General features: G+C 64.5%; 106 protein-coding genes (2 of these 106 cut by a window edge). 37 read left to right on the top strand and 69 right to left on the bottom strand.

The window, feature by feature from the left end:
- The 3 genes in view from RAM80_RS23970 to RAM80_RS23960 are tightly spaced (each overlapping or abutting the next) and all read left to right on the top strand, a layout consistent with a single transcriptional unit that may run on beyond the window.
- Positions 1-446 carry the 3' end of a high-affinity branched-chain amino acid ABC transporter permease LivM gene (locus RAM80_RS23970; RefSeq protein WP_416422892.1) on the top strand. It extends 811 nt beyond the left edge of the window, so the window shows 446 of its 1,257 coding nt (coding positions 812-1,257); its start codon lies beyond the left edge, outside the window; its stop codon occupies positions 444-446.
- Positions 443-1,210, top strand: a complete 768-nt coding sequence (livG, locus tag RAM80_RS23965; protein WP_416422891.1) for a high-affinity branched-chain amino acid ABC transporter ATP-binding protein LivG — start codon at positions 443-445, stop codon at positions 1,208-1,210. The genes RAM80_RS23970 and livG overlap by 4 nt, the downstream gene beginning before the upstream one ends.
- The gene (locus RAM80_RS23960) at positions 1,211-1,912 is read left to right on the top strand and encodes an ABC transporter ATP-binding protein (protein ID WP_416422890.1); all 702 of its coding nucleotides are present in this window, start codon (positions 1,211-1,213) and stop codon (positions 1,910-1,912) included. It abuts the gene before it with no gap.
- A 115-nt stretch (positions 1,913-2,027) separates the two neighbouring features.
- On the opposite strand, the gene RAM80_RS23955 is transcribed toward RAM80_RS23960, so the two are convergent.
- Complete coding sequence (locus tag RAM80_RS23955) at positions 2,028-3,869, bottom strand: potassium transporter Kup (RefSeq protein WP_416427549.1); 1,842 nt, start codon at positions 3,867-3,869, stop codon at positions 2,028-2,030.
- 266 nt (positions 3,870-4,135) lie between these two features.
- Between RAM80_RS23955 and rimO the strand changes: the two genes are divergently transcribed.
- The 6 genes from rimO to tsaA all read left to right on the top strand — a co-directional run bounded on the left by rimO (position 4,136) and on the right by tsaA (position 8,379).
- Complete coding sequence (gene rimO, locus RAM80_RS23950; protein WP_416422889.1) at positions 4,136-5,473, top strand: 30S ribosomal protein S12 methylthiotransferase RimO; 1,338 nt, start codon at positions 4,136-4,138, stop codon at positions 5,471-5,473.
- A 188-nt stretch (positions 5,474-5,661) separates the two neighbouring features.
- Positions 5,662-6,129, top strand: coding sequence for a GNAT family N-acetyltransferase (locus RAM80_RS23945; protein WP_416422888.1), 468 nt, complete (start codon positions 5,662-5,664; stop codon positions 6,127-6,129).
- Between the two features lie 50 nt (positions 6,130-6,179).
- On the top strand, positions 6,180-6,890 hold the full coding sequence (locus RAM80_RS23940; RefSeq protein WP_416422887.1) for an rRNA pseudouridine synthase: 711 nt from the start codon (positions 6,180-6,182) through the stop codon (positions 6,888-6,890).
- 34 nt (positions 6,891-6,924) lie between these two features.
- Positions 6,925-7,386 (top strand): DUF1456 family protein, encoded by a 462-nt coding sequence (locus tag RAM80_RS23935; RefSeq protein WP_416422886.1) that lies wholly within the window; start codon positions 6,925-6,927, stop codon positions 7,384-7,386.
- A 108-nt stretch (positions 7,387-7,494) separates the two neighbouring features.
- On the top strand, positions 7,495-7,677 hold the full coding sequence (locus tag RAM80_RS23930; RefSeq protein WP_416422885.1) for a hypothetical protein: 183 nt from the start codon (positions 7,495-7,497) through the stop codon (positions 7,675-7,677).
- 9 nt (positions 7,678-7,686) lie between these two features.
- Positions 7,687-8,379 (top strand): tRNA (N6-threonylcarbamoyladenosine(37)-N6)-methyltransferase TrmO, encoded by a 693-nt coding sequence (tsaA, locus tag RAM80_RS23925; RefSeq protein ID WP_416422884.1) that lies wholly within the window; start codon positions 7,687-7,689, stop codon positions 8,377-8,379.
- A gap of 159 nt (positions 8,380-8,538) precedes the next feature.
- Here tsaA and fpr read toward each other — a convergent pair whose 3' ends face one another.
- A complete protein-coding gene (gene fpr, locus RAM80_RS23920) occupies positions 8,539-9,318 on the bottom strand; it encodes a ferredoxin-NADP reductase (RefSeq protein ID WP_416422883.1) in 780 nt (259 codons plus the stop codon).
- A 120-nt stretch (positions 9,319-9,438) separates the two neighbouring features.
- Between fpr and RAM80_RS23915 the strand changes: the two genes are divergently transcribed.
- Entirely contained in the window at positions 9,439-10,365 is a 927-nt protein-coding gene (locus tag RAM80_RS23915; RefSeq protein ID WP_416422882.1) for a LysR family transcriptional regulator, read from the top strand.
- Positions 10,366-10,376: 11 nt separating this feature from the next.
- Here RAM80_RS23915 and RAM80_RS23910 read toward each other — a convergent pair whose 3' ends face one another.
- A complete protein-coding gene (locus RAM80_RS23910) occupies positions 10,377-10,739 on the bottom strand; it encodes a diacylglycerol kinase (protein ID WP_416422881.1) in 363 nt (120 codons plus the stop codon).
- A gap of 73 nt (positions 10,740-10,812) precedes the next feature.
- Positions 10,813-11,463, bottom strand: a complete 651-nt coding sequence (gene erdR, locus RAM80_RS23905) for a response regulator transcription factor ErdR (protein ID WP_416422880.1) — start codon at positions 11,461-11,463, stop codon at positions 10,813-10,815.
- A gap of 226 nt (positions 11,464-11,689) precedes the next feature.
- On the opposite strand from erdR, the gene RAM80_RS23900 reads away from it, so the two are divergent.
- A complete protein-coding gene (locus tag RAM80_RS23900) occupies positions 11,690-12,619 on the top strand; it encodes a DMT family transporter (RefSeq protein ID WP_416422879.1) in 930 nt (309 codons plus the stop codon).
- Between the two features lie 64 nt (positions 12,620-12,683).
- Here RAM80_RS23900 and RAM80_RS23895 read toward each other — a convergent pair whose 3' ends face one another.
- On the bottom strand, positions 12,684-13,397 hold the full coding sequence (locus tag RAM80_RS23895; RefSeq protein WP_416422878.1) for a tRNA-uridine aminocarboxypropyltransferase: 714 nt from the start codon (positions 13,395-13,397) through the stop codon (positions 12,684-12,686).
- 172 nt (positions 13,398-13,569) lie between these two features.
- On the opposite strand from RAM80_RS23895, the gene RAM80_RS23890 reads away from it, so the two are divergent.
- Positions 13,570-13,998, top strand: coding sequence for a PA3611 family quorum-sensing-regulated virulence factor (locus tag RAM80_RS23890; protein WP_416422877.1), 429 nt, complete (start codon positions 13,570-13,572; stop codon positions 13,996-13,998).
- On the opposite strand, the gene RAM80_RS23885 is transcribed toward RAM80_RS23890, so the two are convergent.
- Positions 13,999-14,193 (bottom strand): hypothetical protein, encoded by a 195-nt coding sequence (locus RAM80_RS23885; RefSeq protein ID WP_416422876.1) that lies wholly within the window; start codon positions 14,191-14,193, stop codon positions 13,999-14,001. It lies immediately after the preceding gene.
- A 281-nt stretch (positions 14,194-14,474) separates the two neighbouring features.
- On the opposite strand from RAM80_RS23885, the gene RAM80_RS23880 reads away from it, so the two are divergent.
- On the top strand, positions 14,475-15,605 hold the full coding sequence (locus tag RAM80_RS23880; protein ID WP_416422875.1) for an LOG family protein: 1,131 nt from the start codon (positions 14,475-14,477) through the stop codon (positions 15,603-15,605).
- Here RAM80_RS23880 and recX read toward each other — a convergent pair whose 3' ends face one another.
- The 5 genes from recX to RAM80_RS23855 form a co-directional block, all read right to left on the bottom strand.
- Positions 15,606-16,073 carry a recombination regulator RecX gene (recX, locus tag RAM80_RS23875; RefSeq protein WP_416422874.1) on the bottom strand — a complete coding sequence of 156 codons (468 nt, stop codon included), beginning with the start codon at positions 16,071-16,073 and terminating at the stop codon, positions 15,606-15,608.
- 7 nt (positions 16,074-16,080) lie between these two features.
- Positions 16,081-17,145, bottom strand: a complete 1,065-nt coding sequence (gene recA, locus RAM80_RS23870) for a recombinase RecA (protein ID WP_416422873.1) — start codon at positions 17,143-17,145, stop codon at positions 16,081-16,083.
- A gap of 86 nt (positions 17,146-17,231) precedes the next feature.
- Entirely contained in the window at positions 17,232-17,732 is a 501-nt protein-coding gene (locus tag RAM80_RS23865) for a CinA family protein (RefSeq protein WP_416422872.1), read from the bottom strand.
- Positions 17,733-17,797: 65 nt separating this feature from the next.
- Positions 17,798-18,136, bottom strand: a complete 339-nt coding sequence (locus RAM80_RS23860) for a phage holin family protein (RefSeq protein ID WP_416422871.1) — start codon at positions 18,134-18,136, stop codon at positions 17,798-17,800.
- Positions 18,137-18,246: 110 nt separating this feature from the next.
- Entirely contained in the window at positions 18,247-18,966 is a 720-nt protein-coding gene (locus RAM80_RS23855) for a LexA family transcriptional regulator (RefSeq protein ID WP_416422870.1), read from the bottom strand.
- Between the two features lie 153 nt (positions 18,967-19,119).
- Here RAM80_RS23855 and mutS point away from each other — a divergent pair, with 153 nt between their 5' ends.
- On the top strand, positions 19,120-21,687 hold the full coding sequence (gene mutS / locus RAM80_RS23850) for a DNA mismatch repair protein MutS (protein WP_416422869.1): 2,568 nt from the start codon (positions 19,120-19,122) through the stop codon (positions 21,685-21,687).
- A 139-nt stretch (positions 21,688-21,826) separates the two neighbouring features.
- The gene (gene fdxA, locus RAM80_RS23845; RefSeq protein ID WP_012270863.1) at positions 21,827-22,150 is read left to right on the top strand and encodes a ferredoxin FdxA; all 324 of its coding nucleotides are present in this window, start codon (positions 21,827-21,829) and stop codon (positions 22,148-22,150) included.
- Positions 22,151-23,365: 1,215 nt separating this feature from the next.
- Here the strand turns inward: fdxA and rpoS are convergent.
- The 8 genes from rpoS to RAM80_RS23805 all read right to left on the bottom strand — a co-directional run bounded on the left by rpoS (position 23,366) and on the right by RAM80_RS23805 (position 30,551).
- The gene (rpoS, locus tag RAM80_RS23840; protein ID WP_416422868.1) at positions 23,366-24,370 is read right to left on the bottom strand and encodes an RNA polymerase sigma factor RpoS; all 1,005 of its coding nucleotides are present in this window, start codon (positions 24,368-24,370) and stop codon (positions 23,366-23,368) included.
- 107 nt (positions 24,371-24,477) lie between these two features.
- Positions 24,478-25,371, bottom strand: coding sequence for a peptidoglycan DD-metalloendopeptidase family protein (locus RAM80_RS23835; RefSeq protein ID WP_416422867.1), 894 nt, complete (start codon positions 25,369-25,371; stop codon positions 24,478-24,480).
- Between the two features lie 166 nt (positions 25,372-25,537).
- Positions 25,538-26,212, bottom strand: a complete 675-nt coding sequence (locus RAM80_RS23830; protein ID WP_416422866.1) for a protein-L-isoaspartate(D-aspartate) O-methyltransferase — start codon at positions 26,210-26,212, stop codon at positions 25,538-25,540.
- On the bottom strand, positions 26,212-26,961 hold the full coding sequence (surE, locus tag RAM80_RS23825) for a 5'/3'-nucleotidase SurE (protein WP_416422865.1): 750 nt from the start codon (positions 26,959-26,961) through the stop codon (positions 26,212-26,214). The genes RAM80_RS23830 and surE overlap by 1 nt, the downstream gene beginning before the upstream one ends.
- Entirely contained in the window at positions 26,949-28,007 is a 1,059-nt protein-coding gene (gene truD, locus RAM80_RS23820; protein ID WP_416422864.1) for a tRNA pseudouridine(13) synthase TruD, read from the bottom strand. The genes surE and truD overlap by 13 nt, the downstream gene beginning before the upstream one ends.
- Positions 28,004-28,477 carry a 2-C-methyl-D-erythritol 2,4-cyclodiphosphate synthase gene (ispF, locus tag RAM80_RS23815; protein ID WP_416422863.1) on the bottom strand — a complete coding sequence of 158 codons (474 nt, stop codon included), beginning with the start codon at positions 28,475-28,477 and terminating at the stop codon, positions 28,004-28,006. Before ispF ends, truD begins: the two co-directional genes overlap by 4 nt.
- A 107-nt stretch (positions 28,478-28,584) precedes the next feature.
- On the bottom strand, positions 28,585-29,430 hold the full coding sequence (fghA, locus tag RAM80_RS23810; RefSeq protein ID WP_416422862.1) for an S-formylglutathione hydrolase: 846 nt from the start codon (positions 29,428-29,430) through the stop codon (positions 28,585-28,587).
- 8 nt (positions 29,431-29,438) lie between these two features.
- Positions 29,439-30,551 (bottom strand): S-(hydroxymethyl)glutathione dehydrogenase/class III alcohol dehydrogenase, encoded by a 1,113-nt coding sequence (locus RAM80_RS23805; protein ID WP_416422861.1) that lies wholly within the window; start codon positions 30,549-30,551, stop codon positions 29,439-29,441.
- 107 nt (positions 30,552-30,658) lie between these two features.
- Between RAM80_RS23805 and RAM80_RS23800 the strand changes: the two genes are divergently transcribed.
- Positions 30,659-31,564 carry a LysR substrate-binding domain-containing protein gene (locus RAM80_RS23800; protein ID WP_416422860.1) on the top strand — a complete coding sequence of 302 codons (906 nt, stop codon included), beginning with the start codon at positions 30,659-30,661 and terminating at the stop codon, positions 31,562-31,564.
- 92 nt (positions 31,565-31,656) lie between these two features.
- On the opposite strand, the gene ispD is transcribed toward RAM80_RS23800, so the two are convergent.
- The 23 genes from ispD to rpsB all read right to left on the bottom strand — a co-directional run bounded on the left by ispD (position 31,657) and on the right by rpsB (position 57,498).
- Entirely contained in the window at positions 31,657-32,367 is a 711-nt protein-coding gene (gene ispD, locus RAM80_RS23795; RefSeq protein ID WP_416422859.1) for a 2-C-methyl-D-erythritol 4-phosphate cytidylyltransferase, read from the bottom strand.
- Positions 32,364-32,642 carry a cell division protein FtsB gene (gene ftsB / locus RAM80_RS23790; RefSeq protein ID WP_008366399.1) on the bottom strand — a complete coding sequence of 93 codons (279 nt, stop codon included), beginning with the start codon at positions 32,640-32,642 and terminating at the stop codon, positions 32,364-32,366. The genes ispD and ftsB overlap by 4 nt, the downstream gene beginning before the upstream one ends.
- A 98-nt stretch (positions 32,643-32,740) precedes the next feature.
- Positions 32,741-34,030, bottom strand: coding sequence for a phosphopyruvate hydratase (gene eno, locus RAM80_RS23785; protein ID WP_416422858.1), 1,290 nt, complete (start codon positions 34,028-34,030; stop codon positions 32,741-32,743).
- 153 nt (positions 34,031-34,183) lie between these two features.
- Positions 34,184-35,029 carry a 3-deoxy-8-phosphooctulonate synthase gene (gene kdsA, locus RAM80_RS23780; protein WP_416422857.1) on the bottom strand — a complete coding sequence of 282 codons (846 nt, stop codon included), beginning with the start codon at positions 35,027-35,029 and terminating at the stop codon, positions 34,184-34,186.
- A gap of 18 nt (positions 35,030-35,047) precedes the next feature.
- The gene (locus RAM80_RS23775; RefSeq protein WP_416422856.1) at positions 35,048-36,679 is read right to left on the bottom strand and encodes a CTP synthase; all 1,632 of its coding nucleotides are present in this window, start codon (positions 36,677-36,679) and stop codon (positions 35,048-35,050) included.
- A gap of 169 nt (positions 36,680-36,848) precedes the next feature.
- Complete coding sequence (gene tilS / locus RAM80_RS23770) at positions 36,849-38,135, bottom strand: tRNA lysidine(34) synthetase TilS (RefSeq protein WP_416422855.1); 1,287 nt, start codon at positions 38,133-38,135, stop codon at positions 36,849-36,851.
- A gap of 100 nt (positions 38,136-38,235) precedes the next feature.
- Positions 38,236-39,183: an acetyl-CoA carboxylase carboxyltransferase subunit alpha gene (locus tag RAM80_RS23765; RefSeq protein ID WP_416422854.1), complete on the bottom strand. Its 948-nt coding sequence runs from the start codon at positions 39,181-39,183 to the stop codon at positions 38,236-38,238.
- Positions 39,184-39,311: 128 nt separating this feature from the next.
- On the bottom strand, positions 39,312-42,833 hold the full coding sequence (dnaE, locus tag RAM80_RS23760; RefSeq protein WP_416422853.1) for a DNA polymerase III subunit alpha: 3,522 nt from the start codon (positions 42,831-42,833) through the stop codon (positions 39,312-39,314).
- Between the two features lie 70 nt (positions 42,834-42,903).
- Positions 42,904-43,533 carry a ribonuclease HII gene (rnhB, locus tag RAM80_RS23755; protein ID WP_416427548.1) on the bottom strand — a complete coding sequence of 210 codons (630 nt, stop codon included), beginning with the start codon at positions 43,531-43,533 and terminating at the stop codon, positions 42,904-42,906.
- A gap of 8 nt (positions 43,534-43,541) precedes the next feature.
- Positions 43,542-44,675: a lipid-A-disaccharide synthase gene (gene lpxB / locus RAM80_RS23750; RefSeq protein ID WP_416427547.1), complete on the bottom strand. Its 1,134-nt coding sequence runs from the start codon at positions 44,673-44,675 to the stop codon at positions 43,542-43,544.
- Between the two features lie 5 nt (positions 44,676-44,680).
- Positions 44,681-45,457: an acyl-ACP--UDP-N-acetylglucosamine O-acyltransferase gene (gene lpxA, locus RAM80_RS23745; RefSeq protein WP_416422852.1), complete on the bottom strand. Its 777-nt coding sequence runs from the start codon at positions 45,455-45,457 to the stop codon at positions 44,681-44,683.
- Entirely contained in the window at positions 45,454-45,894 is a 441-nt protein-coding gene (gene fabZ, locus RAM80_RS23740; RefSeq protein WP_416422851.1) for a 3-hydroxyacyl-ACP dehydratase FabZ, read from the bottom strand. The genes lpxA and fabZ overlap by 4 nt, the downstream gene beginning before the upstream one ends.
- A gap of 112 nt (positions 45,895-46,006) precedes the next feature.
- Complete coding sequence (gene lpxD / locus RAM80_RS23735) at positions 46,007-47,062, bottom strand: UDP-3-O-(3-hydroxymyristoyl)glucosamine N-acyltransferase (RefSeq protein ID WP_416422850.1); 1,056 nt, start codon at positions 47,060-47,062, stop codon at positions 46,007-46,009.
- A gap of 1 nt (position 47,063) precedes the next feature.
- A complete protein-coding gene (locus RAM80_RS23730) occupies positions 47,064-47,573 on the bottom strand; it encodes an OmpH family outer membrane protein (protein ID WP_416422849.1) in 510 nt (169 codons plus the stop codon).
- 35 nt (positions 47,574-47,608) lie between these two features.
- Entirely contained in the window at positions 47,609-49,957 is a 2,349-nt protein-coding gene (bamA, locus tag RAM80_RS23725) for an outer membrane protein assembly factor BamA (protein WP_416422848.1), read from the bottom strand.
- Between the two features lie 73 nt (positions 49,958-50,030).
- Positions 50,031-51,383 (bottom strand): sigma E protease regulator RseP, encoded by a 1,353-nt coding sequence (gene rseP / locus RAM80_RS23720; protein WP_416422847.1) that lies wholly within the window; start codon positions 51,381-51,383, stop codon positions 50,031-50,033.
- A gap of 61 nt (positions 51,384-51,444) precedes the next feature.
- Entirely contained in the window at positions 51,445-52,635 is a 1,191-nt protein-coding gene (gene ispC, locus RAM80_RS23715) for a 1-deoxy-D-xylulose-5-phosphate reductoisomerase (RefSeq protein ID WP_416422846.1), read from the bottom strand.
- The gene (locus tag RAM80_RS23710) at positions 52,632-53,447 is read right to left on the bottom strand and encodes a phosphatidate cytidylyltransferase (RefSeq protein ID WP_416422845.1); all 816 of its coding nucleotides are present in this window, start codon (positions 53,445-53,447) and stop codon (positions 52,632-52,634) included. Before RAM80_RS23710 ends, ispC begins: the two co-directional genes overlap by 4 nt.
- A complete protein-coding gene (gene uppS / locus RAM80_RS23705) occupies positions 53,447-54,202 on the bottom strand; it encodes a polyprenyl diphosphate synthase (protein ID WP_416422844.1) in 756 nt (251 codons plus the stop codon). Before uppS ends, RAM80_RS23710 begins: the two co-directional genes overlap by 1 nt.
- 19 nt (positions 54,203-54,221) lie before the next feature.
- The gene (gene frr / locus RAM80_RS23700; protein ID WP_416422843.1) at positions 54,222-54,779 is read right to left on the bottom strand and encodes a ribosome recycling factor; all 558 of its coding nucleotides are present in this window, start codon (positions 54,777-54,779) and stop codon (positions 54,222-54,224) included.
- Positions 54,776-55,519, bottom strand: coding sequence for a UMP kinase (gene pyrH / locus RAM80_RS23695; protein ID WP_008366369.1), 744 nt, complete (start codon positions 55,517-55,519; stop codon positions 54,776-54,778). The genes frr and pyrH overlap by 4 nt, the downstream gene beginning before the upstream one ends.
- Before the next feature lie 187 nt (positions 55,520-55,706).
- Entirely contained in the window at positions 55,707-56,576 is an 870-nt protein-coding gene (gene tsf / locus RAM80_RS23690; RefSeq protein WP_416422842.1) for a translation elongation factor Ts, read from the bottom strand.
- Between the two features lie 181 nt (positions 56,577-56,757).
- A complete protein-coding gene (gene rpsB / locus RAM80_RS23685) occupies positions 56,758-57,498 on the bottom strand; it encodes a 30S ribosomal protein S2 (RefSeq protein ID WP_249672328.1) in 741 nt (246 codons plus the stop codon).
- A gap of 342 nt (positions 57,499-57,840) precedes the next feature.
- On the opposite strand from rpsB, the gene map reads away from it, so the two are divergent.
- From map to dapC, 3 genes are all read left to right on the top strand, one after another.
- Positions 57,841-58,623 (top strand): type I methionyl aminopeptidase, encoded by a 783-nt coding sequence (map, locus tag RAM80_RS23680; RefSeq protein ID WP_277962027.1) that lies wholly within the window; start codon positions 57,841-57,843, stop codon positions 58,621-58,623.
- Positions 58,624-58,755: 132 nt separating this feature from the next.
- Complete coding sequence (locus RAM80_RS23675) at positions 58,756-61,458, top strand: [protein-PII] uridylyltransferase (protein WP_416422841.1); 2,703 nt, start codon at positions 58,756-58,758, stop codon at positions 61,456-61,458.
- A 10-nt stretch (positions 61,459-61,468) separates the two neighbouring features.
- The gene (gene dapC / locus RAM80_RS23670) at positions 61,469-62,665 is read left to right on the top strand and encodes a succinyldiaminopimelate transaminase (RefSeq protein ID WP_416422840.1); all 1,197 of its coding nucleotides are present in this window, start codon (positions 61,469-61,471) and stop codon (positions 62,663-62,665) included.
- A 77-nt stretch (positions 62,666-62,742) separates the two neighbouring features.
- Here dapC and RAM80_RS23665 read toward each other — a convergent pair whose 3' ends face one another.
- Positions 62,743-64,404, bottom strand: a complete 1,662-nt coding sequence (locus tag RAM80_RS23665) for a Na+/H+ antiporter (RefSeq protein ID WP_416422839.1) — start codon at positions 64,402-64,404, stop codon at positions 62,743-62,745.
- A gap of 232 nt (positions 64,405-64,636) precedes the next feature.
- Here RAM80_RS23665 and RAM80_RS23660 point away from each other — a divergent pair, with 232 nt between their 5' ends.
- The 5 genes from RAM80_RS23660 (at position 64,637) to RAM80_RS23640 (ending at position 68,176) form a co-directional block, all read left to right on the top strand.
- On the top strand, positions 64,637-64,963 hold the full coding sequence (locus tag RAM80_RS23660) for a helix-turn-helix domain-containing protein (RefSeq protein WP_416422838.1): 327 nt from the start codon (positions 64,637-64,639) through the stop codon (positions 64,961-64,963).
- 119 nt (positions 64,964-65,082) lie between these two features.
- Complete coding sequence (locus tag RAM80_RS23655) at positions 65,083-65,433, top strand: ArsC family reductase (RefSeq protein ID WP_416422837.1); 351 nt, start codon at positions 65,083-65,085, stop codon at positions 65,431-65,433.
- A gap of 41 nt (positions 65,434-65,474) precedes the next feature.
- Positions 65,475-66,509: a 2,3,4,5-tetrahydropyridine-2,6-dicarboxylate N-succinyltransferase gene (dapD, locus tag RAM80_RS23650; protein WP_416422836.1), complete on the top strand. Its 1,035-nt coding sequence runs from the start codon at positions 65,475-65,477 to the stop codon at positions 66,507-66,509.
- A gap of 57 nt (positions 66,510-66,566) precedes the next feature.
- The gene (locus tag RAM80_RS23645) at positions 66,567-67,772 is read left to right on the top strand and encodes an aminotransferase class V-fold PLP-dependent enzyme (protein WP_416422835.1); all 1,206 of its coding nucleotides are present in this window, start codon (positions 66,567-66,569) and stop codon (positions 67,770-67,772) included.
- Positions 67,769-68,176 carry a SufE family protein gene (locus RAM80_RS23640; RefSeq protein WP_416422834.1) on the top strand — a complete coding sequence of 136 codons (408 nt, stop codon included), beginning with the start codon at positions 67,769-67,771 and terminating at the stop codon, positions 68,174-68,176. Before RAM80_RS23645 ends, RAM80_RS23640 begins: the two co-directional genes overlap by 4 nt.
- 91 nt (positions 68,177-68,267) lie before the next feature.
- Here the strand turns inward: RAM80_RS23640 and tcdA are convergent, their stop codons facing one another.
- Entirely contained in the window at positions 68,268-69,095 is an 828-nt protein-coding gene (tcdA, locus tag RAM80_RS23635; protein WP_416422833.1) for a tRNA cyclic N6-threonylcarbamoyladenosine(37) synthase TcdA, read from the bottom strand.
- A 236-nt stretch (positions 69,096-69,331) separates the two neighbouring features.
- Here tcdA and RAM80_RS23630 point away from each other — a divergent pair, with 236 nt between their 5' ends.
- From RAM80_RS23630 to RAM80_RS23615, 4 genes are all read left to right on the top strand, one after another.
- Complete coding sequence (locus RAM80_RS23630; protein ID WP_416422832.1) at positions 69,332-71,923, top strand: glycosyltransferase; 2,592 nt, start codon at positions 69,332-69,334, stop codon at positions 71,921-71,923.
- Positions 71,924-72,681: 758 nt separating this feature from the next.
- Positions 72,682-73,833 carry a succinyl-diaminopimelate desuccinylase gene (gene dapE, locus RAM80_RS23625; protein WP_416422831.1) on the top strand — a complete coding sequence of 384 codons (1,152 nt, stop codon included), beginning with the start codon at positions 72,682-72,684 and terminating at the stop codon, positions 73,831-73,833.
- The gene (locus tag RAM80_RS23620; RefSeq protein ID WP_416427546.1) at positions 73,833-74,651 is read left to right on the top strand and encodes a putative RNA methyltransferase; all 819 of its coding nucleotides are present in this window, start codon (positions 73,833-73,835) and stop codon (positions 74,649-74,651) included. Before dapE ends, RAM80_RS23620 begins: the two co-directional genes overlap by 1 nt.
- Positions 74,652-74,670: 19 nt before the next feature.
- On the top strand, positions 74,671-75,048 hold the full coding sequence (locus RAM80_RS23615; protein WP_416422830.1) for a hypothetical protein: 378 nt from the start codon (positions 74,671-74,673) through the stop codon (positions 75,046-75,048).
- A 112-nt stretch (positions 75,049-75,160) separates the two neighbouring features.
- Here the strand turns inward: RAM80_RS23615 and RAM80_RS23610 are convergent, their stop codons facing one another.
- Positions 75,161-75,370, bottom strand: a complete 210-nt coding sequence (locus RAM80_RS23610) for a cold-shock protein (protein WP_416422829.1) — start codon at positions 75,368-75,370, stop codon at positions 75,161-75,163.
- A gap of 116 nt (positions 75,371-75,486) precedes the next feature.
- Here RAM80_RS23610 and plsB point away from each other — a divergent pair, with 116 nt between their 5' ends.
- From plsB to RAM80_RS23595, 3 genes are all read left to right on the top strand, one after another.
- Positions 75,487-77,970 carry a glycerol-3-phosphate 1-O-acyltransferase PlsB gene (gene plsB / locus RAM80_RS23605; RefSeq protein WP_416422828.1) on the top strand — a complete coding sequence of 828 codons (2,484 nt, stop codon included), beginning with the start codon at positions 75,487-75,489 and terminating at the stop codon, positions 77,968-77,970.
- 63 nt (positions 77,971-78,033) lie between these two features.
- Complete coding sequence (locus tag RAM80_RS23600) at positions 78,034-78,432, top strand: YbaY family lipoprotein (protein ID WP_416422827.1); 399 nt, start codon at positions 78,034-78,036, stop codon at positions 78,430-78,432.
- Between the two features lie 25 nt (positions 78,433-78,457).
- The gene (locus tag RAM80_RS23595) at positions 78,458-79,147 is read left to right on the top strand and encodes a DUF4197 domain-containing protein (protein WP_416422826.1); all 690 of its coding nucleotides are present in this window, start codon (positions 78,458-78,460) and stop codon (positions 79,145-79,147) included.
- Positions 79,148-79,199: 52 nt separating this feature from the next.
- On the opposite strand, the gene RAM80_RS23590 is transcribed toward RAM80_RS23595, so the two are convergent.
- From RAM80_RS23590 to RAM80_RS23580, 3 genes are all read right to left on the bottom strand, one after another.
- Positions 79,200-80,558: a Fic family protein gene (locus RAM80_RS23590; RefSeq protein ID WP_416422825.1), complete on the bottom strand. Its 1,359-nt coding sequence runs from the start codon at positions 80,556-80,558 to the stop codon at positions 79,200-79,202.
- 101 nt (positions 80,559-80,659) lie between these two features.
- Positions 80,660-82,840, bottom strand: coding sequence for a TonB-dependent receptor (locus RAM80_RS23585; protein WP_416422824.1), 2,181 nt, complete (start codon positions 82,838-82,840; stop codon positions 80,660-80,662).
- 118 nt (positions 82,841-82,958) lie between these two features.
- Complete coding sequence (locus RAM80_RS23580) at positions 82,959-83,738, bottom strand: class I SAM-dependent methyltransferase (RefSeq protein ID WP_416422823.1); 780 nt, start codon at positions 83,736-83,738, stop codon at positions 82,959-82,961.
- 94 nt (positions 83,739-83,832) lie between these two features.
- Between RAM80_RS23580 and RAM80_RS23575 the strand changes: the two genes are divergently transcribed.
- From RAM80_RS23575 to RAM80_RS23565, 3 genes are all read left to right on the top strand, one after another.
- Complete coding sequence (locus RAM80_RS23575) at positions 83,833-84,450, top strand: energy transducer TonB (protein ID WP_416422822.1); 618 nt, start codon at positions 83,833-83,835, stop codon at positions 84,448-84,450.
- Between the two features lie 607 nt (positions 84,451-85,057).
- Positions 85,058-85,306, top strand: a complete 249-nt coding sequence (locus tag RAM80_RS23570) for a DUF6124 family protein (RefSeq protein WP_416422821.1) — start codon at positions 85,058-85,060, stop codon at positions 85,304-85,306.
- 439 nt (positions 85,307-85,745) lie between these two features.
- Complete coding sequence (locus RAM80_RS23565; RefSeq protein ID WP_416422820.1) at positions 85,746-85,994, top strand: DUF6124 family protein; 249 nt, start codon at positions 85,746-85,748, stop codon at positions 85,992-85,994.
- Positions 85,995-86,084: 90 nt separating this feature from the next.
- On the opposite strand, the gene RAM80_RS23560 is transcribed toward RAM80_RS23565, so the two are convergent.
- From RAM80_RS23560 to ppc, 5 genes are all read right to left on the bottom strand, one after another.
- On the bottom strand, positions 86,085-86,954 hold the full coding sequence (locus RAM80_RS23560; protein WP_416427545.1) for a DUF72 domain-containing protein: 870 nt from the start codon (positions 86,952-86,954) through the stop codon (positions 86,085-86,087).
- Entirely contained in the window at positions 86,951-87,244 is a 294-nt protein-coding gene (locus RAM80_RS23555; RefSeq protein WP_416422819.1) for a hypothetical protein, read from the bottom strand. The genes RAM80_RS23560 and RAM80_RS23555 overlap by 4 nt, the downstream gene beginning before the upstream one ends.
- A gap of 163 nt (positions 87,245-87,407) precedes the next feature.
- Positions 87,408-88,082 (bottom strand): tRNA (adenosine(37)-N6)-threonylcarbamoyltransferase complex dimerization subunit type 1 TsaB, encoded by a 675-nt coding sequence (tsaB, locus tag RAM80_RS23550; protein WP_416422818.1) that lies wholly within the window; start codon positions 88,080-88,082, stop codon positions 87,408-87,410.
- A gap of 81 nt (positions 88,083-88,163) precedes the next feature.
- Entirely contained in the window at positions 88,164-88,811 is a 648-nt protein-coding gene (gene adk / locus RAM80_RS23545) for an adenylate kinase (RefSeq protein WP_416422817.1), read from the bottom strand.
- A 292-nt stretch (positions 88,812-89,103) separates the two neighbouring features.
- On the bottom strand, positions 89,104-91,752 hold the full coding sequence (gene ppc / locus RAM80_RS23540; protein WP_416422816.1) for a phosphoenolpyruvate carboxylase: 2,649 nt from the start codon (positions 91,750-91,752) through the stop codon (positions 89,104-89,106).
- A gap of 198 nt (positions 91,753-91,950) precedes the next feature.
- On the opposite strand from ppc, the gene RAM80_RS23535 reads away from it, so the two are divergent.
- From RAM80_RS23535 to RAM80_RS23525, 3 genes are all read left to right on the top strand, one after another.
- Positions 91,951-92,295: a pilin assembly protein gene (locus RAM80_RS23535; protein ID WP_416422815.1), complete on the top strand. Its 345-nt coding sequence runs from the start codon at positions 91,951-91,953 to the stop codon at positions 92,293-92,295.
- A 337-nt stretch (positions 92,296-92,632) separates the two neighbouring features.
- Positions 92,633-93,034 (top strand): DUF4398 domain-containing protein, encoded by a 402-nt coding sequence (locus RAM80_RS23530; protein WP_416422814.1) that lies wholly within the window; start codon positions 92,633-92,635, stop codon positions 93,032-93,034.
- Positions 93,035-93,082: 48 nt separating this feature from the next.
- Positions 93,083-93,874 (top strand): OmpA family protein, encoded by a 792-nt coding sequence (locus tag RAM80_RS23525; RefSeq protein WP_416422813.1) that lies wholly within the window; start codon positions 93,083-93,085, stop codon positions 93,872-93,874.
- Positions 93,875-93,919: 45 nt separating this feature from the next.
- On the opposite strand, the gene RAM80_RS23520 is transcribed toward RAM80_RS23525, so the two are convergent.
- From RAM80_RS23520 to RAM80_RS23445, 16 genes are all read right to left on the bottom strand, one after another.
- The gene (locus RAM80_RS23520; protein ID WP_416422812.1) at positions 93,920-95,542 is read right to left on the bottom strand and encodes a J domain-containing protein; all 1,623 of its coding nucleotides are present in this window, start codon (positions 95,540-95,542) and stop codon (positions 93,920-93,922) included.
- Complete coding sequence (locus tag RAM80_RS23515) at positions 95,539-97,227, bottom strand: molecular chaperone HscC (protein WP_416422811.1); 1,689 nt, start codon at positions 97,225-97,227, stop codon at positions 95,539-95,541. The genes RAM80_RS23520 and RAM80_RS23515 overlap by 4 nt, the downstream gene beginning before the upstream one ends.
- Positions 97,228-98,055: 828 nt before the next feature.
- Entirely contained in the window at positions 98,056-98,367 is a 312-nt protein-coding gene (locus tag RAM80_RS23510) for a hypothetical protein (RefSeq protein ID WP_416422810.1), read from the bottom strand.
- A complete protein-coding gene (locus RAM80_RS23505; RefSeq protein WP_416422809.1) occupies positions 98,360-99,271 on the bottom strand; it encodes an alpha/beta hydrolase in 912 nt (303 codons plus the stop codon). The genes RAM80_RS23510 and RAM80_RS23505 overlap by 8 nt, the downstream gene beginning before the upstream one ends.
- Positions 99,243-100,520 carry a flavohemoglobin expression-modulating QEGLA motif protein gene (locus RAM80_RS23500; RefSeq protein ID WP_416422808.1) on the bottom strand — a complete coding sequence of 426 codons (1,278 nt, stop codon included), beginning with the start codon at positions 100,518-100,520 and terminating at the stop codon, positions 99,243-99,245. The genes RAM80_RS23505 and RAM80_RS23500 overlap by 29 nt, the downstream gene beginning before the upstream one ends.
- 16 nt (positions 100,521-100,536) lie before the next feature.
- Positions 100,537-101,088, bottom strand: a complete 552-nt coding sequence (locus tag RAM80_RS23495) for a hypothetical protein (protein ID WP_416422807.1) — start codon at positions 101,086-101,088, stop codon at positions 100,537-100,539.
- A 47-nt stretch (positions 101,089-101,135) separates the two neighbouring features.
- Positions 101,136-101,840, bottom strand: coding sequence for a TetR/AcrR family transcriptional regulator (locus tag RAM80_RS23490; RefSeq protein WP_416422806.1), 705 nt, complete (start codon positions 101,838-101,840; stop codon positions 101,136-101,138).
- A gap of 234 nt (positions 101,841-102,074) precedes the next feature.
- Positions 102,075-103,577: a lysine--tRNA ligase gene (gene lysS / locus RAM80_RS23485; protein WP_416422805.1), complete on the bottom strand. Its 1,503-nt coding sequence runs from the start codon at positions 103,575-103,577 to the stop codon at positions 102,075-102,077.
- Positions 103,578-103,660: 83 nt separating this feature from the next.
- A protein-coding gene (gene prfB / locus RAM80_RS23480; RefSeq protein ID WP_416422804.1) for a peptide chain release factor 2 occupies positions 103,661-104,756 on the bottom strand; the annotation gives its coding sequence in 2 pieces (ribosomal slippage) (positions 103,661-104,683 and positions 104,685-104,756; 1,095 coding nt in all).
- Between the two features lie 201 nt (positions 104,757-104,957).
- Complete coding sequence (locus RAM80_RS23475) at positions 104,958-105,965, bottom strand: diguanylate cyclase domain-containing protein (protein ID WP_416422803.1); 1,008 nt, start codon at positions 105,963-105,965, stop codon at positions 104,958-104,960.
- A gap of 51 nt (positions 105,966-106,016) precedes the next feature.
- A complete protein-coding gene (locus tag RAM80_RS23470; protein WP_416422802.1) occupies positions 106,017-107,027 on the bottom strand; it encodes a chemotaxis response regulator protein-glutamate methylesterase in 1,011 nt (336 codons plus the stop codon).
- Positions 107,024-109,300: a hybrid sensor histidine kinase/response regulator gene (locus RAM80_RS23465; RefSeq protein ID WP_416422801.1), complete on the bottom strand. Its 2,277-nt coding sequence runs from the start codon at positions 109,298-109,300 to the stop codon at positions 107,024-107,026. The genes RAM80_RS23470 and RAM80_RS23465 overlap by 4 nt, the downstream gene beginning before the upstream one ends.
- Positions 109,297-109,980: a chemotaxis protein CheW gene (locus tag RAM80_RS23460; RefSeq protein WP_416422800.1), complete on the bottom strand. Its 684-nt coding sequence runs from the start codon at positions 109,978-109,980 to the stop codon at positions 109,297-109,299. The genes RAM80_RS23465 and RAM80_RS23460 overlap by 4 nt, the downstream gene beginning before the upstream one ends.
- The gene (locus tag RAM80_RS23455) at positions 109,977-111,242 is read right to left on the bottom strand and encodes a CheR family methyltransferase (RefSeq protein ID WP_416422799.1); all 1,266 of its coding nucleotides are present in this window, start codon (positions 111,240-111,242) and stop codon (positions 109,977-109,979) included. Before RAM80_RS23455 ends, RAM80_RS23460 begins: the two co-directional genes overlap by 4 nt.
- On the bottom strand, positions 111,242-111,775 hold the full coding sequence (locus tag RAM80_RS23450; protein ID WP_416422798.1) for a chemotaxis protein CheW: 534 nt from the start codon (positions 111,773-111,775) through the stop codon (positions 111,242-111,244). The genes RAM80_RS23455 and RAM80_RS23450 overlap by 1 nt, the downstream gene beginning before the upstream one ends.
- Positions 111,775-112,824, bottom strand: partial view of a methyl-accepting chemotaxis protein gene (locus RAM80_RS23445; protein ID WP_416422797.1) — the 3' portion only. It continues 573 nt past the right edge of the window; 1,050 of the gene's 1,623 nt are visible here — the last part of the coding sequence; its start codon lies beyond the right edge, outside the window; the stop codon is at positions 111,775-111,777. Before RAM80_RS23445 ends, RAM80_RS23450 begins: the two co-directional genes overlap by 1 nt.

Raw genomic sequence — 112,824 nt, 5'->3', positions numbered from 1 at the left:
TGCTGGCCCTGGCCGCGCTGTTCATCATCAACCGCCTGCTGCGCATGCCCATCGGCCGTGCCTGGGAAGCGCTGCGCGAAGACGAGATCGCCTGCCGCGCGCTGGGCCTGAACCCCACCATCATCAAGCTCTCGGCCTTCACCCTGGGCGCCTGCTTCGCCGGTTTCGCCGGCAGCTTCTTTGCCGCGCGCCAAGGCCTGGTGACCCCCGAGTCGTTCACCTTCATCGAGTCGGCCATGATCCTGGCCATCGTGGTGCTGGGCGGCATGGGCTCGCAGCTGGGCGTGATCCTGGCGGCGATCGTGGTGATCCTGTTGCCGGAAGTGACGCGCGAGTTCGCTGACTACCGCATGTTGATGTTCGGCGCCATGATGGTGCTGATGATGATCTGGCGTCCCCAAGGACTGTTGCCGATGCAGCGCCCCCACATGGAGCTGCGAAAATGACGCAGAACATTCTTGAAGTAAGTGGCCTGAGCATGCGTTTCGGCGGCCTGCTGGCCGTGAACGGCGTGGGCCTGAGCGTGAAGGAAAAGCAGGTGGTGGCCTTGATCGGCCCCAACGGCGCCGGCAAGACCACCGTGTTCAACTGCCTGACCGGCTTCTACACGCCCACCGGCGGCACCATCCTGCTGGACGGCGCGCCCATCCAGGGCATGCCCGGCCACCAGATCGCCCGCAAGGGCGTGGTGCGGACGTTCCAGAACGTGCGGCTGTTCAAGGACATGACCGCCGTGGAAAACCTGCTGATCGCCCAGCACCGGCACCTGAACACCAACTTCCTCTCGGGCCTGTTCAAGACCCCCGCGTTCCGCCGCAGCGAGCGCGAGGCCATGGAGTACGCCGAGTTCTGGCTGGAGAAGGTCAACCTCAAGGAATTCGCCAACCGCCCCGCCGGCACCCTCGCCTACGGCCAGCAACGGCGCCTGGAGATCGCCCGCTGCATGATGACGCGCCCGCGCATCCTCATGCTCGACGAGCCGGCCGCCGGCCTCAACCCGCGCGAGACCGACGACCTCAAGGCGCTGATCGCCACCCTGCGCCAGGAGCACAACGCCACGGTGCTGCTGATCGAGCACGACATGAAGCTGGTCATGAGCATTTCCGACCACATCGTGGTGATCAACCAGGGCACGCCCCTGGCCGACGGCACGCCGGAGCAGATCCGCGACAATCCTGAAGTGATCAAAGCCTACCTGGGGGAAGCGTAAATGCTGCTGTTCGAAAACGTTTCCACGTTCTACGGCAAGATCCAGGCGCTGCACAGCGTCAACGTCGAGGTAAAGCAGGGTGAGATCGTCACCCTGATCGGCGCCAACGGCGCCGGCAAGTCGACCCTGCTGATGACCCTGTGCGGCTCGCCCCGCGCCCACTCCGGCAGCATCCGCTACCTGGGCGAGGAACTGGTGGGCCAGGAGTCCTCGGACATCATGCGCAAGAGCATTGCCGTGGTGCCCGAGGGCCGCCGGGTGTTCGCCCGCCTGACCGTGGAGGAGAACCTGGCCATGGGCGGTTTCTTCACCGACAAGGGCGACTACCAGGCGCAGATGGACAAGGTGCTGGAGCTGTTCCCGCGGCTCAAGGAGCGCTTCAACCAGCGCGGCGGCACCATGTCGGGCGGCGAGCAGCAGATGCTGGCCATCGGCCGGGCGCTGATGAGCAAGCCCAAGCTGCTGCTGCTCGACGAGCCGTCGCTGGGGTTGGCGCCGATCATCATCCAGCAGATCTTCGACATCATCGAACAGCTGCGCAAGGATGGCGTGACGGTGTTCCTGGTGGAGCAGAATGCCAACCAGGCGCTGAAGATCGCCGACCGTGCCTACGTGCTGGAGAACGGCCGGGTGGTGATGCAGGGCACGGGTGAAGCCCTGCTGACCGACCCGAAGGTACGCGAGGCGTACCTGGGCGGTTAACCGCCCTTTTTGACCACAGACCTGTGGGAGCTGGCTTGCCAGCGAGCTGTTGAGGCCCTGAAAAGCTCGCTGGCAAGCCAGCTCCCACAAAGACAGCGGTGCTACGGGCTTCTGGTTACATCTCGACCTGGGTTCCCAGTTCGATCACGCGGTTCACCGGCAGCTTGAAGAAACGCAGGTTGCCGTTGGCGTTCTTCAACATGAACGCGAACAACCCCTCGCGCCAACGCGCCATGCCCACCAGCTTGGACGGGATCACCGTCTCGCGGCTGAGGAAGTAGGTGGTGCGCATCGGGCTGAAGTCCAGGTCTTCCAGGTGGCACAGCTTCAGCGCGCCCGGCACGTCCGGTTCGTCCATGAAGCCGTAATGCAGGATCACCCGGAAGAAGCCTTCACCGTAGGATTCCACCTCGAAACGGCGGTTGGCCGGCACCCGCGGGTCATCTTCGTTGACCACCGTCAGCAACACTACCTGCTCGTGCAGCACCTGGTTGTGCAGCATGTTGTGCAACAGCGCATGGGGCACGGCGTCGGAGCGCGCGGTGAGGAACACTGCGGTGCCCTGCACGCGGTGCGGCGGCTGCACGCGAATGCTGCTGATGAAGATCGGCAACGGCAGCGCGCCTTCGTCGATGCGGTCCACCAGCAGCTGCTTGCCGCGCTTCCAGGTGGTCATCAAGATGAACAGCGCGCTACCGGCCAGCACCGGGAAGGCACCGCCCTGGACGATTTTCGGCACGTTGGCGGCGAAGAACATGCCGTCCACCAGCAGGCAGATGCTCATTACCGGCACCGCGAAGAACGGCGGCCACTTCCACATCAGCAGCATCACCGCCGACACCAGCAGCGTGGTCATCAGCATGGTGCCGGTCACGGCCACGCCGTAGGCCGAAGCCAGCGCACCGGACGACTCGAAGCCCAGCACCAGCAGGATCACCCCGCACATCAGCGTCCAGTTCACTGCGCCAATGTAGATCTGGCCCTGCTCGTCGCTGGAAGTGTGCTGGATGTGCATGCGTGGGATGTAGCCCAGTTGGATAGCCTGCTGGGTCAGCGAGAACGCACCGGAAATCACCGCCTGGGAAGCGATGACCGTGGCCACGGTGGACAGGCCGATCAGCGGCAGCAGCGCCCAGTTCGGCGCCAGCAGGTAGAACGGGTTGCGCGCCGCCTCGGGGTCGGCAAGGATCAGCGCGCCCTGGCCGAAGTAGTTCAGCACCAGCGCCGGCAGCACCAGGATGAACCAGGCGCGGGCGATCGGCTTGCGGCCGAAGTGGCCCATGTCGGCGTACAGCGCCTCGGCACCGGTCAGCGCCAGCACCACGGCGCCCAGCACCGCTACCGAAATACCGAAATGACTGATGAAGAAGCGCACCCCCCACATGGGGTTGATGGCCTCCAGCACCTCGGGCTGCTGGGAGATGCCGTAGATGCCGAGCACGCCCAGCACCAGGAACCAGGTCACCATCACCGGCCCGAACAGCTTGCCGATGCGCGCGGTGCCGTGGCGCTGGATCAGGAACAGCCCCACCAGCACGATCAGCGCCAGCGGCACGACCCAGTGGCTGATGCCATCGAACGCCAGTTCCAGGCCCTCCACCGCCGACAGTACCGAGACCGCCGGGGTGATCATGCTGTCGCCGTAGAACAACGCCGCGCCGATCAACCCGCACACCACCAGCATGGCGCTCAAGCGTGGGTAACCGGCGGAGGCGCGCCGTGCCAGGGCAGTCAGGGCCATGATGCCGCCCTCGCCCTGGTTGTCGGCACGCAGCACGAACAGCATGTACTTGATGGACACGACCCAGATCAACGACCAGAAGATCAGCGACAGAATGCCCAAAACGCCATCATGGTTGCTGGGAATACCATAGCCACCGGAGAACACCTCCTTGAGGGTATACAACGGGCTGGTACCGATATCGCCGTAGACTACCCCGACGGCGGCCACCAGCATCGCGAGCGGCTTTGCCGCCGAATGACCGGCTTGCGCCTGACTACTTGCCTGAACCATCAACCACTCCTACAACCTTGGACTTTGGGTGTTTCAAAATACTTCGAGACTCAACGCGGCGAAGCATAGCGCAGCACTCGTCGTATTTCCCTGCATAAAGCTGGTCAAGTGGCTTTCTCGTCGCTAGAATTGCGCACTTTTTGATCAGAGGCGCGTAAAGTGCCCGTCAGGGTTGCCTATGGCAGCTCTAATTAACACCGAGGTTAGTCATGTCCACCACTCCCGCGCCGTCCGCCCCCAAGGTTGGCTTCGTCTCCCTGGGCTGCCCAAAAGCCCTGGTCGACTCCGAACGCATCCTGACCCAGCTGCGCATGGAAGGTTATGAAGTTGTACCGACCTACCAGGACGCCGACGTCGTGGTCGTCAACACCTGTGGCTTCATCGACAGCGCCAAGGCCGAGTCCCTGGAAGTGATCGGCGAAGCCCTGGCCGAAAACGGCAAGGTCATCGTCACCGGCTGCATGGGCGTTGAAGAAGGCGCCATCCGCAACGTGCACCCCAGCGTGCTGTCGGTCACCGGCCCGCAGCAGTACGAGCAGGTGGTGAACGCGGTCCACGAAGTGGTGCCACCGCGCCAGGACCACAACCCGCTGATCGACCTGGTGCCGCCGCAAGGCATCAAGCTGACCCCGCGCCACTACGCCTACCTGAAGATTTCCGAAGGCTGCAACCACAGCTGCAGCTTCTGCATCATCCCGTCCATGCGCGGCAAGCTGGTCAGCCGCCCGGTGGGTGACGTGCTGAGCGAGGCCGAGCGCCTGGTCAAGGCCGGCGTCAAGGAACTGCTGGTGATTTCCCAGGACACCAGCGCCTACGGCGTCGACGTGAAGTACAAGACCGACTTCTGGAACGGCCGTCCGGTGAAGACGCGCATGCTGGAGCTGTGCGAGGCACTGAGCAGCCTGGGCGTGTGGGTGCGCCTGCACTACGTGTACCCGTACCCGAACGTCGACGACGTGATCCCGCTGATGGCCGCCGGCAAGCTGCTGCCTTACCTGGACATCCCGTTCCAGCACGCCAGCCCCAAAGTGCTGAAGCTGATGAAGCGCCCGGCCTTCGAAGACAAGACCCTGGCGCGCATCAAGAAATGGCGCGAGCAGTGCCCGGACCTGATCATCCGCTCCACCTTCATCGTCGGCTTCCCTGGCGAGACCGAGGAAGACTTCCAGTACCTGCTGGACTGGCTGACCGAAGCGCAGCTGGACCGCGTTGGCTGCTTCCAGTACTCGCCGGTCGAAGGTGCCCCGGCCAACGACCTCGACGCCGAGATCGTGCCTGACGACGTCAAGCAGGACCGCTGGGACCGCTTCATGGCCCACCAGCAGGCCATCAGCGCCGCGCGCCTGCAGATGAAGATCGGCAAGGACATCGAAGTGCTGATCGACGAAGTGGACGAACAGGGCGCCGTAGGCCGCTGCTTCTTCGACGCGCCGGAAATCGACGGCAGCGTGTTCATCGAAGGCGCCGAAGGCCTGAGCCCGGGCGACAAGGTCATGTGCCGCGTGGTGGATGCCGACGAGTACGACCTGTGGGCCGAGCGCATCTAAGCGCCCTGCCCCCCTGAAAAAACCTGCCCCAGCGGCAGGTTTTTTTATGCTTTATTTAATGCCAGCAACCTGTAGCCGCTGCCGCCAGGCTGCGCTGGCCCTGAGCCACACTGAAGATCTCCAGCGCACTCAAGGCCCAGCGCAGCCTGGCGGCAGCGGCTACAGTAAAGGTTCAAGGAGAGACCGACATGGGCAAACATCTGCTGGTGCATACCCCCAAGGCCAACGACTACGCCGAGCTGACCCGGGTCTGGGAAGCCTCGGTGCGCGCCACGCATCACTTCCTGCCGGACAGCTACATCACCCTGCTGGGCGAACTGGTGTACAAGCACTACCTGGACGCGGTGATGCTGATCTGCTGCCGCGACGAACGCCAGCGCATCACCGGTTTCGCCGGGGTGGCAGCGGGCAAGGTGGAGATGCTGTTCATCCACCCCGACCACCGCGGCCAGGGCATCGGCAAGCGCCTGCTGCACTTTGCCATCGACCACCTCAACGCCGACCAGCTGGACGTCAACGAACAGAACGAGCAAGCGTTCGGTTTCTACATGAAGCAAGGCTTCGAAGTGGTGGGCCGCTCCGAGGTCGACGGCATGGGCCAACCCTACCCGTTGCTGCACCTGCGCCGGGTGCAGCGACAATCTGCGCGGGCTTAACCGGGCCGGGGCGAGTACACTAGCGGCCTTCTCTTGCTACGGCTCTTGTCATGTCTGATCCCATTCGCCTCTCCAAACGCCTCATCGAACTGGTCGGGTGCTCCCGCCGCGAGGCCGAACTGTTTATCGAAGGGGGCTGGGTGACGGTAGACGGCGAAGTCGTCGACGAGCCGCAGTTCAAGGTGGCCGACCAGGTCGTGGCCTTGAGCGCCGACGCCAAGGCCGAACAGCCCGAGCCGGTGACCCTGCTGCTGCACCAGGAAGCCGGCCAGTCCCTGGACGACGCCCAGGCCAGCCTCGGCGCCGCCAGCCTGTCGGCCGACCACAGCTTCAGCAAGCGCCCGCTCAAGGGCCACTTCCTGCGCCTGACCTGCGGCGCCGAGCTGCAGCCCAACGCCAGCGGCCTGCAGGTCTTCACCCAGGACTGGAAAATCCTGCGCAAGCTGACCGCCGACGCGGCCAAGATCGAGCAGGAATACGTGGTGGAGGTCAGCGGGCAGATGTCCGAGCACGGCCTCAACCGCCTCACCCACGGCGCCACCTACAAGGGCAAGCCGCTGCCGGCCGTGAAAGCCAGCTGGCAGAACGAGACCCGCCTGCGCATCGCCATGAAGAACCCGCAGCCGGGCATCATCGCCCAGCTGTGCGCCAGCGTCGGCCTCACCGTGGTGGGCATGCGCCGCATCCGCGTGGGCGGCGTGTCGCTGGGCAAGGTGCCCGCGGGGCAATGGCGCTACCTGGCCGGCAACGAAAAGTTCTGATTCTTCTTTTTTCGCAACACTCGGGATTCACACCATGATTCACAATGACGTACTGCGCAGCGTGCGCTACATGCTCGACATCAGCGACGCGAAAGTGGTCGACATCATCAAGCTGTCCGGCATGGACGTGGCCAAGGCCGATGTCATCAGCTACCTGAAGAAGGACGAGGAAGAGGGCTTCGTGCACTGCCCCGACCTGGTCATGGCCCATTTCCTCGACGGCCTGGTGTTCTTCAAGCGCGGTAAGGACGACAGCCGCCCGGCCCAGCCGATCGAGACGCCGGTGACCAACAACATCATCCTGAAGAAACTTCGCGTGGCTTTCGAACTCAAAGAGGACGACATGCACGCCGTGCTCAAGGCCGCCGATTTCCCGGTGTCCAAGCCTGAACTGAGCGCGCTGTTCCGCAAGGTCGGCCATAACAACTACCGCCCGTGCGGTGACCAGCTGCTGCGTAACTTCCTCAAGGGCCTGACCCTGAAAGTGCGCGGCTGAGTCATCAACCCCTCTATTGATTGTCGCTGTGGGAGCTGGCTTGCCAGCGAGTTGTTGGGCCTCAAAAGCTCGCTGGCAAGCCAGCTCCCACATTTCCAGGAGTTCGACATGTTCACGCGTCTATTGCTTATCGCTGCAGTGGCGTTTCCGTTGCTTGCGTCTGCCGGCCAGGCCCCCTGGTACAAATGGCAGAGCATCACCCAGAACGGCGCCATGGTCTGCTCGCAAACCAACCCCGGTGCTGGCTGGCAGCGCATGTCCGGCCCCTACGACAACGCCGGTTGCCGTTGAACCCTGCCCATGACCTATAGCGTTTCGCCGATTGGCTTCGTCCGTTCGTGCTTCAAGGAAAAATTCGCCATCCCCCGCCAGCCGCAATTGGCACCCGCCGCCCGGGGGGTGCTGGAGCTGGTCGCGCCGTTTGACCAGGGCGAGGCAGTGCAGGGCCTGGAACAGGTGAGCCACGTGTGGCTGCTGTTCCTGTTCCACCAGGCCCTGGAAGACAAGCCACGCCTGAAGGTACGGCCGCCGCGCCTGGGCGGCAACAAGTCCATGGGCGTGTTCGCCACCCGCGCCACCCACCGGCCCAACGGCATCGGCCAGTCGGTGGTGCGCCTGGACAAGGTGGAGGCCGGCAAGCTGTGGTTGTCGGGCATCGATCTGCTGGACGGCACCCCGGTGCTGGACATCAAGCCCTACGTGCCCTACGCCGACAGCCTGCCCCACGCCCGCAACGACATGGCTGGCGAAGCGCCAGCCGCGATTGCCGTGACCTGGGCGGATAGTGCCCTGCTTCAGGCGCACGCGCACGCCACGCGCCTTGCAGAGCCCCTGGTGGCGCTGATCGAGCAATGCCTGGCCCAGGACCCGCGCCCGGCGTACCAGGTGCCGGCGCCCGAACGTGAATATGGGGTGCGGTTCTGGGACGTGGAGGTGCGCTGGCACTATCCGGCGCTGGACACCATCCGAGTTCTGGAAGTGGTAACCGCGTAGCCGCTGCCGCCAGGCTGCGCTGGCCTTGATGGCCGCTGGAGATCTTCGGTGAGGCACAGGGCCAGCGCAGCCTGCGGCAGCGGCTACGGGTACATGGCGCGTTGAAATGACGGGCATAAAAAAACCGCCCCTCGGGGAGGTTTTTTATTGAGCGAGGGCTTACTTCTCGACGAAGGCGCGCTCGATCAGGTAGTCACCCGGCTCGCGCATGCGCGGCGATACGGTCAGGCCGAAGCTATTCAACACTTCGCTGGTCTCGTCGAGCATGCTCGGGCTGCCGCACAGCATGGCGCGGTCGTCCTGCGGGTTGATCGGCGGCAGGCCGATGTCGCGGAACAGCTTGCCGCTGCGCATCAGGTCGGTCAGGCGGCCTTCGTTCTCGAACGGCTCGCGCGTCACGGTTGGGTAGTAGATCAGCTTCTCGCGCAGGGCTTCGCCGAAGAACTCGTTCTGTGGCAGGTGCTCGGTGATGAACTCGCGGTAGGCGACTTCGTTCACGTAGCGCACGCCGTGGCACAGGATGACCTTGTCGAAACGCTCGTAGGTTTCCGGGTCCTGGATCACGCTCATGAACGGCGCCAGGCCAGTGCCGGTGCTCAGCAGGTACAGGTGCTTGCCGGGCTTGAGGTCATCGAGTACCAGCGTGCCGGTGGGCTTCTTGCTGATGATGATCTCGTCGCCTTCCTTCAGATGTTGCAGCTGGGAAGTCAGCGGGCCGTCCGGCACCTTGATGCTGAAGAATTCCAGATGCTCTTCCCAGTTCGGGCTGGCGATGGAGTACGCGCGCATCAGCGGGCGGCCGTTGGGCTGCTGCAGGCCGATCATCACGAACTGACCGTTCTCGAAGCGCAGGCCCGGGTCGCGGGTGCACTTGAAGCTGAACAGGGTGTCATTCCAGTGATGGACACTGAGTACACGTTCGTGGTTCATGTTGCTCATGTACGGGGGCTCCTCAGAAAACGCGTGCGCCGAACGAGAGCGCGATTGCGCGATATTCTAACGGCAGCGACAATATCTGTTAATTGAATTATCAAGATATGGGTTATCGGTTATATAGATATGCGATTTACTCTACGCCAGCTCCAGGTTTTCGTCGCTGTGGCCCAGCAGGAAAGTGTTTCCCGCGCCGCCAGCCTGCTGGCGTTGTCGCAATCGGCCGCCAGCACCTCCATCACCGAACTGGAGCGCCAGTCCAGCTGCCAGCTGTTCGACCGCGCCGGCAAGCGCCTGAGCCTCAACGCCCTGGGCCATCAGCTGCTGCCCCAGGCGGTGGCCCTGCTCGACCAGGCCAAGGAAATCGAAGACCTGCTCAACGGCAAGTCCGGCTTCGGCTCCCTGGCCGTGGGCGCCACCCTGACCATCGGCAACTACCTGGCCACCCTGTTGATCGGCAGCTTCATGCAGGTGCATCCGGAAAGCCAGGTGAAGCTGCACGTGCAGAACACCGCCAACATCGTGCACCAGGTGGCGCACTATGAAATTGACCTGGGGCTGATCGAAGGCGACTGCAACCACCCGGATATCGAAGTGCAGCCCTGGGTGGCCGACGAACTGGTGGTGTTCTGCGCCCCGCGCCACCCGCTGGCGGCGGTGGGCAAGGCAACCCTGGACGAGCTGACCCGCGAGGCGTGGATTCTGCGCGAACAAGGCTCAGGCACGCGCCTGACCTTCGACCAGGCCATGCGCCATCACCGCTCCATGCTCAACGTGCGCCTGGAGCTGGAACACACCGAGGCCATCAAGCGCGCGGTGGAGTCGGGGCTGGGCATCGGCTGCATCTCGCGCCTGGCCCTGCGCGACGCGTTTCGCCGGGGCAGCCTGGTGCCGGTGGAAACCCCGGACCTGGACCTGACCCGGGAATTCTTCTTCATCTGGCACAAGCAGAAATACCAGACCCAGGCCATGCGCGAGTTCCTCGAACTGTGCCGGGCCTTCACCGCCGGGGTGGCGCGCAGCGACGAGATCGTGCTGCCGGCCATCCCCTGAGCAGCGCCGGGTCAGAGCAGGATCACGCCCCACACCAGGGCGATCATGCACAACACCACGAATTGCGCGGCGCTGCCCATGTCCTTGGCGTTCTTGGACAGCGGGTGGCGGTCCAGGGAAATGCGGTCGATAGCGGCCTCGACGGCCGAGTTGAACAGCTCCACGATCAGCGCCAGCAGGCACACGGCGATCAGCACGGCCCGCTCCACGCGGCTCACGTGCAGCAGGAAGGCCAGCGGAATCAGCACCACGTTGAGCAGCACCAGCTGGCGGAAGGCGGCTTCGCCGACGAAAGCGGCGCGCAGGCCGTCCAGGGAATAGCCGGTGGCGTTGAAGATGCGTTTCAGGCCGGTCTGGCCTTTATATGGAGACATGAAGGGTCAACTGTTACAAAGAAAAAGGGAAGCTAATGCAGCATTTGTCAAAAAAGTGTGAAGGCAAAGTGCCTTACGACGACGAAATTGACTCAAGTTGTTGCAGCAGCAGCGCGGCCTGGGTGCGGGTGCGTACCCCCAGTTTACGGAAGATTGCCGTGACGTGGGCCTTGATGGTGGCCTCCGACACGCTCAGTTCATAAGCGATCTGCTTGTTCAGCAAGCCCTCGCAGACCATGGTCAGCACGCGGAACTGCTGCGGCGTCAGGCTGGCAAGGCCTTCGCTGGCGGCCTTGGCCTCGGCCGAGACGCTGACCGCCTCGAACGCCTGGGGCGGCCACCAGACGTCGCCATCCAGCACGTTGCGCACCGCTTCCTGGATCACTTCCAGGGGGCTGGACTTGGGGATGAAGCCGCTGGCGCCGAATTCGCGCGCGCGCACCACCACCGCCGCCTCTTCCTGGGCGGACACCATCACCACCGGCACCTGCGGGTATTGCCCGCGCAGCAGCACCAGGCCCGAGAAGCCATAGGCCCCCGGCATGTTCAAATCCAGCAGCACCAGGTCCCAGTCGGCCTTGGCGGTGAGCTGCGCTTCCAGCTCCGCAATGCTTGCCACTTCCACCAGGCGGGTGTCAGGCCCCAGCCCCAGGGTCACGGCCTGGCGCAAGGCGCCACGAAAAAGGGGGTGGTCATCGGCTATCAGGATGTCGTATGTGGCCATCGATCTAATGATCCTGTTCTGTGCAGGCACGCAAGGAGTCGGTGCCTGCCGAGGCGACTCGAGCTTTATTTTAACGCCAACTCACGGTCAGGGTTGGCGATTGCGGCAGTTCAGGCGCCCGGGTCGGCGCCAAGGATGCCGACGCCTGACAGGGTGGTCAAGTTCGGTGGTTTGCGGCTAAAGTCGCAGCCCGTTTTTCGCCACCCTTCACAACAAGAGAATACCCATGCGTCGCCAAGCCTTGCGTGCTGACCTGCTGATGTTATTGACCGCCATGATCTGGGGCAGCGGCTTCGTCGCCCAGACCGCCGGCATGCAGCACATCGGGCCCTTCCTTTATTCCGGGCTGCGCTTCGCCCTGGGTTCGCTGTGCCTGCTGCCCCTGGTGCTGGGCCGCGGCAACCCCAGCCAACCGCCGCGCGAACCGTTCATGACCCGTGGCCTGTGGCTGGGCGGCGTGCTGATGGGCCTGGCGCTGGCGCTGGGCATCAACCTGCAGCAGGTGGGCCTGCTGTTCACCAGCGTCACCAACTCCGGCTTCATCACCGGCCTCTACGTCATTGTAGTGCCTGTGCTGGGCATGCTGATGGGCCACAAGACCGGCATGGGCACCTGGCTGGGCGCGGGCCTGGCGGTGCTGGGAATGTTCCTGCTGAGCGTGGGTGACAACTTCCACGTGTCGTCCGGCGACTGGCTGCAGCTGGCCGGCGCCTTCGTGTGGGGCGGCCACGTGGTGCTGGTGGGCGTGTTCGCCAGCCGGCATGACCCGATTCGCCTGGCGTTCCTGCAATTTGCCACCTGCTCGGTGGTGAGCCTGGTGCTGGCGCTGGTGATGGAGCCGATCGCCCTGGACGCGATCATCGCCGCCGGCCCGGCCTTGCTGTACGGCGGCATCGTCGCCGTGGGCATCGGCTACACCCTGCAGGTGGTGGCGCAGAAGGACGCCATCGCTTCCCACGCGGCGATCATCCTGTCGTTGGAAGCGGTGTTCGCCGCCATCGCCGGGGCGTGGCTGCTGGGTGAGTCGCTGCAGATGCGCGGCTACCTGGGCTGCGGGCTGATGCTGGCGGGGATGTTGATTGCGCAGCTGTGGCCGCAAAAGCACTCTACCCCCGTAGCCGCTGCCGCAGGCTGCGCTGGCCCCGAGCCACGCTGAAGATTTACAGCGTACCGTCAGGCCAGCGCAGCCTGGCGGCAGCGGCTACGCAGAATGCATCGTTTCAGGAAACCAGGGCCTGCAGGCGAACATGGACCTCGTCCTGTTCGTCCAGCGGCAACTGGAACTTGGCCGCCAGGTAGTGACCGGTGAACACGTCCAGCCAGGCGTCGAGCACACTGGCCGCCTGCTGGTCGCCGGCCAGTTCCAGGCACAGCGCCGCCACTTCCGCAGTGCAGAAATGATCGTCGCGCTTGGAGCGCCGCAGCTTGTAGCGTGACAGCTGGTCGCTGGCCAGGCTCAGCACCGGGAAACGTTCCAGGTACGGGCTCTTGCGGAACATCTTGCGGGCTTCGGTCCAGGTTGCGTCCAGCAGGATAAACAGCGGGCGCTTGCCTGGGGTGGCGGCCACCTGTGTCACCACCCGCTCCGGGGCCACGAACTCGCCTGGGAAGACGATATAGGGCTGCCACTGCGGATCGTCCAGCAGCGCCAGCAGCTGTTCGTCCACGTCGGTACGCGACCAGGTGAAGGCCTGGGTATCAGGCAGGATATCGGCGATCAGCCAGCCGGTGTTCGACGGCTTCAGCGGCTCGACGTCGTGCATCAGCAGGCACACCGCGCCATGGGCCTCGACCGTCGGGCGGAATTTGCACAGGCAGTAATCGAAGATTACCCGGCAGCCTGGGCAACGCGGCGCGCGCGAACCACGGGCGGTGAACGGCTGGAGGCAACGGGCCAGGCGTTCGGAACGCAGGCGGGAAACGGCGTGGGACATGGGGCTACAGCACTCGCGGGCAACGACTGGCAACGGTCGCCAGCCTGAACGAGCGTGAGTTTATCAGAGCTTTGACTGCCGGACCGTCGGGTTTGCCCCTATAATCGGCGGCTTTATGAACGCACAGTCCGGTTGCTGGTCCAACGGCCAGTCACCGAATCAGGAGAGTTTCATGCTGCGCTTTATCGCCCCCCTTACCCTCTTGCTGGCCCTGCCCCTGGCGTCCCAGGCCGCATCGTTGCAGGAGTTCGAGCTGGGCAAGCTGCTTCAGCAGGTCGCCGAGCAGAGCAACGCCGGCACCCCGCGCGAAATCAACGAGAACATCCTGGACCAGGGTTACACGGTTGAAGGCAGCGAGCTGGTCGACCACCTGAGCGTCCAGCAGGGCGAGGCCGCCAACATGCGCGCCAACCCTGAAGCGGTGCGCGTGCAGCTGGGCCGTAGCGTGTGCAGCAACAAAGGCTTCCGCAACCTGATGAACAAGGGCGCCGCCCTGCGCTACGAGTTCACCGAGAACCACACCAACCTGGCCGTTACCACCCAGCGCTACACCGCGGAGCACTGCGCGATGCTGGATAACAAGGGCGGCAAGAAGAAGTAATCAGCCGATGCGTTCGCGGCGTTGCGCGTCATCGGCGCGCAGCTCCGCCACCAGTGCCTGCATGTAGCGCGAGCGCCGCTGGGCGCCGTCCAGCCGCCGCAGGCATTCCTCCTCAAGCGTGACGTTATTGGCCTGGGCCGCCCGGTTCAGCAGCACCAATAACTCGTTGTCCACTTCCAGGCTGATTCGCTTCATCCTGCCTCCTTGCGCCATTGTCCTTCGACGACATTATTTTGCCATCTCTGTTTAACCAGTAAATCAGAGCTTTCGGCCTATTGGATCCGTCCAGACGAGCGGTCACCGCCGACGTATAAGGCGCATCTGCCCGCCAGCAGCTAGATTTACATCAATGCCCCTCGTGGGCTGACTGCAATGTCCATGGCGTAGCCTGGACGGCCAGCGACACAAGCCGTGTCGCGGCCCGGCCGAACTGCTCGGCGCGGGCCAAAGGTTCATATGCAGAAGGAGAGGGTTGAATGCCTTACGAACCGAATGATTTCCTGTCCAGCCACTTCAACAGCAATGGCCTGGACCTCACCCGCCAGGTGGAAGCCCAGCTCAGCCTGATAGCCCCCAACAGCCCGAACCTGGCCCTGTACCGCGACATGATGCTGACCGTGCTGCGCATGGCCCAGGACGACCGCAACCGCTGGAACGCCAAGATCACCCTGCAGGCCCTGCGCGAGCTGGAACATGCCTTCCGGGTGCTGGAACAATTCAAGGGCCGCCGCAAGGTCACCGTCTTCGGCTCGGCGCGCACGCCGCAGGAACACCCCCTTTACGGCCTGGCCCGTGAGCTGGGTGCAGCGCTGGCGCAAAACGACCTGATGGTGATCACCGGCGCCGGCGGCGGCATCATGGCCGCTGCCCACGAGGGCGCGGGCCTGACCCACAGCCTGGGCTTCAACATCACCCTGCCCTTCGAGCAACATGCCAACGCCACCATGGAAGGCAGCGAGCAACTGCTGCCCTTCCACTTCTTCTTCATCCGCAAGCTGTTCTTCGTCAAGGAGGCTGACGCACTGGTGCTCTGCCCAGGCGGCTTCGGCACGCTGGACGAGGCCTTGGAGGTGCTGACCCTGATCCAGACCGGCAAGAGCCCATTAGTGCCAGTGGTGCTGATCGACGCCCCGGGCGGCAGCTTCTGGCAGGACTGCCTGGACTTCATCGCCAAGCAGCTGCGCGACAACCACTACATCCTGCCCACCGACCTCAAGCTGATGCGCCTGGTGTACAACACCGAAGAAGCCGTGGCGGAGATCAACCAGTTCTACGCCAACTTCCACTCCAGCCGCTGGCTGAAGCACCTGTTCGTGATTCGCCTGCGCCATGCCTTGAGCGACGACGCGCTGGCCCAGGTGCGGCAGCGGTTCGCCGACCTGTGCCTGAGCGACACCTTCCACCAGCATGGCTATGACGGCGAGACCTTCGAGGAGCCGCAGTTCAGCCACCTGACGCGCCTGGCGTTCACCTTCAACGGCCGCGACAACGGCCGCCTGCGAGAGCTGGTGGACTATCTCAACCTGCCGGAGAACTGGGCCGCGGAAGCCGCCAGCCCGCCAGCGAGCACCGGCGCCCGCCCGCGGAAAAACGCCAAGGTAACCTGATCAGTCGTCCAGGCCACGGCCGCTGAGCAGGCGGCCGATGAGGTCCATGGGGTAGCCCCGGTAGGCCAGGAAGCGCGTTTGCTGGGCGCGGCTGCGCGGGTCGACAGGCAGTTGCCCGGCGAACTTGCGCTGCCAGACCTCGGTCAACTGCGCTGCCCAATCGAACCCGCTTTCACGCAGCGCCTGCTCGACGTCCGCGCGTTGCAGGCCACGCTGGCCCAGCTCTTCGCGAATGCGCGCAGGCCCGTAGCCGGAGCGGGCCCGGTAGTTGATGAAGGCTTCGAGGTAACGGGACTCGGACAGCAGGCCCTCTTCCGTCAGACGGTCGAGTTCCTGTTCGATCAATTCGGGAGGAGCGCCGCGCTGACGCAGCTTGCGCGTCAGCTCGACCCGACCGTGCTCGCGTCGCGCGAGCAGGTCCATTGCAGCCCGTCGCACCGCGACGGGGGTATCCAGGATGACAGCCATGACGTGATTAGAAATCGACGTCGGCGTCTACCATTTCGTCTTCGGCATCCGCTTCTACCACGGGTGCTTTCTTGGCATCGACACCGCCGGTCAGCAGCTTGTCGCGGATCTGCTTCTCGAGGGCCGCACCGATTTCCGGGTTATCCGCCAGGAACTTGGCCGAGTTGGCCTTGCCCTGACCGATCTTGCTGCCCTGGTAGCTGTACCAGGCGCCGGCTTTTTCCAGCAGGCCGTTGGCCACGCCCAGGTCGATGATCTCGCCGTTGAGGTAGATACCCTTGCCGTAGAGAATCTGGAACTCGGCCTGACGGAACGGCGGAGCCACCTTGTTCTTGACGATCTTGACGCGGGTTTCGCTGCCGACCACTTCGTCGCCTTCCTTCACCGCGCCGGTACGGCGGATGTCCAGGCGCACCGAGGCGTAGAACTTCAGCGCGTTACCACCGGTGGTGGTCTCCGGGCTGCCGAACATCACGCCGATCTTCATGCGGATCTGGTTGATGAAGATGACCAGGCAGTTGGCGTTCTTGATGTTACCGGTGATCTTGCGCAGCGCCTGGGACATCAGGCGAGCCTGCAGGCCCACGTGCATGTCGCCCATCTCGCCTTCGATCTCGGCCTTGGGTACCAGGGCGGCCACGGAGTCGACGATGATCACGTCAACGGCGTTGGAACGCACCAGCATGTCGGTGATTTCCAGGGCCTGCTCGCCGGTGTCCGGCTGCGAGACCAGCAGGTCGTCGACGTTCACGCCCAGCTTGCCGGCGTACTCAGGGTCCAGCGCGTGCTCGGCGTCGACGAAGGCGCAGGTGGCGCCCATCTTCTGTGCCTGGGCGATCACGGACAGGGTCAGGGTGGTCTTACCCGACGACTCAGGACCGTAGATCTCGACGATACGGCCTTTTGGCAGGCCGCCAATGCCCAGGGCGATGTCCAGGCCCAGGGAGCCGGTGGAGATAGCCGGGATGGCCTGGCGGTCGTGGTCGCCCATACGCATTACGGCACCCTTGCCGAATTGACGTTCGATCTGACCCAGGGCCGCAGCCAAGGCTTTCTTCTTGTTGTCGTCCATTAAAGTCCTCTCTAAAAATCAATAAGGCCGGAAGGCCGGATAACTGTATAAGTAGCCAGTATTATTCCACAGGGAGCCGGGCACGCCTACCCCCGTGTTGAGATTTCTCCTGCTACAAGACGTATCAGCCCCTCTAGCGCGGCCTTTACCGTTTGTCGGCGGACCTCATCGCGGTCGCCGGCGAACAGCTGGCGCTCGGCAAGCACCCGCCCATCCACCGCCCAGGCCAGCCACACGGTGCCCACCGGCTTGCCCGGCGTGCCACCGTCCGGCCCCGCAATGCCGCTGACCGCCACGGCGAACCGCGCGCCGCTGCGGGCCTGGGCACCCAGGGCCATGGCCTCGACCACCTCGCGGCTGACCGCACCAACGCTGGCGAACAAGGGCTCGGGCACGCCCAGCTGGGCGGTCTTCTGGGCGTTGGAATAGGTGATGTAGCCAGCCTCGAACCACGCCGAGCTGCCGGGGACGCGGGTGATGGCCTCGCCGATGCCACCGCCGGTGCAGGATTCGGCGGTGGTGGCCTGGGCCCCCAGGGTCTTCAGCCCTTCGCCCAGCGACTGCGACAGTTGAGTGATCAGGTCCATCGGAAGCTCCATGGCAAGGGAAATTGCCCGCTACCGTACACCAAGCGGCGCAAGGCTCGACAGCCTCACAACCGCTTGCGCCGCGAAACCGCGCCCAACCCCAGGCGCTTCACCAGCCAGCGCTCATAGAAGCTGACCGCCACATCGGCACCCGCCATCGCCGTCATGCAGCCAACCGCGGTGGCCGACCACAGCGACAACCCTGCCCCGTACAGCAACATGGTGCCCGTAAGCCCGCAGACCATGCAGGCGCCGGAACGCATCAATACCCGGCGCAGCAGGCGCCAGCCATGGGTGCCTTCCTTGTCGGCGCGCCACAGTTCGCCGGTGACGCCGCCAAGCAGGGCCAGCAGCATCACCAGCCAGAGTGGCACCTGGTGCAACAACGCTTGATCCATTTGCATATCCGCCCCTCCTGGTGAAGACCTTCAACAGAAGACTATGCATTGATGCATATTAAATCAATGCATAAGTGCATTTTTCTGGCCGAAGTGAAAAGCACGGGCGTCGAGGGTCAGCGGGCGTACATGCCCCACCAGAACACGTGGCCGAGGATGGTGATCTGTTCGTCCTGCATCTGCGCGAAGCTATAGTCTTCGTCGGGATGCTCTTCACGGTTGAAGCTGCGCAGGCGGATGCCGGTAGGCAAGCGGTACAGCTGCTTCACCCGCAACTGGCCGTTGTGGTTGATGGCGTAGAGGTCGCCATCGACGATATCGCCGATGCCACGCTTGCCCGAGTTCACCCCCACCGTGGCGCCGTCGCGCAACACCGGCAGCATGCTGTTGCCACGCACGGTCACGCACTTGGCCTGGTCGAACTGCACGCCATTGTGACGCAGGCTGCGCTTGCCGAAGCGCAGGCTGGCGCGTTCGCTTTCCTCGATGACAAAGCGGCCCGAGCCGGCGGCCAGTTCCACCTCGCGCAGGAAGGGAATGGACACCTCGTCGTCCTCCACGGGCGTATCGTCGTCCCACAGGCTGATGTCGCGCAGCTCGGCATGGCCGCCCCCTGCCGCCGGCAGGCTGGCGCGCCCCCGCAGCTGGTCGGTGCTGACGCGGAAATAGTCCGCCAGCTTGGCGATGTGCTTGTCGGCGGGGTCGACGATCTTGCCGCCCAGGATGCGCGACAGGGTGGACTGTGGCACGCCGGTACGCCGGTGCAGCTCCGTGGCGGAGAGACCTTCGCGGGCGAGCAGTTCCTTGAGGACGGTGGCTACGGTACGTGTGTGCATGCAATGCATAGTGCTACCCCCTTGTGCATTTTGCAATGCTGGCGGGCATTTCCCACATATAGAAGCAACGCACAGGCGGCAAGCCGCGAAAAATCCCTGTAGTATTCGCCGCTTGCCTTTTGACACACCCGCCACTGCGAGCCAAGTTTCTGCATGAGTGATCTTTCCAGCCACACCCCCATGATGCAGCAGTACTGGAAGCTGAAGAACCAGCATCCGGATCAGTTGATGTTCTACCGCATGGGCGATTTCTACGAGATCTTCTACGAAGACGCGAAGAAAGCGGCCAAGTTGCTGGATATCACCCTCACGGCCCGCGGCCAGTCGGCGGGGCAGTCGATTCCCATGTGTGGCATTCCGTACCACGCTGCCGAGGGCTACCTGGCCAAGCTGGTGAAGCTGGGCGAGTCGGTGGTCATCTGCGAACAGGTGGGCGACCCGGCCACCAGCAAGGGCCCGGTGGAACGCCAAGTGGTGCGCATCATCACCCCCGGCACGGTCAGCGACGAGGCCTTGCTGGACGAGCGCCGCGATAATCTGATTGCCGCGGTGCTGGGCGACGAGCGTCTGTTCGGCCTGGCGGTGCTGGACATCACCAGCGGCAATTTCTCGGTGCTGGAGATCAAGGGCTGGGAAAGCCTGTTGGCCGAGCTTGAGCGCATCAATCCGGTTGAGCTGCTGATCCCCGATGACTGGCCCCAGGGCCTGCCGGCGGAAAAGCGCCGTGGTTCGCGCCGCCGCGCGCCGTGGGACTTCGAGCGTGACACCGCGCACAAGAGCCTGTGCCAGCAGTTCTCCACCCAGGACCTCAAGGGTTTTGGCTGCGAGAACCTGACCCTGGCCATCGGCGCCGCCGGCTGCCTGCTGGGCTACGCCAAGGAAACCCAGCGCACCGCCCTGCCCCACCTGCGCAGCCTGCGCCACGAGCGCCTGGATGACACCGTGGTGCTGGACGGCGCCAGCCGGCGCAACCTGGAGCTGGACACCAACCTGGCGGGCGGGCGCGATAACACCCTGCAATCGGTGATCGACCGTTGCCAGACTGCCATGGGTAGCCGCCTGCTGACCCGCTGGCTGAACCGCCCGCTGCGTGACCTGAAGGTGCTGCAGGCGCGCCAGAGCTCGATCCGCTGCCTGCTGGAGGGCTACCGTTTCGAAAGCCTGCAGCCACAGCTGAAAGAAATCGGTGACATCGAGCGCATTCTCGCCCGCATCGGCCTGCGCAACGCCCGCCCGCGCGACCTGGCGCGCCTGCGCGACGCGCTGGCGGCGCTGCCGGACCTGCAAGTGGCGATGTCCGACCTGGAAGCGCCGCACCTGGCGCTGTTGGCGACCATCGCCGGCACCTACCCGGAGCTGGCCGACCTGCTGGCCAAGGCCATCATCGACAACCCGCCGGCGGTCATCCGTGACGGCGGCGTGCTCAAGACCGGCTACGACAGCGAGCTGGACGAGCTGCTGGCCCTGAGCGAGAACGCCGGCCAGTTCCTGATCGACCTGGAGGCACGCGAGAAAGCCCGCACTGGCCTGGCCAACCTGAAGGTCGGCTACAACCGCGTGCACGGCTACTTCATCGAGCTGCCCAGCAAGCAGGCCGAGCAGGCGCCAGCGGACTACATCCGCCGCCAGACCCTGAAAGGCGCCGAGCGCTTCATCACCCCGGAGCTGAAAGAGTTCGAGGACAAGGCGCTGTCGGCGAAAAGCCGCGCCCTGGCCCGCGAGAAGATGCTCTACGACGCGCTGCTTGAAAACCTCATCGGCCACCTGCCACCGCTGCAGGACACCGCCGCGGCCCTGGCCGAGCTGGACGTGTTGAGCAACCTGGCCGAGCGCGCGCTGAACCTGGACCTCAACTGCCCGGTATTCGTCGACGAGCCCTGCCTGCGCATCAACCAGGGCCGCCACCCGGTGGTGGAACAGGTGCTGACCACGCCGTTCGTGGCCAACGACCTGAGCCTGGACAACGACACCCGCATGCTGGTGATCACCGGCCCGAACATGGGCGGTAAATCCACCTACATGCGCCAGACCGCGCTGATCGTGCTGATGGCCCACATCGGCAGCTTCGTGCCGGCCGCCGGCTGCGAGCTGTCGCTGGTGGACCGTATCTTCACCCGTATCGGCTCCAGCGACGACCTGGCCGGCGGGCGCTCGACCTTCATGGTGGAAATGAGCGAAACTGCCAACATCCTCCACAACGCCACGGACAAGAGCCTGGTGCTGATGGACGAAGTGGGCCGCGGCACCAGCACCTTCGACGGCCTGTCGCTGGCCTGGGCCGCCGCCGAGCGCCTGGCGCAACTGCGCGCCTACACGCTGTTTGCCACGCACTATTTCGAATTGACGGTACTGCCGGAAAACGAACCGCTGGTCGCCAACGTGCACCTGAGCGCCACCGAGCACAAGGAGCGCATCGTGTTCCTGCACCACGTGCTGCCCGGCCCTGCCAGCCAGAGCTACGGCCTGGCCGTGGCGCAGTTGGCCGGCGTGCCGAACCCAGTGATCGCCCGCGCCAAGGAACACCTGGGCCGCCTGGAAACGGCGAGCCTGCCACACGAACCAGTCGCCAGCGCCCCGGGCCAACCCCAGGTACCGCACCAGAGTGACCTGTTCGCCAGCTTGCCGCACCCGGTGCTGGAGCAACTCAGCAAGACCGACATTGATGGCCTGACGCCACGTCAAGCAATCGAATTGCTCTATACACTGAAGACTCGGATCTAACGCAGCAGCGCACAAGCTGATAGAATCCCGCGCGGTTTGGGAATGCCACGGGCTCTTAGCCTGGTCCGCCGGCTGACCAGCCCAAACCAAGCGGCCCTGGATCAGGGGCTTCGCTGCCGCCTTGAGGAGATATTTTGAAATGACCTTCGTCGTCACCGACAACTGCATCAAGTGCAAATACACCGACTGCGTCGAAGTCTGTCCGGTGGACTGCTTCTACGAAGGCCCGAACTTCCTGGTAATTCACCCGGATGAGTGCATCGATTGCGCACTGTGCGAGCCTGAGTGCCCTGCCCAAGCCATTTTCTCTGAAGACGAAATCCCGGCCGGGATGGAGAACTTCATCGAGTTGAACGCCGAGCTGGCAGAGGTCTGGCCGAACATCACCGAGCGCAAGGATGCCCTGCCTGACGCTGAAGAGTGGGACGGCAAGACCGGCAAGATCGCTGACCTGGAGCGCTAAGGCGTTCGAGGTTGCAGAAAAAGGCCCCGTGAAGGGGCTTTTTTTTTGCGTGCTGCGCACGCCCGGCACCAGCCATCCAAGTTGTAGCCCACGGCTGATCGAACGCATGATCTGGCTTCTGATTTTGATCTGGCTGTTGATCTGGCTCTTGATCTTGATTGTATGCCCCGTAAAGCGCCCGGGCCGACTGGAGGCGTCGACCAGGCGGCAGCCCGCAGGGCCCTTCGGCGTAGCCGAAGGAAACGGCAACCCGCCAGCTTCTATAGCGGGGGCCGTTTGCCGCCTGGGCGACGCCGGAAGGAGGGGACCCGTAGCGCAGCGGAGGGCCCAAGCAGGGGCAAGCCCTTTTTGCTTCCTTTTTGGGGCGACTGCCAAAAAGGGAGTCGCCGTAAGGGCGAAACGGTCGGTGGCATCCCCGCGAAAATGGATATGTCCGAATCCCTCAGAAGCGAGGCTCGAAAGCTATGCACATATCCAATATCAAGGGTGATGCAGAATCACCTTTCCGCCCTTACGGCGGCTCACTTTTTGTCAAACGCCACAAAAAGTAAGCAAAAAAGGCTTGCCCCTGCTTGGTCCCTCCGCTGCGCTGCGGGTCCCCTCCCTCCGGCGTCGTCCAAGCGGACGACGGCCCGGAATAGAAGCGCCTCCGGTTCCGTCTTCCCCGGCTACGCCGTGGACCGCTCGGCCAACGCCTCCAGTCGGCCCTGGCGCTTTATGGGGCACACAATCAAGATCAAGGGCCGCACGGGATCAAGATCAAAAGCAGTTCGCGGTGGCTGCAGCAACTGCAGTAGCTGCGTTAGCCCACTGCCGTGCTGCCGCCAAACCGCTTTTCAAAAGGCAAAAAAAAGGGGCGGTATGACCCGCCCACCTTTTCTGTCCCTATTCCCTGTATCCCTGTCATCGTCCTGATGAACCGCGTCCTGCGGTGTCCTGGCGCTCATCCTTGAGAGCCTGTGCCTGCTCCTTGGCACTGGTTCGATCATAGAGAATCCAGATGACGATTCAACTGCACAAGTCTTTCAGGAAAAGTCTTTTCCAAGCTGCAACAGTCAGGAAAAACCAGACAGAACAGTACGTTGCGCACAGCCATGGAAGGCGTTTGACACGCCTGATGCACAATCGCTTACAGAACGCGCCGGTGATCGCTGACCCGAACGCCGGAAACAAAAACGCCCCGAACCAGTCGGGGCGCATGGGCTGCCAAACGAACTACTGGAACAGTGATTCGCTGGACAGGCCGTTCTTCTCGAGAATCTCGCGCAAGCGCTTCAAGCCCTCGACCTGAATCTGGCGAACCCGCTCCCGGGTAAGGCCGATTTCCAGGCCGACGTCTTCCAGGGTACTGCTTTCGTGGCCACGCAGGCCGAAGCGCCGCACTACCACTTCACGCTGCTTGTCGGTGAGCTCGGAGAGCCACTGGTCGATGCTCTGGGACAGGTCATCGTCCTGCAGCAGCTCGCACGGGTCGGTGGGACGGTCGTCCGTGAGGGTGTCGAGCAGGGTCTTGTCGGAGTCCGGGCCGAGGGAGACGTCCACCGAGGACACCCGCTCGTTGAGCCCGAGCATGCGCTTGACCTCGCCCACCGGCTTCTCCAGCAGACTGGCGATTTCCTCCGGCGACGGCTCGTGGTCGAGTTTCTGGGTCAGTTCGCGCGCCGCCCGCAGGTAGACATTGAGTTCCTTCACGACATGAATCGGCAGCCGGATGGTCCGGGTCTGGTTCATGATGGCGCGTTCGATGGTCTGGCGAATCCACCAGGTGGCGTAGGTAGAGAAGCGGAAACCGCGCTCGGGGTCGAATTTCTCGACGGCCCGGATAAGCCCCAGGTTGCCTTCCTCGATCAGGTCGAGCAGGGACAGGCCACGGTTGACGTAGCGACGGGCGATTTTCACCACCAGACGCAGGTTGCTTTCGATCATGCGCTTGCGGCCGGCCGGATCACCCTTTTGCGACAGGCGCGCAAAATGGACTTCTTCTTCCGGGGACAACAGGGGGGAAAAGCCGATTTCGTTCAAATACAGCTGTGTCGCATCCAGCGCACGGGTGTAATCGATGTACTTGTGTTGCTTGAGTGCTGTGGAGTTCTTGGCCTTGGCACGAACCGTGGGCACCACGGGTTCATCGTCCGCCTCAGCGTCCAGGACGATGCCGGTTTCCATAAGGAGCACCTCATCGTCGATGTCAAACTCCGGCGCTTCTTTGTTGAGAGCCATTTGTTATAGTCCTTTGTTGAGTTCGACCTCAAGCTCTAGCGTCGCGCTTATCCTTGGCTACGCTAAAGCCTGTCCCCGCTACATCGAAGGAACAGGCTTGGCAACGATCAACGTCGTGGCAAAAACTGCAAGGGGTCTACTGGCTTGCCCTGCCGGCGAATCTCGAAGTGGAGCTTCACCCGGTCGGTACCCGTGGAACCCATCTCGGCAATTGTCTGCCCGGCCTTGACCTGCTGCCCCTCCCGAACCAAGAGCCTGCGGTTGTGACCGTAGGCACTGACGTAGGTATCGCTGTGCTTGATGATTACCAACTCGCCGTAGCCCCGCAACCCACTCCCGGCGTACACCACCGAACCATCAGACGCAGCAAAAACAGGCTGTCCCAATTCCCCGGCGATATCAACGCCTTTATTCAAACTACCGTTTGAAGCAAATTTTCCAATCAGCACGCCGTTGGCAGGCCATGTCCAACCGCCTGTGATCTTCTCGCCCGCCGGCACCGGCACCGGCTCGGGAGCGGCTGCAACGGGGGCCGGTGGCGCGGTTTTCTGACCCGGGGCACCCGCCACCGGCGTGAAGATAATGGGCCGACGAGTGACCTTGAACGAGCCCGACGGCGACGCCGAGGTTTCAGTTTGCGCCGCGGCGACCGGTGCAGATGGAGCGCTGCCATCACCGAAGCGAATGACCTGTCCCGGACGAATGGTATAGGGCTCGGGGATGTTGTTGCGGGCAGCCAGGGCCTTGTAGTCCCAGGAGTAGCGGAACGCGATGGAGAACAGGGTATCGCCGCGCTTGACCCGGTACTGGCCCGTGGTGACCGGCTGGCGCTCTGGCGCGGCCGGTGCCGAGGCGCTCCCGCCGCTGCTGCGGTCGACCACCCGCACGCCGCCCGAAGGGTGGCTTGCGCAGCCAGCCAGGGTCGTTGCAAGGGCGAGGCCAATCACCAGAAGCTTGTAGCTCGATAGTCCTGCATGCTGCCGAATGACTGTGGGACTCACCCGCCGCTCCCTTGAAAATGGTGGCTGATAGAAAAATAGACTGTTGTGTCGCAATTATAACCATCCACACGCATATTTCTGACGTATTCGCGTTACAACCTGTGAAGGCTGCGCTGTCAGACCCGTGCCCTGCCAAAGAATTCACCGCCAGCCAACGAAATCCTGCTCAGGCCAGGGGCCCATTGAGCAGCGGCACGAAACGCACCGCTCCCAGCACATGCCGGGAAAAACCCTGATCTTCGCGGACGATCAGCATCAGTTGCTGCACTTCTCCCGAACCCACCGGAATGACCAGGCGCCCCCCCGGCGCCAACTGGTCCAGCAGCGCCTGGGGCACATCGGTGGCCACGGCGGTGACGATGATGCCGTTGTACGGCGCCAGCGCCGGCCAGCCTTCCCAGCCATCGCCCCAGCGGAACACCACGTTGCGCAGGTTGAGCTCCACCAGGCGCTCCTTGGCGCGGTCCTGCAGCACCTTGATGCGTTCGACCGAGAACACCCGCTCCACCAGTTGCGACAGCACCGCGGTCTGGTAGCCCGAGCCCGTGCCAATCTCCATGACCTTGTCCAGCGGCCCGGCCTCCAGCAGCAGCTCGCTCATGCGCGCCACCATGTAGGGCTGGGAGATGGTCTGGTTGTGGCCGATGGGCAGCGCCGTGTCCTCGTAGGCGCGGTGCGCCAGGGCTTCGTCGACGAACAGATGACGCGGGGTGCGGCGGATCACGTCCAGCACCCGCTCGTTGCTCACGCCCTCTTCGTACAGGCGCTGGATCAGCCGCTCGCGGGTGCGCTGGGAGGTGAAACCGATGCCGCGACGGTTCAGGTCATCTTGTTCGCGCATCAGCGTAGGCCCTCCAGCCAGGTTTCCAGGCTGTCGAACGCCGGGCTGAAGGTGCGGTCCAGCTGCAAGGGGGTGACCGACACGTAGCCTTGCATCACCGCGTGGAAGTCGGTGCCCGGGCCGCCATCCTCGGCGTTGCCGGCGGCAGCGATCCAGTAGCCTTCCTTGCCGCGCGGGTCGACCACGCGCGTGGGCGCCGCTGCGCGAGCGCGGTGGCCCAGGCGGGTCAGCTGGATACCGCGAATGCGCTCCAGCGGCAGGTTGGGAATGTTGACGTTGAGCACGGTGCGCGGCGGCAGGTTCAACTCACCGTGAGCCTGCACCAGGTGCCGGGCGTACCAGGCGGCGGTGGCCAGGTTGTCCACCTGGCGCGACAGGAACGAGAACGCAAACGAGGTGCCCCCCAGGAAACGCCCTTCCAGCGCGGCACCGACGGTGCCCGAGTAGAGCACGTCGTCGCCCAGGTTGGCCCCCAGGTTGATGCCTGACACCACCAGGTCCGGCTCCTGCGGCAACAGGCCGTTGAGGCCCAGGTGCACGCAATCGGTGGGGGTGCCATTGAGGCTGATGAAACCGTTGGCCAGGCGCTGCGGGTGCAGCGGCCGGTCCAGGGTCAGCGAACTGCTGGCACCGCTGCGGTCGCCGTCGGGGGCAATGACCGTGCACTCGGCAAAGCCGGCCAGCGCTTCATGCAGCGCGGCCAGGCCGGGGGCGGCGACACCATCATCGTTTGAAATCAGAATACGCATGGGCTTTCCGTCTGCCCTGCCGGCACCAGATCAACAAGCTCGCGCACCACCACGGTGGCGAAGCATCCGGCCGGAAGGACGAATTCCAATTGCAGAATGTCAGGCTCCGGATAATGCCACGCCAGCCCGCCGATGGGCAGCCGCAGGATGCGGCGTTCGTGCGCCATGCCCGCTTTTGCCAACCATTCGCCGAGCGGCGCCAACCGCGCGCCGACATTCTGTTCCAGTTCATGGATGGCGCCCGCGGCCGGCGAGTCACCTTCGCCCCACATCGGGCCGGTGGGGTGTAGATCAAGAATGGCCAGGCGCGGGTCGCTGCACTCGGCCTCACCGGCCGGGAAGAAGCTGCGGCTGTCGGTGAACGCCAGCAGGTCGCCGACCCGGGCCTGGTTCCAGCTGCCGTCGCCGACGCGCGCGGCCAGCACCTGGTTGAACAGGTAGCTGCGGGCCGTGGACAGCAGGCGCGAACGCACGTTGCGCTGCTCTGGCAGGGCCTGGCGTTCGGCCCACTGGCGGGCGTCGTGGACGTTACCACCCTGGAAGCCAAACCGCTGGGTGCCGAAGTAGTTCGGTACGCCAGTGGTCTTGAGCTGTTCCAGGCGGGCGTCCAGGGCCGCGCGGTCAGCCTCCAGCGCGGTCAGGCGCAGGGTGAAGCCGTTGGCCGAGTGCGCGCCGCGCTGCAGCTTGCGCTTGTGGCGGGCAACCTTGAGGATGGCCAGGGTTTCGTTTTCGGCGGCGCTCAGGTCCGGGTCGGCCTTGCCGGGCAGGTGCAGGCTGAACCATTGCCGGGTCAGCGCCTGACGGTCCTTGAGGCCCGCGTAGCTGACGGTGCGCAGCGGCACGCCGGCGGCCTTGGCCAGGCGGCGGGCGGCTTCTTCGGTGTTGAGGTTGCGTTTTTCCACCCACAGCCACAGGTGCTCGCCCTCGCCCGCCAACGGGATGTCCAGCACCTCGTCGACCTGGAAGTCTTCGGCAGTGGCTTTCAGCACGGCGCGGCCCAGGGCCGGCCCGGCGGCGCAGGGGCCCAACAGTTCGAGTTCGGTCATGCTGGCAGCAACAAGGCGACGGCGTGAACCGCGATACCTTCCTCACGGCCGGTGAAGCCCAGCTTTTCGGTGGTGGTGGCCTTGACGTTGACCTGGTCCAGTTCGACCTGCAGGTCGGCGGCGATCAGGCTGCGCATGGTGTCGATGTGCGGGGCCATCTTCGGCGCCTGGGCGACGATGGTGGCGTCGACGTTGCCGACCTTCCAGCCCTTGGCCTGGACGATGCCGACCACGTGGCGCAGCAGCACGCGGCTGTCGGCGCCCTTGAATTGCGGATCGGTGTCGGGGAAGTGCTTGCCGATATCACCCAGCGCGGCGGCGCCGAGCAGCGCATCGCTCAGGGCGTGCAGCAGCACGTCACCATCGGAATGGGCGAGCAGGCCGAATTTGTGAGCGATGCGAACGCCGCCCAGGGTAATGAAATCGCCGTCAGCGAAACGGTGCACATCGTAGCCGTGGCCAATACGCATAAATAGAAAAGCCCTGAAGGAGACAGGGCGTGATTCTACCTGCTTTATGTAACAACGGGGCCGCAAAAAGCGGCCCCGAAACGCCGTGAATCAAGGGCAAAACGACATCATTGGGCCAATGCCGCGGCGTGGTGACGCAGGTGGTCGTCGATGAAGCTGGCGATGAAGTAGTAGCTGTGGTCGTAGCCAGGCTGCAGGCGCAGCTGCAGGTCGTGGCCTGCGACCTTCGCCGCCTGCACCAGCGCCTCGGGCTTGAGCTGGTTGACGAGGAAATCGTCACGGTCGCCCTGGTCCACCAGGAACGCCTGGGGCGCCTTGCTCTCGGCCATCAGCACCGACGCATCCCACTCGCGCCAGCGCGAACGCTCCTCGCCCAGGTAACGGGTGAAGGCCTTCTGGCCCCATGGGCAATCCATGGGGTTGCTGATGGGCGAGAACGCCGACACCGAACGGTAGCGCCCGGGGTTGCGCAAGGCGCACACCAGCGCGCCGTGGCCGCCCATGGAGTGACCGCTGATGGCACGGCGGTCGGAGGCCGGGAAATGCGCCTCCACCAGGGCTGGCAGCTCATTCACCACGTAGTCGTGCATGCGGTAGTGCTGGGCCCACGGCTGCTGGGTGGCGTTGAGGTAGAACCCCGCCCCCAGGCCGAAGTCCCAGGCGCCGTCCGGGTCACCGGGCACGTCGGCGCCGCGCGGGCTGGTGTCCGGTGCGACGATGATCAGGCCCAGCTCGGCGGCCAGCTTGTGGGCGCCGGCCTTCTGCATGAAGTTCTCGTCCGTGCAGGTCAGCCCCGACAGCCAGTACAACACCGGCAGCGTGCCGCCCTGCTCCGCCTGGGGCGGCAGGTAGACAGCGAAGGTCATGTCGCAACCCAGCACGTCCGAGCGGTGGCGGTAGCGCTTGTGCCAACCGCCGGCGCTTTTCTGGCAGGAGATGTTTTCCAGGCTCATGGGCAACCTCAGAAGTGGATGACCGAACGGATGCTCTTGCCTTCGTGCATCAGGTCGAACGCCTTGTTGATGTCTTCCAGGCCCATGGTGTGGGTGATGAAGGTGTCCAGCGGGATCTCGCCCTTCTCGGCCATTTCCACGTAGCTAGGCAGCTCGGTGCGGCCACGCACGCCACCGAACGCCGAACCGCGCCAGACGCGACCGGTCACCAGCTGGAACGGCCGGGTGGAGATTTCCTGGCCCGCGCCGGCCACGCCGATGATCACGGACTCACCCCAGCCCTTGTGGGCGCATTCCAGGGCGGCACGCATCAGGTGCACGTTGCCGATGCACTCGAACGAGAAGTCGACGCCGCCGTCGGTCATGTCGACGATGACTTCCTGGATAGGACGGTCGAAGTCCTTCGGGTTGACGCAGTCGGTGGCGCCCAACTGGCGAGCGATCTCGAACTTGGCCGGGTTGATGTCGATGGCGATGATGCGGCTGGCCTTGGCCTTGACCGCGCCGATGACCGCCGACAGGCCGATGCCGCCCAGGCCGAAGATGGCCACGGTGTCACCCGGCTTGACCTTGGCGGTGTTGAGCACCGCGCCGATGCCGGTGGTCACGCCGCAACCCAGCAGGCAGACCTTCTCCAGCGGCGCTTCTTTCTGGATCTTGGCCACGGAGATTTCCGGCAGCACGGTGTATTCCGAGAAGGTCGAGGTGCCCATGTAGTGGAACAGCGGCTTGCCGTTGTAGGAGAAACGCGAGGTGCCGTCGGGCATCAGGCCCTTGCCCTGGGTGGCGCGCACGGCCTGGCAGAGGTTGGTCTTGCCCGACAGGCAGAATTTGCACTGGCGGCATTCGGCGGTGTATAGCGGGATCACGTGGTCGCCGACGGCTACCGAGGTCACGCCTTCGCCGATGGCTTCGACGATGCCACCACCTTCGTGGCCCAGGATCGACGGGAAGATGCCTTCAGGATCGGCACCGGACAGGGTGTAGGCGTCGGTGTGGCACACGCCGGAAGCGACCACACGCACCAGCACTTCGCCAGCCTTGGGCATCGCCACGTCGACTTCGACGATTTCCAGCGGTTTCTTGGCCTCGAATGCTACTGCGGCACGGGACTTGATCATCGCAACCTTCTCCTGAAGTGTTTAGGTAAGGCGTTCAGTGTAATTCATGCAGCTTTGAGGAATAATCAGGCCAAAGGCAAAACATTATTGCCATGCAGGGATAATCAATGAGCGATAACCGCTGGGACGGCATCGACGAATTCGTCGCCGTCGCCGAGTGCAGCCAGTTCACTGCGGCAGCCGAGCGCCTGGGCATTTCCTCGTCGCACATCAGCCGGCAGATCGCCCGGCTGGAAGAACGCCTGCAGACCCGCCTGCTGTACCGCAGCACCCGGCGCGTGACCCTGACCGAGGCCGGGCAGACCTTCCTGCAGCACTGCCAGCGGCTGCAGGACGGCCGCGAGGAAGCCCTGCGCGCCATGGGCGACCTCAACAGCGAACCCAAGGGGCTGCTGCGCATGACCTGCGCCGTGGCCTACGGCGAGCGCTTCATCGTACCGCTGGTGACCCGTTTCATGGGGCTGTACCCGCAACTGCGGGTGGACATCGAGCTGACCAACCGCACCCTCGACCTGGTGCACGAAGGCCTCGACCTGGGCATCCGCCTGGGCCGCCTGCAGGATTCCCGGCAGGTGGCCTCGCGCCTGGCACCGCGGCGCATGTACCTGTGCGCGTCGCCCTCCTACCTTGCACGCTATGGCCGCCCGCACAGCCTGTCGGAGCTGGCGCGGCACAACTGCCTGGTTGGCAGCTCGGATGTCTGGCAACTGCAGAACGAGGGCCGCGAACTGGCGCAACGGGTACAGGGCAATTGGCGCTGCAACAGCGGGCAGGCGGTGCTGGATGCGGCGTTACAGGGGATAGGCTTGTGCCAGCTGCCGGACTATTACGTGCTGGAACATTTGCACAGCGGCGCGCTGGTGTCGTTGCTGGAGGCGCACCAACCGCCGAACACGGCAGTGTGGGCGCTGTACCCGCAGCAGCGGCACCTGTCGCCTAAGGTGAGGAAGCTGGTGGATTATTTGAAGGCAGGGTTGGCGTCAAGACCCGAATATCAAGCCAATCATCTGTAGCCGCTGCCGCCAGGCTGCGCTGGCCCTTATGTACGCCAAAGATCCTCAGCGAGGCATCAGGCCAGCGCAGCCTAGCGGCAGCGGCTACAGGACTAGTGCGGACGCTGCGCCCAACGCTGGCGCAACCACTCCAGGTCCTCAGGCCGGGTCACCTTGAGGTTATCCGAACGCCCTTCGATCAGCCGCGGCGCCTGCCCGGCCCACTCCATGGCAGAGGCTTCATCGGTAATCGCCACGTCCGCCACCAGGCTGTCCGCCAACGCCCGGTGCAAGGCACCGAGGCGGAACATCTGCGGCGTATAGGCTTGCCAGATGGTGCTGCGGTCGACAGTCTCCGCCACGCGGCCATGGGCGTCGGCGCGCTTGAGGGTGTCCTTGGCCGGCACGGCCAGCAGGCCGCCCACCGGGTCGTGGGCCAGCTCGCCCAGCAGCTTGTCGAGGTCGGTGCGCGCCAGGTTGGGCCGCGCGGCGTCGTGCACCAGCACCCAATCGTCATCGGCAGCGCCTTGGGCGTGCAGGTGCAGCAGGGCATTGAGCACCGAGTCGGCACGCTCGGCGCCGCCAGGGGCACGCTGGATACGTGGGTCACGGGCACTGGCCAGGTCAGGCCAATAGGGGTCGTCTTCAGCCAGGCTGACCACCAGGCCCTTGAGCCCGGCGTGGTCGAGGAAACAGGCCAGGCTGTGTTCGAGAATGGTTCGGCCGCCCAGTTGCAGGTATTGCTTGGGCCGGTCGGCTGCCATGCGGGCACCAACGCCTGCGGCAGGAATCACTGCCCAGAAGGCAGGGGAAGAATAGGTCATTGCGCCAACTGATAAAGGGTTTCACCGTCCTTGACCATGCCCAGTTCATGGCGAGCCCGTTCTTCAACGGTCTCCATGCCCTTTTTCAGTTCCGCCACTTCCGCGTCGAGGACACGGTTACGCTCCAGCAGGCGCTCGTTTTCGGCGTGCTGGTCGGCGATCTGCTGCTCAAGGCTCGACACCTGGGCCAGGCTGCCGTTACCGACCCAGAGGCGGTACTGCAGGCCACCCAGCAGCAAGAGCAGGACAAGGAACAACCAATAGGGACTGCGCATCAAGGTATCCAGTGGAAATAAACGGCCGTACTGATGGCACGAAGCCTGGCTAGGCCAGGCTTTGTGCTGTACAGCGCTTGCTTTGTACCATCTAAAGCTTAGCCGCGAAACTCGGCACGGCCACGATAGACCGCCTTGGCGCCCAGTTGTTCTTCAATGCGCAGCAGTTGGTTGTACTTGGACACGCGGTCCGAGCGGCACAGCGAGCCAGTCTTGATCTGACCAGCGGCGGTACCCACGGCCAGGTCGGCAATGGTCGAGTCCTCGGTTTCGCCCGAACGGTGCGAAATGACCGCGGTGTAGCCGGCGGCCTTGGCCATCTGGATGGCTTCCAGGGTTTCGGTCAGGGTGCCGATCTGGTTGAACTTGATCAGGATGGAGTTGGCGATCTTTTTATCGATGCCTTCCTTCAGGATCTTGGTGTTGGTCACGAACAGGTCGTCGCCTACCAGCTGCACCTTGTCGCCCAGCTTCTCGGTCAGCACTTTCCAGCCGGCCCAGTCGGACTCGTCCAGGCCGTCTTCGATCGAGATGATCGGGAAACGCTCGGTCAGGCCTTTCAAGTAGTCGGCAAAACCAGCGGCGTCGAAGCTGTGGCCTTCGCCTGCCAGGTTGTACACACCGTCTTCGTAGAATTCGCTGGCCGCGCAGTCCAGGGCCAGGGTCACGTCGGTGCCCAGCTTGTAACCGGCGTTGGCCACGGCTTCGGCGATGGCCGACAGCGCGTCTTCGTTGGAGGTCAGGTTCGGCGCGAAGCCGCCCTCGTCACCCACGGCAGTGTTCAGGCCACGAGCCTTCAGCACAGCCTTGAGGTGGTGGAAAATCTCGGTGCCCATGCGCAGGCCGTCGGAGAAGGTCTTGGCGCCAACCGGCTGCACCATGAACTCCTGGATGTCGACGTTGTTGTCGGCGTGTTCGCCGCCGTTGATGATGTTCATCATCGGTACTGGCATGGAGTAGACGCCAGGGGTGCCATTGAGGTTGGCGATGTGCGCGTACAGCGGGATGTCCTGGTCCTGGGCAGCGGCCTTGGCAGCAGCCAGGGACACGGCGAGGATGGCGTTGGCACCCAGCGACGCTTTGTTTTCAGTGCCGTCGAGTTCGATCATGGCGTGGTCCAGGGCTTTCTGGTCCGCAGGATCCTTGCCCAGCAGCAGCGAGCGGATCGGGCCATTGATGTTGGCCACGGCCTTCAGTACGCCCTTGCCCATGTAACGGCTCTTGTCGCCATCACGCAGCTCGAGTGCTTCACGCGAACCGGTGGAAGCACCGGACGGCGCGCAAGCGCTGCCGATGATGCCGTTATCGAGAAGCACGTCGGCTTCCACAGTGGGATTGCCACGGGAGTCGAGAACTTCACGACCTTTGATGTCGACGATTTTTGCCATTGTTATAAGCACTCCAAATTTGACCAAAACGACACTGCTGAGGGAAATCTGTTGTGGCCGAAGGCTCAATACGGCAGGCAGGCCTTCGGTCGACAAGGCTCTGGCCCGAGCGGGCCAGAGTGAATCGAGAGGTACTTTACCGGAAAAAAGTTGTTACGCGGTTTCTACCGTCGGAAAACTTTTAACCAGATCGTCCAATTGCTTGAGCTGGGCCAGGAACGGTTCCAGCTTGTCGAGGCGCAGGGCGCAGGGGCCATCGCACTTGGCGTTGTCCGGGTCTGGGTGGGCTTCCAGGAACAGGCCAGCCAGGCCCTGGGACATGCCCGCCTTGGCCAGGTCGGTGACCTGGGCACGGCGGCCGCCGGCGGAATCCGAACGCCCGCCCGGCATTTGCAGGGCGTGGGTGACGTCGAAGAACACCGGGTATTCGAACGACTTCATGATGCCGAAGCCGAGCATGTCCACCACCAGGTTGTTGTAGCCGAAGCTCGAACCGCGCTCGCACAGGATCAACTGATCGTTGCCGGCTTCCTCGCACTTGGTCAGGATGTGTTTCATTTCCTGCGGCGCGAGGAATTGCGCCTTCTTGATGTTGATGACTGCGCCGGTCTTGGCCATGGCCACCACCAGGTCGGTCTGGCGCGACAGGAAGGCCGGCAGCTGGATGATGTCGCAGACCTCGGCGACCACGGCGGCCTGGGCCGGCTCGTGGACGTCGGTGATCAGCGGCACGCCGAAGGTCTTCTTCACTTCCTCGAAGATGCGCATGCCCTCTTCCAGGCCGGGACCCCGGTAGGAGGTCACGGAGGAACGGTTGGCCTTGTCGAAGCTGGCCTTGAACACGTACGGGATACCGAGTTTTTCGGTAACGCGCACGTATTCTTCGCAGACCTGCATCGCCATGTCCCGCGACTCGAGCACATTCATGCCGCCGAACAAGACGAAAGGCTTGTCGTTGGCGATCTCAATGTTGCCTACACGGATGATTTTCTGCGCCATGCTGTATTACTTCCTTGATCAGGCTTTTTTCTGGTGTTGAGCCAGGGCCGCCTTGACGAAGCCACTGAACAGCGGGTGGCCGTCACGTGGGGTCGAGGTGAACTCGGGGTGGAACTGGCAGGCCACGAACCATGGGTGGTCCTTGGCTTCAACCACTTCAACCAGGGCGCCGTCGCCGGAACGACCGGAGACTACCAGGCCCGCGTCGATCAGCTGCGGCAGCAGGTTGTTGTTGACCTCGTAGCGGTGACGGTGACGCTCCACGATCACTTCGTTGGCGTAGCAGTCGAACACCTTGGAGCCCTTGGCCAGCTGGCACTCCTGGGCGCCCAGGCGCATGGTGCCGCCCAGGTCCGAGGCTTCGGTACGGGTCTCGACCGCGCCGGTGGCGTCTTCCCACTCGGTGATCAGGCCCACGACCGGGTGGCCGCTGGTGCGGTCGAACTCGGTGGAGTTGGCGTCTTTCCAGCCCATGACGTTACGAGCGAACTCGATGACCGCCACTTGCATGCCCAGGCAGATACCCAGGTACGGGACCTTGTTCTCGCGAGCGTATTGCACCGCGGTGATCTTGCCTTCCACGCCGCGCAGACCGAAGCCGCCCGGTACCAGGATGGCGTCGGCGCCTTCCAGCAGGCCGGTGCCCTGGTTCTCGATGTCTTCGGAGTCGATGTAGCGCAGGTTGACCTTGGTACGGTTGCTGATGCCCGCGTGGCTCATCGCTTCGATCAGCGACTTGTACGCGTCCAGCAGTTCCATGTACTTGCCGACCATGGCGATGGTGACTTCGTGCTCCGGGTTCAGCTTGGCATCGACGACCTTGTCCCACTCGGACAGGTCGGCGCCACCGCACTGCAGGCCGAAGCGCTCGACGACGAAATCGTCCAGGCCCTGGGAGTGCAGGATGCCCGGGATCTTGTAGATGGTGTCGGCGTCTTCCAGCGAGATCACCGCACGTTCTTCAACGTTGGTGAACTGGGCGATCTTGCGGCGCGAGGACACGTCGATCGGGTGGTCGGAACGGCACACCAGCACGTCAGGCTGCAGGCCGATGGAGCGCAGCTCCTTCACCGAGTGCTGGGTAGGCTTGGTCTTGGTCTCGCCAGCGGTGGCGATGTACGGAACCAGCGTCAGGTGCATCAGCATCGCGCGCTTGTTGCCCACTTCGAAGCGCAGCTGGCGGATGGCTTCCAGGAACGGTTGCGACTCGATGTCACCCACGGTGCCACCGATCTCGACCATGGCCACGTCGGCATCGCCGGCGCCCTTGATGATGCGGCGCTTGATTTCGTCGGTGATGTGCGGGATCACCTGGATGGTGGCGCCCAGGTAGTCACCACGGCGCTCCTTGCGCAGCACGTGCTCGTACACGCGGCCGGTGGTGAAGTTGTTGTTCTGGGTCATGGTCGTGCGGATGAACCGCTCGTAGTGGCCCAGGTCGAGGTCGGTCTCGGCACCGTCGTGGGTCACGAAGACTTCACCGTGCTGGAACGGGCTCATGGTGCCCGGGTCGACGTTGATGTACGGGTCCAGCTTCAGCATGGTGACCTTAAGTCCCCGCGCCTCCAGGATGGCCGCCAAAGATGCCGAAGCAATGCCTTTCCCCAATGAAGAAACAACACCGCCCGTGACGAAGATGTAGCGCGTCATGAAAAACCCTAGAAGTCTGCGTTAAAGCGGTCAGAGCCGCCGGGGAAAGCGAAGGAAGGCCGAAGCCCCCGATGGCCAAAAACAGTTTGGCAATCGGCAACTGCCGTGTTTGCTGAGCAAGCACAGAAGTTGTATCAAGAAGGGAGCGTAGTCTACCGGAAACAGCCTTTCATCTCAAACGTTGTGCGTTCGTCGGTGGCAGCCAGTGCAAAACCGCGCCCTGCCCCGGGCCCAACGGCAGGTTGGCGACAGCCTGCAATTGGCCGTCGACGAACAGCAGCGGCAAGCGCCCGCGCACGAACGGCGGCAGGCCCGATTCGTTGAGCAGGCGCTTCAGGTCGCGGTGGCCGCGCCCCTCTATCTGGAGCATTTCGCCGCCCTGGCGGTAGCGAACCTGCACCCTGCCCTGCGGCGCCAGGCCGCACATCCGTACCTGGCCATTGTCGGGCAACGGCAAGGGCGCGACGGGGTCTGCCCACTCGGCGACGCCTTGGGGCGCCTGCAACCAGTCGTCGGCCAGCCACCACAAGCGACCGGCCGCGCGCTGCAGGTTGCCATCGGCCAGTGCCCACACCGGGGTGGCGGCCGGCGCGGCGTCACGCAGGTCCTGCCAGCCTGCCCAATGTTGCGCGTCGGGCAGGCGCGTCAGCGGCGCCAACCAATGCTGCAGGGCGTTGCGCTGGCGGGCGTCGGACAATGCCTGCAACGCGCCCAGATCCAGCGACGGCAACGTCAGCCAGGGGAACGGCGATGGCGTGCTGGCCACCCGCAGGTCCTGCTCCGCCAACTCGGCCAGCAAGCCCTGGGCTTCGGCCAGATGGCTGGCGGTGCGGGCGAAGGTCTGGGCGAACTGCGGCCAGCGCCGGGCGATCACCGGCAGCACGTCGTTGCGCAGGTAGTTGCGCGAGAAACGCGTGTCAGTGTTCGAGGGGTCTTCCACCCAGGCCAGCCGATGGCTGTTGGCATACTGCTCAAGCTGGGCACGGGAAACGTCGAGCAGCGGGCGCAGCAGCCACCCCTGCCCCAGCGCACGCTCGGCCGCCATGCCGGCCAGGCCGCGTACGCCAGTGCCGCGCAGCAGGCGGAACAGCAGGGTCTCGGCCTGGTCGTCACGGTGCTGGCCCGTCAGCAGCACCTCACCCGGCCCCACTGCCTGCTCGAACGCCCGGTAGCGCGCCTCGCGGGCGGCCGCCTCCAGGCTGGCGCCAGGCGTCACCTGCACGTGCACCACGGTCAAGGGCACGCCCAGGCTGTCGCACAGTTGCTGGCAATGCTGCGGCCACGCGTCGGCCGCGGCCTGAAGGCCGTGATGGACGTGAATGGCGTGCAAGGGAGGCAGGGTTTCGGTGCGGGCCAGGGTGGCCAGCTGGTGCAGCAGGACGGTGGAGTCAAGGCCGCCGGAGAGGGCGATGTGCCAGCGTGGGGCGGTGCGCCATGAAGTCAGAAGCGGAAACATGGCAGGCTCCTTTTTGGGGTGCTCCTGACGCGGCCTGCGGCCGCTGCTACGGGTGTAGCAGCGGCCGCAGGCCGCGTCCGGAGCGCCGCGAAGCCGTGGCTTACAGGCCGTAGCTCATCAGGCGGTCATAGCGGCGCTTGAGCAGCGCGTCCATGTCCAGGCCCTTGAGCATGGCCAGCTGCGAGCTCAGCTCCTTGCGGATCAGTGCCGAAGCAGCAGCCGGGTCGCGGTGGGCGCCGCCCAGCGGCTCCTGGATCACCTTGTCGACGATACCCAGGCCTTTCAGGCGCTCGGCCGTGATACCCATGGCCTCGGCGGCGTCCGGGGCCTTCTCTGCGGTCTTCCACAGAATGGAAGCGCAGCCTTCAGGCGAGATCACCGCGTAGGTGGAGTATTGCAGCATGTTCAGCTGGTCGCACACGCCAATGGCCAGTGCACCGCCCGAACCACCTTCGCCGATCACGGTGGCGATGATCGGGGTTTTCAGGCGCGCCATGACACGCAGGTTCCAGGCGATGGCTTCGCTCTGGTTACGCTCTTCGGCGTCGATGCCCGGGTAGGCGCCCGGGGTGTCGATGAAGGTCAGGATCGGCATCTTGAAGCGCTCGGCCATTTCCATCAGGCGGCAGGCCTTGCGGTAGCCTTCAGGGCGCGGCATGCCGAAGTTGCGACGCACTTTCTCGCGCACTTCACGGCCTTTCTGGTGACCGATGACCATCACTGGCTGGTCGTCCAGGCGGGCGATACCACCGACGATGGCGGCGTCGTCGGAGAAATGACGGTCGCCGTGCAGCTCATCGAACTCGGTGAAGATGTGCTGGATGTAGTCCAGGGTGTACGGACGGCGCGGGTGGCGCGCCATGCGTGCGATCTGCCAGCTGGTCAGGTTGCCGAAAATGCTTTCGGTCAGGGTGCTGCTCTTGTCTTGCAGGCGCGAGATCTCATCGCTGATGTTCAGCGAATTGTCATTGCCGACCAGGCGCAGCTCTTCAATCTTGGCTTGCAGGTCAGCGATCGGCTGTTCGAAATCAAGAAAATTCGGGTTCATAGGCATCCGTCTTGGGTCGACGGCCAAGCGGCCGGCCGGTTGATCCGTTAAGCGCCCTACCATACGGGAAAGGGCGCATTGAGGTCGAGTTTAACGATCTGGGTCGAGTCTAGTCACCTTTGACAGGCTCAACGATATTGCAGGAAGACGTTCTCACGCCCGAACTGGTCACGCAGCGCTTGAATCAAACCATCACCGGGATCGATTCGGTAGTCCTCGCCGAACTGCAACAGCGCCTTGGCGTCGGGGCCGGTGTACTCCATGGTGATCGGGCAGGCGCCGCGGTGGCGCTTGCACAGCTCGCCCAACCAGCCCAGGCGGTCGCCCTTCAGGGCGTCGGCGTGCACCTTCAGGCGCAGGCTCTCGGCCAGGTTGGTGCGGGCGTCTTCCATGGTCATCACGCGGTTGACCCGCAGGCGCAGGCCGCCGGAGAAGTCATCGTTGCTGACCTCGCCTTCCACCACCACCATGGCGTCGGTCTGCAGCAGCGACTGCGCTGCCATGAAGGCGTCGGCGAACAGCGAGGCCTCGATACGCGCCGAGCGGTCGTCGAGGGTGATGAAGCCCATCTTGTCGCCCTTCTTGTTCTTCATCACCCGCAGGTTGATGACCATGCCCGCCACCGTCTGGGTGCCACGGGCCGGCTTCAGGTCGATAATGCGCTGGCGGGCGAAGCGGCGAATCTCGCCTTCGTACTCGTCGATCGGGTGACCGGTGAGGTACAGGCCCAGGGTTTCCTTTTCACCGCGCAGACGCTCCTTGAGGGTCAGCTCCTTGGCCTTGCGGTGGCTGGCGTAGACGTCGGCGTCTTCCTCCACGAACAGGCCGCCGAACAGGTCGCTGTGGCCGCTGTCATGGGTGCGCGCGGTCTGCTCGGCCGCCTTGATCGCCTCTTCCATGGCCGCCAGCAGCACCGCGCGGTTGCGGTCGATGTTGGCCAGGTACGCCTTGCTCTCGTCGTGGAAGAACGGCCCCAGGCGGTCCAGCGCGCCACTGCGGATCAGGCCATCGAGGGTGCGCTTGTTCACGCGCTTGAGGTCGATGCGCTCGCAGAAGTCGAACAGGTCCTTGAACGGGCCGGCCTGGCGGGCCTCGGTGATGGCCTCCACCGGCCCCTCGCCCACGCCCTTGATGGCACCCAGGCCATAGATGATGCGGCCTTCGTCGTTCACCGTGAACTTGAACTCCGAGGCGTTCACGTCCGGCGCATCGAGGCGCAGTTTCATGGTGCGCACTTCCTCGATCAAGGTCACGACCTTGTCGGTGTTGTGCATGTCCGCCGACAGTACCGCGGCCATGAACGGCGCCGGGTAGTGGGCTTTCAGCCAGGCGGTCTGGTACGACACCAGGCCGTAGGCGGCGGAGTGGGATTTGTTGAAGCCGTAGCCGGCGAACTTTTCCACCAGGTCGAAGATGTTGCCCGCCAGGTCCGCATCGATGTTGTTGTTGGCACAACCTTCGATGAAGCCACCGCGCTGCTTGGCCATTTCCTCGGGCTTTTTCTTACCCATGGCCCGGCGCAGCATGTCCGCGCCACCCAGGGTGTAGCCCGCCATCACCTGGGCGATCTGCATCACCTGTTCCTGGTACAGGATGATGCCGTAGGTAGGCGCCAGTACCGGCTTGAGGCCTTCGTACTGGTAGTCGGGGTGCGGGTAGGCCAGCTCGGCGCGGCCGTGCTTGCGGTTGATGAAGTCGTCCACCATGCCCGATTGCAGCGGGCCCGGACGGAACAGGGCCACCAGTGCGATCAAGTCTTCCAGGCAGTCGGGCTTGAGTTTCTTGATCAGCTCCTTCATGCCGCGCGATTCAAGCTGGAACACCGCGGTGGTCTCGGCTTTCTGCAGCAGGCTGTAGGTGGGCTTGTCGTCCAGCGGGATGAAGGCGATGTCCAGCGGCTCTTCGCCGACCTTGGCGCGGTCGCGGTTGATGGTCTTCAGGGCCCAGTCGATGATCGTCAGGGTACGCAGGCCGAGGAAGTCGAACTTCACCAGGCCGGCCGCCTCCACGTCGTCCTTGTCGAACTGGGTCACCAGGCCGTCGCCGGCCTCGTCGCAGTAAATGGGCGAGAAGTCGGTGAGCTTGGTCGGGGCGATGACCACGCCACCGGCGTGCTTGCCGACGTTACGGGTAATACCTTCGAGCTTGCGCGCCATCTCCCAGATTTCGCCGGCTTCCTCGTCGGTCTTGAGGAAGTCGCGCAGGATCTCTTCCTGCTCGTAGGCCTTCTCCAGGGTCATGCCCACTTCGAAGGGGATCATCTTCGACAAGCGGTCGGCCAGGCCATAGGACTTGCCCTGCACCCGCGCCACGTCACGGACCACCGCCTTGGCAGCCATGGAACCGAAGGTAATGATCTGGCTCACGGCGTTGCGGCCGTATTTCTCGGCCACGTAGTCGATCACCCGGTCGCGGCCGTCCATGCAGAAGTCGACGTCGAAGTCGGGCATGGAGACCCGTTCCGGGTTGAGGAAACGTTCGAACAGCAGGTCATATTCCAGCGGGTCGAGGTCGGTGATCTTCTGCACGTAGGCCACCAGGGAGCCGGCGCCCGAACCCCGGCCAGGGCCTACCGGCACGCCGTTGCTCTTGGCCCACTGGATGAAGTCCATCACGATCAGGAAGTAACCGGGGAAGCCCATCTGGATGATGATATCCAGCTCGAAGTTCAGCCGGTCCACGTAGACCTGGCGCTTGGCCTCGTAGTCCTCGGTGGTGTCGCGTGGCAGCAGCACCGCCAGGCGTTCTTCCAGGCCGTCGAACGACACCTTGCGGAAGTATTCGTCGATGGTCATGCCATCGGGAATCGGGTAGTCGGGCAGGAAGTGCTTGCCCAGCTTGACGTCGATGTTGCAACGCTTGGCGATCTCGACGGTGTTTTCCAGCGCCTCGGGCAGGTCGCTGAACAGCGCGTGCATTTCCTCGGCGCTTTTCAGGTACTGCTGGTCGCTGTAGTTCTTGTTGCGGCGCGGGTCATCCAGGGCCCGGCCTTCGCCGATGCACACACGGGTCTCGTGGGCCTCGAAGTCTTCCTGGCGGATGAAGCGCACGTCGTTGGTGGCCACCAGCGGCGCGCCGAACTTGTCGGCCAGGGCCACGGCGGCGTGCAGGTACTCTTCGTCGTTGGTGCGGTTGGTGCGCTGCACTTCCACGTAGAAGCGGTCGGGGAACACCGTCATCCACTCCTGCAGCAGCGCCTCGGCGTCCAGCGGGTTGCCGCCCAGCAGCGCCATGCCGATCTCACCTTCCTTGGCCGCGGACAGGCAGATCACGCCCTCGCTGGCCTCGGCCACCCACTCGCGCTCGATGATCACCTGGCCATTGCGTTGGCCGTCGATGAAACCGCGGGAGATCAGTTCGGTGATGTTGCGGTAGCCCAGGGCGTTCATCGCCAGCAGGCTGATGCGGCTCAGCGGGCCGTCGGGATCCTTGTTGGCCAACCACAGGTCGGCGCCGCAGATCGGCTTGATGCCGCCGCCCATAGCCGTCTTGTAGAACTTGACCAGCGAACACATGTTGTTCTGGTCGGTCACCGCCACTGCGGGCATGTTCATGCCGGCCAGGGCCTTGACCAGTGGCTTGATGCGCACCAGGCCGTCGACCAGGGAATATTCGGTGTGCAGGCGAAGATGAACGAAAGAAACCGACATGGTGATCCTATAGGTGCACAAAACAACAAAGCCCGGATTGTACCGGGCCTTGATCAAAACATCAGCCAGCTCAGCTCAGCGACATGTCCGGGTCCAGCAACGCCCGCGCTTCATACGCCTGGCGCACCGGCGCGAACGAACGACGGTGGATAGGCGTAGGCCCCAGGCGGGCCAGCGCTTCCAGGTGCACGGGCGTGGGGTAGCCCTTGTGCCCGCCGATGCCGTAGCCGGGGTAGATCAGCTCGAACGCGGCCATTTCCCGGTCACGGCTGACCTTGGCCAGGATGGAGGCGGCGGCAATCGCCGGCACCTTGGCGTCGCCCTGCACCACCGGGGCGCTGGGCACCGCCAGTTTCGGGCAGCGGTTGCCGTCGATCAGCGCGAGCTTGGGGGTGATGTGCAGGCCTTCCACCGCGCGCTGCATGGCCAGCATGGTGGCGTGGAGGATGTTCAGCTCGTCGATTTCCTCGACCTCGGCGCGGGCGATGTGCCAGCTCAGGGCCTTTTCACAGATCTCGTCGAACAGCTTCTCGCGCTTGGCCTCGGTCAGCTTCTTGGAATCGTTGAGCCCCAGGATCGGCCGGTCCGGGTCGAGGATCACCGCCGCGGTGACCACGGCGCCGCACAGCGGGCCACGGCCCACTTCGTCGACGCCAGCCACCAGGTCTTCGACCAGGGTGTAGTCCAGGCCCATTTGCATTTGTGAGGTCATTGTTTCGCCAGCAGTGCCAGCACGCCTTCCGCGGCCTGGTTGGAGGCATCGCGGCGCAGGGTGCGGTGAATGTCGTCGAAGCCTTGGGTCTGCGCCTGGCCGTTGTCCAGCAAGGGTAGCAGCGTTTGCACCAGGGCTTCGGGGGTGGCGGCGTCCTGCAGCAACTCGGGCACCAGCATGCGCTGGGCCAGCAGGTTGGGCAGCGACACGTACGGGCTTTTCACCATACGCTTGAGAATCCAGTAGCTGAGCCCCGCCAGGCGGTACGCCACTACCATCGGGCGCTTGTACAGCAACGCCTCCAGGGTAGCGGTGCCAGAGGCGATCAGCACCGCGTCGCAGGCCGCCAGGGCGCGATGGGACTGGCCATCGAGCAGGGTCAGCGGCAGGTCGCGGCCCACCAGCATGGCCTCGATCTGTGCCCGGCGCGCGGCGTTGGCGCACGGCAGCACGAAGCGCAGGCCTGGGCGCTGGGCCAGCAGGCGCTGGGCGGCGTCGAGGAACAGCTCGCCCAGGCGCCCTACTTCGCCGCCACGGCTGCCCGGCATCAGCGCCACCACTTGGCCGTCCAGGGGCAGGCCGATCTCGGCGCGCGCCTGGGCACGGTCAGCCTGCAGCGGGATGGTGTCGGCCAACGAGTGGCCGACGAACCGCACCGGCACGCCCTTCTCTTCGTAGAATTTCGCTTCGAAGGGGAACAGGGTCAGCATCAGGTCGCAGCCTTCGCGGATCTTCAGCACGCGCTTCTGCCGCCATGCCCACACGGACGGGCTGACGTAGTGCACGGTCTTGATCCCGGCCTGACGCAACTTGAGTTCGATGTTGAGGGTGAAATCGGGCGCATCGATGCCGATGAACACGTCGGGCTTGCGCTCGATCAAGGTCTGGATCAGCAGCTTGCGCCGGGCCAGCAGCTCGCGCAGGCGCCCCAGCACTTCCACCAGGCCCATCACGGCCAGGCGCTCCATGGGGAACTCGGACACCAGGCCCTGGGCTTCCATGAGCGGGCCGCCCACGCCCATGAATTCGATGTCCGGGTGGCGCGCCTTGAGGGCCTGCATCAGCCCGGCGCCAAGGATATCGCCACTGGCCTCGCCCGCCACCAGGGCGACGCGCAGCTTGCCTGGCAACGGCATCAGCGGGTGATGCCGCGGGTCGAGTTCTGGATGGAGCGCAGGAACACGTCCACCTCAGGGTACTGGGCAGCCGGCTCGGCCAGCTCGGCGATCGCCTGGTCGACGGTCAGGCCCTGGCGGTAGACCACCTTGTAGGCGCGGCGCAGGGCATGGATGGCGTCATCGCTAAAGCCACGACGGCGCATGCCTTCGAAGTTCATGCTGCGCGCCTCGGCCGGGTTGCCGAACACCGTGACGTAGGCAGGCACGTCCTTGCCAATGGCGGTGCCCATGCCGGAGAAGCTGTGGGCGCCGATGTGGCAGTACTGGTGCACCAGGGTGAAACCGGACAGGATCGCCCAGTCGTCCATGTGCACATGGCCCGCCAACGCAGTGTTGTTGACCAGGATGCAGTGGTTGCCGATCACGCAGTCGTGGCCGATGTGGGCATAGGCCATGACCAGGTTGTGGTCGCCCAGGGTGGTTTCCGCGCGGTCCTGGACGGTGCCGCGGTGGATGGTCACGCCTTCGCGGATCACGTTGTGGTCACCGATGACCAGGCGCGTGTCTTCGCCCTTGTACTTGAGGTCAGGGGTGTCTTCGCCTACCGAGGAAAACTGGTAGATGCGGTTGTGCTTACCGATTTTGGTCGGCCCCTTGAGAATCACGTGGGGGCCGATGACGGTCCCCTCGCCGATTTCAACGCCAGCGCCGATGATCGACCAAGGGCCGACCTCGACGCCGTCCGCCAGAATGGCAGACGGGTCGATGATGGCGCGAGGGTCAATCAAACTCATAGCTTGCGTTCCGCACAAATGATTTCGGCCGAGCACACCGGCTTGCCGTCAACGGAGGCCTGGCACTCGAATTTCCAGATCTGGCGCTTGCAGCTGATGAACTTGGCTTCCAGGATCAACTGGTCGCCCGGCAGCACCGGCTGGCGGAAACGCAGTTTGTCGGAACCCACGAAGTAGTACAGGGTACCGTCGGCCGGTTTCACGTCCAGCATCTTGAAACCAAGAATACCAGCTGCCTGGGCCATTGCCTCGATGATCAGCACGCCCGGCATGATCGGGTGCTGCGGGAAGTGGCCGTTGAAGAATGGCTCGTTGATGCTGACATTCTTGTAGGCGCGAATGCGCTGTGCCTCGACGTCCAGCTCCACTACACGGTCCACCAGCAGGAACGGGTAACGGTGAGGCAGGTATTCGCGAATCTCGTTGATGTCCATCATTTCGGGGGGAAGCCTGTATAAAAGATAGGGAGCGCGCGACTGACGCGCAGCACTCCTATTGCAAATCAAGGAGGCAGTTTAGCGGCTGTGCACACTTGATATGGAATTGGTATCAGCCATCAGATGATGCTTTGTCGTCCGGGGTCACGGCTTCGACACGCTTTTCTACCTGTTTGAGACGACGGAACATGTCATCTATCTGGCGCAGGCGTGCCGCGCTCTTGCGCCACTCGCCCGCTGGCTGCATCGCCGTGCCCGAGGAATAGGCCCCTGGCTCGGTGATGGAATGGGTGACCATGGTCATGCCGGTGATGAAGACACCGTCACAGATATCGATATGGCCCACCAGGCCCACGCCGCCGGCCAGCATGCAATTCTTGCCGATCTTGGTGCTGCCGGAGATGCCGACGCACGCCGCCATGGCGGTGTTGTCGCCGATCTGCACGTTGTGGGCGATCTGAATCTGGTTGTCGAGCTTGACGCCGTTGCCAATCACCGTGTCAGCCAGCGCGCCGCGGTCTACCGCAGTGTTCACGCCAATTTCCACGTCGTCGCCGATGCTGACGCCGCCCACCTGGGCAATCTTGTTCCACACGCCCTTTTCGTTGGCGAAGCCGAAGCCCTCGCCGCCCAGCACCGCGCCGGACTGGATGACCACGCGCTTGCCGATGCGCACGTCGTGGTACAGGGTGACGCGTGGGGCCAGCCAGCCGCCTTCGCCGACCACGCAACGCGCGCCGATGAAGCAGTGGGCGCCCACGGTGGTGCCGGCGCCAATCTGCGCGCCGCTTTCAATCACCGCGAACGCGCCGATGCTGGCAGTGGGGTCCACCACCGCGTCGGCCGCCACCACGGCGCTGGCATGAATGCCGGCCGCTGCCTTGGGCTTGGGGTCGAACAGGTGGGAAACACGGGCGTAGGCCAGGTACGGGTCGGCCACCACCAGCGCAGCGCCGGCGTAGCCTTCGGCGTCCGCCGCCTTGAGCAGCACGGCCGCAGCGGTGCAGTCAGGCAGGAACTTGCGGTACTGGGGGTTTGCCAGGAAGCTCAACTGACCAGGGCCGGCCTCTTGCAAAGTGGCCAGCCCGGTAATTTCGGTATCCTCGCTGCCCCGCAGGGTCGCACCGAGGAACTCGGCCAATTGGCCGAGCTTCAGGGTCACAGTCATATCAGCGCGCTTTGTTCATGCGCTCGATGACTTGGCGAGTGATGTCGTATTGAGGTTTGACATCGATCACAGCGCCACGCTCGAGTACCAGGTCAAAGCCGCCGTTCTTGATGACTTCTTCAACAGCGCCATCCAGCTTCGGCTTCAGCTGCTTGAGCATGTCGCGGTCGGCGTTGGCCTTGGCTTCGTTCAGCTCCTTGGACTGGAACTGGAAGTCGCGGGCTTTCTGCTTGAAGTCCAGCTCCAGCTTTTCGCGGTCACCTTGTGGCAGCTTGTCGCCACCGTTCACCAGGCGGTCCTGGATACCCTTGGCGCTGCTTTCCAGGGCCTTGAGCTTGGTCAGTTGCGGGCCGAACTTCTTCTCGGCATCCACGGCGTACTGCTTGGCCGCGTCAGACTCCAGCAGGGCCATCTGATAGTTCAGCACGGCAATTTTCATGTCGGCAAACGCTGGGGTAGCGGTAGCGGCCAGGGTGGCTGCCAGAAGAACCATTTGTGTCAACTTGCGCACGGTGCACTCCTACGGAAACTGTGGTTGGGCAGACCTTAGAAGGTCTGGCCCAGGGAGAATTGGAAGATCTGGGTTTCAGAGTAATCAGGCTTCTTGATCGGCGTGGCCAGGCTGAAGCTCAGAGGACCCAGTGCGGTGACCCAGGTCACGCCCAGACCGACGGAGGCGGCCATCTGCGAGAAGTCGACGCTTTCGCAGTACTTGGAGCTTGCCGAGCAGTTGGTGTCGAAGGTGCTACCCATGTCCAGGAACAGCGAAGTACGCAGCGAACGCTGGTCCTTCACGAACGGCATCGGGAACAGCACTTCGGCACCGCCGGTGATCAGCACGTTACCACCGAAGGCCTGAGGGCTTTGATCCGGGTCGGCAGTCGTGCCGTTTGCCCCGGTACTCGGTGTGCTTCGCGGGCCCAGAGTGCTGTCCTTGAAGCCACGTACCGAGTTGAAACCACCGGCATAGTAGTTCTCGTAGAACGGCAGGCCTGAGGTAGAGCCAAAGCCATCACCATAACCCAGCTCCGAGTGCAGGCGCAGGGTATAGGTGTCGGTAATCGGTGCGAACAACTGCCCACGGTAGTCGATTTTGTAGAACGACAGGTCGCTGCCAGGCGTGGTGGTTTCGAACGTCAGGCTCTGCGAATGACCACGGGTCGGCAGGGTGCCCTTGTTCAGGGTCGAATCGGACCAGCCCACGGACGCCTTCAGGTTAGTGAAGCTACTGCCTTCTCTCTTGATGAAGTCGAAGATCTCGTCAACGGTGTAGGTACCGGTGCTGATGCTATCGCGTTGCAGCGTCAGGCCGTAGGTCAGGCGAGAGGTCTCGCTGATCGGGTAGCCGAAGGTCATGCCAACGCCGTAGCTGTCAACCGAGTAGCTGGCGATATCGACGTCGAGGTCGCTGTAGTCGGTCTTGCGGTAGAAGGCGTTGTAACCCAGGCTCACGCCGTCCGGCGTGAAGTACGGGTCGACGTAGCTGAAGTTGTAGCGGGTCTGGTACTCGGACTTGGTCAGGCCGATGGAGACCTTGTTACCGGTACCCAGGAAGTTGCTCTGGCTGATCGAGCCACCCAGGATCAGGCCGGCGCTCTGGGCGAAACCAACGCTGGCGGTGATCGAACCGGAAGCTTGTTCCTCTACCGAGTAGTTCACGTCAACCTGGTCGTCCACGCCCGGTACGGCCGGGGTCTCGACGTTGACTTCCTTGAAGTAGCCCAGGCGCTCCAGGCGGGTCTTGGACTGGTCGATCAGGTAGGTGGAAGCCCAACCGCCTTCCATCTGGCGCATTTCACGGCGCAGTACCTTGTCGTCGGTCTTGGTGTTGCCGCGGTAGTTGATGCGGTTCACGTAGGCACGCTTGCCCGGGTCGACCACGAAGGTGATATCCACGGTGTGGTCGTCGTCATGCGGGGTAGGCACGCCGTTGACGTTGGCAAAGGTGTAGCCGTCGTTGCCCAGGCGGCGGGTGATCAGCTCGCTGGTGGTGGTCATCAGCTTGCGCGAGAACACCTGGTCCTTCTGCACCAGCAGCAGCGCCTTGACCTGGTCTTCAGGCACTTTCAGGTCGCCGGAGAGCTTCACGTCACGAACGGTGTACTTCTGCCCTTCGTTGATGTTGACGGTGATGTAGACGCTCTTCTTGTCCGGGGTGATCGACACCTGGGTGGAAGCGATGTCCATGTTGATGTAGCCGCGGTCCAGGTAGTAGGAACGCAGGCGCTCAAGGTCGCCGGAGAGTTTTTCCCGGGCGTACTTGTCGTCGTTCTTGAAGAACGACAGCCAGTTGGTGGTCTTGAGCTGGAACTGATCGGTCAGTTCCTCTTCGGAGAACACCGTGTTGCCCACCACGTTGATGTGCTGGATGGCGGCGACGGTGCCTTCGTTGATCTTGATCTTCAGGCTGACGCGGTTACGCGGCTGCGGCACCACCTCGGCGTCGACGGTGGCCGTGTAGCGGCCCTGGGCGACGTACTGGCGTTGCAGCTCGTTGCGCACGCCTTCAAGGGTGGCACGCTGGAAGATCTCGCCCTCGGCAAGACCGGACTGCTTCAGGCCTTTCATCAGGTCTTCAGTGGAAATAGCCTTGTTGCCCTCGATCTCGATACTGGAGACCGACGGGCGTTCGACTACACTGATGACCAGGACGTTGCCGTCGCGGCCCAGCTGGATATCCTGAAAGAAACCGGTCTTGAACAGCGCGCGAGTGGAATCCACGAGGCGTCGATCATCCGCTTCGTCGCCAACGTTCAATGGCAAGGCACCAAACACGCTGCCGGCGGATACCCGCTGCAAGCCGTTGACACGAATATCAGTGATTTTGAAGGACTCGGCGTGAACTTCGGTGACCATCAATGCGGCAAGAACCGCAGTAAGCAGCAGACGTTTCATGAAGTCCTTTCTTATTCCAACTGGCAATAAGCAAACTGCCGCAAAGGCGGCAGGTTCGCAATTGAGCGAAGCTTTACAGTCGACCCAAATCGTTGATCAGGGCAAGCAACATCACCCCGACTACCAAACTGATACCGATCTGGATCCCCCAACCCTGTACCCGATCCGACACTGGGCGACCACGCACCCATTCGATCAGGTAGAACAGCAAGTGCCCCCCATCCAACACGGGGATGGGCAGCAAATTCAGAACCCCCAGGCTAATGCTCAGATAGGCGAGGAAATTCAGGAAATCCCCAACGCCCGACTGGGCTGAAGCGCCCGCCACTTTAGCAATGGTTATCGGTCCACTCAAGTTTTTTACCGAGAGCTCGCCGAAGAGCATTTTCTTTAGCGAATCAAGGGTCAGCACGCTCATGGTCCAGGTGCGCCGGGCGCCCTCGCCGATGGCGGCAAGCGGGCCGTAACTGACCTCGCGGGTCATTTCCGGCGGCCACTCCACAGCCTTCACCCCGGCACCCATGTAGCCCGCGGCAGCCTTGCCTTCGCCGCGGGTGGCCAGGGTCACCGGCACATCCAACAGCTGGCCATCACGCTGCACATGCAGGGTGATCTTGCCGTCGGGGCGCTGGCGCACCAGGTCCACGACCTGCTGCCAATCGCCCAGCGCCTGGCCATCCAGGGCCAGCAGGCGGTCGCCGGTTTTCAGACCAGCGGCCTGGGCCGGGCCCTTGGGATCCAGCTCAGCCAGCACCGGCTCCAGCGCCGGACGCCATGGGCGGATACCCAGGGAATGAATCGGGTCGGGCTCGTCGGTGCCCTGCAGCCAGTGGTCCAGCGCCAGGGTATGCGGCTCATCGGCCGTAGAGCCCTGGGGACGCACGTTGACCTGCAGCGAACCGCTCTCGCCCAGGCGACGGACCAGTTGCAGGTTGACCTGGGACCAGCCGCTGGTGGCTTCGCCATCTACTGAAACAATTTCACTGCCCGCGCTCAGGCCGGCCACTGCCGCGATACTGCCCGGCTCGACGGCACCGATCACCGGCTTGACCTGCTGGCTGCCTAGCATCGCCAGCACCCAGAAGAAGAAGATTGCCAACAGGAAGTTGGCCACGGGGCCGGCGGCGACGATGGCAATACGCTGGCCGACCTTCTTGCGGTTGAAGGCTTGGTCCAGCTGCTCGGCCGGCACCTCGCCCTCGCGTTCGTCGAGCATTTTCACGTAGCCACCCAACGGGATGGCTGCTACCACGTATTCGGTGCCCTGGCGGTCATGCCAACGCAACAGCGGCAGGCCGAAGCCCACGGAGAAACGCAGAACCTTGACACCACAGCGTCGCGCGACCCAGAAATGGCCGAATTCGTGAAAGGTAACCAGCACACCCAGCGCCACCAGGGTACCGACAATCATGTAGAGCGCACTCATAACTCTCTCCGAATTGCGTCGCGGCGCCAATCAGCCGGGGTGTGCATGCACACCGCGGCGATCAACGCCCGTGGCGATTCAACCATTGCCCCGCCAGCTCGCGGGCCCGGGCATCGGCGGCAAACACCGCGTCCAGCGCATCCAGGGCCACCACCGGCTCCTGCTCCAGCACATCCTCGATCATACGCGCGATCTCGGGATAACGGATGCGCCGCTCAAGAAATGCCGCCACCGCCACTTCGTTGGCAGCGTTGAGCATCGCCGGCGCGCCATTGCCGGCCTGGGCAGCCTGCCGCGCCAGGCGCAGGCAAGGGAAGCGCTGCTCGTCGGGGGCTTCGAAATCCAGCCGGCCGACGGCGAACAGGTCCAGCGGCGCAACCCCCGAATCCATGCGCGCCGGCCAGGCCAGCGCGTGGGCGATGGGGGTGCGCATGTCGGGGTTGCCCAACTGCGCCAGCACCGAGCCGTCGACATAATCGACCATGGAGTGAATCACACTTTGGCGATGCACCACCACCTCGACCTGCTCGGGCCGCGCGTCGAACAGCCAGCAGGCCTCGATCAGCTCCAGGCCCTTGTTCATCATGCTGGCCGAATCCACGGAGATCTTGCGCCCCATGGACCAGTTCGGGTGCGCGCAGGCCTGTTCGGGGGTCACGTGCTCGAGGTCGGCCAGCGGCGTCTCGCGGAACGGGCCGCCACTGGCGGTCAGCAGGATGCGGCGCACGCCGACATTGCCCAGGCCACGGCTGAAATCACCGGGCAGGCACTGGAAGATGGCGTTGTGCTCGCTGTCGATGGGCAGCAGCACTGCGCCGCTGCGGCGCACCGCCTGCATGAACAGCGCGCCGGACATCACCAGCGCCTCCTTGTTGGCCAGCAAGACCTTCTTGCCCGCCTCCACGGCCGCCAGCGTCGGGCGCAGGCCCGCGGCGCCGACAATGGCCGCCATCACCGCGTCCACGCGCGGGTCGGCAGCCACCTGGCACAGGCCCTGCTCGCCGATCAGTACCTGGGTCGCCAGCCCGGCGGCACGCAGCCCGGCCTCCAGCTGGCGCGCGCCCGCCTCGTCCGCCACCACGGCCACCTGGGGCTGGTGCTTGACGCACAACGCCAGCAGCTCCTGCAGGCGCGAATGGCCGGTGAGCGCGAACACCTGGTACAGGTCCGGGTGGCGCGCCACCACGTCCAGGGTGCTCAGGCCGATAGAGCCAGTGGCGCCGAGCACGGTAATCATCTGTGGCTTGTTCACAGGGGACTCCAGTTGGCAGCCCAGAGCAGCACGGCGAACACCGGCACCGCAGCGGTCAGGCTGTCGATGCGGTCCAGCACGCCGCCATGGCCCGGCAGCAGGTTGCTGCTGTCCTTGATACCGGCGCGGCGCTTGAACATGCTTTCGGTCAGGTCACCGACCACCGACAGCGCTACCACAATGGCCGCGCCAATCAGGCACAGCAGGGTTTCGCCGATGCCCCAGTGACGCACCTGGCCGACCACCAGAGTAATCAGCAGGCTCACCGCCATGCCACCGTAGAAGCCCGCCCAGCTCTTGCCGGGGCTGACCTGCGGGGCCAGCTTGGCCTTGCCGAACGCCCTGCCGGAGAAGTAGGCGCCAATGTCGGCAGCCCAGACCAGCACCATCACCGCCAGGATCAGCCAGTTGCCTTGGCCCTGGGCCTTGATCAGCACCAGGCCCTGCCAGGCGGGCAGCAGGATCAGCAGGCCGATCAGCAGCTTGCAGGCCACGCTGGCCCACTGCTCGCTGGTGCGCGGGAATGTCAGCACCAGGAACGTCGCCACGCCCCACCAGATAAGTGCAGCGGCCAGCACGAACGGCGCCAGCGCAGGCGACAGGTACAGGAAGAACAGGATGGCGGCCACCACGGCGGCAAAGCCCACCCGCGCACCCTGGGCCTCGAAACCTGCCAGTCGTGCCCATTCCCAGGCGCCCAGGGTCACTACCAGGCCGATGAACAGGGCAAAGCCCGCCCCTTCGAGCAGGAAGAAACCGCACAGGGCGATCGGCAGCAGGATCAGCGCTGTAATGATGCGTTGTTTAAGCATTAAGCACGGGCTCCGGCTTCGACCTGCTCGCTCGTCTTACCGAAGCGGCGCTGGCGCGAAGCGAAATCGGCCAGCGCAGTGCGCATGGCGTCGTGTTTGAAGTCCGGCCAGAACAGGTCGGAGAAATACAGCTCGGCGTAGGCCAGCTGCCAGAGCAGGAAGTTGCTGATGCGTCGCTCGCCGCCCGTGCGGATGCACAGGTCAGGCAACGGCAGGTCGCCGGTGGACAGGCAGGTCTGCAACAACCCGGGAGTAATGTCGTCCGGGCGCAGGTGCCCGGCCTGGACTTCGCGGGCCAGGCGCTGTGCGGCCTGGGCGATGTCCCACTGGCCGCCATAGTTGGCGGCGATCTGCAGCACGAAGCGGTCATTGCCGGCGGTCAACGCCTCCGCTTCACGCATGGCAGCCTGCAACTCAGGGTGAAAGCGCGAGCGATCACCGATGATCCGCAGGCTGATGCGGTTTTCATTCAGGCGCCGCGCTTCCCGGCGCAGGGCCGAGAAGAACAGTTCCATCAGGGCCCCGACCTCTTCGGCCGGCCGTTGCCAGTTCTCGCTGGAGAAGGCAAAGAGGGTCAGGACCTCGACCTTCGCCTCTGCGCACACCTCGATGACGGCACGAACGGCGTCCACGCCGGCCTTGTGCCCGGCGATACCGGGCAACAGGCGCTTCTTCGCCCAGCGATTATTCCCATCCATGATGATCGCAACGTGTCGCGGCACCGAAGACGGCGCAGTCTGCTTGGTCTTTTCCATGGAAACGCGCGGATCCTTCTTATACAGCCATCAAGTCGGCTTCTTTCTGCTTCACGGCCACTTCGATTTCGGCAACGAATTTGTCGGTCAGCTTCTGGACGTCATCGGCGGCACGACGTTCTTCGTCTTCGCTGATTTCCTTTTCCTTGACCAGGTCTTTCAGCTGGCCCAGGGCGTCACGACGGATGTTACGCACGGCAACACGACCATCTTCGGCCGCTTCACGGGCCTGCTTGGTGAAGCCCTTGCGGGTTTCTTCGGTCAGGGCCGGCATGGTGATCAGCAGCAGCTCACCCAGGTTGGTTGGGTTGAAGCCCAGGCCCGAGCTCTGGATGGCCTTGTCGACGGCGGCCAGCATGTTGCGCTCGAACGCCACGACCTGCAGGGTGCGCGAGTCTTTAACAGTGACGTTGGCCACCTGGTTCAGCGGGGTGTCAGCGCCGTAGTAAGGCACCATCACGCCGCCCAGGATGCTGGGGTGCGCCTGACCGGTACGGATGCGGCTGAACGCGTGGGCCAGCGATTCCAGGGATTTCTGCATGCGCTCTTGAGCGTCTTTCTTGATTTCGTTGATCATTCTTCGCCTTCCTCGATCAGAGTTCCTTCAGCGCCGCCCACTACGATATTCAGCAGAGCGCCTGGCTTGTTCATGTTAAACACCCGCAACGGCATGTTGTGGTCGCGGCACAGGCAGATGGCGGTCAGGTCCATCACACCCAGCTTGCGGTCCAGCACCTCATCGTACGTCAGGCGGTCAAATTTCTCAGCATGCGGATCCTTGAATGGATCGGCAGTGTACACACCATCCACCTTGGTTGCCTTCAACACCACGTCGGCACCGATTTCGATGGCGCGCAGGCACGCTGCGGAGTCGGTGGTGAAGAACGGGTTGCCGGTACCGGCAGCGAAGATCACCACGTCACCGGACTTGAGCAGGCGGTCGGCCTTGCGGCGGTCGTAGTGGTCGGTCACGCCAACCATGGTGATCGCCGACATGACGATGGCGGGGATGTTGGAGCGCTCCAGCGCATCGCGCATGGCCAGGGCGTTCATCACCGTGGCGAGCATGCCCATGTGGTCACCGGTAACGCGGTCCATGCCGGCTTCGCTCAGGGCGGCACCACGGAACAGGTTGCCGCCACCGATGACCAGGCCGACCTGCACGCCGATACCTACCAGCTGGCCAACTTCCAGGGCCATGCGGTCCAGCACCTTCGGGTCGATGCCGAAGTCTTCCGAGCCCATCAGGGCCTCGCCGCTAAGTTTGAGCAAAATGCGTTTATAGCGAGGTTGACGACCACTAACCTGCTGAGCCATTGCGAATCTCTCCTGCGGCGTTAAAAAATTCTGGGCGGGCTGTTTGCAGCCTGCGCTAACTCTAGCTTGGCGCTGCTACAGCGCCATCGGAAGCGGCCTTGTAAGCCACGATTCCGCCTTTCACTTTGACAAAGAGGCTGCGCGCGTGAGCGGGCAGCCTCTTTGGGACGACAGCGGTTAGACCGTCTTACTGCTTGGCAGCAGCCAGCTGAGCGGCAACTTCTTCAGCGAAGTTGTCAACTGGCTTCTCGATGCCTTCACCGACCTTGAAGTAGGTGAACGAAACGATTTCAGCGCCAGCTTTCTTGGCCAGGTCGCCAACCTTGACTTCAGGGTTCTTGACGAACGGCTGCTCGACCAGGGAAGCCTCGGCCAGGAACTTCTTGATGCGACCGTCGATCATGTTCGCAACGATGTTCTCAGGCTTGCCTTTCATCTTCTCTTCGTTCAGCTGCAGGAACACGGCTTTCTCGCGTTCGATGGCTTCGGCGGAGACTTGCGATGGCAGCAGGAACTCTGGGTTGCTGGCAGCCACGTGCATGGCGATGTCTTTGGCCAGCTCGGCGTTGCCGCCTTTCAGGGCAACCACTACGCCGATCTTGTTACCGTGCAGGTAAGCGTCGACCACGTCGCCATCAACGCGAACCAGGCGGCGAATGTTGACGTTTTCGCCAACTTTGGCAACCAGGGCTTCGCGAGCAGCTTCCTGAGCGGCGATCAGCGGAGCTGCGTCGGTCAGTTTGTCGGCCAGGGCTTTTTCAACGCTGGCAGCCACGAAGTTCTTGAAGTCGTCCTGCAGGGCCAGGAAGTCGGTCTGCGAGTTGACTTCCAGGATGACGGCCGACTTGTTGTCAGCGTCAACTTTAACGGCGATAGCGCCTTCAGCGGCAACGTTGCCAGCCTTTTTGGCAGCCTTGATGGCGCCCGAGGCACGCATGTCGTCGATCGCTTTTTCGATGTCGCCGCCAGCCTTGGTCAAGGCCTTTTTGCAGTCCATCATGCCTTCGCCGGTACGCTCGCGCAGTTCTTTGACCAACGCTGCAGTAATTTCTGCCATTTCAAAATCCTCTTGGATAGGTTTTCAACCATTCCACCCGATTGGCACGGGCGCTCAATTCTTGAACACTGCCAGCTACTGCGTTAAAAAAATGCAATGACTACGCAGACAGGTTCTCGAGGTGGCAAAAAGGGGGCCTAGCCCCCTTTTTGCGTACCGAGTAAACGCTGGGCGTCTAGACTCAGCCTTCTACCGCTGCAGCAGGAGCGTCCTGGACGTACTCTTCAGTACCGCCAGCAACGTGGTTGCGGCCACGGATAACGGCGTCAGCCATCGAACCCATGTACAGCTGGATGGCGCGGATGGCGTCATCGTTGCCTGGGATGATGTAGTCAACGCCTTCTGGGCTGGAGTTGGTATCGACTACGCCGATAACCGGGATACCCAGCTTGTTGGCTTCGGTGATCGCGATGCGCTCGTGATCAACGTCGATAACGAACAGTGCGTCAGGCAGGCCGCCCATGTCCTTGATACCACCCAGGGAGCGATCCAGTTTTTCCAGATCACGGGTGCGCATCAGGGCTTCTTTCTTGGTCAGCTTGGCAAAGGTGCCATCTTCGGCCTGGGTTTCCAGGTCGCGCAGACGCTTGATCGAAGCACGGATGGTTTTGAAGTTGGTCAGCATGCCGCCCAACCAGCGGTGGTCGACGTACGGCGAACCGCAACGTGCTGCTTCTTCAGCAACGATCTTGCCAGCCGAACGCTTGGTGCCGACGAACAGGATCTTGTTCTTGCCCTGGGCCAGGCGCTCAACGAAAGTCAGAGCTTCGTTGAACATTGGCAGGGTTTTTTCGAGGTTGATGATGTGAATCTTGTTGCGCGCGCCGAAAATGTACTTGCCCATTTTCGGGTTCCAGTAACGGGTCTGGTGGCCGAAGTGCACACCGGCCTTCAGCATATCGCGCATATTGACTTGGGACATGATAGTTCCTTGATAAGTCGGGTTAGGCCTCCACGTACCCCAATGACCAACCAGCAGCTAGAGCTGAAGGCACCCAGGTCATCGTGCCGGCACGTGTGTGGGTTTGTGCTTTCGGGGCTATCCCCGGAAAGCGGCGCATTTTATACCACAGAACCTTTGCCAGCGAAACCCGAATTCACGTTGTCGATCAACGACTTTTGCGTGGAAGCTTGTTTCGCGCAACAATGGCCCCATGACTCTATATAGAGAAGCGATGCCTGGCGACAGTTCCCGCTGCCGTACGTCTGGTAGAATCGTTTCATCCCGTGTTTGCCTGCGCCGCCGAGCGCCCAGAGAGCCCGTATGACCGTTACCATCAAAACTCCCGAGGACATCGAGCACATGCGCGTTGCCGGCCGCCTGGCCGCGCAAGTGCTGGAAATGATCGAACCCCACGTCAAGCCCGGCGTGACCACGGAAGAGCTGGACCGCCTGTGCCACGACTTCATCGTCAATGAGCAGAAGGCCATCCCGGCCCCGCTGAACTACAAGGGCTTCCCCAAGTCGATCTGCACCTCGATCAACCATGTGGTCTGCCACGGCATTCCCGGTGACAAGGTACTGAAGGACGGCGACACCCTGAACATCGACGTCACCGTGATCAAGGACGGCTACCACGGCGACACCAGCCGCATGTTCCACGTGGGCACCGTGCCGGCTTGGGCCGAGCGCCTGTCCAAGGTCACCCAGGAATGCATGTACAAGGCCATCGAACTGGTGAAGCCGGGCTGCCGCCTGGGCGACATCGGCGAAGTGATCCAGAAACACGCCGAAAAGAATGGTTTCTCGGTGGTGCGCGAGTTCTGCGGCCACGGCATCGGCAAGGTGTTCCACGAAGAGCCGCAGATTCTGCACTACGGCCGCGCTGGCACCGGCATGGAACTGAAGGAAGGCATGACCTTCACCATCGAGCCGATGATCAACCAGGGCAAGGCCGACACCAAGGTGCTGGGCGACGGCTGGACCGCCATCACCAAGGACCGCAAGCTGTCGGCGCAGTGGGAACATACCCTGGTGGTGACCGCTACCGGCTACGAGATTTTCACCCTGCGCGCGGACGACACCATCCCACGCGTCTCGGCCTGATGTGACCCATTAATTGTGGGAGCTGGCTTGCCAGCGAGCTTTTGGGGGCCTGCCAAAAACTCGCTGGCAAGCCAGCTCCCACAATAGCGTTCCAGTCAAAATTTGCCGCTACAGTTCAGGAAGGCTCATTCGATGCCCCAGGTGGATCCGGAGTTGTTCGATCGCGGCCAGTTCCAGGCGGAACTGGCCCTCAAGGCGAGCCCCATCGCCGCGTTCAAGAAAGCCATTCGCCAGGCCCGCGACGTGCTGGATGGGCGCTTTCGCGCCGGCCGCGATATTCGCCGGCTGATCGAGGACCGCGCCTGGTTCGTCGATAACATCCTCCAGCAGGCCTGGAAACAGTTCGACTGGAGCGACGAAGCCGACATCGCCCTGGTGGCCGTTGGCGGCTATGGCCGTGGCGAGCTGCACCCCTACTCCGACATCGACCTGCTGATTCTGCTGGAAAGCTCGGACCACGAGATTTTCCGCGACTCCATCGAGCGTTTTCTCACGCTGCTGTGGGACATCGGCCTAGAAGTGGGCCAGAGCGTGCGCTCCATCGACGAGTGCGCCGAACAGGCCCGCGCCGACCTGACCATCATCACCAACCTGATGGAAAGCCGCACCGTGGCCGGCCCCGAGCGCCTGCGCAAGCGCATGCTGGAAGTCACCGGCACCGCGCACATGTGGCCCAGCAAGGACTTCTTCCTGGCCAAGCGCGCCGAGCAGAAAGCCCGGCACCACAAGTACAACGACACCGAATACAACCTGGAGCCCAACGTCAAGGGCTCCCCGGGCGGGCTGCGCGACATCCAGACCATCCTCTGGGTGGCCCGCCGCCAGTACGGCACCCTGAACCTGCACGCCCTGGCCGGCGAAGGCTTCCTGCTGGAAAGCGAGAACAACCTGCTGGCCAGCTCCCAGGAGTTCCTGTGGAAGGTGCGCTACGCCCTGCACATGCTGGCCGGGCGCGCCGAAGATCGCCTGCTGTTCGACCACCAGCGCACCATCGCCGGCCTGCTGGGCTTCAAGGACAGCGACGCGAAGCTGGCCATCGAACGCTTCATGCAGAAGTACTACCGCGTGGTGATGAGCATCGCCGAGCTCAGCGACCTGATCATCCAGCACTTCGAGGAAGTTATCCTGGCCGATGACGTGGGCAGCGTCACCTTGCCCATCAACTCGCGCTTCCAGCTGCACGACGGCTACATCGAGGCGGTGCACGCCAACGTGTTCAAGCGCACGCCGTTCGCCATGCTGGAAATTTTCGTGCTGATGGCGCAGAACCCCGAGATCAAGGGCGTACGCGCAGATACCATCCGCCTGCTGCGCGAACATCGCCACCTGATCGACGACGATTTCCGCAACGACATTCGCAACACCAGCCTGTTCATCGAGCTGTTCAAGTGCGAGATCGGCATCCACCGCAACCTGCGCCGCATGAACCGCTACGGCATCCTGGGCCGCTACCTGCCCGAGTTCGGCCACATCGTGGGGCAGATGCAGCACGACCTGTTCCACATCTATACGGTGGACGCGCACACGCTGAACCTGATCAAGCACCTGCGCAAGTTGCAGTACACGCCGGTGTCGGAGAAATTCCCGCTGGCCAGCAAGCTCATGGGCCAGCTGCCCAAGCCCGAGCTGATCTACCTGGCCGGCCTGTACCATGACATCGGCAAGGGCCGCCAGGGCGACCACTCCGACCTGGGCGCGGTGGACGCCGAGGCGTTCTGCCAGCGCCACCAGCTGCCCGTATGGGACAGCCGCCTGATCGTATGGCTGGTGCAGAACCACCTGGTGATGTCGACCACCGCCCAGCGCAAGGACCTCTCCGACCCGCAGGTGATTCACGACTTCGCCCAGCTGGTGGGCGACCAGACGCACCTGGACTACCTCTACGTGCTGACCGTGGCCGACATCAACGCCACCAACCCCAGCCTGTGGAACAGCTGGCGCGCCAGCCTGCTGCGCCAGCTGTTCACCGAGACCAAGCGCGCCCTGCGCCGCGGCCTGGAGAACCCGCTGGACCGCGAGGAGCAGATCCGCCAGACCCAGAGCGCGGCCCTGGACATCCTGGTGCGCGCCGGCACCGACCCGGACGACGTCGAGCAGCTGTGGTCGCAGCTGGGCGACGACTATTTCCTGCGCCACACCGCCGGCGACGTCGCCTGGCACAGCGACGCCATCCTCCAGCAGCCGCTGGACGGCGGCCCGCTGGTGCTGATCAAGGAAACCACCCAGCGCGAGTTCGAAGGCGGCACGCAGATCTTCATCTACGCGCCCGACCAGCACGACTTCTTCGCCGTGACCGTGGCGGCCATGGACCAGCTCAACCTGAACATCCATGACGCGCGCATCATCACCTCCAGCAGCCAGTTCACCCTCGACACCTACATTGTCCTGGACACCGACGGCGGCTCGATCGGCGACAACCCGGTGCGCGTCAAGGAGATCCGCAGCGGCCTCACCGAAGCCCTGCGCAACCCCGATGACTACCCCACCATCATCCAGCGTCGGGTGCCGCGCCAGCTCAAGCACTTTGCCTTCGCGCCCCAGGTCACCATTCATAACGATGCCCAGCGCCCGGTGACTATCCTGGAGCTCAGCGCCCCGGACCGCCCCGGCCTGCTGGCGCGCATCGGCAAGATTTTCCTGGAGTTCGACCTGTCGCTGCAGAACGCCAAGATCGCCACCCTGGGCGAACGGGTGGAAGACGTGTTCTTCATCACCGACGCCGACAACCAACCGCTTTCCGACCCGCAACTGTGCAGCCGTCTGCAGGATGCCATCGTCGACCAACTGAGTGTCAGCCAGCCGCAGGGCGTCGAGCTGTCGCGCCTGAGCATTTAGAGGAACATTCGTGAACAACGCTTTGAACCAGCTGCAGCCCTACCCGTTCGAGAAACTGCGCAAGCTGCTGGGCGCCGTCACGCCCAACCCGGGCAAGCGCGCCATCGCCCTGTCCATCGGCGAGCCCAAGCACCGCTCGCCCAGCTTCGTGGCCGAAGCGCTGAGCGCCAACCTCGACCAGATGGCCGTGTACCCCACCACCCTGGGCATCCCGGCCCTGCGCGAGGCGATTGGCACCTGGTGCGAGCGCCGCTTCAACGTGCCGGCCGGCTGGATCGACCCGGCGCGCCACGTGCTGCCGGTGAACGGCACCCGCGAGGCGCTGTTCGCCTTCACCCAGACCGTGGTCGAGCGCAGCGACGATGGCCTGGTGGTCAGCCCCAACCCGTTCTACCAGATCTACGAAGGCGCAGCCCTGCTGGCCGGTGCCACCCCGCACTACCTGCCGTGCCTGGACAGCAACGGCTTCAACCCGGATTTCGAAGCCGTATCGGCCGAGACCTGGGACCGCTGCCAGATCCTGTTCCTGTGCTCGCCAGGCAACCCCACCGGCGCCCTGGTGCCGATGGACACCCTGAAAAAGCTGATTGCCCTCGCCGACAAGCACGACTTCGTGATTGCCGCCGATGAGTGCTACAGCGAGCTGTACTTCGACGAGCAAACCCCGCCACCGGGCCTGCTCAGCGCCTGCGTGGAGCTGGGCCGCAGCGACTTCAAGCGTTGCGTGGTGTTCCACAGCCTGTCCAAGCGCTCGAACCTGCCGGGCCTGCGCTCGGGCTTCGTCGCCGGCGACGCCGAGATCCTCAAGGCGTTCCTGCTGTACCGCACCTACCACGGCTGCGCCATGCCCGTGCAGACCCAACTGGCCAGCATCGCCGCCTGGAACGACGAAGTGCACGTGCGCGCCAACCGCGCCCTGTACCGCGAGAAGTTCGATGCAGTGCTGGAAATCCTGGCGCCGGTGCTGGACGTGCAGCGCCCGGACGGCAGCTTCTACCTGTGGCCGAAGGTGCCGATGGATGACGCGCAGTTCTGCCAACAGCTGTTCGAGCAGCAGCACGTGACCGTGGTGCCGGGCTCGTACCTGTCCCGTGACGTGGATGGCGTGAACCCGGGTGCCGGCCGCGTGCGCATGGCCCTGGTCGCGCCACTGGCCGAGTGCGTGGAAGCTGCCGAGCGGATCCGCGACTTCGTCAGCCAGCGCTGAAACCCTGACGCGGCCTGGCGGCCACTGCTACGGGACCGTGTAGCAGCGGCCACCAGGCCGCGTCAGCACCCGCCCGGTCAGCCGACCGAGGGCCGGGTCACCCCCAGGTTCGCCTCGCTCAAGTCCAACTCGCTGAGAATCTCGCGCAGCACGTCATCACCAATATGGTGATGGCGGCGCAGATCATACAGCTCCAGGCGCTGGGCGCGCAGGCCGCGGATGCGCAGGCGACGCTCCAGTTGGTCCATCAACAGCGCCTGCGCCTGGGCCTCGGCGGAGTCGTTGAACACGTCCAGCTGGTGGCGGTACTCGGACATGATCTGCGCCTTCAACTCGGTGGCCAGCGCGGCCTGGGCGGCATCGGGCGCAGGCGCGGCCGGGTCGCTCACCTCTTCGGTTTCCAGCGCGCGAATGGCCGCCTCGGCGGTACGCCGCCACACCTCGCGCACTTCCTTGCGCAACGCCTCGTCGGAGGTCTTCTCCACCCCACGCAGCAACAGCGGCAGGGCCACGCAAGCGGCGATCAACGACAACAGAATCACCCCCGCAGCGATGAAGATCAGCAGGTCGCGCTCAGGGAAATCCTGCCCTGCCCCAAGCAGCAACGGCACCGACATCACGCCCGCCAGGGTCACCGCACCGCGCACGCCACCCACCGTCAGCAACCAGCAGGACCGGGCCGTTGGCAGCATGGTGATGGTGGCCTTGCCGGTCCAGCGGCGCAGCATGCTGATGAAGCGCCAGGTGCTCTGCACCCAGATGAAGCGCAGCACCACCAGTACCAGGAAAATCCCGGCGACATCGAACAGGCGGTAGCCCAGGGTCGGCCACAGCGAGGCCTCGTGGCTGGTGACCGCCTTGATGATGTCCGGCAGTTGCAGGCCCAGCAGCAAAAAGATCAGGCCGTTGAAGGCGAACTCCAGCAGCGACCAGACGCTGCGGTTGAGCAGGCGGGTACTGGTCTGCCGCGGCAGCAGGTCAAGCCAGCTCTGCATCATGCCGGCGGCCACCGCCGAGAGAATGCCCGAGGCGCCCAGGCGCTCGGCCAGCACGTAGGCGGCGAACGGCAGCAACAGCATGAACACCACGTGGGTGGCCGGGTCATCCCAGCCGCGGGCGATCATCCACAGGCGCAGGCGCCCCACCAGCCAGCTCAACGCTACGCCGATGGCCAGGCCCCCCACGGCCACCAGCACGAAGGTCAGGCTGGCCTCGGCCAGCGAAAAATAGCCGGTAACGGCAGCGGCCAGGGCGAACTTGAAGGTCACCAGGCCCGACGCATCGTTCATCAGCGCCTCGCCCTGCAGGATACGCATCAGCGGCGTGGGCAGCTTGTCCTGGGCGATGGCCGACACTGCCACGGCGTCGGTGGGCGACAGCACGGCGGCCAGGGCAAAGGCCACCGGCAGCGGGATGGTCGGCAGCAGCCAGTGAATGAAGTAGCCCGCCCCCACCACGGTAAACAGCACCAGGCCCACCGCCAGCATCAGGATCGAGCCGCGGTAGCGCCACAGGTCGCGTTTGGGCATGCGCCAGCCGTCGGCGAACAGCAGCGGTGGCAGGAACAGGAACAGGAACAATTCGGGGTCCAGCACCACGTGCAGCCCCAGGCTGGGCCAGGCCAACAAGGCCCCGGCGGCGATCTGCACCAGTGGCAGCGGAATCGGGATCACCCTCGCCACCAGCCTGCTCAGGCCCACCAGCATCAGCAGGATCAGGACGGTGTAGGCGGTTTGCATAAGACAGTCTTCCCTCTTGCTTCACACGTGCCGGGCGGAATGGAACGCGCCGGACATTAAACGATACATCTTACCGGCACATCGCAAGCAAGGCCGCTGCACCATGGTCGCAGGGAGCCTGGCCACTTGTAACTAGATGCTACCAGACAGGTGAAGACCCTCGGCATAAGCAAATTCTTTCACAAACCTTATAAAAGACTTATTATCCTGAATACTCTAGAGGTCAGGAAACGTGACGAACGCACCTACTAATATCCAGGTCATCAACGACCCCGACGGCAAGCCGGCATTCGTGGTCATCCCTTACGACCAGTACATAGCGACCCATGGCTGCGCCGACCTGATCCCTCACGAAGTCGTCAGCCGCGTGGTCGATGGGCTCACCCCCATCCGGGCATGGCGCGAGTACCTCGACCTGACCCAGGAAGAAGTCGCCCGCCGCCTTGGCGTCACCCAGCCCGCCTTTGCCCAACAAGAGGCCGTGGCCAGGCCACGCAAGGCTACCCGCGAAAAAATAGCCGCGGCGTTCGGTATCCGTCCCCAGCAACTGGACCTTTGAAGCACATTGCAAGGCAACAGTCATGGCGCCGAAAGAATCGATGCCGCATAATTCGTCGATTCGTATTCAGGAGACCGCAGGGCATGGCCGCGTTCCGCACGGGCCGCCCCCTTTGAACCATGGCTTACACACTGTTCGGCATCAAGGCCTGCGACACCATGAAAAAAGCCCGCACCTGGCTCGACGAGCACGGCGCCGCTTACGAATTCCATGACTACAAGACCCAGGGCATCGACCGCGAGCACCTGGAGCAATGGTGCGGCGAACACGGCTGGGAAGTCGTGCTGAACCGTGCCGGTACTACCTTCCGCAAGCTCGCTGACGAGCAGAAGGCCGATCTGGACCAGGCCCGCGCCATCGAACTGATGCTCGCCCAGCCGTCCATGATCAAGCGCCCGGTGCTGGACCTTGGCCACCGGACCCTCGTGGGCTTCAAGCCCGATATTTATGCGGCGGCCGTCCAGCAATAATGCTGGCAACAGGCCCCATTCATTTGCAAAGAGGTAACTGCATGTCCACTACCCTGTTCAGCCTGGCTTTCGGCGTCGGCACCCAGAATCGCAACGGCGCCTGGCTTGAAGTGTTCTACGCACAACCCCTGGTGTCGCCGTCGGCCGAACTGATCGCCGCGGTCACCCCTGTCCTGGGCTACACCGGTGGCAACCAGGCCATCACCTTCACCACTGCCCAGGCCTCGCAGCTGGCCGAAGCCCTGAAAGGCGTCGACGCCGCCCAGGCCGCCCTGCTCACCCGCCTGGCCGAGAGCCACAAGCCGCTGGTCGCCACCCTGCTGGCCGAAGACGCCGCGCTGACCTCCACCCCAGAGGCCTACCTGAAGCTGCACCTGCTGTCGCACCGCCTGGTGAAGCCGCACGGCGTCAGCCTGGCCGGCATCTTCCCGCTGCTGCCAAACGTGGCCTGGACCAGCCAGGGCGCCGTCGACCTGGCCGAGCTGGCCGAGCTGCAACTGGAAGCGCGCCTCAAGGGCGAGCTGCTGGAAGTGTTCTCGGTGGACAAGTTCCCGAAAATGACTGACTACGTGGTACCGGCTGGCGTGCGTATCGCCGATGCCGCCCGTGTGCGCCTGGGCGCCTACATCGGCGAAGGCACCACCATCATGCACGAAGGCTTCGTCAACTTTAACGCCGGCACCGAAGGCCCGGGCATGATCGAAGGCCGCGTGTCGGCTGGCGTGTTCGTCGGCAAGGGCTCGGACCTGGGCGGCGGCTGCTCCACCATGGGCACCCTGTCGGGCGGCGGCAACATCGTCATCAAGGTCGGCGAAGGCTGCTTGATCGGCGCGAACGCCGGTATCGGCATCCCATTGGGTGACCGCAACACCGTGGAAGCTGGCCTGTACATCACCGCCGGCACCAAGGTAGCCCTGCTGGACGAAAGCAACCAGCTGGTCAAAGTGGTCAAGGCCCGTGACCTGGCTGGCCAGACCGACCTGCTGTTCCGTCGCAACTCGGAAACCGGCGCCGTGGAATGCAAGACCCACAAGTCGGCCATCGAACTGAACGAAGCGCTGCACGCTCACAACTAAGCGGCACCGCGCAGGCCCGGCACTGTGCCGGGCCTGCCTGCCCAGAGCCCCGATCCCATGTTCCAGCCCTCCCCCTGGCGTGCCGATTTTCCGGCCATCGCCGCCCTGCAACGCCAGCACCAGACATATCTGGACAATGCGGCAACCACGCAGAAACCCCAGGCCCTGCTCGATGCATTGGCCCACTATTACAGCCACGGCGCCGCCAACGTGCACCGTGCGCAACACCTGCCAGGCGCCTTGGCGACTCAAGCGTTCGAAGCCAGCCGCGAGAAAGTCGCGCAATGGCTCAACGCTGCCAGCCCCAGCCAGGTGGTCTTCACCCACGGCGCCACCAGCGCCCTGAACCTGCTGGCCTACGGGCTGCAGGCGCATTTCCAGCCCGGTGACGAAATCGTTATCAGCGCCCTGGAGCACCACGCCAACCTGCTGCCCTGGCAACAGCTGGCCCAGCGCGCCGGCTTGAAACTGGTGGTGCTGCCGCTGACCGTCAACGGGCTGATCGACCTCGACGCAGCCGCCAGCCTGATGGGCCCGCGCACTCGGCTGCTGGCCGTCAGCCAGCTGTCCAACGTGCTCGGCGCCTGGCAACCCCTCGAGCCCTTGCTGGCCCTGGCGCGCGCCCAAGGCGCCCTGACCGTGGTCGACGGTGCCCAGGGCGTGGTGCATGGCCGCCATGACGTGGAGCAATTGGGCTGCGACTTCTACGTGTTCTCCAGCCACAAGCTGTACGGCCCGGATGGCGTCGGCGTGCTCTACGGCCGCAGCGAAGCGCTGGGCAAACTGGCCCACTGGCAATTCGGCGGCGAGATGGTGCACGTGGCCGACTACCACAGCGCCAGCTTCCACCCCGCGCCGCTGGGCTTCGAGGCCGGCACCCCGCCCGTGGCCGGCGTGATCGGCCTGGGCGCCACCCTGGACTACCTGGCCAGCCTCGACCACGAGGCCGTCATGGCCCACGAAAACACCCTGCACGGCCTGCTGCTGCGCGGCCTCAACGACCGCGAGGGCGTGCGCCTGCTGGGCACCCCGCAACTGGCCCTGGCAAGCTTCGTGGTGGACGGCGTGCACAACGCCGACCTGGCGCACCTGCTCACCGAACAGGGCATTGCCGTGCGCGCCGGGCACCATTGCGCCATGCCGCTGCTGAAAAGCCTGGGGCTGGCCGGTGCCATTCGTGTGTCGCTGGCGCTGTACAACGACAGCGACGACCTGCAGCGCTTCTTCGAGGCGCTGGACAAGTCGTTGGAATTGCTGCGATGAGCCTGCCCGTGCACGCCGCCGAGGCCTTGCAGGCCTTCGAACAAGCTGCGGGCTGGGAACAGCGCGCGCGCCTGCTGATGCAGTGGGGCGAGCGTCTTGCACCCCTGGCCGATGACGAAAAAAGCACCGAGCATCTAGTGCACGGCTGCGAGAGCCAGGTGTGGCTGATCGCCACGCACGCAGACGGCCAATGGCAGTTCCGCGCCGGTAGCGATGCGCGCCTGATTCGCGGCTTGCTGGCGCTGCTGCTGGTGCGGGTCGAAGGGTTGAGCGCCGCCGAACTGGCGGCGCTGGACCTGCCAGCATGGTTCCAGCAGCTGGGGCTGGGCCGTCAGTTGTCGCCGTCGCGCAGCAATGGCTTGAACGCGGTGCTCAAGCGCATGGCGGAGCTGGCCGCTCCCTGACGCCGCCTTCGGCAACTGCTACGCAAAACAATGCGCCCCCGTAGCAGCGGCCGCCAGGCCGCGTCCAAACCGCCGCGTAATTCCAGGTCGTTTACGGTTTGCTTGTAACCGTGGCCGCCTGGCCGCGCTCGGACGGGCGGCGCACACCCGCCACCAACTTATCCACCGCCCGCGCCGCCGCCACCATGCCGAAGGTCGCGGTCACCATCATCACCGCGCCGAACCCTCCGGCGCAGTCCAGCTTCACCCCTTCGCCCACGAACGCCTTGGTCAGGCACACGCCGCCCTTGTTGTCCGGGTAGCGCAGTTGCTCGGTGGAATACACGCACGGCACGCTGTAATGCCGGGTGGTGTTACGGGAGAAACCGTAGTCACGGCGCAGGGTGGAGCGCACGTTGGCGGCCAGCGGGTCGTTGTGGGTGCGGTTCAGGTCGCAGACCTTGATCTGCGTGGGGTCGATCTGCCCGCCCGCACCGCCGGTGGTGATGATGCCGATCTTGCGGCGCTTGCACCAGGCGATCAGCGCCGCCTTGGCGAGCATGCTGTCGATGCAGTCGATCACGAAGTCCAGGTCTGGGGTGATGTACTCGGCCATTGTCTCGCGGGTCACGAAGTCGCTGACCGCGTGCACCGTGCACGCCGGGTTGATCGCCCGCAGGCGCTCGGCCATCACCTCGACCTTGGGCTTGCCGACGTTGCCGTCCAGTGCATGCAACTGGCGGTTGACGTTGCTCACGCAGACATCGTCCAGGTCGAACAGCGAGATCTCGCCGACGCCGCTGCGGGCCATGGCTTCAGCCGCCCACGAGCCCACGCCGCCGATGCCGACGATGGCCACATGGGCGGCGCGCAGGCGCTGCATGCCCTCGCGACCGTACAGCCGGGTAACACCTTCGAAACGTGGATCTTCTGTGCTCATGGACCTGGACCTCAAAAACCGGCGCGCATTATAGGCCTGTAGCACGCACAGATCACCTGTGGCGTTTAATGCGCTACAACTAATAGCAGGCAAGAACTTAAACAAAAAATTCCAATCTAAACGTATGTTTTCAGACATCTCCTATACACACTTGTAACGTGCAGAGTAGGATGCGCGCCGGTTCGGCGCCCGTCGCCGGCACTCCCCCGTTCCCCCGCTTCGGAACCCAAGCCCCCATGTCATCGCGTAAATTTGGTCTCAACCTGGTGGTAGTCGTCGCGATCGCGGCCCTATTCACGGGTTTCTGGGCGTTGATCAACCGCCCGGTCAGCGCCCCCGACTGGCCTGAACAAATCTCCGGCTTCTCCTACTCGCCCTTCCGCCTGGGCCAAAGCCCGCAGAAAGAACAGTACCCCACTGACGACGAAATTCGTCAGGACCTCGAGCAGATGAGCAAGCTGACCGACAGCATCCGCATCTACTCGGTGGATGGCACCCAGGCCGACATTCCGAAAATCGCCGAGGAGTTCGGCCTGCGCGTCACCGTGGGCGTGTGGATCAGCCCCGACCTTGAGCGCAACGAACGCGAAATTGCCAAGGCCATCGAACTGGCCAACACCACCCGCAGCGTCGTGCGCGTGGTGGTCGGCAACGAAGCGCTGTTCCGCAAGGAAGTGACCGTCAAGGACCTGGAAGGCTACCTGGACCGCGTCCGTGCCGCCGTGAAGGTGCCGGTGACCACGTCCGAGCAATGGCACATCTGGGAGCACAACCAGTCGCTGGCCAAGCACGTGGACCTGATTGCCGCGCACATCCTGCCGTACTGGGAATTCATCCCGATGGACAAGGCCGGCCAGTTCGTCCTCGACCGGGCGCGGGAACTCAAGCACATGTTCCCGAAAAAGCCGCTGCTGCTGTCTGAAGTGGGCTGGCCGAGCAACGGCCGCATGCGCGGTGGTGCCGACGCCACCCAGGCCGACCAGGCCATCTACCTGCGCACCCTGGTCAACAAGCTCAACCGCCAGGGCTACAACTACTTCGTGATCGAAGCCTACGACCAGCCCTGGAAGGCCAGCGACGAAGGCTCGGTGGGCGCGTACTGGGGCGTGTTCAACGCTGCGCGCCAGCAGAAATTCAACTTTGAAGGCCCAGTCGTGGCCATTCCGCAATGGCGTGTGCTGGCCATCGGCTCGGTGGTGCTGGCCATGCTGTCGCTGGCCCTGCTGCTGATCGACGGCTCGGCCCTGCGCCAGCGTGGCCGCACCTTCCTGACCTTCATCGCGTTCCTGTGTGGCTCGGTGCTGGTGTGGATCGGCTATGACTACAGCCAGCAATACAGCACCTGGTTCAGCCTGACGGTCGGTTTCCTGCTGGCCCTGGGCGCGCTGGGCGTGTTCATCGTGCTGCTGACCGAGGCCCACGAACTGGCCGAAGCCGTGTGGACGCACAAGCGCCGCCGCGAGTTCCTGCCAGTGGAGGGCGACTCCAACTACCGGCCGAAAGTGTCCATCCACGTGCCGTGCTACAACGAGCCGCCGGACATGGTCAAACAGACCCTGGACGCCCTGGCGGCACTGGATTACCCGGACTACGAAGTCCTGATCATCGACAACAACACCAAGGATCCCGCGGTGTGGGAACCGGTGCAGGCCTACTGCGAAACCCTGGGGCCGCGCTTCAAGTTCTTCCACGTCGCGCCCCTGGCCGGCTTCAAGGGCGGTGCGCTGAACTACCTGATCCCGCACACCGCGCCAGACGCCGAAGTGATCGCCGTGATCGACTCCGACTACTGCGTGGACCGCAACTGGCTCAAGCACATGGTGCCGCACTTCGCCGATCCGAAGATTGCCGTGGTGCAATCGCCGCAGGACTACCGCGACCAGAACGAAAGCACCTTCAAGAAGCTCTGCTACTCCGAGTACAAGGGTTTCTTCCACATCGGCATGGTCACCCGTAACGACCGTGACGCGATCATCCAGCACGGCACCATGACCATGACCCGCCGCTCGGTGCTCGAAGAGCTGGGCTGGGCCGACTGGTGTATCTGCGAAGACGCCGAACTGGGCCTGCGGGTATTCGAGAAAGGGTTGTCGGCGGCGTACTACCACCACAGCTACGGCAAGGGCCTGATGCCCGACACCTTCATCGACTTCAAGAAGCAGCGTTTCCGCTGGGCCTACGGCGCTATCCAGATCATCAAGCGCCACACCGCCAGCCTGCTGCGCGGCAAGGACACCGAGCTGACCCGTGGCCAGCGCTATCACTTCCTGGCGGGCTGGCTGCCGTGGGTGGCCGATGGCATGAACATCTTCTTCACCGTGGGCGCCCTGCTGTGGTCGGCGGCGATGATCATCGTGCCGCAACGGGTCGACCCACCGCTGCTGATCTTCGCGATCCCGCCCCTGGCGCTGTTCGTGTTCAAGGTGGGCAAGATCGTGTTCCTGTACCGTCGCGCCGTGGGCGTTAACCTCAAGGACGCGTTCGCCGCCGCCCTGGCTGGCCTGGCGTTGTCGCACACCATTGCCAAGGCAGTGCTGTACGGCTTCTTCACCACCAGCATCCCGTTCTTCCGCACCCCGAAGAACGCTGACAGCCACGGCCTGCTGGTGGCCATCTCGGAGGCCCGCGAGGAGCTGTTCATCATGCTGCTGCTGTGGGGCGCGGCCGGCGGCATCTGCTTCGTGCAGGGCCTGCCGAGCTCCGACATGCGCTTCTGGGTGGCCATGCTGCTGGTACAGTCGCTGCCCTACCTCGCGGCGCTGGTGATGGCATTCCTGTCGTCGCTGCCCAAACCGGCGCCGGCACCGGAACCGGTGACTGCGCAGTAACCTGAAGAGAGGCCCGCAAATGCGGGCCTTTTTTATGGGTATCAGGTCGCTACGAAAAAAAACGATGAAGAGCCAATACACCAAGACCTATGATGAAGGTTACGGAAAACGGGATGAGTCCGTAGGTTTCGGCCCAGGACTCTTCCCGGTCCATGCTCTCGTCTAGCCGTGCAATGGCTCTGTCGATGGCAGCCTGATGTCGTTCCGTTGAATCACTCATGGGAATACCTCTCATATTCACCACAGCCTAGTGTGGCCTCAGAACTGGAGCAATGTTGAAAATACGCCAAACTATTTCGCCATCTGGGAGTTGCGACTAGGTACTCCATCTCAAAGCTTGTTCCAGATGCCGACAAGCGCAGTAACGACGGCAGCGCCAACCAGCGCTGGATAGAGCATCCCTTCGCGTTTCAGCTATACAGTCTCTGCTCTCAACTTTTCGGTTTCGGAAACCAGTTTTCGGGTTTCCATCAGCGTCCTGCGATTTTCAATGAAAACCACCTCCCCCTCGGCGGTTGCCTTATCGTCCAGATACATCATTCCATTGCCTCCATGTTTGGCATTCAGGGCGTGAGGCACATTCTGCCGAGGCTCGAAAATGAAATATGCCGGTCGTCTCCGACGTTTCTGTAGGAAGCTTCTCCATTTGAATTGATCGTGTCGATCCATAGATCCACCAGCCCCTGCGCCCGCCCCCGTTTTGCTTTAACATGTCGCCCTCTTTATACGTGCCCTGCCCTGTTTTCGGAGTCTTCCCCATGACGGCCCACGCCGACCTTTCGCCGACCCTGCAACTCGCCTGCGACCTGATTCGCCGCCCTTCGGTCACCCCGGTGGACGCCGACTGCCAGAAGCTGATGATGCAGCGCCTGGGCGATGCCGGCTTCACGCTGGAGCCCATGCGCATCGAAGACGTCGACAACTTCTGGGCCAGCCACGGCACCCAGGAAGGCCCGGTGCTGTGCTTCGCCGGCCACACTGACGTGGTGCCCACCGGCCCGGTCAGCGCCTGGCAGACCGACCCGTTCGACGCGCTGATCGACGAGCAGGGCATGCTCTGCGGGCGCGGCGCGGCCGACATGAAAGGCAGCCTGGCGGCCATGCTGGTAGCGGCCGAGCGCTTCGTCGGTGACTACCCCAACCACCGCGGCGCGGTGACCTTCCTGATCACCAGCGACGAAGAAGGCCCTGCCCACCACGGCACCAAGGCCGTGGTCGAGCGCCTGGCCGCGCGCAACGAGCGCCTGGACTGGTGCATCGTCGGCGAGCCGTCGAGCACCAACCTGGTGGGTGACGTGGTCAAGAACGGCCGTCGCGGCTCCCTGGGCGCGACCCTGACCGTGCGCGGCAAGCAGGGCCACGTGGCCTACCCGCACCTGGCCCGCAACCCCATTCACCTGGCTGCCCCGGCGCTGGCTGAACTGGCCGCCGAGCATTGGGACAACGGCAACGCCTTCTTCCCGCCTACCAGCTTCCAGGTATCGAACCTGAACTCGGGCACCGGCGCCACCAACGTGATCCCGGGTGACCTGACCGCGGTGTTCAACTTCCGCTTCTCCACCGAATCCACCGTGGAAGGCCTGAAGGCGCGCGTGGCCGCCATCCTCGACAAGCACGAGCTGGACTGGCACGTGGACTGGGCGCTGTCGGGCCTGCCGTTCCTCACCGAGCCCGGCGCCCTGCTGGACGCGGTGTCGGCGAGCATCAAGGCGGTTACCGGCCGCGAGACCCAGGCGTCCACCAGCGGCGGCACCTCCGATGGCCGCTTCATCGCCACCCTGGGCACCCAGGTGGTCGAGCTGGGCCCGGTCAACGCCACCATCCACCAGGTCAACGAGCGCGTGCTGGCCAGCGACCTCGACGTGCTGACCGAGATCTACTACCAGACCCTGGTGAAACTGCTCGCATGATGCTCACCTGCCCCATCTGCAACGCCGGCCTGGCCAACGCCAGCGCCGGCAATGGCGTGGTCTGCCCCGCCGGCCACAGCTTCGACCGTGCACGCCAGGGTTACCTGAACCTGCTGCCGGTGCAGCACAAGAACAGCCGCGACCCCGGTGACAACCAGGCCATGGTGGAAGCGCGCCGCGACTTCCTCAACGCCGGCCACTACTCGCCCGTGGCCCAGCGCCTGGCGGAACTGGCCGCCGAGCGCCAGCCCGGCCGCTGGCTGGACATCGGCTGCGGCGAAGGCTACTACACCGCGCAGATCGCCGAGGCGCTGCCCAAGGCCGACGGCTATGCCCTGGACATCTCCCGCGAGGCGGTGAAGCGCGCGTGCAAGCGCAACCCGGCCGTCACCTGGCTGGTGGCGAGCATGGCGCGCATCCCGCTGCCCGACGCCAGCTGCCAGTTCCTGGCCAGCGTGTTCAGCCCGCTGGACTGGCAGGAGGCCAAGCGCCTGCTGGTGCCCGGCGGAGGCCTGATGCGCGTGGGGCCGACCCGCGAGCACCTGATGGAGCTGCGCGAGCAGCTGTACGATGAAGTGCGCGAATACGTCGACGACAAGCACCTGCTACAGGTGCCCGATGGCATGAGCCTGGCCCACAGCGAGACGCTGACCTTCAAGATCAAGCTGATCGACGGCCCGTCCCGCGCCAACCTGCTGGCCATGACCCCCCATGGCTGGCGTGCCAGTGCCGAACGTCGCACAAAGGTCATCGAGCAGCCGCGGCCGTTCGTGGTCACCGTGTCCATGCGTTACGATTATTTTGTGCTGCAACCCTGATTCCCGAGTGAGTACGTCCATGCGCCAACCCGATATCGAGATTTACCTCAAAGACGCCGACGTCGACCACAAGGCCATCGCCGCGTGGCTGGGCGAGGCCCTGGGCCCGTGCAGCGACTGGGTGCAGAAGGGCCAGACCTGGAAGTGCAAGGCCGGCAGCGTGCCAGTGACCTGGCTGCCCAAGGCCGTGGGCAAATGGAACAGCCTGTACCTGGAAAGCGACCAGACGCCGTGGGACGACGACATCGCCTGCGCCCGCGCCGCCTTCGCCGCGCTGCAGGTGGAAGTCCGCTGCGCACCGGGCAGCTGGGTGGAAGAGGAAGGTGAAGAAAGCGCCGACACCTGGATTCGTGTCAGCGCTGACGGTGAAGAGCAGATCACCTGGCGTACCAGCTGACGCGCACCTGTAGCCGCCGCCGGCTGCGCGGGCCTTTGTTCACACTGGAATCTCCAGCGCGGCAGAGGGCCAGCGCAGCCTACGGCAGCGGCTACACGTCACGCGTTACCCGTCACAGCCCCTGCACGTCCTCCGCCTGCGGGCCTTTCGGGCCGTTCACCAACGCATACTCCACCTGCTGCCCCTCTACCAGCGACCGATGCCCCTCGCCACGAATGGCGCGGAAATGCACGAACACATCGGCCCCGCCCTCACGCTGGATAAAGCCATAGCCCTTGGCATCGTTGAACCACTTGACGCTTCCTGTCTCACGAGACGACATCGGCACTACTCCGTTTTTTCTATTTATGGGACACAATTATTCTGCCGGCGGCGCTTTTTGCCGGACGATCGAGCCTGTAGAGTGCCGAGCATCCGTTTCAAGCAAGCACAGGCCTTATGACCCGTTTCCCGTTCCGCCGCTTTGCCTTTGGCACCCTGCGCCGACTGCTGTACCTCTGGGTTCGCTCGGAGACCATCAACCAGTCGTCCTTCACCCTGAACCTGGACCGCAGCCGGCCAGTGTTCTACGTGTTGCAGTCGCCGTCGGCCAGTGACCTGGCGGTGCTGGACACCGAGTGCACCAAGGCTGGCCTGCCGCGCCCGGTGCTGCCGGTCGCCGTTGGCCAGTTGCTGGAACCCGCCGCCTTCTTCTACCTCACCCCCGAGCCGGACTGGCTGGGCCGCCACGACAAGCGCGGCGCGCCACCGACCCTGGAGCGCCTGGTCGCGGCCATTAGCCAGAATGCCGAAGAAGATGCACAAATCATTCCCGTCAGCGTGTTCTGGGGCCAGACCCCGGCCAGCGAGTCCAGCCCCTGGAAGCTGCTGTTCGCCGACAGCTGGGCGGTCACGGGCCGTCTGCGCCGGCTCGTGAGCATCCTGATCCTGGGCCGCAAGACCCGCGTGCAGTTCTCCGCGCCGATTCATTTGCGCGAGCTGGTGGCACAGAACAAAGACCACGAACGCACCCTGCGCATGACCCAGCGCCTCCTTCGGGTGCACTTTCGTAACCTCAAGGCCGCGGTCATTGGTCCGGATATTTCCCACCGGCGTAACCTGGTCAAGGGCCTGGTCCACGACAGCCAGGTGCGCCAGGCCATCAGCGAAGAAGCTGCACGGCAGAACATCCCGCTGGAAAAAGCCGAGGCCCTGGCCCTGCGCTACGGCAACGAGATCGCCTCGGACTACACCTACACCGCCATCCGCTTCCTGGAAGTGGTGCTGAGCTGGTTCTGGAACAAGATCTACGACGGCATCAAGGTCAACAACATCGAAGGCGTGCAGGACGTCGCCCCCGGCCACGAAGTCATTTACGTGCCGTGCCACCGCAGCCACATCGACTACCTGCTGCTGTCCTACCTGCTGTTCCGCAACGGCCTGACGCCGCCGCACATCGCCGCTGGCATCAACCTCAACATGCCGGTGATCGGCGGCCTGCTGCGCCGTGGCGGGGCGTTCTTCATGCGCCGCACCTTCAAGGGCAACCCTCTGTACACCGCGGTGTTCAACGAATACCTGCACACCCTGTTCACCAAGGGCTTCCCCGTCGAATACTTCGTCGAGGGCGGGCGCTCGCGCACCGGGCGCATGCTGCAACCCAAGACCGGCATGCTGGCCATCACCTTGCGCAGCTTCCTGCGCTCGTCGCGCATGCCCATCGTCTTCGTGCCGGTGTACATCGGCTACGAGCGCGTGCTCGAAGGCCGCACCTACCTGGGCGAGCTGCGTGGCGCCAGCAAGAAGAAGGAGTCGATCTTCGACATCTTCAAGGTCATTGGCGCCCTCAAGCAGCGCTTCGGCCAGGTGGCGGTGAACTTCGGCGAGCCGATCAAGCTGGCCGAATTCCTCGACGCCGAGCAGCCAGGCTGGCGCGAGCAGGACCTGGGCCCGCAATACAAACCCCAGTGGCTGCATGAAACCACCCACCGCCTGGGCTCGCAGGTAGCGCAGCACCTCAACGAGGCGGCAGCGGTCAACCCGGTGAACCTGGTGGCCCTGGCGCTGCTGTCCACCACCCGCCTGGCCCTGGACGATGCGGCCATGGCGCGGGTGCTGGACCTGTACCTGGCGCTGCTGCGCAAGGTGCCCTACTCGCCGCACACCACCTTGCCGGACGGCGACGGCCGCGCGCTGATCGACCACGTCAAGGCCATGGACCTGCTGTCCGAGCAAAGCGACGCGCTGGGCAAGATCCTCTATCTGGACGAGCAGAACGCCGTCCTCATGACCTACTACCGCAACAACGTGCTGCACATCTTCGCCTTGCCCGCGCTGCTGGCCAGCTTCTTCCAGAGCAGCTCGCGCATGAGCCGTGAACAACTGCTGCGCTACACCCGCGCGCTGTACCCGTACCTGCAGTCGGAGCTGTTCATTCGCTGGTCCCTGGACGAGTTGGACGCAGTGATCGACCAGTGGCTGGAAGCCTTTGTCGAGCAGGGCCTGCTGCGCTTCGAGAATCAGGTGTACCTGCGCCCGGCGCCCAGCTCGCGCAAGTTCGTGCTGCTGACCCTGCTGTCGCGCAGCGTCGCCCAGACCTTGCAGCGTTTCTACATGGCCATCGCGCTGCTGCTCAACAACGGCCAGCACGCGCTGAGCGCCGAGGAACTGGAAGACCTGTGCACCATCATGGCCCAGCGCCTGTCCATCCTGCACGGGCTCAACGCGCCGGAATTCTTCGACAAGAGCCTGTTCCGCCACTTCATCCAGACCCTGCTCGACCAGGGCGTGGTCACCCGCGACGCCGCCGGCAAACTGGGCTTCCACGACAAGCTGGGGGAACTGGCCGAGGGCGCGGCCAAGCGCGTGCTGCCCGCCGAAATTCGCCTGTCGATTCGCCAGGTGGCGCTGCACCGCAGCGACGAAGCCTTCCAGGGCAGCTGAAGTGCCGGGCGTTTATCCGTATCCTGTGCACTCCTACGCTGCATTCGATACGGAGATCCGCCCATGAAGCAACTCACTTTGGTCCTGTTGAGCGCCCTGCTGGGCGCCTGCAGCAGCTTCGACAGCGCACCCCAGGCGAGCCTCGACGGCGAAGTGTTCTACCTGCAACGCATGGCACTGCCGCCGTCGGCCACCCTCAGCGTGAGCCTGCAGGACATTTCCCTGGCCGATGCCCCGGCCCAGGTGCTGGCCAGCCAGAACGGCCCCATCAAGGGCCAGGTGCCACTGCCCTTCCACCTGCAATACGACCCCCGGCAGGTCCAGCCCGGGCACCGCTACGCGGTCAGCGCCCGCGTCGAGGCCGAGGGTCAGCTATTGTTTATCAGCACCGAGCAGCACACCGTGCAGCTGGACGGCAAGGATCCGCAGCCCCTGCGCATTCGCCTGAACCCTGCCCGCTAATTCAAATACGCAAAAGGACGCATCCATGCTTCGTCGTTCCGCCCCCTTCGCCGGCCTGATGGCTGGCCTGCTGCTGTGCACCCACGCCTTCGCCCTGGACCTGTCCAGCCTGTCCCAGGGGGACGCCAGCGGCGGCCTCAAGGACGCCCTGACCCAAGGCGCACAGGTGGCCGTCAAGCAGCTGGGCACCCCCGGCGGCTTCAGCAACAACCCGGACGTGCGCATCGAACTGCCAGGCAAGCTGGGCAAGGCCGCCAAGGCCATGAAGAAATTCGGCATGGGTAGCCAGGTCGACGCCCTGGAAACCAGCATGAACCAGGCCGCCGAAGCCGCCATGCCGCAAGCCCAGGCGCTGCTGGTGGACGCCGTGAAGAAAATGACCGTGACCGACGCCAAGGGCATCCTCACCGGCGGCAACGACTCGGCCACCCAGTACCTGAGCAAGACCAGCCGCGAACAGATCCGCGAGAAATTCCTGCCCATCGTCAAGCAGGCCACCGACAAGGTCGGCCTGGCGCAGAAATTCAACAGCTTCGCCGGCCAGGCCGCCAGCCTGGGCGTGATCGACAGCAAGGACTCGAACCTGGAAGGCTACGTGACCGAACAGGCGCTGAACGGCCTGTTCAAGGAAATCGCCAACCAGGAAGCCAGCATCCGCAAGAACCCGGCTCAGGCGGCTACCAGCCTGGCGAAGAAGGTGTTCTCGGCGCTGTAACCGCTGCCGCTACGGTGACTGTCTTGGCAGCTGCACCAGGACAGTCGCTGTATCATGGCCGCGTCCACATTCGCTGGATAGCTGCCTGGTCCACCATGCGAAACACCCATTCCCGCCCCCGCTTGTTCTTGATGAATAGATCCAGGTCAACCAGGCCATTGAGCGCCGCAGACGCGGTATTGTAGGAACAGCCCAGGTTTTCCTTGACGGTAACCGCGGTGAATTCACGCTCCGACCCCGACCGCGCGACCTGAAGCACCGCCCGCTGATGCTCATTGAGGTGCGCGTACAACTCTGAGCCCCTGAGCCAATGCTCGAACGACTGGGCATCCGCAAGGCTACGCGTATAGGCCTCGCTGAAGCTGCTGACCGCTCGCACAATGACCGCGCATTGGTAATCAATGAAGTAGGTGAGATCCAGGTCATCGGTTTCCGTGCACAGGTACGAGCGCCCATATTTCACTGGGGCATTCTTGAGCAAGACGCTGATGGCAATGTAGCGAAAAGCGCAGTAGTCACTCTTGAACATGAACCAGTAAAACAGTGCCCTGGCCACCCTGCCGTTGCCGTCCCGGAAGGGGTGCTCGAAACCAATGGCGAAATGCAGTGCTATCGCACGGATCAATGGATGAAGATAGCCCGGTGCCTCCACCCCGACCGGGTCGACATTGACCCACTCGACCAGCCGCTGCAATCGCGTTTCCAACCCCTGCGCGGGGGGTGGAGTGTGGACGACATTGCCATCACCATCCAGCACTACTACCTGGTCGTGGTTGCGAAACTGCCCCGGGGCATACTTTTCATCATCAATGCCCGCAACACCCACCTCGTGCATTTGCTCGATCAACTGCACGCTCAGCGGTGCGCGCCGTTGCTCCCAGGCAAACTTCATCATCCGGTAGTTACCCAGGATCATTCGCTCGTCAGGCGTCCTCGGTAACCGCTTGCGTTTAAGTAGATCCTTGGCAACCAGGGTCGTGGTGGCCGCGCCCTCCAACTGGCTGCTACTGATCGCTTCGTCTTCGATCAGGTCATTGAGCAGATAATTGAAATGCGCTTTCTCCCCTATACGGCCAGTCATGTACTCCAAGGCGGCACTGGTGGCCTGTTGGTCCACCAGGGTGATCGCCTTGTGGATTTGCGGAGTCGCCATCCAGGCTGCCCAGCGAACGGGTTCGTCGAGTGGCAGCAGCGGTGACTGAGCCTTCAGGCGGGCCGACTTGACCATGGACCAACAGAGCACCGGCACTAACGTGGGCGGCCAACGATGGCGAAGCTCGTCAAAATGCAGGTACCGGCCTTTGTCATCCAAGGGTTGGTGCAATGCCAGGTAGTCGGCCGCCGCCAACGCGAATGCCGGGTGAGTAGCGGCTTGCGCGGGGCCAAGGGCCTGTGGAGGAGGCTTGAGCATCGCTATCTCAAAAAATAGGAAGATTGAGATAAGAATACATCAAGCCACCTTCATGTTTCAGTTTTTACTGATTTTGAGACAACGTAAGTGATGTATTCGCCTTAGAACTTATACACCGCCGACAGCACCGCCGACCTTCCGTCCCCATACTCGATCGCCGAAGAACGCTTGTTGTTGCCCTCCACCGTGCGTACACGCTCCACGTAGTGGGTGTTCAACAGATTGTCGACGTTCAGCTGCAGGTCCAGCTCCTTGGTTACCTTGTAACCGAGCATGGCCTGGTGCACCCAGTAGCCGTCCACCTTGTAGGTGGCGTCGTCACGCAGGTTGCGCTCGCTCACGTGGCGCAGGCCGTAGCCCAGGCGCCAGTCACCCGGCAGTTGGTAGGCGGTCCACAGGCTGAAGGAGCGTGGCGGGGTATTGGCCAGGGCCTGCCCTTCGGCGCGCGGGTTGGTCCTGGATTTCAGGGTTTCGCTCTGCATGAAGGTGTAGTTGGCAATCACCTGCCAGTGTTCGCTGAGGTTGCCGGTGGCGCCCAGTTCCAGGCCTTGTACCCGTTGCAGGCCGGCCAGCAGCGACTCACCGGTTTCAAGCTTCTCGCGCACGTTGTCCTTCTGGGTGCGGAACAGCGCCGCGTTCAGCTGCAGGCCACCGGCCAGCAGGTCCCACTTGGTGCCCAGTTCCCAGGTGCGGCTGGTTTCCGGATCAACCTTGTGGGTGCCCTGGGTCACGCCGTAGCCACCGGTGACCAGGCTTTCGGCGGACGGGTTGAAGGAATTGCCATAGGCCAGGTAGATACGGCCGTTGGGCGCCGGCTTGTAGACCAGCCCGGCGCGGTGGCTGAGGAAGCCGTCGCGGGTGTCGTATTGGGTGCGGCTGTCGTCCGGCTGGCGTTCCAGGCTGCTGCCGTCGATCCAGTCCTGGCGCAGGCCCAGCATCAGGTCCCATTGCGGGTGCAGGCTCAAGGTGTCCAGGGCGTAGACGCTGGTGGTCTGCAGGCGGTTGCGCAGGCTGGCTTCGCGGGTACGGCTGGTGGGCCCGGCCCAGTAGCCTGGCGGGTTGGCCAGGTCGTACACGTGGTCGGCGGCCAGCTTGCGGATGTTGTGGTTGCTGGCGTCGCGGCGGTAGCGCTCGAAGGACAGGTCCATGCCGGTCACCAGCGTGTGGCCGATGCCGAAGGTGTCGAAGCGGCTGGTCAGCAGGGTGCTGTTGAGCCACTGGTCGGTGACGATCTCGCGGCCGTAGCCCTGTGGCCCTGCAGGCCGGTACTTGCCCGGCGGCAGGCCGTCGCGGTCGACGTGGGAGGCCGACACCACGCCGCTGCGCTGCACCCGCGAGTAGCGCAGGGTGTTCTGCAGCGACAGGGCGTCGCTGAAGTCATGCTCGAACAGCGCGCGGAGGCGATCGGTGGTGATCTGGTCCTTGTCCAGGTTGCGCCAGCCGAAATAGGCGTCGCGCTTCACCCCCTCGATCAGCTTGCCCTTGAAGGTGGGCAGGCCATAGTCGGGCAGGTTGTCATCCTGCTGGTGCAGGTAGCTGAAGGTCAGGCGGGTGTCGTCGCCCAGGCCCAGCAGCACCGAGGGCGCCAGGCCCCAGCGCTCGCGCTCGATCTGCTGGCGGCCGGGCACGTCGTTGCCGTGGGCCATGAGGTTGAGGCGCACGGCGCTGCCGGTGCCCACCCCGGCCAGCGGCTGGTTGGTGTCGAGGGTCAGGCGCCGGTAATGGTCGGTGCCCAGGCCTGCGCCCAGTTCGGTGAAGGCCGCGCCGGCCTGCGGGGTCTTGCTGATCAGGTTGACCGTGCCGCCGGTGGTGCCGGCGCCGCCGAACACCGAGTTGGGGCCCTTGATGACCTCCACCGCCTGCAGGTTGAAGCTGTCGCTGCGGGTGGTCTGCGGGCTGTCGCGCAGGCCGTCGAGCAGCACGTTGTTGGTGGCGTTGAAGCCGCGGATGTTGAGCAGGTCGCCCGAACCGCCGCCGCCTTCGCCAGCATCGAAGGTAATGCCCGAGACGTTGGACAACACCTGGCGCAGGCTGAGCGCGTTCTGTTCGCGCATCACCTGCTCGCCGACCACGGTGACGGTCTGCGGGGTGTCCAGCAGCGACTCGGTGAGCTTGCCCGATGCCGAGCGCTCGGCCTTGTAGCGTTGCTGACGCTCGCGTTCGGCCTCTACCTGCACGCTTTCCAGCTGCACCGGCGCGCCTTCGGCGAACGCCAGCCACGAGCAGGACATCAGTGCCAGGCCGCTGGCGGGCCGGCTCAAAGCCGATCGTTGATGTGCCATGAAGTACTTCCTCCCCCAAGAATTTGAGGGGGAAGTCTACGGGCGAAAAAGTCGGAAAAACCGCCGCCGAAAAAATCAGGAAACGTCCTACTTTACGTCTGTAGGACGCAAATCCCCACTATTTCAGTGCTTTCTTCGGATAGATGTCGTAGCGGCTGGATTTGCCTTCCAGGCTGTGGCTCGGCTTTGGCCCTTCGATGCACGGTGCCTTGCGCGGGCGCTTCACCACCACCCGGTGGGTGGCCAGGGCCAGGGCTGCCGCCAGCAGGGCCGGGGCGTCCATGTCGTCGCCCACCAGCGGGCGGAACAGGCGCATTTCCTTCTTCACCAGGGCACTTTTCTCACGGTGGGGGAACATCGGGTCCAGGTAGATGACCTGGGGCGGCTCCCCCTGCCATTGGCTGATCAGCTCGATGGAGTTGCCCTTGAGCAGGTGCATGCGGGCGACGATGGCGCCCACCTCGGCATCGCCCTGGGCGCGGGCCAGGCCGTCTTCCAGCAGGGCGCCAATGATGGGCTGGCGCTCGATCAGGCTCATTTCGCAGCCCAGGCTGGCGAGCACGAAGGCGTCCTTGCCCAGGCCGGCGGTGGCGTCCAGCACGCGGGGGCGCACGCCCTGCTGGATGCCCACGGCCTTGGCGATCATCTGGCCGCTGCCGCCACCGAACAGCCGGCGGTGGGCCACCGCACCCTCGACGAAGTCCACGCGCACCGGGCCCGGCGCGTCGGGGCCCAATTGCTGCAGTTGCAGCCCGGCCTCGGTGGCCTGCAGGGCGAACTCGGCATCGGGCGCATCCAACGGCAGCGCCAGGCGCTGGGCCCATGCCTGGGCCTGGGGTTCAAGGGCGCTGGTGTGCGCCTCGACGCGGATGCATACCGCCGCTTGCTGCTCTGCCATGAAAATTCACTACTCAAAAAAATTTAAAGATCGACCCATTCGGCCGATAAGGAATATGTCAGGTATTTTGCCAGAGCCAGCGCCCTTTAGTGCCATGAGCAACCTTCAAACCACCTCCATTGGCTACATTTCGCCCCACGGCGACTTCAGCCGCCAGAACACCCAGGCATTGGGTGGCATCAGCCACCTGTGGTCGGACTTCTTCGCCCAGGCGATGGCGGACCAGGTGGGTGATGCGGCCGAGGGTAGCCTGGCGTTGCCCGACCAGGCGGTGGACCCTGAGGTAGAGCCTGCCGGCGGTGGCGACGTGCTGGCGCAGATCACCTCGCAGCGCCTGTGCGACGTGCAGGATACCGAAATAGCCCCGCCCGAGCCGCTGTTCCTGCCCAAGGCGGAGCTTGAAGCCGACCTGCTGCAGAAGGCCGCGCCGCCCTACCCGCCTGAAGAAATCGTGGACCAGCAGAAGCAGCTGGACTTCGACAACGGCTGGGTGCGCCCTATCGTGATGAACGCCAACCAGCCGCAGCCCGAGCCGGGCCCAGCGCCTGAGCCTAAATCCCTGTTCCTGCCGATCGCCGAGTTCGAGTGGGACCTGGCCGACAAGCATGTGCCATACGACGCGCAGACGCTGGCCGAGCAGGAGAAGCAGTTCGCCTTCGACACCAAGTGGGCGCGGCCGTTGGTGGTGAATAATTTGCGTTTGGCGGCGTGATGGCTGACGGGCGCATGCCGGTGTTTTTGTAGCGCCCTCTAGACCGAGCGCCGCCCGCGCGGCGCATCGCGGGCAAGCCCGGCTCCTACCGTTTGTTTCGGGCCAATTTTTCCTGCAAGGCCGTTACCACCGCCTGGATGGCACCACCGCAGATCGGCAGCGAACAAACAAGGCGGACCTTCAGATGGCACTGGCATAACCGGCCCGAAACAGATGTAGGAGCCGGGCTTGCCCGCGATGCGCCGCGCGGGCGGCGGGCGATCTCAAGGGCAGCAACACCCTCAAGACATGCACCGCCCAAATCCTCCGGCCGACAGCTTTTGAAACAACCCCACGGTTGTACCTCATCCCCCGCAGGGATAGGTTACCCCCGTCACTGCACATCAGTGACCGGGTGTGAGAGCCCGCACCGATGAACCCCAACGAAGCTCCAAACAGCTTTGCAAGGCGCCTGTTCGCCTGCAATATGCTCTATGGCGGCAGTGTACGGGCAAGCTCACGCTTGGCCGGGTTGGGGTTTTACCGGTGCTCTCACCCCGTGCACGGCCGCCACCTAATCGTGTGAGAGCGAATGTGGCGGACATCAAACCCCAATCGAGATCACATAATGTCTGATTTAGTGCCCGCCCCACCGAAAAACCAACCCCTCTTCACCGTCCACCCCAGCCTCCCCACCGAAGAAGTCCTGATGCACGCCGCGCACCTGCTCGACTGCATCGCCAGCACCGCCTACGAACACGCTGACGGCCTCCACGGCCGCGAACGCCATCAAGGCATGGCGGTGTACCACCTGGTGGAAATGGCCCGGCCCCTGGTAAACGCGGCCATCGAAGGCCTCAACCCCGAACACCCATAACCCGTAGCAGCAACTGTCTTGTGGGAGCTGGCTTGCCAGCGAGCTTTTATGGCCCCAACAGCTCGCTGGCAAGCCAGCTCCCACAGGATGTAGCAGCTGCCGAAGGCTGCGTCCGGCCACACCGCGTGTTGCGTTACAGCAGGCCCAATTGCTCCGCCACCGGTTCGCGCGGGTGTTCGGGCAGGGCCGGCAGGCCGGGCAGGCGCTGCATCACATCAGTGACCGGGTGTGAGAGCCCGAATGGTCATTAGGTTGCACACGCACAGAAACTGTTTTGCACGGGTCTGAAAACCTCTGCAAACTGTCTACGGCGGTTGTGTACGGGCAGACTTTGTCTGGCCGGGTTGCCTATTGACCGGTGCTCTCACCCTGTACGCAGCCGCCACCATTCGTGTGAGACCGAATACTGGCAGCGCCAACTCATCAATAGGAAGTTGATATGTCAGATTTAGTGCCCGCCCCACCGAAAAACCAACCCATCTTCACCGTCCACCCCAGCCTCCCCACCGAAGAAGTCCTGATGCACGCCGCGCACCTGCTCGACTGCATCGCCAGCACTGCCTACGAACACGCCGACGGCCTTCACGGCCACGAACGCCATCAAGGCATGGCGGTGTACCACCTGGTGGAAATGGCCCGGCCCCTGGTAAACGCGGCCATCGAAGGCCTCAACCCCGAACACCCATAACCCGTAGCAGCTGCCGAAGGCTGCGTCCGGCCACACCGCGTGTTGCGTTTGGGACGCGGCCTGTGGCCACTGCTACGGAAAAACGAGCGGTTACAGCAGGCCCAATTGCTCCGCCACCGGCTCGCGCGGGTGTTCGGGCAGGGCCGGCAGGCCAGGCAGGCGCTGCATCAGCTGTTCATGGAAGCGCCGCGCCAGCAGGGGCGCGCGGTGGTTGTCGGAAGTGTGCAGGAAGATGTAGGGCGTGCGCCCTTCCTCGATCCATTCGGCGACCTTGCCCACCCAGGGCACCAGGAAGCTGTCATTTGCCGGCAGGTTCGGGTGGCCGATGAAACGCACCTGCGGGCACTGGCTGAACGCCGTGGGCCGCGGTGGCACCTTGGGTTTCTTCGCCTGGGCGTCAAGCACGGCGGCGCTCTGGTCGGTGCAGCTGAACAGTGCGCGCGGGTCCAGGCAAATACGCTCCACCTGGCGCCCCATCAGCAGGCGGTTGAGCACCCGCTCCTCGTCACCCCGGGCAAAGAACGCCGGGTGGCGCACTTCCACGGCCACCGGCTGCTGCAACTCGTCGATGAACGCCACCAGTTCGGCCAGGCGCTGCGGGCCGAAGGTGGCCGGCAGTTGCAGCCAGAATGGCGCCACGCGGCCGCCCAGGGGCTTGAGCAGTTGCACGAAGGATTCAGCGGCGGGCAGCAGGTCGCGCAGGTCGCCGCCGTGGCTGATTTCCCGCGGGAACTTGGCGGTGAAGCGCAGGTGTTCGGGCATGCTGGCGGCCCACTTCGCTACGGTGGCGGGGGCAGGCTGGGCATAGAAGGTGGTATTGCCTTCCACAGCGTTGAAGACCTGGCCGTACAGCTGCAGGAATTCAGTAGGCTTGGCATCCGCCGGGTACAGGTGGTCGCGCCAGGCCAGCTCGCTCCAGGAAGGACAACCGAGGTAGTACGGCAGCAGGGACACAGTCAGATATGAACGTCCAGCCCCAGCACGTCCGCGTCCCACTCCACGAAGGTGGCGGTGGTGAGGTAGCTGCTCAGGGCGGTGGCCACCCGGCGGCTCATGGAGCGGTGGAAGATCATGTCCTGCGGGCGCGCCGGCAGGTTGCTGACTGCGCCGCCACGTGGGGCGCTGCGCTGGGCAGACGGCTGCACCTCGAAGTCGCCTTCCAGGTCTTCGGCGTCATCGGCCTGCGCCAGCGCCTTGCGGGGCTTGCGTTTGACTGGGTAGGAACTCGACGAAAAACCGTCTACGCGCATGACTGCTTACTCTGGACCAATGATGGCAATTTAGCGGCACTGATGCGGGTAAGCAAATGCCCTAGTGATAACTAGAGCACAGTTCGCGCAAAAGGTTTCATCTATGCCGCAGATACCCGATGAACTGCCGGTAAAACCAACAGTTAGCGGCGCCATTCGTCGGTCAACGAGCTTTTGGCGTGGCCACTTTGTCACGCAGGTACACCGGCTGCGCCAGGTCGGCGGCAACGGCCTCGCCACGGGCCCAGCCACCTTGCGCCAGGGTCAGCAGGTCCAGCGCGTGCGGCAGCAGCGTGGCGTCGCAGGCCGACGCTTTCACGGCCAAGCGCTCGCCGTAGCCCCAGCCCGTGCCGGCGCCGTACCAGTCGCCCTGGGCACCGGCCGGCAGCGTCACCAACTCGGGTGCCAGCACCGCCTCGGCGCCCACCAGCTTCATTTCGCCGCCGTCGGCCTGGTAGCAACCCCAGTACACCTCGTCCATGCGCGCGTCGATGGCCGCGGCTACCTGCCGGGCGCCCTGTTCACGCAGCGCGCGCTGGGCCAGCAGGGCCAGGTTGGACACCGGCAGCACCGGACGGTCGAGGCCGAAGGCCAGGCCCTGGACCACGCCAATGGCGATGCGCACGCCGGTAAAGGCGCCCGGGCCACGGCCAAAGGCGATGGCGTCCACGGCCGACAGGCCAATGCCCGCCTCGCCCAGCAGCGCCTGGATCATGGGCAGCAGCTTTTGCGCGTGCAGGCGCGGGATGACCTCGTAGTGGCTCAGCACCTTGCCATCATGCAGCAGGGCGACAGAGCAGGCTTCGGTAGCGGTATCCAGGGCCAGCAAGGTGGTCATTGCGCGAATCCATCAGAAAAAAGTGCAGCATTATAAACGTCAACGGCCCGCAAGCGGGCCGTCGGTGATCGAATGATTCGATCAGCTCAGGGCAGCCAGCACCTTGGCGGTGATGGAGTCTACCGAACCCACGCCTTCGATGTGGCTGTAGACCGGCTTGCCTTGGGCAGCGGACAGCTTCTGGTAGAAGGCCACCAGCGGCTCGGTCTGCGCGTGGTACACGGACAGGCGATGACGCACGGTCTCTTCGGTATCGTCCTTGCGCTGGACCAGCTCTTCACCGGTCTCGTCGTCCTTGCCAGCCACTTTCGGCGGGTTGTAGACGATGTGGTAGACGCGGCCCGAGCCTTCGTGGACACGGCGGCCGGCGATACGCTGGACGATTTCTTCGTCCTTGACCGCGATCTCAACCACGTGGTCCAGCTCAACGCCTGCGCTCACCAGGGCTTCGGCCTGGGGAATGGTGCGCGGGAAGCCGTCGAAGAGGAAGCCGTTGGCGCAGTCGGCCTGGGCAATACGCTCTTTGACCAGGGCGATGATCAGGTCGTCGGAGACCAGGCCGCCGGCGTCCATCACGCTCTTGGCCTTGATGCCCAGCTCGGTGCCGGCTTTAACGGCGGCACGCAGCATGTCGCCGGTGGAGATTTGCGGAATACCGAACTTTTCGGTGATGAACTTTGCCTGAGTACCTTTGCCGGCCCCGGGAGCTCCCAGCAGAATCACGCGCATCGATATGCTCCTCAACTTTTTATATGGAAATCGTCAGACCCGCCCCAGCGCAGCTAACTGCCTGAAGCCAATCCCAAAATCGGTTGGTGGCCACAAAAACGGCCAAAAGGCTGACCAAGATACACAGCGGCTCAAAGCCACACAAGCCGTCCAAAGCAGGAACAACCTGCGTCCCATGCGCACGCCCCCGGAAGGTGGCGCCCGGTGCAACCGTGACCGGTTGCCAGCCGGGGCCGCCGCCTGGCGCGCTCCCCCCACAGATAGTGGACGCGCCAGGGCACCTGCGCCAGCCTCAGCCGGTGTTGCGCAGACCGGCGGCAATACCCGCCACGGTGACCAGCAACGCCTGTTCCAGAGGGCTGTCCTGCGCCGCCTCCTGGCTGCGCGAACGGGCCAGCAGCTCGGCCTGCAGCAGGTGCAGCGGGTCGAGGTAGGTGTTGCGCAGGCTGATGAATTTCAGCGTCTCGGGGCTGTGGGCCAGCAACTGGGTTTGGCCGGTGAGGCCGAGCACCACCTTGCACGCCTGCGACAATAGGTCGCGCAGGCTCACCCCCAGGGGTTTCAGGGAATCCTGCACCAGGCGTTCGTCATAGAAACGGGCGATGTCGGCGTCGGCCTTGGCCAGCACCATTTCCAGCATGTCGATGCGCGTGCGGAAGAACGGCCACTGCTCGCGCATGGTCGCCAGCAGCGGCCCTTCGCCGCGCTCCAGGGCCTTGTTCAGGGCCGCTTCCCAGCCCAGCCAGGCTGGCAGCATCAGCCGCGTCTGGGTCCAGCCGAAGATCCACGGGATGGCCCGCAGGCTCTCGATGCCGCCCTGGCGGCGCTTGGCCGGGCGACTGCCCAGGGGCAGGCGGCCCAGCTCCTGTTCGGGGGTGGACTGGCGGAAGTACTCGACGAACTGCGGGTTCTCGCGCACCACGTCGCGGTAGGCCTTGACGCCGTCGGCGGCCAGTTCGTCCATCAGCGCGCGCCAGGCCGGCTCCGGTGGCGGTGGCGGCAGCAGCGTGGCCTCCAGCACGGCGGCCAGGTAGAGGTTGAGGTTCTGCTCGGCGATGTCCGGCAGGCCGAACTTGAAGCGGATCATCTCGCCCTGTTCGGTGGTGCGGAAGCGGCCGTTCACCGACCCCGGGGGCTGCGACAGGATGGCCGCGTGGGCCGGGCCGCCGCCACGGCCCACGGTGCCGCCGCGGCCGTGGAACAGCACCAGCTCGACGTTCTGCGCGTGGCAGATGCGCACCAGGTTTTCCTGCGCGCGGTACTGGGCCCAGGCGGCGGCGGTGGTGCCGGCGTCCTTGGCCGAGTCGGAGTAGCCGATCATCACCTCCTGCGGGCCGTGCAGGCGCGTGCGGTAGCCGGGCAGGTGCAGCAGGCGCTCGATCACCGGGCCGGCGTTGTCCAGGTCGGCCAGGGTCTCGAACAGCGGCACCACGCGCATGGGCCGCAGTACCCCGGCTTCCTTGAGCAGCAGTTGCACGGCCAGCACGTCGGAGGCGGCGCCGGCCATGGAGATCACGTAGGAGCCCAGGGAGGCCGCCGGGGCCGCCGCGATTTCCCGGCAGGTGGCCAGCACTTCGGCGGTTTCCGCCGCCGGCTTGAAATGCGCCGGCAGCAGCGGCCGGCGGTTGCCCAGCTCGTGCAGCAGGAAGGTGATGCGCGCCTCTTCGTCCCAGTCGGCGTAGCGGCCCAGGCCCAGGTAGTCGGTGATCTCACTCATGGCCGCGGTGTGCCGGGCCGAGTCCTGGCGCACGTCCAGGCGCACCAGGAACAGGCCGAAGGTAACCGCGCGGCGCAGGCAATCCAGCAACGGGCCGTCGGCGATCACGCCCATGCCGCATTCGTGCAGGGACTGGAAGCACAACTGCAGCGGTTCCAGCAGTTCGCGGTTGTTGCTCAGCACCTCGGCGCTGGCCGGCTGCGGCTGGGCCAGCGAGGCGTGGGCCCAATTGCGGGTGGCGCGCAGGCGCTCGCGCAGTTGCTTGAGCAGGGTGCGGTAGGGCTCGGCGGTGTCGCCCACGGCTTCGCGCAGGGCGGCGCTGGCCTGCTGCATGGACAGCTCGCCGGCCAGGTGGTCGACGTCGCGCAGGAACAGGTCGGCGGCCATCCAGCGCGCCAGCAGCAACACTTCGCGGGTGACCGGCGCGGTGACGTTGGGGTTGCCATCGCGGTCGCCGCCCATCCATGAGGCGAAGCGCACAGGCGCCGCCTCCAGCGGCAGGTGCAGGCCGGTGGCGGCGTGCAGCGCCTGGTCGACCTTGCGCAGGTGGTGCGGAATGGCGTGCCACAGCGAGTGCTCAATGACCGCGAAGCCCCACTTGGCCTCGTCCACCGGCGTGGGCCGGGTGCGGCGGATTTCCTCGGTGTGCCAGGCCTCGGCGATCAGCCGCTGCAGGCGCTGGCGGATGCCCTCGCGCTCGGCAGCGGTGAGGTCGCGGTGGTCCTGGGCGGCCAGTTGCGCGGCAATGGCGTCGTATTTCTGGATCAGCGTGCGGCGCGCCACCTCGGTGGGGTGCGCGGTCAGCACCAGTTCGATGTCCAGGCGCCCCACCTGGCGGGCCAGGGATTCGCCACTGTGGCCGGCCTGCTTGAGGCGTTCGAGCAGTTGCGGCAGCACCACGTTCTCGAACGGCGGCGGCTGGTCGTCGTCGCGGCGGCGGATCAGCTGGTACTGCTCGGCGATGTTGGCCAGGTTGAGGAACTGGTTGAAGGCCCGTGCCACGGGCAGCAGTTCCTGCTCGTCGAGGTCGTTGAGGCGCGAGCTCAGTTGTTCGGTGGCGGTCTTGCCGCTGTCGGGGCCACTGCGGCGGTCGGCCTTGGCGTCGGCGCGGATGCGCTCGATGGTGTCCAGGAACGCCTCGCCGTATTGCTCGCGAATGGTGTTGCCGAGCAACTCGCCCAACAGGTGAACATCTTCGCGCAGGCGCGCATCGATCTCGGTCATTGGCACAGTCTCCTTGATTGTTCTTGGCGTGCCGTCCATCGCGGGGGTTTGTGGCCATGCGAGTGAACAAGCACAGGAAAAACCGCTCTATCCCCAAGAGTGCACAGCGGGCTCGGTTCTGACAAGGGCATTGACCGGCCATGTTCAAAAGGCCGATCGGGGCTACGCTCAACCTATGGACTGATGAAAGAGGTCGACATGAAAATCCGCGAGCTTGCACAACACTGGGAACAGAACGCCAAGGGCCGCCTGAGCCCCACCCGCTACAACATTCAGCTGGACATGGAATCGGCGGCGCGCCTGGCGGCCATCACCGAGATGTACCCCAAGCACCACCCCGAGGAACTGCTGGGCGAGTTGATTGGCGCAGCCCTGGAAGAACTGGAAACCAGCTTCCCGTATATCAAGGGGCAGAAGGTGATCGCTACCGACGAGGAAGGCGACCCGTTGTACGAAGATGTCGGCCCTACCCCGCGTTTTCTGGCGCTGTCGCGGCGCTACCTGCATGATCTGGCGGCCAAGGCCGACGAACCGCAGCACTGACGCTCTCCCGCGCATCCGGGGCAGCCTGTAGCCGCTGCCGCCAGGCTGCGCGGGCCCTTCCCCACACTGCACCTCTCCTGTGAGGCTTATGGCCAGCGCAGCCTTCGGCAGCGGCTACGGGGTTTGCGCGGCAGGTGAAAGCATCCTGTCTGCTGCGTCAGGAATTTCCTGATCTTCACCAAATTCGAGTGAACCAATTAAAAATCGGTTCGGTCCGAACCAATAAGCCATCACAGAAGACCCTTCGATCATGTGGCTCAGGCCTAGCAGTTGGGGCCCGCAAGGAAGATCTGTCATGGGTGAAGTTTTTCAGGAGTTTTCCAATGGAGTTGACACCATGAATACCAGCACAGCCAAACCTCTCAATCACCTGCGTGGGCTGAAACTGGCGGCCCTGGCCATCGGCACCAGCTTCATCCTCGCCGGTTGCGCAGGCAAGCCCCCTACCGAGCAGTACGCGGTCACCCAATCGGCGGTGAACAGCGCGGTCAGCGCCGGCGGCACCGAGTACGCCGCAGTGGAAATGAAGTCCGCCCAGGACAAGTTCAAGCAGGCCGAGATGGCCATGCATGACAAGCACTACACCGAAGCGCGGATGCTCGCCGAACAGGCCGAGTGGGACGCCCGCGTGGCCGAACGCAAGGCCCAGGCCGCCAAGGCGCAGAAGGCCGTGCAGGATGCCCGTGCAGGGGTCCAGGACGTGCGTGAAGAAGGCATGCGCAATACGCAGCAGCCGTGAGCCGTGGCCCAGCCGTCGTCACCCGTATTCGATTAAAGGATGAACACCATGCGTAAACATTTGATGATCCCTGCCCTGCTGGCCGCCAGCGTTGCCCTGGCCGCCTGCGCCACCAAACCCAACCCCAACCTTGAGTCGGCCCGCAGCAACTTCCAGGCCCTGCAAAGCAACCCGCAGGCCAGCCAGGTGGCAGCGCTGGAAACCAAGGACGCCTCGGACTACATGGACAAGGCCGACAAGGCCTTCCTCAACCATGACGACAGCCGCGATGTGGACCAGTTGGCCTACCTGACCAACCAGCGCGTGGAGCTGGCCAAGCAGACCATCGCCCTGCGCACTGCCGAGGCCAACCTGAAGAACGCCGCGGCCCAGCGCACCCAGGCGCGCCTGGATGCCCGTGACGCGCAGATCAAGAAACTGCAGGACAGCCTCAACGCCAAGCAGACCGACCGCGGCACCGTGGTCACCTTCGGCGACGTGCTGTTCGACGTGAACAAGGCCGGGCTGAAGTCCAGCGGCCTGGTGAACGTGAACAAGCTGGCGCAATTCCTCCAGGAAAACCCTGACCGCAAGGTGATCGTCGAGGGCTACACCGACAGCACCGGTTCGGCGGCCTACAACCAGAGCCTGTCCGACCGCCGCGCCGGTTCGGTGAGCACCGCGCTGGTGAAAATGGGCGTAGACCCAAGCCGCGTGGTGTCCCAGGGTTACGGCAAGGAATACCCGGTGGCCGACAACGGCAGCGTCTCGGGCCGGGCCATGAACCGTCGCGTGGAAGTGACCATTTCCAACGACAACCAGCCGATTGCCCCGCGCAACTCGGTCAGCTCCAGCAACTGACGCTGGCAAGGCTGGCGGCGCCCCTGGCGCCTGCCAGCCGGCCCGTCAGGGCTTGGGCGTGAAACCCGTGGTCAACGGGAAGCCCGGGTGCAGCAACTGGGCGCTGGCAATCACGGCGATCATCACCAGCGCCGTCACCCACTGCCAGGTATCCCAGTCGAACACCCGCACCACCGCCTGCCACGGCTTGCGCCAATCCGGGGCCAAGGCCTCGGCATCCGGCTTGAGCCATTGGCGCACGCTCAGCGCCAGCCACCCCGCCACTCCCAGTATTCCCAGGTTCAGCCCCACCCAGCCCGTCACCGCCAGCCACGGCACGCCATGGCGGATCAGCAGCGCCTGACGTTGCGGGTCCAGGCGCTTGGGCAGCCACCCGCTCAGCCACAGGTCGGGGGCCAGCAGTTCATGGCTGAAGCGCGCCCACAGGCCCATGACGAAGCGCACGATCCACACCACGATCAAGCTCACGAACGCGCTGGCCACCACCTGTTCCCACCAGCCCTGCAGGCTGGTCTTGCCGGCCAGATGGCCGAGCGCCAGGACCAGCATGGCGCCACCCCAGACCTTGGGCAGCTGCCGGGTCTCGAACGGCCGCGGCATCAGCCGCCGCCAGAAGAACGGGTCGCCCGACGGCAGGCGCTCGAGCAGTTGCGGGTACTGGTAGGCGAACTTCATCGACAGGTCATGGCAGGCCTGCCAGTCGGCGTGTTCGAAGGTGCGCACCCACTGGTATTGCTGCCACAGGGTGAGCGGCGTCAGCAGCAGCAACGCGGCCTTTTGCGCCGCGCTCGCCGACTGCCGGGTATCGGTGGCCATGGCTTGCAGCTGCTGGTACCAGGCCTGCTGCTCACAACGCTCCACCAGGCGGTGCCAGCGCCACTGCGGCTCGGGAATAATGCCCTTGGCCTGGTCCCAGCCGAACAGCCGGCACACCCGTTCGAACAGCGCGCCGCTGATGTCCGGGTCGTCGTCCAGCAGCTCCAGCACCATGGCCTGCAGGTCCAGGCGCCGGTCGAAGGCGGCCAGCCACGGTTGCTGCGCCAAGTGGGTCAGGGCGTCCATGAACGGCCGCTCGTCACCCGCCTGCAGGCTGTGGCCCAGGGCCTGGCAGTGGCGCACCATCAGCGAACGCACCAGCGCCTGCTGCTGGGACGGGGTCAGGCGCACCTGCTGGAAGGGCGTGAGCCACTGGCGTTGGCTGATGCCCCAGTCCAGCAACGCCGCCTCGGCGTGGGGGGCGTCCAGGCAGCGTTCGGCCAGGCGTTGCTCAAAGGCCTGGTCGCAGCCTAGTTGCAGCGCCTGTTGCCAACGCTCGGCGAGGTTGTGCGGGGTCAGGTCAAGCAGCAGGCCGTGGGCCTGCACGTCGGCCGACGGCGCTGGCTCGACGACGGCCATGGTCGGCACGGCCACGCTTGGCTCGGGGTGTTCCTGCACCGGGGGCTGTACCCACACGGCGTCCTGTTCGTGCGCATCGTCATCGCTTTCATCGCGCCAACGTGCCAGCTGCAGGGCACGTTCGTAGGCCTCGCGCAGGCGCTGGAAGGCTTCGGCATCCTCGTCGGGGCGGTGCACCTTGAGCAACCGCGCGTACTGGCGCTTGATGCTGCGCTCGTCGGCCTGGTCGTCCAGTTGCAGCACCTGCCAGCAATCCTGGTAGACCTCGCTCATTGCCACAGGCCCCGGTCGACTTCGCTCAGGCGCTCGGTGAGGTCATGGCGCACTTCGCGAATCTGGCGTTCGTCCTGGGTGTCGAGCACCTGCTGGAACTGGCTGGCCCAGTGGTTGATCTGCTGGCGCATGTCACCCAGGCTTTCCTGGTACAGGCGCTCCAGGCGCGCCACCAGCACGGTGTTCACCTGCTGGTCGCGCGGGTGCACCTTGAGCTGCGACAGGGCCTGCAGGCGCTGCTGGATTTCCTCGGGGCTGAGGACGCCGGGGTTGTTCTCGATCACCAGGGCATGCTGCTCGCCGGTCAGCGGGATGCTCACCTGGGCCTCGAGAATGCCGTTGTTGTCGTAGGTAAAGCGCACGTCCAGGGTCACTTCGCCGGCCTTGCGCTTGGGCACCGGGATGTCCAGTTCGCCCAGTGCCACGTTGTCCTTCACCAGGCGGCTCTCGCCCTGGAAGATCTTCACCAGCACGTGTTCCTGGTTGTCGGTGAGGGTGTTGACGGTCTTCACCCGGCTGACCGGCACCACGCTGTTGCGCTCGATGATGGGCAGGTAGTGCCCGGCTTCCTGGCGCTGACCCATGGTTTGCGACACTTCGATGCCCAGCGTGTAGGAACAGACGTCGGTGAGCACCACCTCTTCCAGCGCCGCCGAACGCGCCTTCAGCGCAGCCTGCACGGCAGCGCCGTGGGCCACCACTTCGTCGGGGTTGAGGGTGATGGAAGGGAAGCGGCCGAACAGCCCGGCGGCCAGCTTGCGCACCAGCGGCATGCGCGTGGTGCCGCCCACCAGCAGCACTTCGTCAAGGTCGCTGACACGAATGCGCGCATCGCGCAGGGCGCGCTCGATGGGCGCACGCAGGCGCTCAAGCAACGGCGCGTAAAGGTCGGCGAGCTGCTCCTGGGTGATGGTGTGCAGCCATTCACGGCCGCCCAGGCGCAGCACGAAGTCGCTGCTGGCCTGCTGGCCCAGGCTCTTGCGCACCCGTTCGGCTTCGCGGCGCAGGGCCTGGCGCACGTTTTCCAGGGGCGGCAGGTCGGCGTGCTGGCGCACGAAGTGCTCCACCAGCAGGCTGTCGAAATCCTCGCCGCCAAGGAAGTTGTCACCGGCGCTGGCGCGCACCTCCATGACCCCGTCGAACAGCTCCAGGATCGACACGTCGAAGGTGCCGCCACCCAGGTCGAAGATCAGGAACGAGGTTTCCTTGTCCTTCTGGTGCAGGCCATAGGCGAGCGCGGCGGCGGTGGGTTCGTTGATCAGCTTGTCCACCTTCAGCCCCGCCAGCTCGCCGGCGATGCGCGTGGCCTTGCGCTGGGCGTCGCTGAAATAGGCCGGCACGCTGATCACCGCCTCGGTGACCGGCTCGCCGAAGGCGCGCTCCACGTCTTCCTTGAGGCTCTTGAGCACCAGGGCCGACAGCTCCTCGGGACGAAACTGGCGCTCGCCCAGGCGTACTTCCTGGGCGCTGCCCATGTGGCGCTTGAACAGCGCCGCGGTCCTGGCGCGATGGGTATGCAGGCGCTCTTTCGCGGCCTGCCCCACCAGCACCCGGCCTTCGTCGTCCAGGCCAACCACGCTTGGGGTGAGCACGCTGCCCAGGGCGTTGGGCACCAGTTCCGTGGTGTCGCCGCGCCAGACGGCGATCAGGCTGTGGGTGGTGCCAAGGTCGATGCCGACGATCATGGGCGCAGAACTCCTTTTCCGGGGAAGGCGATGATGGCACTACCGTGGTGGCCACCATGTAAAAATGTGTCCGAATGGTAACGCAATCCACGAAACAGCGGGAGCCGCCCGGTTTTGATCTGCTTTTGATCTGCTTTTGATCTGGCCGTTGATCTTGATTTTGATCTGGCTTTTGATCTGGCTCTTGATCTTGATTGTATGCCCCGTAAAGCGCCCGGGCCGACTGGAGGCGTCGCTCAACGGGCTGCCCGAAGGGCCGAGGCCGCAGGCCGAAGAGACGGTAACCCGCAGGCTTCTATAGCGGGTGCCGTCTGCCCGTTGAGCGGCGCCGGAAGGAGGGGACCCGTAGCGAAGCGTAGGGCCCAAGCAGGGGCAAGCCCTTTTTGGTGACTTTTTGGGGCGACTGCCAAAAAGTTACTCGGCGTAAGGCCGAAACGGTCGGTGGTCGCACCGCGAAAATGGATATGTCCGAATCCCTCAGAAGCGAGATTCGAAAGCCATGCACATATCCAATACCAAGGGTGATGCAGAATCACCTTTCCGGCCTTACGCCGGCTCACTTTTTGTCAAACGCCACAAAAAGTAAGCAAAAAAGGCTTGCCCCTGCTTGGTCCCTACGCTTCGCTGCGGGTCCCCTCCCTCCGGCGTCGCCCAAGCGGACGACGGCCCGGAATAGAAGCGCCTCCGGTTCCGTCTTCCCCGGCTACGCCAGGGACCGCTCGGTCAACGCCTCCAGTCGGCCCTGGCGCTTTACGGGGCACACAATCAAGATCAAAGGCCGCACGGGATCAAGATCAAAGGCGGTCCGCGGCGTGGCAGCGGCAGCGGCTACGGCGCGGCTTGCGCGCAGTGCACGGCTTGCTTCTGACTGTTGACCAACACCCCACTCAAACCCTTCTGCTGGGTATCAAACAACACCAACACCCCATCAATACACTGCGCCACTTCATTGGCCGGCGTAGCCGAGACCTTGTAATCCTCGCCAGGAATGGTCTTGAGCATGGTGAAGTCACTCAACAGCAAGGCGTCCTCAGGCTTGGCGAAGTGCAGGTAGCCGTAGTACCACAAGCACCCAACAGTGACGAAAATACTGCCGATGCCGGTCAGGATCATCGGGATGGCGTTGCGTTCGTCACTCATGGGGCGGCTCTTGTTGTTCGGGGTAGTTGGGCACTTCGCCCAGGCGGCGCAGGCCGTTGAAGTGTTGCGGGTCTTGCAGGAAGCGGATCATCACGGTACGCCAGGTGGGGTCGGCGAAGGTCTGCACGTGCCCACCACGGGTCAGTTGCAGCACCCGCGGGGGTGGCGCGTGCTTGTACAGTTCCAGGCCGTTGGCCAGGGGCACGATGGGGTCGTCCATGCTCTGGTAAAACAGCATCGGCGTGCCCTTGAGCGCCGCGATGGAGTAGATCGCGCTGTCGCCGTCCGGCACCAGCCACGACAACGGCACCTGCAGCGGCCAGGTCAGCCACGAAGTGCTGAGGGCGAATTGCCCCACCCCGCGGTAGCTCGACGGCACGCCGTCGAACACCAGCGCCTGCAGGCGCTTGAGCTGTTGCGGGTGGCTGGCCAGGTAGTGCACGCCCATGGCGCCGCCCAGGCTCTGGCCCAGCAGCACCAGGGGTTTGCCCTGCACCTCGGGCTGCTGGTCCAGCCACTTGAACGCTGCGTCGATGTCCTGGTAGATGGCCGGCAGGCTCGGCTCGCCCTGGGACAGGCCGTAGCCACGGTAGTCCAGCAGCAGCACCTGATAGCCCTGCTCCGGCAACCACCAACTGCCACCCAGGTGCCAGGCCATGTTGCCGCCGTTGCCGTGCAGGTGCAGCACCGTGCCTTTCACCGCCACGCCAGGCTTGGCCGGCAGCCACCAGCCGTGCAGGCGGGTGCCGTCGGCGGCGGTCAGGGTCACGTCGCGGTAGGCCAGGCCGGCCTTGTCGGGGGCGAACGGCTGGCCCTTTTCCGGGTAGAACAGCAGGCTGCTGCAACCGGCCAGCAGCGCCAGCGCCACCAGGCCGCTACAGAATGTTCGAATAGTCCGCTTCAATGCGATCCAGGCTCAGGTGGTTGAGGAAGTTGGAGAAGCACATCCACGCCGACAGCGCGTTGAGGTCGCGGAACTGCTCGGGCAGGTATTTGGGCGGCGTCACCAGGCCTTCGTCCACCAGCTGGCGCAGGGTGCGCATGTCTTCCAGGGTGGTCTTGCCGCAGAACAGCAGCGGGATCTGCTCCAGCTTGCCCTTGCGCACCGCCAACTGGATGTAGTTGTAGACCATGATGAAGCCCTTCAGGTACGACAGGTCCTTGGTGAAGGGCAGGCCGGTGGGCGTGGAGCCACGGAACACGCGGCTGGCGTTGCCGTAGCTTTCCGGCAGGCCGAAGCCCTGCTCGCGGAAGAAGTCGAAGATCTGCAGGAAGTCGGCGCCCTCCTCCACCATGTGGATGGCGCGGGTGCGGTTGGTCAGCTTGCGCAGGCGGCTGGGGTAGGAGGCGAAGGCAATCACTTCCATCAGGATCGCCAGGCCTTCCTGGGTCACGGTCGACGAGGGCGGCCCCTTGGACAGGAAGGTGCAGATCGGCTGGTTCAGGCCGTTGAGGGTGGTGCCCACGTGCACCAGGCCTTCGTGCACTTCCAGGGCGCGTACGTCGCGCTCGTTGAACATCGCGTCGCTGCGGATCTTGATGTAGTCGGCGCCTGCCGCGGCGTCGGCGACGATGCCGTCGGACTCGAACACCCGGATGGTTTCCTCGGCCTCGCCGAAGGTGCGGTTCAGGCGGCTTTGCAGCATGCCCACGGCGTCCTTGGCGGTGAGGGTCTTGGGCTCGTCCTTGAGGTCGCCCCGGCCGTCGATGTTGTTCAGGTAGTCCGACAGCATCAGGCCCAGGTCGGCCAGGGTCGGGTCACCGGCGTGGAAGGCATCGGAGGCGGCGCCGTAAAGCTCCTGGGAAATCAGGCCGAAATCCTCGGTGCCGCGCGCTTCGAGCATGCGCACCACCATGCGGTATTCCTTGCACATGCGCCGCATGATCTGGCCCACCGGGTTGAACTGCCCCAGCTGGCGGGTGATGTCGCGCTCGATGTTCTGGAATTCCAGCTTCACCGCACTGGAGTCGAACGACAGCGGGCGGTTCTGGTAGTAGGCGCGGTCCACGGCGGGCATGGCCTTGCCCTTGGCCTTGAGGAAATCCTGGCGGATGCTGTCATCCCATTTCACCGCGTCCAGCACGCGGATGGGTGCCTGGGCCAACACGATACGGTCGGAAAGGCCGCGAATCGTCTGCTGATAATCGTCCACCGGCGACTCCTTGCTATTACTGCGGTTTTGACTTGGCCCGGGTATAGCGGGCTATTTCGACGAACACGTCGGAGTTGGCCGGGTCGTCCAGGTAAGCGAAGACCTGGTCCAGCCCGCTGTCCACCCGCACGCCCTCGCCTTGCGGGGTGTCCAGCCCGGCGCCGCTCAGCGCGTGCTGGGCAATGGCCTGCTGGATGCGCTCGACATCGAGGTTATAGACCACCAGCGCGCCGTCGTCGGCCAGCTCGAAGCCTACCAGGGCATACTGACCGCCATAATCGGCCGGCATTCGCGCCGAGGCGTACCAGCGGCTGCCATGGCCGGCCACGGTGAAGCCTACCTCATCGCGCGGCTGCCCGGCGGGGGTGCTGATGGCAAGGTAATGGTTGGCGTCCTGGCGCTTGATGGCCAGGGCCAGGTGCTGGCCCCACGCGGTCCGGCTCACCCAGTGCCCCACCAGCCCGGCTGGCGCGGCCTGGCTGGGCGGCAGCGGGTCCTTGAAGCTGACCAGGCAGCCGCTGAGCAACAGCGACCACAGGGCGATGAGCAACAGGCGCCAGGCTTTCATCAAGCACTCCTTGGGCGGTGGGGACAGGCGCATTCCTGCGCCTGGGGTCAGGCCGAAGCCAGGACCAGGTGCATGTAGCGGGTGAGGATCGCCAGCATCTCGTCATCGGCCATGGGTGCCTGGCTGTCGAGCAGGCCCTGATATTCCATGCGGCCGATGATGGCCGTCAACACCTTGGCATCCTGGTGCGGCTCGCGCGAGCCCAGCACCTGCAGCAGCTGGCAGGTGCCCTGCAGCAGGATCTGCTGGTGCGAGGTAACCAGTTTTGCCAGCCGTGGGCTGAGCAGCGCTTCCTGGCGGAAAGCCTGCTCGGCCATCAGGTAGTCGCGGCGGGTGAGCAGCTGGCGGTGCACGTACTCGGCAGTCATGCGCGCGATTTCGTCGGCCAGCTGGGCGCGGGACGCCGGGCTGCCATCGTTGCGCGCCATGATGTTGCGCAGCAGTTCCTCGGTGCTGGCCCACAGCTTGGCCATGTACGCGGCGCTGCGCTCCACGTATTGGGCGAAGGTGTCGGTGAGCAGGTCTTCGATGTCCTTGAAATAGTAAGTGGTGGCCGACAGCGGCACGCCGGCTTCCGCCGCCACCGCCCGGTGCCGAACCCCGCGTACGCCGTCGCGTACGACAATGCGCATGGCCGCGTCGAGAATCTCCTGACGACGCTGCTCACTTCCCTGGCGGCTGGCCTTGCGACCCTGATACTGCACACTTTCCGCCACTGCTGTCGCTACACCGGCAGCACCTTGTTGAGCCATTGCAGGAGTCACTTCTACTGTCCTCTGTAGTGTTTCGCCGATGTGGTGGCGTGCACTGTAGCCGCTGCCGCAGGCTGCGCTGGCCCTGTGCCTCGCTGGGAATGTTCAGCGACCACACCGGCCAGCGCAGCCTGGCGGCAGCGGCTACAGAGTTCACCACGTAATCATTGTATTGCGTTGTCTGTGCAACGTGCACAAAAAAGCCGCCCCGAGGGGCGGCTTCTTCATTTGCTGTCAGGCCTGCGGACGCATGTGCGGGAACAGGATCACGTCGCGGATCGACGGCGAGTTGGTCAGCAGCATCACCAGGCGGTCGATGCCGATGCCTTCACCGGCCGTTGGCGGCATGCCGTACTCCAGCGCGCGCACGAAGTCGGCGTCGTAGTGCATGGCTTCGTCGTCGCCGGCGTCCTTGTCGGCCACCTGGGCCATGAAGCGCTCGGCCTGGTCTTCCGCGTCGTTCAACTCGGAGTAGGCGTTGGCGATTTCACGGCCGCCGATGAACAGCTCGAAGCGGTCGGTGACGTTGGGGTTGTCGTCGTTGCGACGGGCCAGCGGCGACACTTCGAACGGGTACTGGGTAATGAAGTGCGGCTGCTCCAGCTTGTGCTCGACCAGCTCTTCGAAAATCATCACCTGCAGCTTGCCCAGGCCTTCGAAGCCCAGCACCTTGGCGCCGGCTTTCTTGGCGATCGCGCGGGCCTTGTCGATGTCGTTGAGGTCGTCGGCGGTCAGGTCCGGGTTGTACTTGAGGATCGAGTCGAACACCGACAGGCGCACGAACGGCTCGCCGAAGTGGAACACCTTGTCGCCGTACGGCACGTCGGTGGTGCCCAGCACCAGCTGCGCCAGCTCGCGGAACAGCTCTTCGGTCAGGTCCATGTTGTCTTCATAGTCAGCATGGGCCTGGTAGAACTCGAGCATGGTGAACTCGGGGTTGTGCCGGGTCGAGACGCCTTCGTTGCGGAAGTTGCGGTTGATCTCGAAGACCTTCTCGAAACCACCCACCACCAGGCGCTTGAGGTACAGCTCCGGCGCGATGCGCAGGAACATGGCCATGTCCAGGGCGTTGTGGTGGGTTTCGAACGGCTTGGCCGCGGCGCCGCCAGGAATGGTCTGCAGCATCGGCGTTTCCACTTCCAGGAAGTCACGCTGCATCAGGAAGCTGCGGATGTGGGCGATGACTTGCGAACGCACGCGGAAGGTCTGGCGCACGTCTTCGTTGACGATCAGGTCAACGTAGCGCTGGCGGTAGCGCTGCTCGGTGTCCGACAGGCCGTGGTGCTTGTCCGGCAGCGGGCGCAGGGACTTGGTCAGCAGGCGCACGTGGGTCATTTCCACGTACAGGTCGCCCTTGCCCGAACGGGCCAGGGTGCCTTCGGCGGCGATGATGTCGCCCATGTCCCAGGTTTTCACCGCGGCCAGGGTGTCTTCGGACAGGGTCTTGCGGTTGACGTAGACCTGGATGCGACCGGTCATGTCCTGGATCACCATGAACGAGCCACGGTTGAGCATGATGCGACCGGCAACCTTGACCGGGATGGCCAGGGCTTCCAGTTCTTCCTTGGTCTTGTCGACGTACTGCTTCTGCAGGTCGGCTGCGTAGCTGTCACGGCGGAAGTCGTTGGGGAAGGCCTGGCCCTTGGCACGCTCGGCAGCAAGCTTTTCCTTGCGCAGGGCGATCAGGGAGTTTTCTTCCTGTTGCAGGGCTTGCGGGTCGAGTTGTTGGTCGCTCATGTCTTGAAAAATTCCATCACGGGGTTGTTGCCCCCGCCTTGCGGCGGGGATCGCGGGCGGTCACGCCCCGAAGGGCGCGCGCCTTACAGGCCTTGCTTGAGGCTGGCCACCAGGTATTCGTCGATGTCGCCGTCCAGTACCTTGTCGCAGTCGCTGCGCTCGATGCTGGTGCGCAGGTCCTTGATGCGCGAGGCATCCAGCACGTAGGAGCGAATCTGGTGCCCCCAGCCGATGTCCGACTTGCTGTCTTCCATGGCCTGGGACGCGGCGTTGCGCTTCTGCACTTCCTGCTCGTAAAGACGGGCCCGCAGCATTTTCATGGCGGTGTCCTTGTTCGCGTGCTGGGAACGTTCGTTCTGGCAGCTGACCACGGTGTTGGTCGGCACGTGGGTGATACGCACCGCGGAGTCCGTGGTGTTAACGTGCTGGCCACCGGCGCCCGAGGAGCGGTAGGTGTCGATGCGCAGGTCCGCCGGGTTGATCTCGATCTCGATGTTGTCATCGATTTCCGGCGACACGAACACGGCCGAGAACGAGGTGTGGCGGCGGTTGCCGGAGTCGAACGGGCTCTTGCGCACCAGGCGGTGCACGCCGATCTCGGTGCGCAGCCAGCCAAAGGCGTACTCGCCCTTGATATGCAGGGTGGCGCCCTTGATACCGGCCACTTCACCAGCCGACAGCTCCATGATGGTGGTGTCGAAGCCGCGCTTGTCGGCCCAGCGCAGGTACATGCGCAGCAGGATGTTGGCCCAGTCCTGGGCTTCGGTACCGCCGGAACCGGCCTGGATGTCCAGGTAGGCGTTGTTGGCATCCATCTCGCCGCTGAACATGCGGCGGAATTCCAGCTTCTCCAGCGACTCGCGCAGGCGGTCGACTTCCTCGGTCACGTCGGCGACAGCGCCTTCGTCTTCTTCCTCGGCAGCCATCAACAGCAGGTCCTTGGCATCGGCCAGGCCCGCGTTCATTTCATCCAGGGTGTCGACGATCTGCGCCAGCAGCGCGCGCTCGCGGCCCAGGTTCTGGGCGTATTCAGGGTTGTTCCAGACTGCCGGATCTTCAAGCTCGCGGTTGACCTCGGTCAGACGCTCATGCTTTTGATCGTAGTCAAAGATACCCCCGAATGGTTTCGGAGCGCTCGGACAGGTCCTTGATGGTGTTCAGGATCGGGTTGATTTCCATGGCGGGCAGCACTCGTACGTATTGTGTCAAAAGCCGGAGAGTATAACGCACTCGCAGCCCCGAGGCAGCCCGCCGGGCGGGTTTGATAAAGATTGCCTTGTTTCCAAAGCAACCCACCGCGTCGTCTGCATCGCGACCAAGGTCGGCTCCTACACCGACCGCGTAGGAGCCGACCTTGGTCGCGATGCAGGCAACACGGTGTCAGTCGCTGATGCCTACCTGGTTGCGGCCGTTGTGCTTGGCCTGGTACAGGCCCTTGTCGGCGGCCGAGATCAGCTGCCGGCAGTGGGAGCCGCCCTGGGGGATCTGGGTGGACAGGCCGATGCTGACGGTCAGGTGCGAGCCTTCGCTGGGGGCGATGTGCGGGATTTTCAGCGCGGCGATGGTCTGCCGCAGCTTTTCCGCCACCAGGCGGGCGCCGCCGGGCGAGGTGTTGGGCAACACCAAGGCGAATTCCTCGCCGCCGTAGCGCGCCGGCAGGTCGGTGGAGCGGCTGCAGCTGTCGCGGATGGCGTCGGCCACGCGGCGCAGGGCTTCGTCGCCGTCCAGGTGGCCGAAGCTGTCGTTGAACGACTTGAAGTAGTCGACGTCGATCATCAGCAGCGACAGCTGGGTCTGGTCGCGCAGGGCGCGGCGCCATTCCAGCTCCAGGTATTCGTCGAAGTGACGACGGTTGGACAGGCCGGTGAGGCCGTCGGAGTTCATCAGCCGTTGCAGCACCAGGTTGGTGTCCAGCAGCTGTTGCTGGCTGACGCGCAGGGCGCGGTAGGCCTCGTCGCGCTGCAATAGCGTCTGGTAGGAGCGTGAGTGGTAGCGAATGCGCGCCACCAGCTCGATGTTGTCCGGCAGCTTCACCAGGTAGTCGTTGGCGCCGGCGGCAAAGGCCGCGCTTTTCACCAGCGGGTCTTCCTTGGTGGACAGCACGATGATCGGGATGTCCTTGGTGGCCGGGTGGTTGCGGTAGTCGCGCACCAGGGTCAGGCCGTCGAGGCCGGGCATCACCAGGTCCTGGAGGATCACCGTGGGCTTGAGGCGCACGGCCTGCTCGATGGCGTGGTGGGGGTCGGCGCAGAAATGGAAGTCGATGTTGGCTTCGTTGGCCAGCCCCCGCCGCACTGCTTCGCCGATCATGGCCTGGTCGTCGACGAGCAGCACCATGGCCTTGTTCTCGTCGGTGGCCTTGAACTCTTCGATCTGCAAATCAATCATGCGTTGTCACCTGATCGCTGCCTGTACGCTGGCAGGGCTTAATACTCGGGGTCATGGCTGGATAATTTCCATCAGTCTGGGAGCAATCCGCTCCAGGGGGCGGATTTCCACCGCTGCATCAATGGCCGCTGCCGCCTTGGGCATGCCATACACCGCACTGCTTGCCTGGTCCTGGGCGATGGTCAGGAAGTTCTGCTGGCGCAACAGCTTCAGGCCCTGGGCGCCGTCGCGGCCCATGCCGGTCAACAGCACGCCGACCGCGTCGCCACGCCAGAAACGCGCCACGCTTTCAAAGAATACGTCGATGGACGGCCGGTAGATCTCGTTCACCGGCTCCTCCGTGTAGGCCAGTGTTCCGTCGCTGAGCAGACGGAGGTGATGATTGGTACCCGCCAGCAATACTACGCCAGGTTGCGGCGGTTCGCCTTCGCGGGCAAGGCGCACGTTGAGGCCGCTCGCCCCGGACAGCCAGTCGGCCATGCCGGCGGCGAACACCTGGTCCACGTGCTGCACCAGCACAATGGCCGCCGAAAAGGTTTTCGGCAAGCCCTTGAGCAATACTTCCAGGGCAGCCGGGCCGCCGGCGGAGGAGCCGATGGCGATCAGCGTCTGCCGTTGCACCCCCGTGCGAAGGGGCGTGGGTACGGCCTTGACCGAGGTGCCGCGCTGGCCGATCAGCCAGCCGATGTTGAGGATCTTGCGCAGCAGCGGCGCCGCCGCCTCGCGCGGGTTGCCAGCACCCACTGCCGGGGTGTCGACCACGTCCAGGGCGCCATGGCCCATGGCCTCGAACACCCGGTGGACGTTCTGCTGGCGGTCGACGGTGACGATGACGATGGCGCAAGGGGTGGCGGCCATGATCTGGCGGGTGGCCTCGACGCCGTCCATGACCGGCATGATCAGGTCCATCAGGATCAGGTCGGGCAGCTGTTCGGCGCACTTGGCCACCGCCTCGGCGCCGTTGCCCGCCACCCAGATGATCTGGTGCGCCGGCTCGAACGCCACCGCCCGGCGCAGGGCCTCGACGGCCATGGGCATGTCGTTGACGATGGCGATCTTCATCCCTGGGCACCCCCGATCAGCTCGACCACGGCGTCCAGCAGGGCATCGTCGTGGAAACTGGCTTTAGCCAGATAGTAGTCGGCCCCGGCGTCCAGGCCACGCCGCCGGTCTTCTTCACGGTCCTTGTAGGAAACCACCATCACCGGCAGCGACTGCAGGCGCGTGTCGCGGCGCACCAGGGTGACCAGCTCGATGCCGTCCATGCGCGGCATGTCGATGTCGGTAATCAGCAGGTCGAAGTCCTCGCCACGCAGGGCGTTCCAGCCGTCCATGCCGTCCACCGCCACCGCCACGTCGTAGCCACGGTGGCTGAGCAGTTTGCGCTGCAGTTCGCGCACGGTCAGCGAGTCGTCCACCACCAGCACGCGCTTGCGCGCCTGTTCCACGCCCGGGCGGTTGCGCCGGTCGATGCGTTCCAGGCGGCCGGTGGTCAGCAGTTTTTCCACCGAGCGCAGCATGTCCTCGACGTCAATGATCAGCACCACCGAGCCGTCGTCCAGCAGGGCCCCGGCGGAAATGTCCTGGACCTTGCCCAGCCGCGCATCCAGCGGCAGCACCACCAGGGTGCGCTCGCCGATGAAGCGCTCCACCGCCACGCCATAGATAGCGTCGCGCTCGCGGATCACCACCACCCGCAGCGAGTCCTCGCTGCTTTGCCCGGCCGGGCGCTGCAGCAACTGGCTGGCGGCCACCAGGCCGACGTGGCGGCCTTCGTACCAGAAGTGCTGGCGGCCTTCGAGCTGGACGATGTCCTCGGCCGGCAGGTCCAGGGTGTGTTCAATGTGCGCCAGCGGGAAGGCGTAGGCCTCCTCGCCCACTTCCACCACCAGGCTGCGCACCACCGACAGGGTCAGTGGCACTTCGATATGGAAACAGCTGCCCTGGCCGCGCACCTGGGTCAGCTCCACCGAGCCGCGCAGCTGGCGCATCATGTGCTGCACCGCGTCCAGGCCGACGCCGCGGCCGGACACTTCAGTGACCTTGTCGCGCAGGCTGAAGCCGGGCAGGAACAGGAAGCTCAGCAGTTCTTCCTCACTGAGCTGGGCGGCGGTCTCGGCCGGCGACAGCTGGCGCTCGACGATGCTGCGGCGCAGGCGCTCAAGGTCGACGCCACCGCCGTCATCAATCAGTTCCAGTACCAGCAACCCGGCCTGGTGCGAGGCGCGCAGCAGCACCCGGCCCTCGGCCGGCTTGCCCGCCAGCAGGCGCTGCTCGGGCGATTCGATGCCATGGTCGACGGCGTTGCGCAGCAGGTGCGTCAGCGGCGCCTCGAGCTTTTCCAGCACGTCGCGGTCGACCTGGGTCTTCTCGCCTTCGATCTCCAGGCGCACCTGCTTGCCCAGCTCGCGGCCCAGGTCACGGACCATGCGCCCCTGCCCGCCCAGCACGTCGGCGAACGGCCGCATGCGGCACGCCAGGGCAGTGTCGTAGAGCAGCTGCGCGCGCTGGCTGGCCTGCCAGCCGAACTCGTCCAGCTCGGCGGTCTGGTGCACCAGCATCTGCTGGGTCTCGCCCAACAGGCCTTGCACCAGGGCCAGGGCTTCGAGCACTTCCTCGGATTGGTGGGTGGCCTGCAGGTGCTCCTTCAGGCCATCCAGGGCACGCTGGCTCTGGCCCTGCATGCGCTTGAGGCGCTGCATGGTGGCCAAGTACGGCTTGAGCCGCTGGGTTTCCACCAGCGATTTGCTGGACAGGTCCAGCAGGCTGTTGAGGCGTTCGGCCGTGACCCGCAGCACGCGCTCGCCGCCTTCCACCGGCGCGCCCTTGGCCTTGCGCGGCTCGGGGCTGGCGGGGGCTTCGGCGGCCGCTTCCGGCTCGGGCGGCGGCGCGGCCACCAGCGGCTCCGGCGCCGGAGCGGCGGGCCGTGGCGGCGGGGGCACCGCCGAAGGGTCCAGCAACACGGTCATGCGCACCGAATAGGCAGCGATGTCTTCGGTGGTGGGCGCCGTGTCGGGGGTGGCGATGCGCATCAGCAGGTCGGTGCCGTGCAGCAGCGCGTCAATGTGTTCGGGGGTGAGCAGCAGCCGGCCTTCCTGGGCGCTCACCAGGCAGTCTTCCATCACGTGGGCGACGCTGACGCCGGCATCGACGCCGACGATGCGCGCAGCACCCTTGAGCGAGTGCGCGGCGCGCATGCAGGCTTCCAGCTGGTCGGCCTGGGTGGGGTTGCGTTCCAGTTCCAGCAGGCCGGTGCTCAGCACCTGGGTCTGGGCTTCGGCTTCCAGGGCGAAGAGTTCAAGCAGCGAGGCGTCGCGCATCTGGTCCGGGGTCATGTCAGGCTCCGGGCAACGGCGTCCAGCAGTTGGGTTTCGTCCAGCACCCGCACACTACGGCCCTTGAACGGCAACACCGACTCGGTGAAGCGCTTGCCGGCCTGGCCGGCGGCGGGCGAGGCGTTGTCCAGGTCCGCCAGGTCGATGCGGTGGATGCCGTCGACTTCATCCACCGGCACCACCACCGAGCCACCGGCGGCGGCCAGGATCAGCATGCGCGGCATCACCCGCGCCGACGCCTGGGGGCTGACACTGACGTCCACCCCCAGCAGTTCGGCCAGGGACAGGCACGCCACCAGCGCCCCGCGCACGTTGGCCACGCCCTGCAGCGCCCGCGAGCGCTGGTGCGGCAGCGAATGCACCGGCTGCACCGGGGCGATCTCCACCAGGCAGCGGGTGGCCAGGGCCAGCCATTCCTCAGCCAGGCGGAACACCACCAGCGAGCGCGAGGCCACCTGGCCCAGCTCCTCCAGGGTCTCGCCACGCACGCTCTCGCGGGCCAGGGAATAGCGGTCCAGCAGGCGCACGGCGGCGCCCGCGTAGACCTGGCAGTTACGGCAATGGATATGGTCGGCCAGCAACGGGCACGACTTGTCACCGTGAATCCCGATCCGGTTCCAGCAATCGTCAATCGCTTCGCCATCCCCCTGGATGACGTTCAGCGAAGCCAGGCCAATCATCGTTTACGCTCACTGTCAGCGGTTCGGTCACTGCGCGCGGCGCGTTCCTGCAAGCGCCTGGCCCCGACGCTGTCGCCCTGGGCGGCCAGCAGCATGGCCAGGTGGGCCAGCGCTTCGGGGTGCTGCGGTTGCAGGTACAGCGCCTTGCGGTAAAAATCCTGGGCCTTGCGCGCATCGCCACCGACGTCGTTGAGCAAACCGAGCCAGTAGTACGCCTGCGCATGCGGCCCCTGATGCTTGAGGTACAGCTCGCACGCCTGCATGGCCGCCTGGCTCTTGCCTTCGTTGGCCAGGCTGGCGATCTGTTCGAGCGTCACCTGTACCTGTTTTTCGGCCGCCGGCGCGGCCACTTGAGGCAGCGGCGGCGCAATGGGCGCGGCGCGTGGCCGTGGCGGCATGGCGGCCGGCAGCGCACGCGGCGGCGGCGCCACCCACGGCGTCATCGGTTGCGGCTCTGGCGCGGGGTTCTCGTCGCGCACGAAGGCGAACGACTGCGCGATGCCAATGGGGCGCATGCCCAGGCGCGCCAGCAGGCTGCCCTCGGCAGGGCCGATGAACAGGGCGCCGTCCTTGTCAGTCAGGCCCTTGAGCACCTCGAACACGCGCTGCTGGGTTTCCACGTCGAAATAGATCAGCAGGTTGCGGCAGAACACGAAATCGTAGGGCGGCTCGCCCTTGAGCAGCGCCGGGTCGAGCACATTGCCCGGCTGCAGGCGCACCTGCTGGCGTACCCGCTCGCCGAGGCGATAACCGTCGTCTTCCACCTCGAAATAGCGCTCGCGAAAGCCCAGCTCGGCGCCGCGGAACGAGTTGCGCCCGTACAGGCCACGCTGGGCCTTGGCCACCGACAGCGGGCTGATGTCGACGCCGTCGACGCGGAACTGGCTGGCCAGCACGCCGGCGTCAAACAGCGCCATGGCAATGGAATAGGGTTCTTCACCCGTCGAGCAAGGCAGGCTGAGCAGGCGCACCGGGCGGGTGCCCTTGAGCGCCAGCAGCCGCGCCTGCACCAGGCGCGCCAGGGCCGCGAACGACTCGGGGTAGCGCAGGAACCAGGTCTCCGGGACGATCACCGCTTCAATCAAGGCCTGCTGCTCGGTGCCGCTGCCCTGCAGCAACTGCCAATAGGCGTCGGCGCTGGTGCAGCCGCTGGCCGTACGGCGTTGCTGCACGGCGCGCTCGATCAGCGCCGGGCCCACCGACGCCACGTCCAGGCCGATGCGGTCACGCAGGTACTTGAAGAAACGTGGATCGTCGCCCATCAGTCATCCCCATCCTTGAGGCTGGCGGCCAACTGCGGTGCAAACAGCAGCTGGCGCACCTGGTCATCGAGCAGGTCTTGCACGCCTACCCACTGCAGCAGGCCTTGTTCGTCCTCACGCACCGGGCCCAGGTAGGGCGTGTTGGCGTTGGACACCTCGTACGGGCGAAAATCCCGCGGGTCGCAGCGCAGGGTGTTGGTGGCGTGTTCCAGGATCAGCCCCAGGCGCAGGTCGGGGCGCGCGGGGTCGGCGCGGTAATGCACCAGCACCAGGCGGGTGCTGGTGCGCTGCGGCGCCGGCTTGCCGAACATCAGCTGGCCGACGTCGATCACCGGCACCACGCGGCCGCGGTGGGCGAAGATGCCCGCCACCCAGGCCGGCGCCTGGGCCACCGCCTTGAGCGGCACGCAGGGCAGCACTTCGCCGATGTCGGTGGCGGCCAGGGCGAAGCGCTCGGCGCCCACCTGGAAAATCAGGAACAGCTTGCCCTGGCAGGTGATGGCCGCCCTGGACGGGCGCAGCGCCTCGCTCATCAGACTTTGAAACGCGACACGCCGCCACGCAGGCCGGTGGCCACCTGGCTGAGCTCGTCGATGGCGAAGCTGGCCTGGCGCAGCGATTCCACGGTCTGGCTGCTGGCGTCGCTGAGCTGCGACAGGGCGTGGTTGATCTGCTCGGCGCCGGTGGCCTGGGCCTGCATGCCCTCGTTGACCATCAGCACGCGCGGCGCCAGGGCCTGCACCTGCTGGATGATCTGCGACAACTGGTCACCCACCTGCTGCACCTCGAACATGCCGCGGCGCACTTCTTCGGAGAACTTGTCCATGCCCATGACCCCGGCGGACACGGCGGACTGGATCTCGCGCACCATCTGCTCGATGTCATAGGTGGCGACGGCGGTCTGGTCGGCCAGGCGTCGCACTTCGGTGGCCACCACGGCGAAACCGCGGCCGTATTCGCCTGCTTTTTCCGCCTCGATGGCAGCGTTGAGCGACAGCAGGTTGGTCTGGTCGGCGACCTTGACGATGGTCACCACCACCTGGTTGATGTTGCTGGCCTTCTCGTTGAGGATCGCCAGCTTGGCGTTCACCAGGTCGGCGGCGCCCATCACCTGGTGCATGGTGTCTTCCATGCGCGACAGGCCCTGCTGGCCGGAGCCGGCGAGCATAGACGCAGCGTCGGCGGCCGAGGTGACCTCGGTCATGGTGCGCACCAGGTCGCGGGAGGTGGCGGCGATTTCCCGCGAGGTGGCGCCGATCTCGGTGGTGGTGGCAGCGGTTTCGGTGGCGGTGGCCTGCTGCTGCTTGGAGGTGGCGGCGATCTCGGTCACCGAGGTGGTCACCTGCACCGACGAGCGCTGGGCCTGGGACACCAGGGCGGTGAGCTCGGTCATCATGTCGTTGAAGCCGGTCTCGACCATGCCGAACTCGTCGCGGCGCGACAGGTTCAGGCGCGAGCTGAGGTCACCGGTGCGCATGGTTTCCAGGATGGCGACGATCTTCTGCATCGGCTGCATGATGGCGCGCAGCAGCAACAGGCCGCAGATGCCGGCGGCGATGATGGCCAGCACCAGGGCGATGCC

The sequence above is a fragment of the Pseudomonas sp. App30 genome (genome assembly GCF_047947025.1).
Taxonomy (GTDB): Bacteria; Pseudomonadota; Gammaproteobacteria; order Pseudomonadales; family Pseudomonadaceae; genus Aquipseudomonas.
Note: the sequence above shows the minus strand (reverse complement) of the source record. Positions and strands in the feature narration are given on the sequence as shown.

Coding starts and splice junctions, on each gene's coding strand:
- RAM80_RS23575 (WP_416422822.1), top strand. CDS start 83,833: ATGAGCAACCTTCAAACCACCTCCATTGGCTACATTTCGCCCCACGGC.
- RAM80_RS23935 (WP_416422886.1), top strand. CDS start 6,925: ATGATTCACAATGACGTACTGCGCAGCGTGCGCTACATGCTCGACATC.
- RAM80_RS23595 (WP_416422826.1), top strand. CDS start 78,458: ATGCTTCGTCGTTCCGCCCCCTTCGCCGGCCTGATGGCTGGCCTGCTG.
- RAM80_RS23450 (WP_416422798.1), bottom strand. CDS start 111,775: ATGAGCGAGGCGCTGCGCCCGTCCAGGGCGGCCATCACCTGCCAGGGC.
- truD (WP_416422864.1), bottom strand. CDS start 28,007: ATGACCGAACTCGAACTGTTGGGCCCCTGCGCCGCCGGGCCGGCCCTG.
- ispD (WP_416422859.1), bottom strand. CDS start 32,367: ATGACCTATTCTTCCCCTGCCTTCTGGGCAGTGATTCCTGCCGCAGGC.
- uppS (WP_416422844.1), bottom strand. CDS start 54,202: ATGGAAAAGACCAAGCAGACTGCGCCGTCTTCGGTGCCGCGACACGTT.
- fabZ (WP_416422851.1), bottom strand. CDS start 45,894: ATGATGGACATCAACGAGATTCGCGAATACCTGCCTCACCGTTACCCG.
- ispF (WP_416422863.1), bottom strand. CDS start 28,477: ATGCGTATTGGCCACGGCTACGATGTGCACCGTTTCGCTGACGGCGAT.
- ppc (WP_416422816.1), bottom strand. CDS start 91,752: ATGACCGAGATCGATGCGCGCCTGCGCGAAGATGTTCACCTGTTGGGC.
- plsB (WP_416422828.1), top strand. CDS start 75,487: ATGACCCGTTTCCCGTTCCGCCGCTTTGCCTTTGGCACCCTGCGCCGA.
- RAM80_RS23665 (WP_416422839.1), bottom strand. CDS start 64,404: ATGCAAACCGCCTACACCGTCCTGATCCTGCTGATGCTGGTGGGCCTG.
- RAM80_RS23910 (WP_416422881.1), bottom strand. CDS start 10,739: ATGTCTCCATATAAAGGCCAGACCGGCCTGAAACGCATCTTCAACGCC.
- RAM80_RS23710 (WP_416422845.1), bottom strand. CDS start 53,447: ATGCTTAAACAACGCATCATTACAGCGCTGATCCTGCTGCCGATCGCC.
- RAM80_RS23960 (WP_416422890.1), top strand. CDS start 1,211: ATGCTGCTGTTCGAAAACGTTTCCACGTTCTACGGCAAGATCCAGGCG.
- RAM80_RS23805 (WP_416422861.1), bottom strand. CDS start 30,551: ATGATCAAGTCCCGTGCCGCAGTAGCATTCGAGGCCAAGAAACCGCTG.
- lpxA (WP_416422852.1), bottom strand. CDS start 45,457: ATGAGTTTGATTGACCCTCGCGCCATCATCGACCCGTCTGCCATTCTG.
- erdR (WP_416422880.1), bottom strand. CDS start 11,463: ATGGCCACATACGACATCCTGATAGCCGATGACCACCCCCTTTTTCGT.
- RAM80_RS23530 (WP_416422814.1), top strand. CDS start 92,633: ATGAATACCAGCACAGCCAAACCTCTCAATCACCTGCGTGGGCTGAAA.
- RAM80_RS23865 (WP_416422872.1), bottom strand. CDS start 17,732: ATGGACCTGATCACTCAACTGTCGCAGTCGCTGGGCGAAGGGCTGAAG.
- RAM80_RS23630 (WP_416422832.1), top strand. CDS start 69,332: ATGTCATCGCGTAAATTTGGTCTCAACCTGGTGGTAGTCGTCGCGATC.
- RAM80_RS23885 (WP_416422876.1), bottom strand. CDS start 14,193: ATGAAGCGAATCAGCCTGGAAGTGGACAACGAGTTATTGGTGCTGCTG.
- fdxA (WP_012270863.1), top strand. CDS start 21,827: ATGACCTTCGTCGTCACCGACAACTGCATCAAGTGCAAATACACCGAC.
- RAM80_RS23600 (WP_416422827.1), top strand. CDS start 78,034: ATGAAGCAACTCACTTTGGTCCTGTTGAGCGCCCTGCTGGGCGCCTGC.
- RAM80_RS23655 (WP_416422837.1), top strand. CDS start 65,083: ATGGCTTACACACTGTTCGGCATCAAGGCCTGCGACACCATGAAAAAA.
- RAM80_RS23855 (WP_416422870.1), bottom strand. CDS start 18,966: ATGCACACACGTACCGTAGCCACCGTCCTCAAGGAACTGCTCGCCCGC.
- RAM80_RS23615 (WP_416422830.1), top strand. CDS start 74,671: ATGCGCCAACCCGATATCGAGATTTACCTCAAAGACGCCGACGTCGAC.
- RAM80_RS23945 (WP_416422888.1), top strand. CDS start 5,662: ATGGGCAAACATCTGCTGGTGCATACCCCCAAGGCCAACGACTACGCC.
- rnhB (WP_416427548.1), bottom strand. CDS start 43,533: ATGCAAATGGGCCTGGACTACACCCTGGTCGAAGACCTGGTGGCTGGC.
- RAM80_RS23800 (WP_416422860.1), top strand. CDS start 30,659: ATGAGCGATAACCGCTGGGACGGCATCGACGAATTCGTCGCCGTCGCC.
- RAM80_RS23525 (WP_416422813.1), top strand. CDS start 93,083: ATGCGTAAACATTTGATGATCCCTGCCCTGCTGGCCGCCAGCGTTGCC.
- ftsB (WP_008366399.1), bottom strand. CDS start 32,642: ATGCGCAGTCCCTATTGGTTGTTCCTTGTCCTGCTCTTGCTGCTGGGT.
- RAM80_RS23830 (WP_416422866.1), bottom strand. CDS start 26,212: ATGCGCGAACAAGATGACCTGAACCGTCGCGGCATCGGTTTCACCTCC.
- RAM80_RS23580 (WP_416422823.1), bottom strand. CDS start 83,738: ATGGCAGAGCAGCAAGCGGCGGTATGCATCCGCGTCGAGGCGCACACC.
- rseP (WP_416422847.1), bottom strand. CDS start 51,383: ATGAGTGCGCTCTACATGATTGTCGGTACCCTGGTGGCGCTGGGTGTG.
- RAM80_RS23860 (WP_416422871.1), bottom strand. CDS start 18,136: ATGCAAATGGATCAAGCGTTGTTGCACCAGGTGCCACTCTGGCTGGTG.
- tsaB (WP_416422818.1), bottom strand. CDS start 88,082: ATGACCACCTTGCTGGCCCTGGATACCGCTACCGAAGCCTGCTCTGTC.
- RAM80_RS23620 (WP_416427546.1), top strand. CDS start 73,833: ATGCTCACCTGCCCCATCTGCAACGCCGGCCTGGCCAACGCCAGCGCC.
- adk (WP_416422817.1), bottom strand. CDS start 88,811: ATGCGCGTGATTCTGCTGGGAGCTCCCGGGGCCGGCAAAGGTACTCAG.
- RAM80_RS23880 (WP_416422875.1), top strand. CDS start 14,475: ATGCCTTACGAACCGAATGATTTCCTGTCCAGCCACTTCAACAGCAAT.
- RAM80_RS23490 (WP_416422806.1), bottom strand. CDS start 101,840: ATGGCTCAACAAGGTGCTGCCGGTGTAGCGACAGCAGTGGCGGAAAGT.
- dapE (WP_416422831.1), top strand. CDS start 72,682: ATGACGGCCCACGCCGACCTTTCGCCGACCCTGCAACTCGCCTGCGAC.
- RAM80_RS23520 (WP_416422812.1), bottom strand. CDS start 95,542: ATGAGCGAGGTCTACCAGGATTGCTGGCAGGTGCTGCAACTGGACGAC.
- RAM80_RS23590 (WP_416422825.1), bottom strand. CDS start 80,558: ATGCTCAAGCCTCCTCCACAGGCCCTTGGCCCCGCGCAAGCCGCTACT.
- RAM80_RS23515 (WP_416422811.1), bottom strand. CDS start 97,227: ATGATCGTCGGCATCGACCTTGGCACCACCCACAGCCTGATCGCCGTC.
- tsaA (WP_416422884.1), top strand. CDS start 7,687: ATGACCTATAGCGTTTCGCCGATTGGCTTCGTCCGTTCGTGCTTCAAG.
- rpoS (WP_416422868.1), bottom strand. CDS start 24,370: ATGGCTCTCAACAAAGAAGCGCCGGAGTTTGACATCGACGATGAGGTG.
- RAM80_RS23455 (WP_416422799.1), bottom strand. CDS start 111,242: ATGGGCGACGATCCACGTTTCTTCAAGTACCTGCGTGACCGCATCGGC.
- RAM80_RS23890 (WP_416422877.1), top strand. CDS start 13,570: ATGCTGCGCTTTATCGCCCCCCTTACCCTCTTGCTGGCCCTGCCCCTG.
- recA (WP_416422873.1), bottom strand. CDS start 17,145: ATGGACGACAACAAGAAGAAAGCCTTGGCTGCGGCCCTGGGTCAGATC.
- fpr (WP_416422883.1), bottom strand. CDS start 9,318: ATGAGCAACATGAACCACGAACGTGTACTCAGTGTCCATCACTGGAAT.
- RAM80_RS23895 (WP_416422878.1), bottom strand. CDS start 13,397: ATGTCCCACGCCGTTTCCCGCCTGCGTTCCGAACGCCTGGCCCGTTGC.
- livG (WP_416422891.1), top strand. CDS start 443: ATGACGCAGAACATTCTTGAAGTAAGTGGCCTGAGCATGCGTTTCGGC.
- RAM80_RS23940 (WP_416422887.1), top strand. CDS start 6,180: ATGTCTGATCCCATTCGCCTCTCCAAACGCCTCATCGAACTGGTCGGG.
- RAM80_RS23930 (WP_416422885.1), top strand. CDS start 7,495: ATGTTCACGCGTCTATTGCTTATCGCTGCAGTGGCGTTTCCGTTGCTT.
- RAM80_RS23565 (WP_416422820.1), top strand. CDS start 85,746: ATGTCAGATTTAGTGCCCGCCCCACCGAAAAACCAACCCATCTTCACC.
- RAM80_RS23475 (WP_416422803.1), bottom strand. CDS start 105,965: ATGATTGATTTGCAGATCGAAGAGTTCAAGGCCACCGACGAGAACAAG.
- RAM80_RS23645 (WP_416422835.1), top strand. CDS start 66,567: ATGTTCCAGCCCTCCCCCTGGCGTGCCGATTTTCCGGCCATCGCCGCC.
- rimO (WP_416422889.1), top strand. CDS start 4,136: ATGTCCACCACTCCCGCGCCGTCCGCCCCCAAGGTTGGCTTCGTCTCC.
- recX (WP_416422874.1), bottom strand. CDS start 16,073: ATGGCTGTCATCCTGGATACCCCCGTCGCGGTGCGACGGGCTGCAATG.
- tsf (WP_416422842.1), bottom strand. CDS start 56,576: ATGGCAGAAATTACTGCAGCGTTGGTCAAAGAACTGCGCGAGCGTACC.
- kdsA (WP_416422857.1), bottom strand. CDS start 35,029: ATGGCGCAGAAAATCATCCGTGTAGGCAACATTGAGATCGCCAACGAC.
- RAM80_RS23465 (WP_416422801.1), bottom strand. CDS start 109,300: ATGACCCCGGACCAGATGCGCGACGCCTCGCTGCTTGAACTCTTCGCC.
- RAM80_RS23610 (WP_416422829.1), bottom strand. CDS start 75,370: ATGTCGTCTCGTGAGACAGGAAGCGTCAAGTGGTTCAACGATGCCAAG.
- RAM80_RS23585 (WP_416422824.1), bottom strand. CDS start 82,840: ATGGCACATCAACGATCGGCTTTGAGCCGGCCCGCCAGCGGCCTGGCA.
- surE (WP_416422865.1), bottom strand. CDS start 26,961: ATGCGTATTCTGATTTCAAACGATGATGGTGTCGCCGCCCCCGGCCTG.
- lysS (WP_416422805.1), bottom strand. CDS start 103,577: ATGAGCGACCAACAACTCGACCCGCAAGCCCTGCAACAGGAAGAAAAC.
- lpxD (WP_416422850.1), bottom strand. CDS start 47,062: ATGACTGTGACCCTGAAGCTCGGCCAATTGGCCGAGTTCCTCGGTGCG.
- dnaE (WP_416422853.1), bottom strand. CDS start 42,833: ATGTCGGTTTCTTTCGTTCATCTTCGCCTGCACACCGAATATTCCCTG.
- RAM80_RS23955 (WP_416427549.1), bottom strand. CDS start 3,869: ATGCTGGTGGCCGCCGTCGGGGTAGTCTACGGCGATATCGGTACCAGC.
- tcdA (WP_416422833.1), bottom strand. CDS start 69,095: ATGAGCACAGAAGATCCACGTTTCGAAGGTGTTACCCGGCTGTACGGT.
- RAM80_RS23915 (WP_416422882.1), top strand. CDS start 9,439: ATGCGATTTACTCTACGCCAGCTCCAGGTTTTCGTCGCTGTGGCCCAG.
- bamA (WP_416422848.1), bottom strand. CDS start 49,957: ATGAAACGTCTGCTGCTTACTGCGGTTCTTGCCGCATTGATGGTCACC.
- map (WP_277962027.1), top strand. CDS start 57,841: ATGACCGTTACCATCAAAACTCCCGAGGACATCGAGCACATGCGCGTT.
- RAM80_RS23535 (WP_416422815.1), top strand. CDS start 91,951: ATGAAAATCCGCGAGCTTGCACAACACTGGGAACAGAACGCCAAGGGC.
- RAM80_RS23900 (WP_416422879.1), top strand. CDS start 11,690: ATGCGTCGCCAAGCCTTGCGTGCTGACCTGCTGATGTTATTGACCGCC.
- RAM80_RS23460 (WP_416422800.1), bottom strand. CDS start 109,980: ATGATTGGCCTGGCTTCGCTGAACGTCATCCAGGGGGATGGCGAAGCG.
- RAM80_RS23470 (WP_416422802.1), bottom strand. CDS start 107,027: ATGAAGATCGCCATCGTCAACGACATGCCCATGGCCGTCGAGGCCCTG.
- RAM80_RS23675 (WP_416422841.1), top strand. CDS start 58,756: ATGCCCCAGGTGGATCCGGAGTTGTTCGATCGCGGCCAGTTCCAGGCG.
- RAM80_RS23765 (WP_416422854.1), bottom strand. CDS start 39,183: ATGAACCCGAATTTTCTTGATTTCGAACAGCCGATCGCTGACCTGCAA.
- frr (WP_416422843.1), bottom strand. CDS start 54,779: ATGATCAACGAAATCAAGAAAGACGCTCAAGAGCGCATGCAGAAATCC.
- pyrH (WP_008366369.1), bottom strand. CDS start 55,519: ATGGCTCAGCAGGTTAGTGGTCGTCAACCTCGCTATAAACGCATTTTG.
- eno (WP_416422858.1), bottom strand. CDS start 34,030: ATGGCAAAAATCGTCGACATCAAAGGTCGTGAAGTTCTCGACTCCCGT.
- RAM80_RS23510 (WP_416422810.1), bottom strand. CDS start 98,367: ATGAGTGACGAACGCAACGCCATCCCGATGATCCTGACCGGCATCGGC.
- mutS (WP_416422869.1), top strand. CDS start 19,120: ATGAGTGATCTTTCCAGCCACACCCCCATGATGCAGCAGTACTGGAAG.
- fghA (WP_416422862.1), bottom strand. CDS start 29,430: ATGAGCCTGGAAAACATCTCCTGCCAGAAAAGCGCCGGCGGTTGGCAC.
- dapD (WP_416422836.1), top strand. CDS start 65,475: ATGTCCACTACCCTGTTCAGCCTGGCTTTCGGCGTCGGCACCCAGAAT.
- RAM80_RS23570 (WP_416422821.1), top strand. CDS start 85,058: ATGTCTGATTTAGTGCCCGCCCCACCGAAAAACCAACCCCTCTTCACC.
- tilS (WP_416422855.1), bottom strand. CDS start 38,135: ATGTTTCCGCTTCTGACTTCATGGCGCACCGCCCCACGCTGGCACATC.
- rpsB (WP_249672328.1), bottom strand. CDS start 57,498: ATGTCCCAAGTCAATATGCGCGATATGCTGAAGGCCGGTGTGCACTTC.
- RAM80_RS23640 (WP_416422834.1), top strand. CDS start 67,769: ATGAGCCTGCCCGTGCACGCCGCCGAGGCCTTGCAGGCCTTCGAACAA.
- RAM80_RS23775 (WP_416422856.1), bottom strand. CDS start 36,679: ATGACGCGCTACATCTTCGTCACGGGCGGTGTTGTTTCTTCATTGGGG.
- RAM80_RS23555 (WP_416422819.1), bottom strand. CDS start 87,244: ATGCGCGTAGACGGTTTTTCGTCGAGTTCCTACCCAGTCAAACGCAAG.
- RAM80_RS23495 (WP_416422807.1), bottom strand. CDS start 101,088: ATGAAAGCCTGGCGCCTGTTGCTCATCGCCCTGTGGTCGCTGTTGCTC.